This is a genomic window from Streptomyces sp. NPDC058279 (genome assembly GCF_042881255.1).
GTDB lineage: Bacteria > Actinomycetota > Actinomycetes > Streptomycetales > Streptomycetaceae > Streptomyces.
This window is the reverse complement of sequence record NZ_JBHVYA010000014.1, coordinates 1-115,343: the sequence shown is the minus strand read 5'-3', so window position 1 is coordinate 115,343 and position 115,343 is coordinate 1. Positions and strand designations below refer to the sequence as shown.

Below are 115,343 nucleotides of genomic sequence, written 5' to 3'. Positions count from 1 at the left end.
ACAGGCCCGCGTTGGCGAGGGCGGCGCGGATGACTCGCTGCTGGGAAGGCCCGTTCGGCGCGGTCAGGCCGTTGCTGGCGCCGTCCTGGTTGACCGCCGAACCTCGGACTACCGCCAAGACCGGGTGACCGTTGCGGCGGGCGTCCGAGAGCCGCTCCACGAGCAGCATGCCGACGCCCTCGCCCCAGCCCGTACCGTCGGCGCCGGCGCCGAACGCCTTGATCCGGCCGTCCTCGGCGAGGCCGCGCTGCCGGCTGAAGTCGATGTAGGCACCCGGCGACGACATGACGGTCACACCACCGGCCAGTGCCAGGGAGCACTCGCCGTTGCGCAGCGCTTGGACCGCCCAGTGCAGCGCGACCAGCGACGCGGAACACGCGGTGTCTACCGTGACGGCCGGTCCTTCGAGGCCGAAGGCGTACGAGAGCCGTCCGGAGACGACACTCGCCGCGTTGCCGGTACCGAGGAAGCCCTCGATGCCGTCGGGGACGGTCCGGAGCGTCGCCCCGTAGTCCTGGCCGTTGGTGCCGACGAAGACACCGGCCTGGCTGCCCCGCAGTGAGGACGGGTCGATACCCGCCCGCTCGAACGCCTCCCACGAGGTTTCCAGCAGCAGCCGCTGCTGCGGGTCCATGGCGAGCGCCTCACGCGGCGAGATCCCGAAGAAGTCGGCGTCGAAGTCGGCGACGTCGTACAGGAAACCGCCCTCGCGGGCATAGAAGGTGCCCTGCTTGTCGGGGTCCGGGCTGTAGAGCTTGTCGAGGTCCCAGCCACGGTCCGTCGGAAACTTTCCGATGGCGTCCCCACCGGTGGCCAGCAACTGCCACAGGTCCTCCGGGGTGCGTACGCCGCCGGGGAAACGGCAGCTCATCGCCACGATCGCGATCGGGTCGTCCTCGACGGCCCCCCTGACCACCGGTCCGGCCACGACGGCCGCCGTACCGAGCAACTCGCCCCGGAGGTAGTCCGCGAGGGCCGAAGCGGTCGGGTAGTCGAAGATCAGCGTGGCCGGCAGGGATACGCCGGTCACGGCGCCGAGCCTGTTGCGCAGCTCGACGGCGGTCAGCGAGTCGAAGCCCAGCTCCTTGAACGCCCGTTCCGCACGGATCGCGTCCGAGCCGTCGTGCCCGAGCACGGCCGCGACCTGCGCACGGACCAACGTGAGAAGCTCGCGCTCCTGCTCGGCCGGCCCGAGTGCGACCAGCCGCTGGGCCAGTGAGCCGGCTTCCTCGGCGGGGTTCGCCGAGCCGCCCGCACGGCTGTCCGAGCCGAGGGGCCGGGCTTCGGGGAGTTCGGCGAGGAGGTTGCTGGGGCGTACGACGGTGAAGGCGGCCCCGAAACGCTGCCAGTCCACGTCCACCACCAGCAGGGCCGCGTCACCGGACCCGGCGCTCTGGCGCAGCACGGTCAGTGCCGTGTCGGGTGCCATGGGCGGCAGACCTTCGCGGCGCATCCGCGCGTCCATCGCCTCGTCGGCGGCCATGCCGCCCTCGGCCCACGGCCCCCAGGCCAGGGACGTGGCCGCGAGACCATCCGCACGACGCTGCTCCGCCAAAGCATCCAGATAAGCGTTCGCAGCAGCGTAATTACCCTGCCCCGCCGCGCCGATCGTGCCACTCATCGACGAGAACATGACGAACGCCGCCAAGTCGATACCCAACTCGACCGTCAGCTCGTGCAGGTTCCGGGCCGCATCGACCTTGGGACGCAGCACACCGTCCATACGCTCCGGCGTCAGCGCGTCCAACACACCATCGTCCAGAACACCGGCCGTATGCACCACAGCCGTCAGCGTCTGCGCCTCGGCCACCAGCAGCGCGCGCAGCGCATCCCGGTCGGCCACGTCGCACGCCACCACCGACACATCGACCCCGAGGGCGGACAGCTCGTCCACCAACCCGGCGGCACCCGGCGCATCGATCCCCCGACGACTGGAAAGCACCAACCGCCCAGCACCCGACTGGGCCAACCACCGCGCGACCCGGCCACCCAACGCACCCGTACCACCGGTCACCAACACCGTGCCACCCGGCACCCAAGCCGAGCCCTCGACGCGAGCCGCACGCACCAAACGACGCCCGAACACACCCGAAGACCGCACCGCGACCTGGTCCTCACCCGAACCGGCCGCCAGGACGTCCACCACACGGGACAACGCCCGCTCATCCAACACACCAGGCAGATCAACCAACCCGCCCCAACGCCGCGGAACCTCCAAAGCGGCAACCCGCCCCAGACCCCACACCTGCGCCTGCACCACAGACCCAAGCCGATCCGACCGACCCACCGACACCGCGCCCTGAGTCAGGCACCACAACGGTGACTCAACCCCGGCATCACCCAACGCCTGCACCAACGCGACGGTCGAAAGCAGACCGGCAGCCTCATCCAAGCCCAGCAGAGAAACCACACCAGCCGGAGTCCCGACCCCCGCCAGCAACTCCGCCAACGCCCCGCGCCCGGCATCCGCATCCACGGAAACCCGCCGGACCTCGGCACCCCGCTCCGCCAGACCACGCACCACAACGTCGCCGTCCTCAAGACCGGCAGGCACCACAACCAGCCACGTCCCCGACAACCGCGCCCCGGAGGACACCGCAGCCGTCACCGGCTTCCACGTCACCCGATAGCGCCAGCCGTCCACCTGCGCCTGCTCCTGGCCCTGTCGGCGCCAGGCGGACAGAGCCGGGACCACCTCACCGAGCACCGCCGCATCCACGTCCAACTCCGTGACGAGCGACGCCAGATCCTGACGCTCCACGGCGTCCCAGAACCGCGCGTCCACCGCATCCGTGCTCCCGCCGACCGGCACCACGCCGGGTATCTGCAGCCAGTAGCGCTGCCGCTGGAACGCGTACGTCGGCAGGTCGACCCGCCGAGCGCCGGTACCGGCGAAGAACGCCTGCCAGTCCACGGCGACGCCCCGCACATGCGCTTGGGCGAGAGCGGCGGTGATGGTCTCGGGCGCGGGCCGGGCGGCCCGGAGGACGGGCACGAAGGCCGCGTCCGCGTCACCGGTCAGGCACTCCTGGGCGAGGGCGGACAGGACTCCGTCCGGCCCCAGCTCCAGGTACGTGGTGACCCCGGCGGCCTCCAGCGCACGGATTCCGTCCAGGAAGCGGACCGCCTCGCGGACATGCCGCACCCAGAAGTCCGCCGAACCCATCTCGTCGGAGACCAGCGCACCGGTCAGGTTCGAGACGACCGGGATGCGCGGGGACTCGTACGAGATCCCCTCCGCGACCTCGCGGAACGCCTCCAGCATGCCGTCCATGTGCGGCGAGTGGAACGCGTGACTGACGGTCAGGCGCTTGGTCTTACGACCCTGCGCCTCGAACGACCCGGCAATCGCCACCGCCGCGTCCTCATCACCCGCGACCACGACCGACTGCGGCCCGTTGATCGCGGCAACGCTGACCCGGTCCGTCAGCAACGGAAGGACCTCGTCCTCCGACGCCTGCACCGCGACCATCACGCCACCGGACGGAAGCGCCTGCATCAACCGGCCGCGCGCCGAAACCAGGGTGCACGCGTCCTCCAGCGAGAACACCCCCGCCACATGCGCGGCGGCGATCTCACCGATCGAATGACCCGCCAGGAAGTCCGGCTTCACACCCCAGCTCTCCACCAGCCGAAACAGCGCCACCTCGACCGCGAACAACGCCGGCTGCGTGTACTCCGTACGGTCCAGGGTGCTCGCATCGTCGCCGAACAGCACGTCCTTGAGCGGGAGTTCGAGCCGCGCGCACACCGCGTCCAGCGCCTCCGCGAACACCGGATACGCGTCGTGCAACTCACGACCCATGCCCAGCCGCTGGCTCCCCTGCCCCGTGAACAGGAACGCCAGCTTCCCGGCGACCGGCGAGCCCGAAACGACACCCGCCGCCGAACCACCCTCCGCCAGCGACGCGAGGCCCGCCAGCAGACCCCCACGGTCCGCGGCCACCACCACCGCCCGGTCCTCGAAGGACGCGCGGCCCACCGCCAGCGAGTGGCCGACGTCCACCGGACGCACGTCGGGCGTGGCGAGCACGTGCGACCGGAGCTGACGCGCCTGCGCCCGCAGTGCCTCGTCGCCCTTCGCCGACAGGATCCACGGCGTGACCGGCGGCGCTGCGGCCTCGGGTGCCGGCACCGCCTCCGGCTCCGGCGCGGGCGGCTGCTCGATGATGGTGTGGGCGTTGGTACCGCTGATGCCGAACGACGACACGCCCGCCCGGCGCGGGCGGCCCGTCGCCGGCCATTGCACCGGCCGGGTCAGCAGGGACACTTCACCGGCCGTCCAGTCGACCTGCGGGGACGGCTCGTCGACGTGCAAGGTCTGCGGAAGTACGCCGTGCCGCATCGCCATGACCATCTTGATGACGCCCGCGACACCGGCGGCGGCCTGCGTGTGCCCTATGTTCGACTTGATCGAACCGAGCCACAGCGGCTGGTCCGCCGACTTCTCCCGACCGTAGGTGGCCAGCAGTGCCTGCGCCTCGATGGGGTCGCCGAGCCTGGTGCCCGTGCCGTGCGCCTCCACCGCGTCCACCTCGGCCGCCGACAGCCCGGCACTGGCCAGAGCGGCGCGGATGACGCGCTGCTGGGAAGGCCCGTTGGGGGCGGTCAGACCGTTGCTCGCGCCGTCCTGGTTGATCGCCGAACCCCGCACCACCGCCAGGACCGGGTGACCGTTGCGCCGGGCGTCCGACAGCCGCTCCACCAGGAGCATGCCCGCGCCCTCGGCCCATCCGGTACCGTCCGCGGCCGCCGCGAAGGACTTGCAGCGACCGTCGACGGAGAGGCCGCGCTGGCGGCTGAAGTCGACGAAGGTCTCGGGGGTCGCCATCACGGCGACGCCGCCGGCCAGGGCCATCGTGCACTCGCCGTTGCGCAGCGCCTGGATCGCCCAGTGCAGGGCGACCAGCGACGACGAGCATGCCGTGTCGACGGTGACCGCCGGGCCCTCCAGGCCGAAGGTGTAGGCGATCCGGCCGGAAGCGATGCTGCCCGCGGTGCCCGTGCCGAGGTAGCCCTCGACACCTTCGGGCAGGTCGGGGCCGGTGCCTCCGTCGCCGATGCCGATACCGATACCCGAGGCGTAGTCGTGGTACATGACGCCGGCGAAGACGCCCGTGCGGCTGCCGCGCAGCGTCGCCGGGTCGATGCCCGCCTGCTCGAAGGCCTCCCACGAGGTCTCCAGCAGCAGCCGCTGCTGCGGGTCCATGGCGAGGGCCTCGCGCGGCGAGATGCCGAAGAAGCCGGGGTCGAAGTCGGCGACGTCGTGCAGGAAGCCGCCCTCGCGGGTGTACGACGTTCCGGGGTGGTCGGGGTCGGGGTGGTAGAGGGACTCGACGTTCCAGCCGCGGTCGGCCGGGAAGCCGGTGATGCCGTCGCCGCCGGTGGAGACGAGCCGCCACAGCTCTTCGGGCGACCGCACGCCACCCGGGAAGCGGCAGGCCATGCCGACGATGACGATCGGGTCGTCGTCGGTCGCGGCCGGGGCCGTGCCCGCGGCGGCCCGTGCGGACGTGTCCTGCCTGCGTACTGCGTCCTCGTGCGCGGAGCCGGACAACGCGGGAGTCGCCGCGGACAGCTCGTCGAGCAGGTGCCCGGCCAGTGCGAGCGGCGTCGGGTAGTCGAAGACGAGGGTCGGCGAGAGCCTGAGTCCGGTCGCGGCCTTCAGGACGTTACGGAGTTCCACGGCCGTCAGGGAGTCGAAGCCGAGCTCCTTGAACGCGCGGTCCGCGTCGACCGCCCGGCCGTCCGCGTGCCCGAGGACCGCGGCGACCCGGCCGCACACCAGGTCCAGCAGCATGCCCTCGCGCTCGTCGGCGGGCAGGTCCAGCAGCCGGGCCGTCAGCGGCGAACCGTCGCCGTCCCCGGCCGTGCGCCGCTCGACCGCGCGCCGCGACGGCACCCGTACGAGCGAGCGCAGCAGCGCCGCGGTCTCGCCCGTGGAGACGGACTGGGCGCGCACCGCCGCGAGGTCGAGCCGCATCGGCAGCAGAACCGCCGCGTCCACCGTCAGGGCCGTGTCGAAGAGGGCCAGGCCCTCGTCGGCGGAGAGGGCACCGACTCCGTCGCGGGCGATGCGCCGCAGGTCGATGTCGTCGAGCCGCTGTGCCATGCCGCCCGCCTGGGGGGCCCACAGGCCCCAGGCCAGCGAAGTGGCCGGCAGACCGGCCGCGCGGCGGTGCTCGGCGAGCGCTTCGAGGAACGCGTTGGCCGCCGCATAGTTGGCCTGACCTGCCGCGCCGAACGTGGCGGCGGCGCCCGAGAAGAGGACGAACGCGGAGAGGTCCAGGTCGCGGGTCAGCTCGTGCAGGTTCCACGCCGCGTCCACCTTCGGGCGCAGCACGGCGGAGACCCGCTCGGGGGTGAGCGAGGCGAGCACGCCGTCGTCGAGGACTCCGGCCGTGTGCACCACGGCGGTCAGCGGGTGCTCGGCGGATACGGTTCCCAGGAGCGCGGCGAGCGCGTCCCGGTCGGCGGTGTCGCAGGCGACGAGGTCGGCCCGCGCACCCAACCGGCCCAGTTCCGCGAGCAGTTCTTCGGCGCCGTGGGCGTCGGGCCCGCGGCGGCTGGTGAGCAGCAGCCTGGTGACCCCGTACGCGGTCACCAGGTGGCGGGCGAACAGCCGGCCGAGGGTGCCGGTCGCGCCGGTCACCAGCACGGTGCCGGTGGGGTCGCCGAAGGCGCCGGAGGGTCCACCCGCGCCGTCCGCCTGCGCTCCCGCCTCCGCCTCCGCGACCGCCCCGGTCTCCGCGGCCGCCTCCGCCGACGGCACGCGCATGAGGCGCGGCGCGCTGAGGGCCCCGCCGCGGATCGCGAGTTCCGGTTCGTCCGAGGCCAGCGCGGCGGGCAGCGACGCGAGCGAGGCCGCCTCCCCGTCCAGGTCGAGCATCAGGAGCTGCCCGGGGTTCTCCGACTGTGCCGAGCGCAGCAAGCCTCGGACGGCGGCGCCCGCCAGGTCCCGCACTCCCGCGCCGGGCTCTGTGGCCACGGCGCCGCAAGTCAGCCATACGAGCCGGGTACCGGCGAACCGCTCGTCCGCAAGCCACTCCCGCACGACGGACAGGGCGTCGGTGACGGCCCCGTGGACGGCGGCGACCGTGTCGGCCCGCTGCGTGGAGCCGTCAGGCCGGGCCGGGGGTACGAAGACGGCGTCCGGTACCGGTTCGCCCTCCGTCAGCGCCGCGCCGAGTGCCGCTGCGTCGGCGTACTCCGTCACCCGGGCGCCCGAGGCCGCCAGGCCCAGTTCGTCACGGCCCAGCACGGCCCAGCGCAGGCCGGTGGCGTCGACGCGCGGTGCGGTGACGGGCGCCGAGGGAACCAACTCCACGCGGAACAGCGACTCCAGGTGGCCGCCGTCGGCCGCGCGTACCTGGTCGGCCGACGCGGTACGGAGGGTCAGCGACTCCACGGACGCGACCGGGCGACCGGTCTCGTCCGCCACCAGCAGTGCCAGGGTGTGCGGGTCGGCGGGGTGGTGCGGGGCGAGCCGCATCCGGAGGGAGGAGGCGCCGGACGCGTACAGCGAGACCCCGGCCCAGGAGAAGGGCAGCAGCGCCCCGGCCCCGTCCCCCGCCCCGGCTCCGGGCGTGCCGTGCTCGGACCCGTCGAGGCCGATGGCGTGCAGACCGGCGTCCAGGAGGGCCGGGTGCAGCCCGAACCGGGCCGCCTCACGGCGGGCGGCGTCGGGGAGCGCGACCTCGGTGAACAGTTCGCCGTCGCGCCGCCAGGCCGCCTTGAGCCCCTGGAACAGCGGCCCGTATGCGACTCCGCCCGTGGCCAGCTCCTCGTACAGCCCGCGTACGTCGACCGGTACGGCGCCGGCGGGGGGCCACGCGGCCAGGGGCGCGAACTCCCCTTCGACGTCCGCCTCCCGCCGTACCGCACCGGCGGCCAGCACACCCGAGGCGTGCCGCGTCCACGGCTCCTCCGCGAGTGCGTCCTGGCGCCGGGAATGCACGCTGAACGGCCGCTGTCCGGGCCCGCTCGGCGCCTCGACCACGAGCTGGAGCCGCACGCCGCCCCGCTCGGGGACGACGAGTGGCGCTTCGAGGGTCAGCTCCTCCACGGTGTCGCAGCCGAGCTGGTCACCGGCGCGGATCGCCAGGTCGACGAAGGCGGTGCCGGGCAGCAGGACGCTGCCGAGGATCGCGTGGTCGGCCAGCCAGGGGTGGGTGTCGAGGGCCAGCCGGCCGGCGAAGAGCATCCCCTCGGAGTCCGCGAGCGCGACCGCGGCGCCCAGCAGCGGGTGCCCCGCGTCCCCGAGCCCGATCGCCTCGGGGTCCCCTGTGGCGTAGGCGGTCGCGGTGGGCCAGTAGCGCTGCCGCTGGAAGGCGTACGTGGGCAGGTCGACGCGCCGGGCGCCGGTGCCGGCGAAGTAGGCCTCCCAGTCGATGGGCATGCCGTGGGTATGGGCCTGGGCGAGGGCGGTGGTGACCGTCTCGGCCTCGGGGCGGCCCTTGCGGAGGGCGGGCGCGAAGGTGCTCGCGTCCGCGTCGCCGGTCAGGCACTCCTGCGCGAGCGCGGACAGCGTCCCGTCGGGGCCGAGTTCGAGGTACGTGGTGACCCCGGCGGCTTCGAGGGCGCGTACGCCGTCGAGGAAACGGACCGCCTCGCGGACATGACGGACCCAGAAGTCGGCCGAACCCATCTCGTCCGTGACCGGCGCACCGGTCAGGTTCGAGACGACCGGGATGCGCGGGGACTCGTACGTGATCCCCTCCGCAACGGTGCGGAACGCGTCCAGCATGCCGTCCATGTGCGGCGAGTGGAACGCATGGCTGACGGTCAGGCGCTTGGTCTTACGACCCTGGGCCTCGAAGACCTGGGCGATCGCGACTGCCGCGTCCTCATCGCCCGCGATCACGACCGACTGCGGTCCGTTGATCGCGGCAATGCTCACCCGCTCGGTCAGCAGCGGCAGGACCTCGTCCTCCGACGCCTGCACCGCGATCATCACGCCACCGGACGGCAACGCCTGCATCAACCGCCCACGGGCGGTAACCAGCGCGCACGCGTCCTCCAGCGAGAACACCCCCGCCACATGCGCGGCGGCGATCTCACCGATCGAGTGACCGGCCAGGAAGTCCGGCTTCAGACCCCAGCTCTCCACCAGCCGGAAGAGCGCCACCTCGACCGCGAACAGCGCCGGCTGGGTGTACTCCGTACGGTCCAGGGCGCTCGCGTCGTCGCCGAACAGGATGTCCTTGAGCGGTACGTCGAGGTGGGCGTCCAGGTGCGCGCACACCGCGTCCATGGCGTCCGCGAACACCGGGAACGCCTCGTACAACTCCCGGCCCATGTCCAGTCGCTGGCTGCCCTGCCCCGTGAACAGGAAAGCCGTAAGACCGTCACTCACCGTCCCGGTGACGGTCCCGGGTGCCGGCTCACCGGCGGTGAGGCGCGCCAGACCGGCCAGGAGGTCATGCCGGTCATCCACCGTCAGCACCGCACGGTGGCTGAGGTGCGCTCGGGCCGTGGCAAGAGAGAAGGCCAGGTCGGCGGGCACGGGCCCGTCGTTCGTCAGCGCTGCCAGGTGGTCATGCAGGGCCTCGGCCTGACCGCGCAGCGCCTCAGGGCTCTTGGCGGAAACGAGGTACGGCAGCGGGAACGCCTTGGCCGACGCGGGCAGCTCGGAGGACTCGACCGGGACAGGGGCCGGGGCCTGCTCGATGATCGTGTGGGCGTTGGTGCCGCTGATGCCGAACGACGAGACGCCGGCCCGGCGCGGGCGGCCGGTGTCCGGCCATGCGCGCTGTTCGGTCAGCAGGGCGATGTCGCCGGCCGTCCAGTCGACGTGCGGGGACGGGGCATCGATGTGGAGGCTCTGCGGGAGCACCCCGTGCCGCATCGCCATGACCATCTTGATGATGCCCGCGACACCGGCGGCAGCCTGGGTGTGCCCGATGTTCGACTTGATCGAGCCGAGCAGCAGCGGCTGCCCCTCGGGCCGGTCCTGACCGTAGGTGGCCAGCAGTGCCTGCGCCTCTATCGGATCGCCGAGCCTGGTGCCCGTACCGTGCGCCTCCACCGCGTCCACTTCGGCCGCCGACAGGCCTGCGCCGGCGAGCGCGGCGCGGATGACGCGCTGCTGGGAAGGCCCGTTGGGGGCGGTCAGGCCGTTGCTCGCGCCGTCCTGGTTGACGGCCGAGCCACGCACGACCGCCAGGACCGGGTGACCGTTGCGCCGGGCGTCCGAGAGCCGCTCCACGAGCAGCATGCCGACGCCCTCGCCCCAGCCCGTACCGTCGGCCGCCGCCGCGAACGCCTTGATCCGGCCGTCCTCGGCAAGACCTCGCTGACGACTGAAGTCCACGAAGTTCTCGGGCGTGGACATCACCGTCACACCACCCGCGAGGGCCATCGTGCATTCGCCCTGCCGCAGGGACTGGATCGCCCAGTGCAGGGCGACCAGCGACGACGAGCAGGCCGTGTCGACGGTGACCGCCGGGCCTTCGAGTCCCAGCGCGTAGGAAACGCGGCCGGACATGACGCTGCCCGCGTTGCCCGTACCCAAATGGCCTTCGAGGCCCTCAGGTTCACGGGTGATGAGGGAGAGGTAGTCCTGGCCGTTGGTGCCGACGAAGACACCGGCCTGGCTGCCCCGCAGCGAGGACGGGTCGATACCCGCCCGCTCGAACGCCTCCCACGACGTCTCCAGCAGCAGCCGCTGCTGCGGGTCCATCGCCAGCGCCTCACGCGGCGAGATCCCGAAGAACGCCGGGTCGAAGTCCGCGGCCCCGTCGAAGAAGCCGCCCTCGCGCGTGTACGAGGTGCCCGGCTGGTCCGCGTCGGGGCTGTAGAGCCGGTCCAGGTCCCAGCCACGATCGGCGGGGAAGGCGCCGACGGCGTCCGTACCGTTCGCGACCAGTCGCCACAGATCCTCGGGGGTCCGCACACCACCGGGGAAACGGCAGCTCATGGCCACGATCGCGATCGGGTCGTCATCGGTGGTGGCCACGGCCGGCAGCACGGTGTCGGCGACGCGCACGCTGCCGAGCAACTCACCCCGCAGGTACTCCGCGAGAGCGGTGGAGGTGGGGTAGTCGTAGACGAGTGTGGTGGGGAGCGTCAGCTCGGTGGCGGCGCCGAGGCGGTTGCGCAGCTCGACGGCGGTCAGCGAGTCGAAGCCCAGTTCCTTGAAGGGCCGTTCCGCGCCGACCGCTTCGGATCCGCCATGGCCGAGCACGGCGGCGACGTGCGTGCGGACCAGATTGAGCAGCTCCCGTTCCTGCTCGGCGGACGGGAGGGCGGACAGCTTCCCGGAGAGGGAGTGGGGGCGGTCGGCCTCAGGGGCCGGGTGCCGGCGGGCCTGCGCCGCGCGGACCTCGTGCACGTCGCTGAACAGCCGGCTGGGCCGTGCGGCGACGAAGCCCGGGAGGAAGGTGTCCCACTCCACGTCGGCCACGGTGAGGACGGCGTCGTCGGCGAGGACGGACTGCTGGAGGGCCAGGATCGCCCGCTCTGCGTCCATGGGCGGCACGCCGTCCCGACGCATGCGGGCGTCGAGTTCCGCGTCGGCGGCCATGCCACCCTCGGCCCACGGACCCCAGGCCAGGGACGTGGCCGCGAGACCATCCGCACGACGCTGCTCCGCCAAAGCATCCAGATAAGCGTTCGCAGCAGCGTAATTACCCTGCCCCGCCGCACCGATCGTGCCACTCATCGACGAGAACATGACGAACGCCGCCAAGTCGATACCCAACTCGACCGTCAGCTCGTGCAGATTCCGGGCCGCATCGACCTTGGGACGCAGCACACCGTCCATACGCTCCGGCGTCAGCGCGTCCAACACACCATCGTCCAGAACACCGGCCGTATGCACCACAGCCGTCAGCGTCTGCGCCTCGGCCACCAGCAGCGCACGCAGCGCATCCCGATCGGCCACGTCACACGCCACCACCGACACATCGACCCCGAGAGCGGACAACTCGTCCACCAACCCGGCGGCACCCGGCGCATCAAGCCCCCGACGACTGGAAAGCACCAACCGCCCAGCACCCGACTGGGCCAACCACCGCGCGACCCGGCCACCCAACGCACCCGTACCACCGGTCACCAACACCGTGCCACCCGGCACCCAAGCCGAGCCCTCGACGCGAGCCGCACGCACCAAACGACGCCCGAACACACCCGAAGACCGCACCGCGACCTGGTCCTCACCAGAACCGGCCGCCAAGACGTCCACCACACGGGACAACGCCCGCTCATCCAACACACCAGGCAGATCGACAAGTCCGCCCCAACGCCGCGGAACCTCCAAAGCGGCAACCCGCCCCAGACCCCACACCTGCGCCTGCACCACAGACCCAAGCCGATCCGACCGACCCACCGACACCGCGCCCTGAGTCAGGCACCACAACGGTGACTCAACCCCGGCATCACCCAACGCCTGCACCAACGCGACGGTCGAAAGCAGACCGGCAGCCTCATCCAAGCCCAACAGAGAAACCACACCAGCCGGAGACCCGACCCCCGCCAGCAACTCCGCCAACGCCCCGCGATCGGCATCCGCATCCACGGAAACCCGCCGAACCTCGGCACCCCGCTCCACCAGACCACGCACCACAACGTCGCCGTCGTCAAGACCGGCAGGCGCCACAACCAGCCACGTCCCCGACAACCGCGCCCCGGAGGACACCGCAGCCGTCACCGGCTTCCACGTCACCCGATAGCGCCAGCCGTCCACCTGCGCCTGCTCCTGGCCCTGTCGGCGCCAGGCGGACAGGGCGGGGACGACGTTGCCCCATGCGCTCGCGTCATCGAGGCCGAGCATGGCGGCAAGGGACTCGACGTCCCCACTCTCGACGGCGTCCCAGAACCGGGCGTCCACCGCATCCGCGCTCCCGCCGACCGGCACCAGACCCGCCACCTGCGACGCTTCCGGCCAGAACCGCTGCCGCTGGAACGCATACGTCGGCAGGTCCACCCGCCGGGCACCCGTACCGGCGAAGTACGCCTCCCAGTCGATCCCGACGCCCCGCACGTGGGCCTGAGCCAGGGCGGTGTTAACGCTCTCCGCCTCAGGCCGACCCGCGCGGAGGGCAGGGGCGAAGACCGCGTCACCAGTCAGGCACTCCTGGGCGAGGGCGGACAGGACTCCGTCCGGCCCCAGCTCCAAGTACGTCGTGACGCCCGCAGCTTCCAGTGCCCGTACGCCGTCCAGGAAGCGGACCGCCTCGCGGACATGCCGCACCCAGAAGTCGGCCGAACCCATCTCGTCCGTGACCAGCGCACCGGTCAGGTTCGAGACGACCGGGATGCGTGGGGACTCGTACGTGATGCCCTCGGCGACCTGGCGGAACGCCTCCAGCATGCCGTCCATGTGCGGCGAGTGGAACGCATGGCTCACCGTCAGACGCTTCGTCTTACGACCCTGCGCATCGAACGACCCGGCAATCGCCACCGCCGCGTCCTCATCACCCGCGATCACGACCGACTGCGGCCCGTTGATCGCGGCGACGCTGACCCGGTCCGTCAGCAGCGGAAGGACCTCGTCCTCCGACGCCTGCACCGCGACCATCACGCCACCGGACGGAAGCGCCTGCATCAACCGGCCGCGTGCCACGACCAGCGCGCAGGCGTCCTCCAGCGAGAACACCCCCGCCACATGCGCGGCGGCGATCTCACCGATCGAATGACCCGCCAGGAAGTCCGGCTTCACACCCCACGACTCCACCAGCCGGAACAACGCCACCTCGACCGCGAACAACGCCGGCTGGGTGTACTCCGTACGGTCCAACGCCGCACCATCAGCGCCGAACAGCACATCCTGCAATGGCACGTCAAGGTCAAGCCGCGCACACACCGCGTCCAGCGCGTCGGCGAACACCGGATAGGTGTCGTACAACTCCCGGCCCATGCCCAGCCGCTGGCTCCCCTGCCCTGTGAACAGGAACGCGAGCCGGCTGTCGGCGGCCGTCCCCCACACCAGGCCGGGCACCTCCTCGCCGGCCGCGAGGCTGCGCAGCCCGGCGGCGAGGCCCTCACGGTCCTCGGCGCCACCGACCAGGACGGCGCGCTCCTCCAAGGCGGCCCGCCCGGTCGTGAGCGAGTACGCGATGTCCCCCACAGCGGAGGTCGGGTCACCGGTCAGCTGGGAGGCCAACTGAGTCGCCTGGGCGCGCAGTCCGGCGGCGTTCTTGGCGGACAGGACGAGCGGAAGGACCGGCAGGACGGTTGCCTTCCCCTCCGCTGCGGGCCGGTCGGCTTCGGCAGCCGGTGCCTCTTCGATGATCGTGTGAGCGTTCGTGCCGCTCAGTCCGAACGACGAGACGCCCGCCCGGCGCGGGCGGCCGGTCTCGGGCCACGCGGTCGGCTGGGTCAGCAGGGCGATGTCACCGGCCGTCCAGTCGACGTGCGGGGTGGGCTCGTCGACGTGCAGGGTGCGCGGGAGCACCCCGTGCCGCATCGCCATGACCATCTTGATCACGCCTGCGACACCGGCGGCGGCCTGCGTGTGCCCGATGTTCGACTTCACGGAGCCCAGCCACAGCGGGCGGTCGTCGGCGCGCCCCTGGCCGTAGGTCGCGAGCAGCGCCTGCGCCTCGATCGGGTCGCCCAGCGTTGTGCCCGTACCGTGCGCCTCCACCGCGTCCACGTCCGTCGCGGACAAGTCCCCGCTCGCGAGGGCGGCACGGATGACCCGCTGCTGGGAAGGCCCGTTGGGGGCGGTCAGGCCGTTGCTGGCACCGTCCTGGTTGATCGCCGAGCCCCGCACCACCGCCAGGACCGGGTGGCCCTTGGCCCGCGCGTCCGACAGCCGCTCCACGAGCAGCATGCCGACGCCCTCGCCCCAGCCCGTACCGTCGGCCGCCGCCGCGAACGCCTTGATCCGGCCGTCCTCGGCGAGGCCGCGCTGCCGGCTGAAGTCCACGAAGGCGTCCGGGGTCGACATCACCGTCACACCACCGGCCAGTGCCAGGGAGCACTCGCCGTTGCGCAGCGCCTGCACGGCGAGGTGGAGTGCGACGAGCGACGACGAGCACGCCGTGTCGACCGTGATCGCCGGTCCTTCGAGGCCGAAGACGTACGACAGCCGGCCCGAGACCACGCTCGCCGCGTTGCCCGTGCCGAGGTGGCCCTCCAGGCCGTCGGCCTCGCGGGTGACAAGTGAGAGGTAGTCCTGGCCGTTGGTGCCGACGAAGACGCCGGCCTGGCTGCCCCGCAGCGAGGACGGGTCGATACCCGCCCGCTCGAACGCCTCCCACGAGGTTTCCAGCAGCAGCCGCTGCTGCGGGTCCATCGCCAGCGCCTCACGCGGCGAGATCCCGAAGAAGTCGGCGTCGAAGTCGGCGACGTCGTACAGGAAACCGCCCTCGCGGGTGTACGAGGTACCCGGCCGCGCCGGATCCGCGCTGTATAGACCGGCCAGATCCCACCCGCGGTCCACGGGGAACTCGGCCACCGCGTCCGTGCCGTCGGCGAGCAGCCGCCACAGCTCTTCAGGGGTGCGTACGCCGCCGGGGAAACGGCAGCTCATGGCCACAATCGCGATCGGATCGTCGGCGGCGGCCACGGCGGGCATGTGTGCGTCGGCGACCGGGGCGGCGGTGCCCGCCAGTTCACCCCGCAGGTACTCCGCCAGGGCGGCGGAGGTGGGGTAGTCGAAGATCAGCGTGGCCGGCAGGGATACGCCGGTCACGGCGCCGAGCCTGTTGCGCAGCTCGACGGCGGTCAGCGAGTCGAAGCCCAGCTCCTTGAACGCCCGTTCCGCACGGATCGCGTCCGAGCCGTCGTGCCCGAGCACGGCCGCGACCTGCGCACGGACCAACGTGAGAAGCTCGCGCTGCTGCTCGGCCGGGCTCAGGTCCGAGAGCCGTCCGACCACCGACCCGGCGACATCGACGCCCGTGACGACGGACCCGCGACCGGTGACCGCGGCCGAACCCTCCACGCCGGTGACGAAATCACTGATCAGCGCATTGGGGCGGACCCCCGCAACGATGGACGAGAAACGCTCCCAATCGATGTCCGCGACGGTCAGGGAGGAGTCGGCACCACCCACCGCCTGAGCCAGCGCCACGATCGCGGAAGCGGGTGCCATGGGCGGCAGACCTTCGCGGCGCATCCGCGCGTCCATCGCCTCGTCGGCGGCCATGCCACCCTCGGCCCACGGCCCCCAGGCCAGGGACGTGGCCGCGAGACCGTCCGCACGACGCTGCTCGGCCAAAGCATCCAGATAGGCGTTCGCGGCAGCGTAATTACCCTGCCCGGCCGTGCCGATCGTGCCGCTCATCGACGAGAACATGACGAACGCCGCCAAGTCGATACCGAGCTCGACCGTCAGCTCGTGCAGGTTCCGGGCCGCATCGACCTTGGGACGCAGCACACCGTCCATACGCTCCGGCGTCAGCGCGTCCAACACACCGTCATCCAGAACACCGGCCGTATGCACCACAGCCGTCAGCGTCTGCGCCTCGGCCACCAGCAGCGCGCGCAGCGCATCCCGGTCGGCCACGTCACACGCCACCACCGACACATCGACCCCGAGGGCGGACAACTCGTCCACCAACCCGGCGGCACCCGGCGCATCAAGCCCCCGACGGCTGGAAAGCACCAACCGCCCAGCACCCGACTCGGCCAACCACCGGGCAACCCGGCCACCCAACGCACCCGTACCACCGGTCACCAACACCGTGCCACCCGGCACCCAAGCCGAACCCTCGACGCGAGCCGCACGCACCAAACGACGCCCGAACACACCCGAAGACCGCACCGCGACCTGGTCCTCACCCGAACCGGCCGCCAGGACGTCCACCACACGGGACAACGCCCGCTCATCCAACACACCAGGCAGATCAACCAACCCGCCCCAACGCCGCGGAACCTCCAAAGCGGCAACCCGCCCCAGACCCCACACCTGCGCCTGCACCGCAGACCCAAGCCGATCCGACCGACCCACCGACACCGCGCCACGCGTCAAGCACCACAACGGTGACTCAACCCCGACATCACCCAACGCCTGCACCAACGCGACGGTCGAAAGCAGACCGGCAGCCTCATCCAAGCCCAGCAAAGAGACGACACCAGCCGGAGTCCCGACCCCCGCCAGCAACTCCGCCAACGCCCCGCGCCCGGCACCCGCATCCACGGACACCCGCCGAACCTCGGCACCCCGCTCCACCAGACCACGCACCACAACGTCGCCGTCGTCAAGACCGGCAGGCACCACAACCAGCCACGTCCCCGACAACCGCGCCCCGGAGGACACCGCAGCCGTCACCGGCTTCCACGTCACCCGATAACGCCAGCCATCCACCTCCGACCGGACACGCCGCTGCCGACGCCACGCCGACAGAGCCGGGACCACCTCGCTGAGCGGCTGTTCGCCGTCGAGGTCCAAGTCGAGGGCGGCGGCGAGGGTGGCAACGTCCTCGTGTTCGACGGCGTCCCAGAAGACGGTGTCGGCCACATCGGTACGGTGCGCGTCGCCGGTGCGGACCTCGGTGCCGGAGGGGCGCGAGTCCATCCAGTACCGCTGCCGCTGGAAGGCGTACGTCGGCAGGTCGACCCGCCGGGCACCCGTACCCGCGAAGAACGCGGACCAGTCGACATCGACACCGCGCACGTGGGCGCGCGCGACGGCGTTGACCAAGGTGTGCGCCTCGGGGCGGCCGGAGCGCAGGGCTGCTGCGAAGGCAATGCCCTGCGGGTCGACGCAGTCCTGCGCCATGGCGGTCAGGACGGCGTCGGGGCCCAGCTCCAGGAACAAGCCGGCGCCGCGCTCCCGCAGGGTGCGTACGCCGTCGAGGAACCGTACGGCGTCGCGGACGTGGCGCACCCAGTACTCGGGGGTGGCCAGCTCGGCGGCGGTGGCGGTGGTGCCGGTGAGGAGCGAGACGACGGGGATGGTGGGGGTTCCGTAGTCCAGGACCTGGGCCACGCGGAGGAACTCCTCCAGCATGCCGTCCATGTGCGGCGAGTGGAACGCGTGGCTCACCGTCAGACGCTTGGTCTTCCGACCCTGCGCCTCGAACGACTCGGCAATCGCCACGGCGTCGGCCTCGTCGCCCGCGACCACGACCGACTGCGGCCCGTTGATCGCCGCGATGCTCACCCGGTCCGTCAGCAGCGGAAGGACCTCGTCCTCCGACGCCTGCACCGCGATCATCACGCCACCACCAGGCAGCGCCTGCATCAGCCGCCCACGAGCGGCCACCAGCGCGCACGCGTCCTCCAACGAGAACACCCCCGCCACATGCGCGGCCGCGATCTCACCGATCGAATGACCCGCCAGGAAGTCCGGCTTCACACCCCACGACTCCACCAGCCGGAACAACGCCACTTCGACCGCGAACAACGCGGGCTGCGTGTAGGCGGTCTGGTGCAGGAGGGCGGCCTCCGGGGTGCCCTCGTCCGCGAACATCACGTCGAGCAGCGGGAGTTCGAGCTGGTCGTCGAGGTACCAGCAGACGTCGTCGAGGGCGTCGGCGAACACCGGGTACGTGTCGTACAGCTCACGTCCCATGCCCGGCCGCTGACTGCCCTGTCCGGTGAAGAGGAACGCCGACTTGCCCGCACCGGGTTCGCCCTGGACGACGGAGGGCGCGTCGGTGCCCTGGGCGAGGGCGTGCAGTCCACGCAGCAGCGTCTCGCGGTCATCACCGAGCACGACGGCGCGCTGCTCGAAGCGGCCACGGGTGGTCGCGAGGGAGTGGCCGATGTCGAGCGGGGTGGCGTCCGGCTGCGTCCGGAGCTGGTCACTCAGTCTCCGGGCCTGGGCGCGGAGGGCTTCGGGGGTCTTGGCCGACAGGGCCCAAGGCAGGGGGCGGCCCGCCCCGAGGACGCCCGCCCCGAGGACGCCCGCCCCGAGGTCGGCGGCCCCGAAGGCAGCCGGCTGGAGGTCCTCCGCACCGTCCGCGCCTACCGACGGCGGCGTACCGGCCTCCCGCTCGTCCGCCGCTTCCTCGTCCGGCGCCGGCGGCTCCTCGATGATGGCGTGCGCGTTGGTGCCGCTCATGCCGAAGGACGAGACGCCGGCCCGGCGCGGGCGGTCGGACTTGGGCCACTCGACGGGCTCCGTCAGCAGGGAGACCGCTCCGGCCTCCCAGTCGACGTGCGGGGTCGGCTCGTCCACGTGCAGGGTCCGGGGCAGTACCCCGTGCCGCATGGCCATGATCATCTTGATGATGCCCGCGACACCCGCGGCGGCCTGGGTGTGCCCGATGTTCGACTTGAGGGAACCGAGCCACAGCGGTCGGTCGTCGGTGTGGTGCTGTCCGTAGGTGGCGAGCAGCGCCTGCGCCTCGATCGGGTCGCCCAGCCGGGTGCCCGTGCCGTGCGCCTCGACGACGTCGACCTCGGCGGCGGACAGGCCTGCGTTGGCGAGCGCCTGTCGGATGACGCGCTGCTGGGAGGGCCCGCTGGGGGCGGTGAGGCCGTTGCTGGCGCCGTCCTGGTTGATGGCCGAACCGCGGACGACCGCCAAAACCTGGTGTCCCTTGGCGCGCGCGTCGGACAGCCGCTCGACGAGCAGCATGCCGACGCCCTCGCCCCACGCCGTGCCGTCTGCCGCCGCGGCGAAGGGCTTGCAGCGGCCGTCGGGTGCCAGACCTCGCTGGCGGCTGAAGGAGACGAACGATCCCGGGCCGGCCATGACGGCGGCGCCGCCGGCGAGCGCGAGGGAGCATTCGCCGGTGCGCAGCGCCTGGACCGCGAGGTGGAGGGCGGCGAGCGAGGAGGAGCAGGCCGTGTCGACGGTGACGGTCGGGCCCTCGAAGCCGAAGGTGTAGGCGATACGGCCGGAGGCGACGCTGGCCGCGTTTCCGGTGACGAGGTAGCCCTCGAAACCGTCGGTGGCGTCCTGGAGTCGGGGGCCGTATTCCTGCGTTTCGGCGCCGACGAATACACCGACCTGGGCGCCGCGCAGCGTTTCGGGGTCGATGCCGCCCCGGTCGAAGGCATCCCAGGACGTTTCGAGGAGCAGCCGCTGCTGCGGGTCCATGGCGAGTGCTTCGCGCGGGGAGATGCCGAAGAACTCTGCGTCGAATTCGTCGGCGTCGTGGAGGAATCCGCCTTCGCGGGCGTAGCTGGTGCCGGCCCGGTCGGGGTCCGGGTCGTACAGCGCGTCGAGGTCCCAGCCGCGTCCGGTGGGGAATGCGGAAATGGCGTCGGTGCCGGCCGCGACAAGGTCCCACAGCGCTTCGGGGGAATGCACTCCGCCGGGGAAGCGGCAGCCGATGCCGACGATGGCGATGGGGTCGTCGCTGCTGACGGCGGCGGTGACGGGCGCCCCGGTGTCCTCGCTCAGGCCGAGGATCACGGTGCGCAGGTGCCGGGCGAGGTGGGCGGGGGTGGGGTGGTCGAAAGCGAGGGTGACGGGCAGGCGCAGGCCGGTGCCCGCGACCAGCCTGGCGTGCAGGTCGACGGCGGCGAGGGAGTCGAAGCCCAGGTCGGGGAAGGGCCGGTGGGGGTCGAGGACGGCGGGGGCCGTGTCGCGCAGCGCGGCGGAGGTGAGTCCGGTGACCCAGTCCAGCAGGGCGGCGTGCTGCTCGGTCTCGGTGACGGCGAGCAGGCGCTCCCGCCACGTCGGGGCTCCAGGGCCTCCGCCCTGATGCGTTTCACGGGTTCCCGTTTCCGTGCCGGTTCTGGTTTCCGTTTCGGTTCCCGTTTCGGTTCCGGGCTCGGTTCCGATTTCCGTTACGGTTTCCGTTCCGGTTTCGGAGGCGACATTGGTTTCGGGCGTGAAATCCTCGGACTCGTTCAACATCGCGCGCTCCACTACCCCCGAATAAGGAATCCAAGACCAGGGGACACTCTTGCACGCGGAAGAAGGGCGAGAAACCCCTAACAGGCCCCTACGGACCCCTAACCCCGGGCTCCGGGAAGCGCCTTGACTCGGCACGCATGACTGCATCAGGATGCGCCGGTAGGGCTGGTAATTGCAAGAGTAGCGATGTTATTCCATCACCGGAACTCCGTCATCGTCGAATCTCCGGCCCGGACAATTCACAGCTACCCGGGAGGAGCGCGTTCCCATGCGCGTGCTGTTCGTCTCGTATCCGGCCATTGGCCATGTCTTCCCCACCATTCCGCTGGCCTGGGCCCTGCGCTCGGCCGGGCACGAGGTCCTGGTCGCCAGCGCGGGTGACGCCCTGGAGGCCGCCAACGCCGGTCTGCACGTGGCGGATGTCAGTCCCGGCTTCGAGCTGGAGGGCTTCCTCCAGTCGACGGCCGGTGAACTGATGGCCCGGCTGCGGGGTCCGGGTGGTGTCGACCCGATGGACGGGCTGCGACTGTTCACCCACCTCAACGACCACCTCGCGGACGGCATCGTACGGACCGCCGACGCGTTCCGGCCCGACCTGATCGTCTTCGAGCAGATCTTCGTGTCCGGTCTGATCGCCGCCGCGCGCCTGGGCGTCCCCGCGGTGCAGCACAACTTCGGCTTCGCGCGCGGTACGCAACTGCGGGAGCTGACGGTGTCGATGCTGGGCGAGACGATGGCCCGGCACGGCGTGGCGGGGGTGCCCGCCGACGTCCCGGTGATCGACATCGCGCCGCCGAGCATGGCGGAGCCCGAGCGTGACGGTTGGTCGATGCGGCCGGTCCCGTACAACAGCGGTGCCGTGCTTCCGGACTGGCTGCTGGACGAGCCGCAGGGCCGCCGGATCGGTGTGACCCTGGGTACGGCTTCGGTGCACGTGAACGGCCTCGGGCCGGTCCAACGGCTGGTGGCGGCGGCGTCGGCCGTGGACGCGGAGTTCGTGCTGGCGCTGGGAGACGTGGACACGGCTGCGCTCGGCGAACTTCCGGACAACATACGCGTGGTGGGCTGGGTGCCGCTGACGGCGCTGCTGCAGACCTGTGACGCGGCGGTGCACCACGGTGGTGCGGGCACGACGCTGGCGGCGCTGAACGCGGGCGTGCCGCAGCTCGTCCTGCCGGACGGCGCGGACCGCCGGATCAACGCGGAGGCCGTACGGGACCGGGGCGCGGGTCTGCTCGGCACGGCCGAGGACCTCGACGCGGAGGTGCTCGGGCGGCTGCTGTCGGACGAGAAGATGTCGGCGGTCGCGCGGGAGGTGCGGGAGGAGATCGGGAGGATGCCGTCCCCCGCGTCGCTGGTGCCGAGGCTGGAGGAGCTGGCGGCGGCCCGCCACCGCTGAGCCCGCGGGCGCGTGCGCCCTCGCGGTACGAGCGGCAGGGGCCGTATCCGGGTGTCGTTTCCGGGTACGGCCCCTGCGGCGTTCGCGGCACGCGGCGCGCACGGCTCCCGCTGCGTACGGGGGCACGGGGCGCGTGCGGGGAGGCGATCCCGGGGGGTGAGGTGGAGGGGCGGCACGGGGGTCGCCGCCCCTCCACCTCTCGGGGGTTCGCCAGTTGGTCTGGGGCCTCTAGTCCCGGGCAGCGGGGCTTCGAGGGGTCATGCGGTCGTCGGCCGAGCGGCCGAGCGGCCGAGGAGGGTCATGGGGACGGGCAGTGGAGTCCCGTCCGTCGGGCGTCAGCCGCGCGGGACGCGTTCGATGAACGGGGCGAGCAGGTTGGGTACGGCTTCCTCGGCGAAGGCGAGGCCGGCGCCGATCGGTACGTCCCGGACCTTGTAGACACCGTCGCCCGCGGCGGTGGTGGCGCCGATGGTGAGCAGGCCGTTGCGCCGCTGGAAGTAGGAGCGGGTGATGTTCCAGCCGATCACGCCGTCGCGCTGGAGGGCCGCGGTGCGCCGGGCGAAGGTGCCGGCGCGGACGACGAGGTAGCGGTCGCGGAGCCCGTGGCCGAGGGCGCGGTAGGCGTCGTTGGCGAGGACGATGACCACCGGCAGGCCGACGAGGGCCGTGATCCAGGCGGTGTGGACCAGGACGGGGGTGAGCCACAGGCCCAGGCCCAGCGGGACGGCGACGACGGCGGCGAGGACGAGCAGCCCGCGGTTGACGCGGCGGCGCAGGGCGACGCGGGGGTGGCGCACGAGTTCGGCGAGCTCGGTCGGGGACCGGTCCTCGGCGAGGACGTCGGCGGCGACGCGCAGGGCCTCGGCCCGGGGTACCGGTGGTGTCAGGGAGCGGCGGCTGCGGTTCTCCTCGCTGTCGCCGAGGCCGCCGGCGATGGCGTTCAGGCGGGCGCCGCCCGCCCAGCGCAGCAGCATCGGCTCGGTGACCTCGACTCCGCGCAGCCTGCGCTCCTCGATGGTGACGGAGCGGGAGACGAGCAGTCCGCGGCGTACCCGGAAGACACCGTCCTGCTCGCGCTCCAGGCGGTACTTGGCCCAGGCGTCGACGAACGTGGCGACGGAGACCGCGACACCCGCGAGGGCGGTGATCACGACGGCGACGAGGATGCCGAACCACAGGGGTACGGAGCCGAAGCGTTCCTCGACGGCCTTGACGATGCCGAGTTCGAGCGGGTCGACCTTCATCTCGTGCAGGATGCGGTAGGCGGTGCCGACGCCGATGAAGACGCTGCCGACGCCCCAGACGGTGAGGGGTGCGTACCGCAGCCATGCCCAGTCCATCTCCGCGATGGTGAGGTCCTCGTCGTGGCCGGTGGTGCGGCCGCTGCCCCTGCGGTCGAGGAGCAGCCGGCGCAGGTCGTGGGCGTGTTGCTCGGTGATGCCGTCGAGGGAGAGCTTGCGGCTGGAGGAGGAGCTCTGTTCGCCGGTGCCGATGCGCAACGAGGTGAGGCCGAAGAGGCGGTGCATCGGCTTGGCGTCGAGGTCGATGCTGCGGATCCGGTCGACGGGCACCGAGCGGCGGCTGCGGAAGAGGAGCCCGGAGCGCAGTTCGAGGCGGTCGCCGGCGACCCGGAAGCGGGTGGTGAGCAGGCGCATCGTGCTGATGCCGGTGATGACCAGGAAGGTGATCACCAGGGAGCCGAGGGAGATGAGCGCCTGGAGGTTGGCGCCGGTGAGGGCGACGGTGAGGGCGAGCAGGGCGAGCGGGCCGGCGAGCATGCTCAGGTTGACCAGGAGGAGCCTGGGGCTGAGCTTGTTCCAGCCGAGGTCGGCGGCGCTGTCGACCGTACCGGCACCGTGCGCCGTACCGGCACCCTGCGCCGTACCGTCGCCGTTGTCGCCCCGGCCGCCGGCGGTGGTGCCCTGCTCGGTGTCGTGACTCATGTCGCGTCTCCGGGGGTGGCCTGGGTCGACTCGGTGAGGTGCTCGACCACTTCCCGCGCCGTCCGGTGGTCGATGCCCTTGATCTTCACGGCGCCGGAGGACGAGGCGGTGGTCACGGTGATGCCGGAGAGGCCGAAGAGTTGCTGGAGGGGGCCGCGGAGGGTGTCCACGGTCTGGATGCGCGACAGGGGAACGACCCGCCAGCGCTGCCAGAGCCAGCCGGACGCCGCGTAGACGGCCTCGTCGGTGGTCTCCCAGCGGTGCACCCGGTAGCGCCAGACCGGCATGACGGCCATGTAGGCGAGGCCCGGTACCAGCGAGATCAGGAAGGCCCAGCCGAAGAAGGGCCTGGCGGGCGGGATGCAGAGGTAGAGCACGCCGAAGACGAGCGGGAGGGGCAGGGCGAACACCGACGACTGGAGCGTCCACCAGCCGATCGCCCTGCGTTCCACGCGATTGCGCGGAGGCCTGAGCCTTACGCCACCATCCATGCGTTCCACTGCTTCACCCTAGCTCTGAGATGATCTTGTACCGAACCTGATCCGACGTCCGTCGTCTCAGTGCGTACCTGCGGAACTGCCCTCACGCGTACCGGGGGTGCCGGTGACGGAGACCTGACCGCCGCGCAGCCGGCGGCGCTTGTTCACCAGGACGGCCGTCCGCGTCAGCACCATGGCCAGGGCCATGAAGACGAAGGCGTTGGAGTAGACGTCCTGGCCGCTCAGCTTGTACTCGATGCTGAAACGGATGATGCCCTCGCTGAACCAGTGCTCCGAACCGTAGGCGAAGAGCACCCGCGAGGCGGACAGCACGGCCCACACCAGGGCGTACCCGACACCGCCCTTGGTGTAGATCTCGCCGGACGCGTCCCGGTGGGCGGGGAGCAGGGCCGCGGCGATCAGTCCGCAGATGACGCCGGCGCCGATGCCCGCGAGCTGGAGGGAGGGGTCGTTGCCGTCGAGCGGCAGCTTGTGCACGAAGAGCCCGAGGACGATGACGACCGCGAGGATCGAGCGCAGCATCCGCATGTTGGTGACCTTGCGCGTGCCGAGGTCGGTCGACAGGATGATGACCAGGATCGTCCCGCTGGCGATCAGTGCGGTCAAGAACGGGCTCATGGGGCGGGCCTCTTCCTCAGCTTCGGCAGTGCCGGTGATGTACGGCAGTGCGGTACTCCATGCCTCTCACCTGCAACGCTATGGGCCGGGCGGGGTTGACGTGGACAACCGACCAGTGGGTTCGGCTGTCAACCGAACGGTGGACACGGTGGACGGCGCCGCGACCCGCGGCCGCCTTCGTCCCCGGTTCCGCGGAGGTGATAGGACTGGTGCCGTGAGCACTGAAACCCGGGTGGGGGAGGCGGCCGGCGGCCCCGATCACCCGCCCGAGGCGGGAACCCGTTGGTTCGGCCTCTGGGACGCGTTCTTCGCGGTCTCGTACGCCGTCACCACCATGCTGCTGTTCACCTCCGCAGGTGAACAGGTCCACCGTGCCGTGGCGATGGCCGCGCTGACACTGGCCGTGCCCTGGTACGCGGCCCTGGGGCGCAGCGCTATGATCCAGCAGGGCCAGGGGCACGGCTGGCGGAGCATCGTCTTCTCCATCGGCCTGTTCCTGCTGTTCGCGGTGGCGGTGCTCTTCGACCTGGCGGCGTCGTTCGCGCTGTTCGCGGTGGTGCCGATGCTGATGATGAGCCTGGCGACCTCGCCGGCCATCGCCGTGGTGGTCCTGGCCAACCTGATGCCGGTTACGGTGGTGTGGCTGCGGGGCGGCACCTTGAGCCGCGACATCAGGGCCGTTCTGCCCACGTCGCTGCTCGGCATCGCCCTGTCGGTCCTGCTCGGACTGTGGATCACGCGGGTGACGCGGCAGAGCCGCGAACGGGGGGAGCTGATCGACGAGTTGCGCCGCAACCGTGAGCGGGTGGCCATGCTGTCGCGGGCGGCGGGCGTCTCCGCCGAGCGGGAGCGACTCGCCCGGGAGATCCACGACACCGTCGCCCAGGGCCTCACCAGCATCATCGGCCTCGTACAGGCGGCCGGAACCGACTTCACGGTCGACCCGGAGCTCGCGCGGTCGCACCTGGGGCTGGCGGAACGGGTGGCCCGGGAAAGCCTCGCGGAGGCACGCGAGTTCGTCACCGAGCTGACCCCGCCCGCGCTGCGGGAGTCGTCGCTGGTGCAGGCGGCCCGGCGGCAGGCCGAGGGCCTGACGGCCCAGACCGGGGTCCGGGCGGACGTCACCGTCGAGGGGGACGAGCGGGAGCTGCCCATGGCGGTCAGCGTGGTCCTGCTGCGTTCCCTCCAGGAAGCGGTCTCGAACATCCGCAAGCACGCGGGCAAGGCACGGGCCGTCGAGATCCGGCTGGTGTACGGGCGGGACACCGCGCGGCTGCTCGTACGGGACGACGGGCCCGGGTTCGTCGTCCCCGACGGCGGGCCGGGGTTCGGACTGCGCGGTATACGGACGCGCGCGCAAGAGATCAACGGGGCGGCGACCGTGGTCAGCGGCCCCGGGCGGGGCACCACCATCGAGGTGACGGTGCCCGTGCCCGCGAGTGGAGGGGCAGGCCGTGGGAATTGACGGGACGATCAGCGTGATGCTGGTCGACGACCACCCGGTCGTACGTGAGGGCCTCAGCTCGATGCTGCGGTCCGCCGAGGGTGTGAGCGTCGTCGGGCAGGCCGGTTCGGGCGAGGAGGCGATCGCGATGGTCGCCGGGCTCGCCCCCGACATCGTCCTGCTCGACCTGCGGATGGGCGGGATGGACGGGGTGGAGACCACCGGTCACCTGCTGCGGGTCGCTCCCGCCACCAAGGTGGTGATCGTGACGACGTACGAGACGGACACCGACATCCTGCGGGCCGTGGAGGCGGGCGCGGCCGGCTACCTGCTCAAGGGGAGTTCCCGCGACGACCTGGTGCAGGCGGTGAAGGCGGCGGCCCGCGGCGAGACGGTCCTGACGCCCTCGTTGGCGCCCAAGCTGTTCCGGGCGAGGGTGGTGGAACCGCCCGCGCTGTCGGACCGTGAACGGGAGGTGCTCCAGTTGGTCAGCCTGGGACTGACGAACGCGGACATCGGACGCCGTCTGTTCATCAGTGAGGCGACGGTGAAGACGCACCTGCTGCGGACGTTCAAGAAGCTGTCGGTCTCCGACCGCACGGCAGCGGTCATCACGGCCCTGGAGCGCGGTCTGCTGTCCTGACCTGTTCGGGTACGGGCGCAGGGGTTCCGTATCCCCCGCGCCCGGGAACCGCCCTCCCGCCCGCCTCGGCGCCCGCCTCGGCGTCGGCGTCGGCGTCTACCACCGGTGCCGGCGGGAGGCGGAGGTCAGGCGATGCCGGGCAGGCTCATGTCGGAGAGCCGGGCGGGCAGGTCGCGGCGGCGCTTCACCTTCAGCTTGCGGTAGATGCGGGTCAGGTGTTGCTCGACGGTCGACACTGTGACGTACAGCTTGGTGGCTATCTCCCGGTTGGTGTGGCCGCGCGCCGCCAGCAGCGCGACGCGTGCCTCGGCCTCCGAGAGGACCTCGACCTCGCTGGGCGCCTCCGCCTCCCGGCCGCCCTGCGACGCGCCGGTGTCGCCGTCGCCCTGGCCCGGCATGAACTGCCGGCACAGCGGTTCGGCACCGCAGGACTTGGCGACGTGCCATGCCTTGCGCACCAGCATGCGGGCGCGGTTGAAGTCGCCCTGCGCGCGGTAGCCCCGGCCCAGTTCGCCGAGCGCCACGGCCAGTTGGACCCGGTCGCCGCCCTCCTCCAGACTTTCGACGGCCTCCGTCAGCCGCTTGAGCCGGAAGGTGAGGTCACCGCCGGTGCGGGCGAGCGCCAGCAGCAGGAGGCCCCGCGTACGGCTGCCCGCGGAACCTGTCTCGCGCCGCCTCTGCTGCTCGGTGAACTCCTCGGCGCGGCCGGGGTTGCCGAGGGCGAGCCACGCCTCGGCGGCGTCGAGGCGCCAGGGGACCAGCTCGGCCGCGTCCATGCCCCACGCCTGCATCAGCTCGCCGCAGTTCAGGAAGTCCCGCAGGGCTGCGTGGTAGCGGCCGGTCGCCAGGTGGCAGCGGCCCCGGGCCCTGAGGTAGTGCAGGCCCGGCAGGGTGTCGAACATGGCCTCCGGAACGGGCTGTCCCAGCAGGCTCATCGCCTCGTCGTGGTTGCCCATGGTGAGCTCGGACTCGACGAGGATGGCCAGCGGCAGGGCGATGCCGACGCCCCAGCTCTGGACCGAGATGCGGGACATGGCGTGGCGGGCCTGTGCGGCGGCGCCCGGCAGGTCGCCTCTGCGCAGGGAGATCTCGGCGCGGACCACGCCGAGGGCGGCCTGCCAGGTGGGGGTGTTGCGGCCCGAGCATTCGCCGAGGAGGCGTTCGCACCAGGCGAGTGCGAGGTCGAGGCGTCCCGCGTAGACGACGGCGAGGAGCGCGAAGACGAGGGGCTGGAGGGTGCGGTCGCTCAGGTGGTAGCGCTGGAGGACCCGGATCGCCTCGGTGACGGCGGCGTCGGCCTGGTTCCTGCCGCGCAAGGCGGTGCGGACGGCGTCGGCGGCCTGGACGTGGGCGTTGTCGGGGATGTCGTAGGGGACGGTCTCGAGCCCCGCGAAGGGTAGCGCTCCGGGGGCCCCTGACAGCGTTGTCCGCGGCGCCTGTACGGCGTCGAAGGCGTCACGTATCGGCGGGCTGACCATGGAGAGCCAGCTCTGGGCGGCGGCGAGGGTACCCGCGTCGTAGGCGGGTGCGCGCCCCGCGGCCCGGGCCTTGCCGTCGGCTTCCTGGAGACGGAGCACCGCCTCGCCCGCGGCGCGGGAATCCCCCATCCACAGGAGGCAGGACACGACGTGGACGAGGTCGCGGTCGGCGAGCCGGCCCGCCGTGAGTTCGCGGGAGAGCTGGCGGAGATGTCCCTCGGCGGCGGCGGGGCTGCTGCGCCATACCATGCTGACCAGGCGGGACTTGAGGGAGGCGTGGCGGGGACCTTCGGCGCAGGAGGCGACCGCCAGTTCCCCGCAGCGCAGGGCGAGGTCGTGCTCGTCGTCGACGAGGGCGTACTCGGCGGCCTCCTGGAGGACGGGGATCGCCCATTCCTCGACGTTCCTGCGGGCGGCCAGGAGGTGGCGGGCGACATCGAGGGCGGCCGCGCCCTCCTCGTGCAGGAGTTTCGCGGCGCGCGAGTGCAGGGCGGACAGCACGCCGGACGGTGCGGCTTCGAGGACGGCGGTGCGGGCGGCGGGGTCGCGGAACGAGCCGCCTTGGAGGACGGCGCACCGGCCGAGGTCTTGGAGGGCCTGTTCGGTGGCCTTGACCTGGAGGTCGACGATCCTGCTGAGGAGGACCGGGGAGCAGGCGTCGCCGAGTACGGCCACGCCCCGGGCGACGGTGAGCAGTTCGGGATCGCCGCGGTGCAGGCAGTCGAGGACGGCGCGCTCGAACGTTTCGGCGGGGGCGAGCCGCTGGAAGGGCTCGCTGTCCCCGAGCGCCGTGAGGCCGTCGCCGACGAGGGCTCTGACCAGCAGTGGGTTGCCGCCGGTGGTCTCCTGGCACTCGGCGGACAGCCGCTGTGCCGCCGAGGGTGAGAAGTGGTCGGCGAGGACGCGGGTGATGCCGCCCGTGGTGAGCAGCGGCAGCCGGAGGGTGGTGCAGTTGGGCTGACGCTGGAGTTCGGCGTGGAAGGCGAGTTGCGCGGGCCGGAGCCGTACGGATTCGGTGAGTACGATCAGCACTCCGGCCTGCCGTACCCGCCGGGCGAGGCACAGCAGGAAGGCGAGGGAGAGTTCGTCACCGTGGTGGGCGTCGTCGACGGCCATGACGACGGTCCGGTCGCGGGAGAGGCGGAGCAGCGCGGTGGAGACGTGCGGCAGGACGCGCATGCCGGCCTCGGTGGCGGCCTCGGTGTCGGTGGTCCCGTCGGTGACGCGGTCGAGCAGTTCGGTGGCGTAGGCGTACACGTCGGGGGCCACGGGCGCCGCGCTGTCGAGGATCCTGCGCAGGATGCCGAAGGGCAGGTAGCGCTCCGCCCGGGAGCCCGTGGCTTCGAGGACCAGGGCGCCCTGGGAGATGGCCTCTTCGGTGAACCGTTCCAGCAGGCTGGTCTTCCCGCCCGCGATCGCCCCGCTGATGACGGCGACCCGTCCTCGGCCGCGCACCGCGCTGCCGAGCAGCTCCTGCAGTGTTTCCAACTGTGTTTCGCGCTCGACGAGTTTGGCCACCACAGATTTTCCTTACCCCGAACTGTGTATCTGGCGAAAAACCCACATCGGCTCGTGGCCGCCCGGTGAGGGCGACGGGGCGCCGTATGGGGTACGGGCGCGAAGCGCCCCGCCGGGTGACCGCGGCCTGCCCCGTCGGTCCGCGTCCGGTCGACCGTTGGTCATTCGGCCTTCCGTCCGCACCGGGCGTGCCGGGTCTTCCCGGCGTGGTGACCTGCGCTCCGCTACCGGCCCCGCACCGCGGCGTCGAGTTCTTCCCTGATGATCTTCATGATGGGTTCCTGATGGTTCGCCAAGAAGAAATGTCCGCCGGGGAAACGGTGAATGTCGAACCCGCCGGTGGTGTGGGATTCCCAGGCGTCCGCCTCTTCCCGGCTGGTCTTCGGGTCCGCGTCACCGGTCAGCACGGTAATGGGGGCGCGCACGACGTCTTCCGGTGCGGCGCGGTAGTTCTCGATGGCGGTGTAGTCGCTGCGGATCGCGGGGAGGACCATGCGGAGGATTTCCTCGTTGCCGAGAATCCTGGCATCGGTCCCGCTGAGTTCCCGCATTTCCCGCACGATTCCGTCGTCGTCCCGGAGGTGCACGGTCTCGTGACGGTAGCTGGAGGGCGAGCGCCGGCCGGAGGCGAAGATCCGTACGGGGCTGGTGCCGTGGTCGCGCTCCAGCCGCCGGGTCACCTCGAAGGCGAGGACGGCGCCCATGCTGTGGCCGAAGAATGCAAGGGGCCGATCGAGCCACGGTATGAGTTGTGCGGTCAGGGCGTCCGCGAAGGCACCGATGTCGGTGATCCCGGGCTCGTCCCTGCGGTCCTGCCTGCCCTTGTACTGCACGGAGAGAACGTCCACCGCCGGGGCCAGCGACTGGGACATGGGGAAGTAGAAGGAGGCCGAGCCACCGGCGTGCGGCAGGCAGACCAGTTGGATCGGACTTTCATCCGAAGCGTGGTAGCGGCGAACCCAGAGGCCGGTGTTTTGCTTTTCAATCAATGGACTGAAAACTTCCTGTTCAAGTCCCAGATGCGGCGCGCGCGGTCGGCAGTTCGAACTCTTCCGCCACTTCCGTACACGGGTTTGGTGTAGACATTTCTAGCAGAGCGCCCAAAGCCAGGAGTACCCCTACTTCACACCCCTACTGTGGCTGGAACCGAACACTCCGGAGAGCCGACCGTCCCACGCGACGCCGGCTCCCCCGACCCCGCTCCGACGGACCATCCCCCCGCACCCGCACCTCCCCCGCCACCCCCACCGCGCGAGTCCCGGAGGGCCACCCTCCGCCACCCTGGCCGAAAACCACCTTCATCCCGGCACCCGGTCCGAGCCAGATCTTTACCTTCGCTTTGCGGCCCCCCGCACCGGATCCTCCGGTCCGGGTCCTGACTGTGCGCCAGGAGGACTGTCGGTCGCGGGGGTTGGCCTGGTCGGTACCGGTCGTGGACGGTCGGAACCCAGCAGGACGACCTCAGCGCCGGTCACCCCCGGTCCCGCCGACGCCGACTTCGCGAAGGCATCGCCTCCGCGTCGGCACTGGTGATCGCGGCCGCCTTCGTGCTCCCCTGGTCTGGCAGCACGTCACACTCCATTGGAGGATGTGGCGCCGACATCGCCATGTTCCGGCAATCCGGCGTCGTAGAAAGCAGCACCCCATGACAGCGCTCCCTTCGGCTTCCGCCCGCGTGGTCGTTCTCGGCGGCGGCCTGGCCGGTACCCTCGCCGCCGCCGCCCTCGCGCCCCACGTGCGCGAAGTGCTCATCGTGGAGCAGGACGCGGTGCTTCCCGAGACGCCCGCGCCGCGGCCACGGCTGCCGCAGGCCGCCCATGCCCACATGTTGTGGGCCGGCGGGGCCGACGCCATGGAGGAACTGCTCCCCGGGGTGACGGAGGAGTGGCTCGCGGCCGGTGCGCACCGCGTCCCGATCCCGCACGGCATGGTGTCCTTCTCGCCGGCCGGCTGGTACCGCCGCTCGTGGCCCGATACCCACTACCTGATCGGGGCGGGCCGGGACCTCATCGACTGGGTCGTCCGCACGCGCGTCCTGCGGCTGCCGAACGTCCGGGTACGGACCGGCGCGAAGGTGTGCGGCCTGGCAGGGAACGCGGCACGCGTTTCGGGGGTGGTCCTTCGTGACGCACAGGACGCGCGGCACATCGTCGCCGCGGACCTCGTCGTCGACGCGACGGGCCGCGGCTCGAAGAGCACCCGATGGCTGCGGGACATCGGCGGCCCGCGGGTGCGGGAAACCGTCGTCGACGCGGGGGTCCGCTACGCGAGCCGCAGGTACCGGGCGCCGCAGGGGGCCGAGACCGACTGGCCCGTGATCCACATTCCGGCCGATCCCCGCCAGGGCGGGCCGGGGCTCGTCGCCACGATCATCTCCATCGAGAACGGGCAGTGGCACGTCAGTCTGTCGGGTACGCGCGGGGGCGAGCCGTCGGCGGCCGAGGACCTGTTCGAGGAGTTCGCCGGCCGCGTCCGTCATCCGCTCGTCGCCGAACTCCTCTCGCGCGCCGAACCCGTGAGTGAGGTGTCCCTCTACACCCGCACCGCGAACAGGAGGCGTCATTTCGAGCAGGCGGATCTGCCCGAGGGGTTCATCGCCCTGGGGGACGCGGCCACCAGCCTCAACCCCGTCTACGGTCACGGCATGTCCGCGGCGGCCCTGGGCGCGGTCGCCCTGCGGGACCTGACACGGCGTACGTCGGTGTTCGCGCCGGGATACGCGTCGAAGGCCCAGCGCGCGATCGGTCGGCCGGCCGCGGCCGCCTGGCTGCTGGCGGTCGGCCAGGACCGGTTCTATCCCGGGGCCGTGGGCCGGAAGCCGACGCTGGTGGACCGGTTGGGAGCCCGGTACATCCACCGCCTCAACCACACGGCCATCGGCCACGGCCTGGTCGTCAGGAAGCTCACCGACGTGATGACGTTGCGCAGACCCGCGCACGTCCTGGGACTCCCGGACGTCCTCCTGGCCGCCGCCCGCGGGCCCCGGATGCCCCTGCTCGACGGTCCCCAACTGACGCCGCGGGAACGGGAGGTCCTGGACCGGCCGCCCCTGCGGTCGACCGGGGCTCCCGCGGCCAGGCCGGGCACGTCAGGGAGGCGTGACCTCCCGCCGGCCGGGCGGGTAAGGGAGGCGTGATGTCCCGCCGGCCGGGCCGCCTGTGGCCGCCCGTCTCGTGAAACGATCGTTTCGTTGCCTCGACTACCGTTTCGTGGTCTAGTGATCGGCGGGTCAGGGGCCCTCTCTGACCGCATCCTCCCTTCGTGTCCTGATTGGAGGGTCAATGAGCGACGGGTACAAGGACCTCGCCACGACCGTCGACACCCTGCTGCGCGGAACGGGACTCGATCCGAGGAGCCTGTTCGACCTGAAGAGACTCTCCTTCCACACCTCCCTGTCCGAAGCGGACATCGCGCGGCTGCTGGACGGTGAGGAGCCGGAGGCCGCGGAGGTCGACCATCAGGAGGTCGCCCGGCGGATCCAGTTCTTGATGGACACGCGTCTTTGCCGGGAGGAAGGACCCGGGGGCGTCACCTGGGAGCGTCCGTACACCGCCTCCGAGGTCGCCGCGGGGATCGGCATGACGCCGCAGTGGCTGAACACCCTGCTCAGCCAACGCAAGCAGAGTTCGCCGAACCTCAAGCACGCCGGGCGGATCGCGCGGTTCTTCGACGTACCGGTCAACTTCCTCACCGACGAGCCGGCGGAGGCGTTGAACCGGGTCCTGCGGGGCGAGGTCCTCCCGGAGTCGAACGCCTCCCTCGGGAACCCCGGCCCGATTGTCAGGAACCGCTACGCCCTGGAGATCCAGCACCGGCTGGGCGACGTCGTACTCGAACCGACCGTGGAGCGGGCGTTGATGCTCTTCGTCGACGGGATCGCACGGGAGAAGAGCCCTGGAGGGCGAGCTTCCCACCACAAGGGGAACGACCCCTCTTCACACGACGCGGGAACCGTTTCCGCGGGCGCGAACTACTCCTAGGCTATTTCCGTAAAAGTGGGGTTCACATGGGCAAAAGGAAGATGACCAAGCTCCGGAACGAGATTCTCGCGAACCTCGGACGGCCGATCCCGTCCGATCCCGACGAGCTGTTCGAGTCACTCAGGGTTTTCCTCGAACGACGGATCAACGAGGAACGCGGGAACGACATGTACCGGCCGGTGCAGCTCCTCTTTCGTGAATTCCCCGAGGACACCGCCAGCGGTCTGACGCTCACCTTCGACGACCGCGTGGTCATCGTCGTCGAGCGCCACACCACCACGCTCCACCAGCTGGTGATCCTCGCCCACGAGATGTGGCACGCCCTGATGGGGAAGTGTCCGACCCACGGCGCCCAGCCCGACGCGGTCTCCGCGGCCGCCCGGTCGCTCGGGGGCGAGTTGGGGCAGGCCGACATCCTCGCCTTGGCCGCGCGTACCCACTTCGACACCCGGGAGGAGAGCGACGCCGAGGCGTTCGGCCTGCTCTTGGGAAGCAGTTGCCGGGAGATCCTCGATTCGGGCGCCACCTCGCTCCCGAACACCGGTCTGGCCGGTCGCATCCAGTCCAGCATGGGCCGGGGCTTTTGAACATGCAGCGGTCGGACTACTACATACCCGCGTTCGCGCTGGCCATCGCGCTCGCGGTGAAGCTCCCCTCCCTGTGGCACAGTCGGCGTTCACCGATGTCCCAGGCGATCTTCGTGATCATCGTCGCCTCCGGCGGGGGATTCGTCTTCGCCGCGCCGCCGACCGTCGAACGCGTCAACAGGGTGACGGGCATCTCGAACGTGTCGGCCCTGATCGTCTACTGCTTCCTGTCGTGCCTGTCCTGCGCTTCGATGGTCCTGCTGCTGCACTGGCGCGGCGGACCCGAAGCGACCGTCCGGCGGCACACCAGGCTGTGGGTCGCCGCCACCGCCTGCGTCATCTCGACCTTCTGCGTCCTGTTCAGCCTCAGCGACGTACCCGCGGAACGGCCGCGCGACCTCGACACCTTCTACGCGACCACCCCCTTCATCGGCGAGATGATCCTGCTGTACCTGACCGCCCACGCGGCCACCGCCACGGTCGTGATGACGAAGTGCTGGCGCTGGTCGGCCGAACTCCGGGCGGCGAAGGCGGGCTGGACCCGCTGGGGCCTGCTCACCCTCGTCACGGCCTTCGGCCTGGGGCTGGCCTTCGCCGTCCTCAAGTTCGTCGCCGTGGCCGCCCGCTGGGCCGGAACGGACGCCTGGGACGTGCTCAGCACCGACATCGCCCCTCCCCTGGCCGGCTTGGGCGCTCTCATGACCACCGTCGGGTTCCTCATTCCGGTCGTCGGACCGCGACTGGAATCGATGTGGGACGCGTGGCACGCCTACCGCCGCATGGAGCCCCTGTGGCGCGCTTTGGAACCCTGGGTCGGCACCGGAGTTCCCATGCGCATCGCCAGGACCTCCTCCCTGGAGATGCGAGCCACCCTGAGGGCCACGGAGATCGCCGATCGCCTGCTGAACCTGGCGCCCCATCTCGACGCCAGGCACCGTGCGGCGGCCGAACGCTATGCGACGGAACGGTGCTTCGAACCCGAGGCCGCCCTGGTCGTGGCGGAGGCGGCCACGATCAAGGCAGCTCTCGCGTGCGCGCCGGTCGCCTGCCCACCGGACGCCGAGCGCCCGCCGGCGGACGCCGGCGAGGACACCTCGGGGCCCCTGCTGATCCGGATCTCCGGCACGAACGGGCTCGCGGAACTCAGCCGGCATTTCTCCAGGATCCACCCGACGGACCTCCTGGTCGACGCCGCCCATTCGGAGAGCAACTGAACATGCGGACTCCTCCCCACGGGGCTCGGGTCAGGGCGGTCCACGCCCCCGCGCCCCCCGCCCCGGTCTTCGGTCACTCCGAACCCGGTGGCCCGCGGTGAGCGGCGGCACGGCATTCCTCTGCTCGGCCGGCGGCCTGCTGGTCGCCACGCTCATCAAGCTCTGGGACTTGCGGAAGAACCCGAAGGACCCGATCCTTCGAGCCGTCTGCGGGACGCTGTTCCTCGGGGCGCTCATCTTCGTCACCGCGGCCCCGCCACACCTGGCGAAGATCAACAGCTGGTTCGGCACACCCAATATCGCAGCGCCGATCGTGTACTGCATTCTCACCGCGTTCGACGGCATCAACATCGTCTTGTTGATCCACTGGCGGGGGAACGACAACGAGGCACGCACCCGGCGGCAGACCCGGTTGTGCCTCACCGCCTACCTGGTCGTGATGGCGGCGATCGCGCTGCTCTTCGCGCTGGGCGACGCACCCGTCGAGCGGCTCCGCGACCTGGACACGTACTACGCCACCACGCCGTTCATCCGCGAGATGATCGTGCTCTACCTCGCCGCGCACACGGTCGCGGCGGTCACCATGACGGTGCTGTGCTGGCGGTGGTCCCGCCAGGTACCCGGAAGCCTGCGCATCGGCCTGCTCACCATCGCCACCGGCTCGTCCTTCGCGTTCGTCTTCGACCTGCTGAAGTACACGGCCGTCGTGGCGCGCTGGTCGGGCGGGAACCTCGACTGGCTGAGCACCCATGCCGCGTTCTCCCTGGCCGGCTTCTCCGCCCCGTTGGTCGCCGCGGGTTTCCTCATTCCCCCCATCGGGCAAGGGGCCAGTTCCCGCTGGGGGATGTTCCAGCAGTTCCAACAGCTCAAGCCGCTCTGGCTGGAGATCCAGTCGGAAATCCCCCAGACCCGCCCGAAGCCCATGAGCTGGTGGCGGCCGATGGACCTGCGCCTCATGCAGCGCGAGCGGGACATCCACGACGCCGTCCTTCGGCTCGGCCCCTATTTCGACGCGTCGACCGGCCGGAGGGTCTACGCGGAGGCCCTGGCCGAACACGCCGAACGCCGCCGGGCGCGCGGCGAGGCAGACGCCTCGGTGATCGCCGGTGCCGTCATCGCGAAGGCGGCCGCGCGGCCGACGGTCAATCCGGAGGACAGGTGGACGTTGACGTCCACCGAGGACGCCGAAGACCTCGTCAGGCTGTCCGACGCCCTGGCCCGCTCCCCCCGGGTCCAGGAGATCCGGCGATCGGCCGCCCTCACGGGGAGCCGCACATGACCCCGCGCGCACCGCGGCCGACCCGGTACGGGCGGAGGTGGGATGTCGGTGACCGGGTCGCCGGTCGGCTCCCGGGGCGCCGGGCGCGCTGAAGCCGTACCCGACCCTCCCGTCTCCCGTCGGCCGGTCTCCCCTCCGACATGGCCCCCTCCGCGGTAGCCACCGCGCAAACGGTCACCGCGCACACAGCCACCGCGCACACAGCCACCGCTGACATAGTCACCGCTGACATGTCACCGCGACATAGCCGTCACTCACCCGACCACCGCACACCCGACCACCGCACGCCCGACCACCGCTCACCCCAGCCACCGCACAGGCGACAGGACACAACCAAAGCCGACCACGAGTCGTCAGGGACGAGATCCAGGAGGAACTCCCATGCACCTTTTCGCGCCTCTTGAACTGCCCAACGGATCCTGGCTGCCGAACCGGGTGGCAAAGGCCGCCATGGAAGAGAGCATGGCCCGCCAGCCCGGACAACTGCCGGGGGCCGAGATCGAGGATCTCTACCGCCAATGGGCCCGAGGGGGCAGTGGCCTCGTCATCACGGGCAACGTCATGGTGGACAGACGTGCGTTGACCTCGCCGAGAACCATCGTGCTCGACGCCGAGACACCTCTTGAGCCGTTTCGCCGTTGGGCCGCAGCCGCCGGATCGGGCGGCGCGCAGGTCTGGATGCAGATCAACCACCCCGGCCGGCAGGTCCGCGCCGACCTGCCCGGCGTCGCCTGGGCGCCGTCCGATGTCGGCGTCAGCCTGGGCAAGCACACGTCGGCGTTCGCCCGGCCCACGGCCATGGACGAGTCGGACATCGAGGCCACCATCGCCCGCTTCGCCACCACCGCCTCTCTCGCCGAGGAGGCCGGCTTCCACGGGGTCCAGATCCACGCCGCCCACGGCTACCTCCTGAGCCAGTTCCTGTCTCCACGGGTCAACCGGCGGGGCGACCGGTGGGGCGGCGGCCTGGAGAACCGGGCCAGGCTGCTCATCGAGATCGTGAAGTCGGTCCGCGCCCGGGTGTCCGAGGACTTCGCCGTGGGCGTGAAAATCAACACGGCCGACTTCCAGCGCGGTGGCTTCGACACGGACGAAGTGGCACGCGTGCTCGGGTTCCTGGACGGCCTCGGCGTGGACCTCGTGGAACTCTCCGGCGGCAGCGTCGAGAGCGCGGCGACCATGGGCCGTACCTCCGACGAAACCATGCTCGACAGGGAGGCGTACTTCCTCTCCCTGGCCGAACGGCTCGTGGAAGTCGCCTCCATGCCGCTCATGCTGACGGGAGGGATCGGCCGCCGCACGACTGCCGAGCGGGTCCTGGAGCGGGGCTTCGCGGTGGTCGGCGTGGCCACGGCCTTGGCCATCCGCCCCGACCTGCCGGACCGGTGGCTGGCGGGCGAGGACACGCACGTGCCGCCGCCCCGGCTTCGCTGGAAGGACCAGGACCTCGCCAGCGCCGCCGTCCTGGCCATCGTCCGGGCCCACATGAGCCGCCTCGTTCGCGGCAGTGAGCCTCGGTTGAAGATCCCCCCGTCCCTCCTGCTCGCTTTGGACACGCTGCGGGACCGGGGCAGTGTGCGGGCTTACGGAGCCTGGTTGGCGCAGCACCCGACACCGCAGGAGACGACGGTGCTCCCTGGGTGAGGGGCCGGCGTGCAGGTTCCCGGGGTCCTGGTCAGGGAGGGTCGACGCTTTCCTCCACCGGCGGCTCGTTCCCTTCGACGGCAGCGGAATGCCACTGGTAGACAGCGGCGCCGGCTCCGTCAGGCCCGGGGACGTAGCTTCCGATCAGCTGCCCGTGGCGGTGGACCTTCACCGAGACCTTGGTGGTCTGTTCCCCCATGAAGCCGTCGAGAGGACCTCCGACGAACCGCGCTTTGATCATTGCCAAATCCTATGGCTCGAAGGTCGGTTACCATCGGTCACCCCCGCACTGACCTGGGCTGCTGTTCGCTCCCCGGCCATTCCGGTACGCCGGCCGCGGCGGTGCGCGCTCCCCGGTGGCGACATTGTCGTCGGGGGGCGGCACGCGCTCCCAGACCGTCGCCGGCCAAGCCGCCGGCGGCGGGCTTGCGGGGGGCCGCCGGAGGGGGGCGGGGCACCGGGTGTGCGGGGCGTGCCGGGTGGCCGCCGGGGCCGGGTGTCACGTTGCGGTACCGGGGACGGGCGGGAGGCGGGATGATCACGTCCACGGCCAAGCAGCTTCCCGCCGGCAGGGCGGCGCCCTCGGCGGCCGAGGTGTTCCACGCCCGGTACGCGAGTCGGCTGCCCGCCTCCCTGGAGAAGCTCGTGGGTCCGCGGCACAGGGTGGTCGAGCTGCCCGTACAGACCTCGTGACCCTGCTCGGTAGGAGTAGGGCCGAGAAGGGGCGGAGTCGCCGGGACCCGCGCCCACGACCGGCGGTCAGCGGTGGCGCCGGCGCAGGAGCGCGAAGGCGGCAAGGGTGGCGGCGGCGGTGAGGGTGAGCAGGATCGTGCTCTCGACCAGTTGCAGCGGCCAGAAGTGGGACTCGGGGTGGTAGAGGGGCACGCTTCCGCCCGCCGCGGAGACGTCCCAGATGCCCCCGCCGCGCGGGTGTCCGTCGAGGGCGGGCCAGAGCCGGGGGCGGAGCAGGATGAGCATCGCTTCAACGGCCCCGACCGCGCTGACGGCCGAAGCCATGGCCGGCACCGTGCGTCCGGTCAGCAGGCCGGCCAGGGCGCCGCCGGCGATGCCTAGGAGGGCGTAGCCCACCGCGACCGGTCCGATCATCTGGTAGACGGGGAGGTCGTCCCACGGGACCGGGTACCAGGTGTCCAGCGATCCCCGCCGGATCCAGGCTGCCAGGAGTACGAAAGCGGGCAGGACGAGGAGTACGGCGCCGACCGGCACCGCCAGCTTCGCGGCCAGCCAACGGGCCGGACTGACCGACTGGGTCCACTGGAGCCGGTAGGTGCCGGACTCGAACTCGCGCCCGATCAGCGGGCCTGCGACGAACGCGGCGAGGAGCAGGGGCAGTACCCCCACGGCCATCCCGATGTAGCTGAACATCTTGTTGACGTACAGGCTGCGGGAGAGGAAGCCGCGGACTTGGATTCCGCAGCCGTGCACCGTGTTCTCCACCTTGCAGCCGGTCGCCGCGAGGTCCGCGGTCAGTGACTGGACGTACCAGCGGCCGGCGGGCAGGGCGATGGCGGCGAGCAGCACGAGGGCGAAGGCGGCCCACAGCACGTGGCGGTGCAGACCGATATTGACCCGAAGGGGTCCGCGAAGGTCGAGGAGGGTCATGCCGCTGCCTCCATGGCCGGGGTGAGCAGGGCCGGGACGTGCGGGGCACCCAGGTAGGCGAGCAGCAGTTCCTCCAGGGTGGGTTCGACGGCCCGGACGTAGCTGTCGCCGTCGCCGCCGCCGTCGTCTTGGCCTTCGCCGTCGGTGCTCCACGGCCCTTGCGGGCGGATCAGAGCGGTGAGTTGGCGCCCGGTGGAGCGCGCCGTGATCACCGTGTGGGGGGTCAGGTCGCGGGTCGGTCCGGAGACCAGACTGTGGGCTCGCAGGAGGTCGTCGACCGAGCCGCCGAGCCGGACCCGGCCGCCGTCGATCAGGAGCAGGTGGTCGCAGGCGTCCTCCAGCTCGGAGAGGACGTGCGAGGACATCAGGACGGTGGTGCCGTGTTCGGCGACCGTCGCCAATACGGTCCCCAGCAGTTGGCGGCGGGCGAGCGGGTCCACGTCGGAGAGCGCCTCGTCCAGGAGCAGCAGTGCGGGCCGCTTGCCGAGAGCCAGGGCCAGGGCGAGTCGGGAGCGCCCGCCGCCGGACAGGGCGCGGACGCGCATGGCCGGGTCCAGGCCGCCGGCTTCCACCACTTTGCCCGCGGCGGTCGCGTCCCAGCGGCCGGGATTCAGGTCGGCGCCCATCCGCAGCGTCTCGGCGACGGTCAGTCGCGGGTAGAGCGGCTTGTCCTGGGCGACGTAGGCGACGGCCTCGCGAGGTGGGGTCGTCAGGGTGCCCTCGGTGGGCTTCAGTACGCCGGCGGCCACGGCCAGCAGGGTGGACTTGCCGGCCCCGTTGCGGCCGACCAGGGCACAGATGCGGCCGGCGGGGAGCCGGAAGGAACACTCCTTCAGGGCCCAACCGCCCCGGCGGAACCTCCGTCCGAGGCCGTGCGCTTCGATCGCTGCCGTCATTGTTCGTCCCCCTGGTTCGGTTCACTGTCGGACTCGCTCAGTACGGAGGTGAACAGTGCGGTGATGTCGTCCTGCTCCAGGCCCGCCCGCCGGGCCCGTGCCAGCCACTGGGCGAGCTCGGTGCGCAGCGCGCCGTCTGCCGCCCTGCCGTCGCCCAGCGTCCGGCGGACGAAGGTACCGAGCCCCCGGCGGCCCTCGACCAAGCCTTCGCGTTCGAGTTCCCGGTACGCCTTGAGCACGGTGTTGGGGTTGATGGCCAGGGCCTCGACCACCTCGCGGGCTGTGGGCAGCCGGTCGCCCGGTTCCAACAGGCCCAGGCGGAGCGCGTGTTTGGTCTGCTGCACGATCTGGAGATAGGTGGCCACACCACTGCGCCGGTCGATGCGGTACTCGATCACACCGTTCATCCTCCTTTCACTAAGGAAGTAGTGAAAGGCTGGCGTGCCGGCGTCTCACTGTCAAGAGCGGTCGTGCGTCGACACGAGGCCGCCCCGCCGCCCGGCCGCCTGCCCGGCAGCGGTGCGGGGTGTCCGGGGGGCGCCGGGCCGAGGGCCGAAAACCGGCTGCCGCGCCCCGATCCGGCGGTCGGCAAGGCGGGATGCGATGCATCGCGGGGTAGCGCACCGACTCGTTCGGTCTGACGCGACCGTCATCCTGACCGTTGCCTCCGATGACCCGGGAGGCAGGCCCTCGTTCGAACCCTCGTCGTGGTGCCGAGCACCATCCGGCGTTTTCCGGCCAGATCGGGGGTGTGGGCGGCAGGCCGTGGAGGACGGGGAGGACGGTGCGGGGGAAACCGGAGCGGCTGCCCTCCATCGGGCCCACTCCCCCTGCGGGCCTTGGCCTGTTCCCTTCAACCGGTCCCCGTCCCATCGGGCGCCACGCGGCCCGCCGAGGTGGCTCAGAAGCAGGTGACCGGCAGGGTGGTCGTGGTTGGGTGGGGGCCTCCCACGACCAGCTTCGGAGGTGCCTTCCCGGTGGCCGACAGCTTTGTTCACCTGCACAATCACACCGAATACTCGATGCTCGACGGCGCCCAGCGGCTCAAGCCGATGTTCGCCGAGGTGGCCCGTCAGGGCATGCCCGCCATCGCGATGAGCGACCACGGGAACATGTTCGGGGCGTACGAGTTCCAGCAGGTGGCGAAGGGCTTCGACGGTGTGAAGCCGATCGTCGGCATCGAGGCGTACGTCGCTCCGTCCTCTCGGCGGGCCCGCAAGCAGGAGTTCTGGGGGCCCGGAGGGCAGCGGGCCATGTCCGAGGACGGTGAGGGCTCCAAGGACGTCTCGGGTGGCGGCCGTTTCACCCACATGACGATGTGGGCCCGCAACGTCGAGGGTCTGCGGAACCTCTTCTTCATGTCGACGGAAGCGTCCTACACGGGTCAGTTTCCCGCCGGCAAGCCGCGTATGGACATGGAGCTGATCTCGGAGCACGCCGGCGGCATCATCGCCACGACCGGATGCCCGTCGGGGGCCATTCAGACACGTCTGCGCCTCAATCAGTACGACGAGGCCAGGGCGGTCGCAGGCGCCTATCAGGACGTCTTCGGGAAGGAGAACTACTTCCTGGAGCTGATGGACCACGGCCTGGACCTGGAACGCAATGTGCGCGGTGGTCTGCTGCGGCTGGCGAAGGACCTCGGCATCCCGCTCCTCGCCACCAATGACGCGCACTACGTCCTGGAAGAGCACGCGGACGCGCACGACAACCTCCTGTGCATCGGCGTCGGCAAGAACAAGGACGACCCGGGCCGCTTCCGGTTCAACGGCTCCGGCTACTACCTCAAGACCGCCGAGCAGATGCGGGAGCTGTTCTCCGAACTCCCCGAGGCGTGCGACAACACCCTGCTGATCGCCGAGCGCATCGAGTCGTACGACGAGGTCTTCGCCGAGAAGAACGAGATGCCGGACTTCCCGGACGTCCCGGAGGGGGAAACGCAGGAGTCCTGGCTGCGCAGGGACGTCCTCAAGGGCCTGGAGATGCGCTACGGCTCGCCGATCCCGGAGTCGGTCATGGAGCGCTTCGAGACCGAGATGACGGTCATCGGACCGATGGGCTTCTCCTCGTACTTCCTCGTGGTCGCGGACATCTGCAAGTACGCCCGGGACAACAAGATCCCCGTCGGGCCGGGCCGCGGCTCGGCCACCGGCTCGATCGTCGCCTACGCCACCCGTATCACCGAGCTGTGCCCGCTGGAGCACGGGCTCCTGTTCGAGCGCTTCCTCAACCCGGAGCGCATCAACCCGCCGGACGTGGACCTCGACTTCGACGACCGCAAGCGCGACCAGATGGTCCGCTACGTCGTGGAGAAGTACGGCGACGAGTTCACCGCCATGGTGAACACCTTCGGCAAGCTCAAGGCCAAGAACGCGATCAAGGACACCTCGCGGCTGCTGGGCTACCCCTTCGCGCACGGTGAGCGCATCACGAAGGCCTGGCCCCCGGACGTCATGGGCAAGGGCATGCCCATCACCGGTCTCTTCGACCCTTCGCACCCGCGGTACGGCGAGGCCGGTGAGGCCCGCACGATGTACGAGAACGAACCGGACGTGAAGAAGGTCATCGACGGCGCCCTCGGCGTCGAAGGCCTCATCCGCAACACCGGCGTCCACGCCGCCGCGGTGATCCTGTCCAAGACGAGACTGACCGACCGCATCCCGCTGCACATGCGGGCCAAGGACGGCGTCAAGATCACCGGATTCGACTACCCCAGCTGCGAAAACATGGGGTTGGTCAAGATGGACTTCCTCGGGCTGCGCAACCTGGGTGTCATCGACCAGGCCATCCAGAACGTTCGCGAGAACCGCGGGCTGGACCTGTCGACCGAGACCATCCCGCTGGATGACAAGAGGACGTACGAACTCCTGGCGAGCGGTGACACGTTCGGGGTCTTCCAGCTCGACGGCGGCGGCATGCGTACCCTGCTCAAGCTGATGGAACCCACGCGGTTCGAGGACATCGCGGCGGCCCTCGCGCTGTACCGTCCCGGCCCGATGGCCGCGAACGCGCACACCAACTACGCGCACCGCAAGAACGGCCGCCAGGAGATCGAGCCCATCCATCCCGAGCTTCGGGAACCCCTGGAACCCATCCTGGGCACCACCTTCCATCTGCTGGTCTACCAAGAGCAGATCATGGCGATCGCCCGTCAGTTGGCCGGCTACACCCTCGGCGGCGCCGACCTCCTGCGCCGCGCGATGGGCAAGAAGAAGCCGGAAGTGCTCGCCGCCGAGTGGGACAAGTTCCACGGCGGGATGCGGGAGAACGGCTACTCGGAGGAAGCCATCAAGGCTCTCTGGGACGTCATGCTGCCCTTCTCCGGTTACGCGTTCAACAAGTCACACACGGCCGGGTACGGATTGGTCTCCTTCTGGACCGCTTACCTGAAGGCGAATTTCCCCGCGGAGTACATGGCTGCCCTCCTGACGTCCGTCGGCGACGACAAGGACAAGGCCGCCATCTACCTGGCCGACGCCCGAAAGAGCGGCGTGAACGTGCTGCAGCCGGACGTCAACGAGTCCGTCGCCGAGTTCACCGCCATCGGCGAGGACGTGCGCTTCGGCTTGAAGTCCGTCCGGAACGTGGGTGAGGGTGTCATCGACTCCCTCGTGAGTTCCAGGAAGAACCACGGGAAGTACGCCTCCTTCGCCGACTTCCTCGACAAGTCGGAGATCGGGGCGCTGAACAAGCGGGCCGTCGAGTCGCTGATCAAGGCGGGCGCGTTCGACTCGCTCGGGCACAGCCGCAAGGGTTTGGTCGCTGCCCACGAGGAAGCCATCGACGCGATCATTCCGGTGAAGAAGGCCGAGGCGTACGGGCAGGACGACCTGTTCGCGGGCATGGGCGGCGCCGCCGACGCACCGGCCTTCGGCCTGGACTTCCCGATCTCCGAGGAGGAGTGGCCGCGGAAGCAGCTACTGGCCACCGAGCGCGAGATGCTCGGCCTGTACGTTTCCGCGCACCCGCTGGACGGCACCGAGCACATCCTCTCCCGCAACCGGGACACCACCGTCACGGAGATCATGGCGAGCGGGCATGAGGGGCCGGTGAAGATCGCCGGTCTGATCACCGGCGTCGACCGGAAGATGACCAAACAGGGCAACGCGTGGGCAGCCGTCACCCTCGCCGACCGGGACGCCGCGATCGAGGTCTGCTTCTTCCCCGCCACCTACCAACTCGTCGGCCACGCCCTCGTCCCCGACAGCGTCGTCTCCGTCTCCGGACGGGCCCAGGACCGGGACGGCAGCATGAACATCATCGGGTCCGAAGTCGTGGAACTCGATGTGTCGTCGGCCGAACACGGTGGCAGACCGCCGGTGCTCCTGTCTTTCCGAGCGCACCGGATGCACGAGAAGACCATCCGGGAGCTGAAGCGGATCCTGCAAGCCCATCCGGGAGAGAGCCCGGTCCGGATGCGCGTGCAGAGCCCTGACAAAACGGTCGTGTACGAACTCGGGTTCCTCGTCGACCCCCCGTCCGTCGCCTCCGACATCAAGGGCACGTTCGGAGCCGACGCCTGGCAGGGGGTGACGTGACCTTCATTTCCGGCGAACCCGAGATCCACATCGATGTCGCCCTCACCGACCGGCCTGCCGCGGTCGCTGCGGAGGCTACGGCTCGATGGGCCGATGGCTGCCGCTGCCGCGTGGGAGTCGATACAGCACGCTCGGACGCAGTGGTCCGGGCGGCATGGTCGGGTCGTCGAAGTCATCGGCCGGATCACGGCTCATGCCGATGCGGCGCATCACGGCCTGGGACCGCAGGTTGGTGACCGTGGTCACCGCCAGGATCTCCGGCAACTCCAGGGAGTCGAGGCCGAAGGCCACTACCGCCCGGGCCGCCTCGCTCGCATAGCCGTGCCCCCAGGCCGAGCGGGCCAGGCGCCAGCCGGCCTCCACACCCGTGAAGGGCATGACGTCTTCCACCGGACTCAAGCCGGTGAACCCGATGAACTCACCGGTGGCGACCACCTCGACCGCCCACCAGCCCCAGCCCCGCCGGTCGATCTCCGCTTGGAAGCGGGCCATGGACGCCTGGCTCTGCTCCCGGGTGAGTACCCCCGGGAAGTGCCTACGGACTTCGGGATCGGAGTTCATCGCGGCCCACGGCGCGAGGTCGGTATCGCGCCAGCCGCGGAGCACAAGACGCTCGGTTCTCAGCTCGGACACCACGTCAGCCTAACGTGCTGTCGGCCGTCGCCGCCGAGCAGGCCGGTATGGGGGCGCGTTCGGATCCACCCCGTACGCGAGCAGGGTGGCTGTGAGCCGGCTGTCGGCGGGAATGTCCGAGCGGAGTGCCGAGTCTCCTTCGACGTCTATGGCGTGCTGGAGGAACGTCATTCCGCAGGAGACCTCATTGACATCGGCACCCTCGTCGAGGAGGCGTATGAGAGTCGCGTGATCGCTCGACTCCACCGCCTGATGGGCGGGCGACCACTCGTTCTCGTCCATGTGCGCTCCTCAGGAAGAAGACCCGTGCCGGGTCCGGGCCTGGGCCTGGGCCTGGGGGATGACGTAGACCGCGAAGGTGGTGGGTCTGTTCACCGTTGCCTTCTCATCGGCCAGGGATGCCGCCACCTCCTGAAAGACGTCCAGGGCGATCCGCACGTCGCCGACACACTCCGACCAGCACTCACCGCGCACGACGAGGGCGACCCGAGCCGCGTTCACTTCGTGGACGCCGCCCCACAGGGAGTCCGAAAAGGCGTCCCAGCTCCTCCCCGTGGTGGGGGGATCCATGGGTACGACGTCGGCGATCGCGCGGATGATCGAGGTCATGTCCGTCGCCGACCCGGTGTCGACGTGGAACACGCACGCCCCCGAGGACGGCAACTCCTCAAGAGCCGGCCCGACCTGGTCCGGCGCGAGCGCGCGTACCCCTGCGGAAAACGTCATGGAGCCATTGTCCCGTCCCGGCCCGTCCCGGCCGGCGGGTCGAGGGCCGGGGCGGGGACGGGGACGGGGGCGGGGCGGTCGGTGCCGGCCCGCTGGTCGACCCACCTCGGCCGCGAGTCGGCGGGGGCGAGTTCCTCGCCGGTCTCGGCGAACGCCGAAGCGGCCTGCTCGGACGGGAAGCGCGATCGCGGGTCGTCCCGGCAGAGGATGGCGTCGAACTCCGATGGTCAGGGCATCCAGTTCCTCGGCTGACTCGGCGTCAGGCCGAGGTTCGGATCCCGGACCGGCCGCCGGGACCGCTTCCGCTCCGCGCCCCCGACGCGAGCACGAACTGATCCGCTGAGCCGGGCGGCGGTGGGCCGGCCGACTCCGCCCGGCACCCGCCCGCACGGGCGCCCCGGTTCACACTTCACCGGGGCGCCCGCTCAGGCGGTGGGGTCCGACGTCGGCGGTGGTGGGCGCGGTGTTCGGTGGCGCGGTGGGTCGGGTCGGCGTGGTGGGGCCGCCGTTGCGCATCACCTCGCGCGTGATCGTCGAGGTCGGGCGGTCCCGGCGTGTGGCGATCTCCGCGTAGGCGAGGCCGTCGGCCGATCCCGGCGCGATCTGCCGGCTCTCCTGCAGGGTGGCCCGTGGTGCCCGAGCATAGCGTTCACACCCAGCTCATTGCAATGATCACGGAAGCGTTTGTTGCGTTAGATTCAAGGCCATTGCAATAAATTCCATAGTTGACCTGGATTTACCACGCACGTGCGCAACAAGTGCGTTGCCAGATCTAGGAATGCAACGTAGCGTTTCCATCATCAGAAACGGCGGTCCGGAAGGAGCGCACGATGCACAAGGAGAGCGCCATGCAGAAGTTCGACACCCCCGCCCCCGTCTCGGTCGTCCTGGACATCCCGGCGGGACGCATCCGCTTCGTCGCCGCCGACCGGGCCGACACCGTGGTCGAGGTGCTGCCCGCGGACGCCTCCAAGGGCCGCGACGTGAAGGCGGCCGAGCAGACCACGGTCGAGTACGGCGACGGTGCCCTGCGGATCGCGACCTCGGAGACGAAGAACCGGCTCGTCGGCGCCACCGGCTCCCTGGAGGTGACGGTCAAGCTGCCCGCCGGCTCGCACGTCGAGGCGAAGGCCGCCGGCGCCGAGTTCCGGGGCGTCGGACGGCTCGGCGAGGTCACCTTCGAGGGCGCGCAGGGGTCCGTCAAGCTGGACGAGACCGCGACCGCCCGCCTCACCCTCCTCGCCGGCGACATCTCGGTCGGTCGCCTCGGCGGCCCCGCCGAGATCAGCACCAAGAAGGGCGATCTGCACATCGCCGAGGCCCTACGCGGCACGGTCACGCTGCGCACCGAGGCCGGCGAGATCTCGGTCGGGGCCGCCCGCGGCGTCTCCGCCTCCCTCGACGCCGGCACCTCCTCCGGCCGAATCCACAACGCGCTCCGGAACAGCGACGGCGCCGCCGCCGAGCTGAACATCCACGCCACCACCTCCCACGGCGACATCACCGCCCGCAGCCTCTGATCCGCAGCCCCTGAAGGAGCACCCCCTCATGACCGACCTGGCCATCGCGGCGAACGGGCTGCGCAAGTCCTACGGCGACAAGACCGTCCTGGACGGTGTCGACCTGGCCGTTCCCACGGGCACCGTCTTCGCCCTGCTGGGCCCGAACGGCGCCGGCAAGACCACCGCCGTCAAGATCCTCTCCACCCTCATCGGCGCCGACGCCGGCGAGATCCGCGTCGGCGGCCACGACCTCGCCGCCGACCCGCAGGCGGTGCGCGCGGCGATCGGGGTCACCGGGCAGTTCTCCGCCGTCGACGGCCTGATCACCGGCGAGGAGAACATGCTCCTCATGGCGGACCTGCACCACCTCTCCAAGAGCGAGGGCCGGCGGGTCAGCGCCGAGCTGTTGGAGCGCTTCGACCTCGTCGAGGCCGCGAAGAAGCCCGCCTCCACCTACTCGGGCGGCATGAAGCGACGGCTCGACATCGCCATGACCCTGGTCGGCGACCCGCGGATCATCTTCCTCGACGAACCGACCACCGGCCTCGACCCACGCTCCCGCCACAACATGTGGGAGATCATCCGCGAACTCGTCACGGGCGGCGTCACCGTCTTCCTCACCACCCAGTACCTGGAGGAGGCCGACGAACTCGCCGACCGGATCGCCGTCCTGAACGACGGCAAGATCGCCGCCGAGGGGAGCGCCGAGGAGCTGAAGCGGCTCGTCCCCGGCGGGCACGTCCGCCTCCGGTTCACCGACCCCGTCGCCTACCGGTCGGCCGCCTCCGCCGTGCCCGAGGCCGGTCGGAACGACGAGACCCTGTCCCTGCAGATCCCGAGCGGCGGCAGCCAGCGCGAACTGAGCTCCATCCTCGACCGGTTGGACGCGGCCGGCATCGAGGCCGACGAGCTGACCGTGCACACCCCCGACCTCGACGACGTGTTCTTCGCCCTCACCGGCAGCGCCAAGGTCGCCCACCAGAACGGCCAGACGCACCAGACCAGCCCGACCGGCCAGGCCGGCAAGCCCAAGGAGACCGTCCGATGAGCTCCCTCTCCCTCGCCGTGCGCGACTCGTCCACGATGCTGCGCCGCAACCTCCTGCACGCCCGGCGCTACCCGTCGCTCACCCTGAACCTGCTGCTCACGCCGATCATGCTGCTGCTGCTGTTCGTCTACATCTTCGGCGACACCATGAGCGCGGGCATCAACGGCGGCGTCCCGGACCGCTCCGCCTACCTCGCCTACCTCGTCCCCGGCCTGCTCCTGATGACCATCGGCTCCACCGTGATCGGGACCGCGGTGTCCGTTTCCACCGACATGAGCGAAGGCATCATCGCCCGCTTCCGCACCATGGCCATCCACCGTCCCTCGGTGCTCGTCGGGCACGTCGTCGGAAGCGTCCTGCAGTCGATCATGAGCGTGGTCCTCGTCGGCCTGGTCGCCGTCGCCATCGGCTTCCGCTCCACCGACGCCGGCGCCCTGGAGTGGCTGGCGGCGTTCGGGCTGCTCGTCCTCTTCGCCCTGGCACTGACCTGGATCGCGGTCGGCATGGGTCTAGTCAGCCCCACCGCCGAGGCCGCGAGCAACAACGCGATGCCGCTGATCCTGCTGCCGCTCCTGTCCAGCGCCTTCACCCCCACCGAGTCCATGCCGGGCTGGTTCCAGCCGATCGCCGAGTACCAGCCGTTCACGCCGGCCATCGAGACCCTGCGCGGTCTGCTGCTCGGCACCGAGATCGGCCACAACGGGTGGCTCGCCGTCGCCTGGTGCGTAGCCCTGACGGTGCTCGGCTACTTCTGGTCGACCTCGAAGTTCAACAGCGACCGCAAGTAACAGACCCGAGCGGTTTCCCGGTGGGCCGCGAGGCGGACTTGAGTCGGCCACGAGTGCGGGCCCCCAAGCTGTCGAGCGAGGTGCGCCCGGCGGAGCCGTTCAGCACGATCCGCAGCGCCTGCGCCTGCGGTTCTCGCCACCGGGCTCCTCCAGCTCCTCGACCGACTCGCCACCGAAGCGGACGCGTAGACCGCGCAGTCCGCGCAGTCCGCGGCTCCCGGTACCGCTCAACCCATGGCCGGCTCACCGGCCGGGAAGGAACACCGTCATGTTGACCCTGACCCCCCGCGAGGGCGCAGCCCCGTACGTCTTCGGCCCGGCCCCGCACGGCCAGGGCTCGCAGATCTCCCCGATCATGCTGCAGGAGGAACTGTGGGAGAGGATGCGCGCGCTGCCCCACGTCTACATGGCCCCGACGCTGGTCTCGGTCCCGCACGCCCGTGCGCTCTTCCTGCCCGAGGGCATCGGCTCGGGCCCCGCCGAGGCCTTCCAACGCGGCCGGGAGTGGGGCCACATCCACCCCCACCACGACGGCTCGCTGCACGTCACGCTCCCGAAAGAGGCCGAGGACGACGTGATCGAGGCGGGCTGGGGGGTGCACCACCCCGTCCAGGACGTGACGCTCGTGTACGGGCCGAGGAACGCGGCGGAGTTGGAGACGGTCTGGAGCATCGTCCAGACGTCGTACCGGTACGCGATGGGCGCGAAGTGACCCACCGGGGCGTGTGATGCTCCGGTGGCGACAACGCCCCTACGGCTTCGGGCCCGCACCCCTTCAAGGAGTGCGGGCCCGTCCCGTTCCCACGCATCCCATCCGGTGGGCAGGCCCTACCGCCGGGCACGGCCGTCGTTGACGATGCCCGCGTGACTCACCGCATCAGCGCCCTGATCTCGGCTCTCTCCGTCCTCCCCGGCACGTTGCTGCTCGTCATGGGCGTGCGCGAGTACCGCTCCGGGGCGTCGGTCCTGTGGGCCTGCGCGGGGGTTGCGATCTTCCTCGGCACCGTGGTCTCAGTCGTGCGCGACGTGCGACGGCTCCGGACCGGGCCGGTGGTCTGAGGGAGCGCGGTCGGTTCCGGCCGGCGGGTGGTCGCGGCGGAAGAGGGCCGTCCAGAGGAAGGCCTCACCGAAGCGGGGGGACTCGGGCGGCTCGTCCCGCATACGGCGCAACTCGACCTCTTCGAGGTCCGAGAAGATCCAGCGCAGCGCCTCGGGGGTGTAGGCGAGACCACCGTGGAGGCGGGACTGCCGGTAGAAGTCGCCGTCGGGGAGTTCGGATCCCATCGCGCCGGCCGCGAAGCAGGCGAGGGCGAAGTGGCCGCCGGGCGCCAACGCCCGGTCGAGGACGTCGAGGTAGCTGATGCGGCGGTGCGGCGGCAGGTGGTGGAAGCAGCCGGAGTCGTAGATCAGGTCGTACGGGCCGTTCAGTTCCGTTCCGACGAGGTCGAACGCGTCGCCGCGGTGGAAGCGGACGTCGGCCCCCGATGCGCGCGCCCGGTCCTCGGCCCAGGCGATGGCCGTCGGGGAGAGGTCCACGGCGTCCACCTCGAAGCCCAGGGAAGCGAGGTGGAGCGCGTTGCGGCCCGGCCCGCAGCCCAGGTCGAGGGCGCGGCCCCCGGTGACGAGGCCGCGGTCGAGGTACGAGACGAGGTTCTCGTCCGGCTTCTCCACGAAGAACGGCACGGGCCGGGAGCGGTCCGCGTAGAACCCGTCCCACCAGGACGACCCACCGGCCGCCGTCCAGCGGTCGGCCTCCGGTGCGAACAGGCCGTCCAGGAGCCTCAGCGCGTCTTCGACCGTGCGTATGTCCCGGTCCATCAGATCCCCTCTCCGTAGGGGGAAAGTCTACCCTCGGAAAAGCAAAAACCGCAGGTCAGACGGGGTGCGGGAAGCCTTCTGCGGGCGTCTGACGGTGTGCCGGGCCGGAGGTGGCCGCCCCACCCCCGGGGGCGGGCGCGCGAACGCCCAGCCGCCCACCGAAGGCCGTCAAGCGGCCAAGGACGGCGCCCGCGAACGGGCTTTCCGAAACGTTTCAGCGCCCGCGGCCCGCCGGCCCGCGTCCCGCCCTCGGTGAGGCGCACACGGGCCCCGCGGGAACGCTGCCTGTCGTCAGCGGTCCCAGGGGACGGCCTTCGGCACGCGCCGCCACCAGCCGTGCCCCGCCGGCGCGGAGTCGCGCCAGGCGCGCAGCCAGGGATCCAGGTCGCCCGTCACGTCGTCCCTGGTGGCGTCCATGAAGCGGTCGTCCAGGGACTTCCGCAGCGGTCCCAGTTCGGATCGGAGCGACTCGGACGACCCGAGCAGGACGGCCTCCAGGTTGCTGCGCGTGTCGAGGTCGTTCTCGTACTCGCTGAACGCGTAGTAGTCGATGGGCGCCGGGCCGGCCTCCAGCAAGCCGATCAGGTACTCCCACCTGACGAACCGGGTTCGGACCGAATACACCGGTTCGGCGAGAGCCGCCCGCCGGTCCGGGGACAGCCCGGCGCGCTCGACCTCCAGCCGCCGTGCGTCGATGGCCGCGATCTCGGCGAGAACCCCTGCCGACAGACGGGCCCAGCGGTGATCCGTCTCGGGCGTGTGCATCGTTTCCCTCTCGGTTCGCGTCGCGCCACGCCGGCCCTAGTGGGTCCAGGGCGGCGTGATGGTGCTGCCGTCGGGCAGTGCGGCGGTGAGACCGGCGCGGGTGGTGACCCACATGTGCGCGGTCTCGTCGGTGGCATTGGCCAGCCCGATCTCGGAGCCCGCCGGGGCCACCGCCGCGTCTCCGACGCCGAGTTCGGCCGTCTCGGCGCCGATGGTGAGGCGCAGGCGGCCGGACAGGACGTAGAACGTTTCCTCGTGACTGATGACGTGGGCCGGGCCCACCATCCCGGCCGGGATCTCCGCACGCCAGGCGGCGAGGTCCCGACTGCCCGTGCCCGGGCGGACGTATGAGACGAAACGGCCGCCGTGGATGTCGTACGCGACGGCCTGGTCACCGCGGATAAAGGGCATGTCGACTCCCGAGTTCCAGATAGACAAGCTGCTTGTCCAAATAGACAAGCAGCTTGACGAGTTATAGTCAAGCCCATGGACGACGCCCTGGCCTTCTCCGCTCTCGTGCTGGCACTCTCCGGACGGTTGGTGCAGGAGATCCACACCCGCGTGACCGATCAGGGATTCGAGGACCTGCGGCCCGCCCACGGCTACGCCTTCGCCCGCATCTCCCTCGGCGGCGCCACGACGGCCGACCTGGCCGAGCACTTGGGGGTGACCAAGCAGGCCGCCGCCCAACTGGTCGAGGAGTTGGTCCGCAAGGGGTACGTCGTGCGGCTGCCACACCCGCACGACGCGCGCGCCCGGCTCCTGGGGCTGACCGAGGCCGGGTGGGCCGCCACGCGCGCCGCCGATGAGGCGGCCAAGGCCGCCGTCGCGCCATGGCGGGAGGCGCTGGGCGAGGCGCGCTTCGGTGAACTCGTCGCCGACCTGGGCCGGATCGCGCCGGCGGGGCCGATCCGTCCCGCCTGGTGAGCCCGCCGGTCAGCTCAGTTGGCGTACCGACATGAGCAGGTGTCGGTGCTCCTCGGGCGGCGGCACGTCATCCACGTCCGACGGCGTGCCGCTGAGCAGCGCCCGCTGCCCGGGGCCGAGCAGGTCGAAACGCACCCGGGGAGCGTCGAACGAGTCGAGGGCTTCCCACAGGTACGCCGGGTTGAAGGCCACCGCCATGTCGGCGCCGCCGGAGAGGGTGGCCGGGAGCTGCTGGGAAGCGATGTCGTCCTCGTACCCGGCCTGGAGGAGGACCGTTCCGCGGGTGGAGAAGTCGAGGCGGATCGGGCTGTTCGGTTCCGCGACGACCGCGACCCGGCGGACCGCGTCCGCGAGTGCCTGCCGCTCCGTGACGGCGACGGCCGGCCCGTCCAGCGCGAACAGCTTGTCGTACCGCGGCAACATGCCTTCGAGCAGCCGCAGCGTCGTCCGCATCCCGGCGCCCTCGAAGGCGAGCAGGCCGCCGGTCCGGCCGCCCGAGTCCTCCTCCTCCCCCGCCTTCGCCCCGCACAACGACACCGACGAGCGGGCGACGGTGTTCACCGAACCCGACTGCACGGGTGACTCCTTCACCCTGCGCCCGCACGGTCGGCCCGCCAGTGACCGCCTGAAGCTGCGTTCGGTCGTCTTCTTCAGGGGCTAGGTGTTGTGTCCCGGAACGGGCGGGAACGGCCGGCCGCGGCCGGCCGTTCCCGCCCGTCGCGGACAGTCGGTCAGGTCAGTCCCACTGCTGGTCGGCGAGGGAGGTGACCGGCTGGGGCTTGCCGATGACGGCCAGGGCGATGAAGAAGTTGATCTGTCCGATCGCGATGGTGAGGGTGGCCAGCGCCTTTTCGTCGTAGTGCCTCGCCACCTCGGCGTAGAGCTCGTCGGTGACGCGTTCCCGACCGTGCGGGGCGGGCTGGAGGGTGGCCTCCACCAGGGCGAGCGCGGCGCGTTCGGCGTCGGTGAAGTACGGGGCGTCCTGCCAGGAGGAGACGGCCGTGATGCGCTCCTCCGACTCGCCGGCCTTGCGCAGGAAGGCGGTGTTCAGGATCGTCAGGTAGGTGTTGCCGACGATCTGCCCGGCCCGCAGGTGTACGAGGCTCATCGTGGTGCGCGGCACCGAGCGGTTGCCGGTGGCCCGGAACAGCGCCGCGCTGATGTCGCTCAGCTCGGGCACGAACTCCCCCGGGTTCGGCATCCGCGAGATCGGGGTGTTCGGGGTGTTCGAGGTCGTGGCGGTGGTCGAGGTGTCCGTCATGGCTGCGCTCCCTTGCATCGGCTTGTTCGGCGGCTCGTCACGTTGACGGACCGGCGTGCCGGGATGTGACAGGGGACGCGCGGGGGTGTCAGCGGATGAGGGCGAAGACCGGCGCCGCGGTGGCCGCGCCGAGGGCGGTGCCGACGAGGACCTGGGCGAGGGTGTGGTCGCGGAGTTCCACCCGCGACCAGCCGACCAGGGCCACCAGGGGGTAGCCGGCGAGCGCCCAGGGGCCGTAGGCGAGGGCGAGCATCGCCAGGGCGCCGGAGGAGACCGCGGTGTGGACGGAGACCTTCCAGACCGTGGTGATGGCCAGGATGGCGACCAGCGTCACCAGCATCGCGGCGATGAGGGCGATCATCTCGCGGGGTGCGTCGAGCGTGGCCATGAGGGTGATGCAGGCGGCGACGGACGCCATGATGCCGGGGATGACCAGCAGCCGGTCCTGGCGGCGGCGGACGTGGCGGTCGCCCCAGTGGCCGCGGCGCTCACCCCACTTGATGAACAGGATCGGGACGACACCGCAGAACAGGGCGGCGACCAGGCCCCAGCCGACGCCGGCGAGCCGATCGGCGTGCCAACCCGTCAGCAGGGTGACGGCGATGATCCAGTTCTTCGGTTCGAGGCCGTCGGTGATCAGCCGGGCGGCGCGGGATTCGGCGGCCGCCTCCTGCGGCGGGGCGGCGGGTGCGGTGTGGGTCATCGGGACTCCGGGGCGGGCGCGGTGCGGAAGGTGGCTGCGGTGGGCGAGTGGTAGGCGGCGCTGATCAGGAGGAGGCGGCGGACCTCGGCGGGGAAGTCGACGTCCTCCAGGGCGGAGCCGTGGCCGCGGGCGGGGTCGGCGACGGGGGCCGCGCCGGCCAGTTTCGCGGCGCGGGCGGCGTGCAGCCACAGCGCTTCGGCCATGGCCTCGCGTTCCTCGCCGTACAGTCCGGCTTCCTCGGCGGCGCGGTCGGCCCGGTCGCGGACGCCGGTGGAGACGTACGGCATGAGGCTGAGGCTGGCGTCGCGTATCTCGATGACGGTGCGGTGCAGGTGGACGCGGATGCCGTGGCGGTGGGGGGTGGGGAGGGTGATGTCGGGGACGGCTTCGGTCAGCGAGGTCCACAGGGGCCGCAGTCGCCGGCCGGCCCGCCAGTCGCCGGCGGTGCGGGCGAGAACACCCGCGGCGGGAAGGGAGTTCCCGATGATGATCAGGCCGATGGCGAGGTATTCGACGAGGTCGGCGGTGCGCTGGATCGTTTCCTCGTCGGCGAGCGGCCCGTCGCTGACCAGCCGGGCGAGCAGGGCCGCGATGCGGATGCCGGCGTAGACGACGCCGACGGCGGTGCCGATGCCGAGGATGCGCAGCCCGTTGCGCAGCGAGCGGGCGCCGGCGTGGCGGGCGTAGGCGAGGAAGAGCCAGGTGGACAGGCCCATGGCCAGGCCCAGGTAGGCGGTGAAGGTGAGCAGGTAGGCGGTGGCGGCGGGGTTGCCGGCGTACGCCTCGTAGAAGTTCTCGACGCGGGTGGGCTGGTCGACCTGGGCGAAGAGGACGCCCATGAGGAGCATGACGGCCAGCGCGAGGACCAGGTGCGGCAGGCGGGTGCGGTGGACGAGTTGGGGGCGGGCCATGGAGAAGACGAAGTCGAGGATGGCGCCGCAGGCGACGATGCCGACCGCGTGTTTGGCCGGTACGGAGATGTTGTTGACGCCGGTGGAGGTGTCCAGGAAGGCGCTGATGGGCGGCATGGCGAGGGTGGTCGCCAGGGCCAGGCCGGTGAAGGCCAGCCACAGGGAGCGCTGGCGGGGGACGCGGATCGCGGAGGGCAGGCGCCACAGCGCCACCGCCCACAGCATGACCATGATGGTGATCTTGAGGATGCTCATCGGTTCCGGTGGGTGCGGGCGGGGTGGGCGAAGGCGTCGTGCAGGCGGTGGATGACGTCGGCGGCGCCGTCGGAGGTGGAGCGGTCCTCGTCGCGGCTGATGCGTTCGAGGACGAGGGTGGCCAGGGTCTCGGCGTCCTTCTCCTGGTCGGAGTCGAACTTGGTGCGGCCGAGGAGGCTCAGGATGCGGCTGCCGGACAGTTCGAGTTCGTCGTCGCCGGGCCGGGGCGCGGCCGCGGTGGCCCGGAGGCGTTCGGCCTCGGTGCGCATGAGGTGGGCCACCATGCTGTGTTCGTCGAGGCCCTCGACGGCGGGGGCGGTCATGTCCAGCAGCCGTTCGAAGTGGGCGGCGGCCGAGGCGAGTTCGTCGGCGGTGGCGTCCTGGGGGACGTCGAACTGCGGGGCGACGTGGCCGAGGAGCATGTGCGATATCTCGTGCAGGATGATCTGCACGCGCAGCAGGTCGGAGGCGCTCTGGTCGTAGAAGACCAGGTCGGCGGTGTCGAGTCCGAGCCAGATGCCGCAGGGGAGGTCCGGCTGGGGCGGACCGTCGAGGGGCAGGAGGAGCAGGGGGCGTCCACGCTGTTCGGCGATGTGCGCGCAGAAGGCCGACAGGTCGAACGGGTGCGGTATGTGCAGTCGGTCCGCTATCGCGACACAGGGATCGGCCGGTCGCCTGCGCCATCTCATTTCGCGTTCCATTCCGGCCCGGGTGTCGTCCGGGCCGACTTCGTGCGCCGTCCGCCACTTGAGCGGCATCCGGTCACAACGGTCGTATACATGATCGAACTCCGCGTTGCCCACGTGCGGCGGCCGGCTAGGGGCGCGAGGGCCGGTCGTGGCCCGCGACGGGTACGCGGTCGGGTGACCGGTCCGGTGTCCGCCGGTCCGGTGACCGGTCGACGCGGGGCAGGCCCTCGGCCTGGCGGGCGCCGTCCACGATGGACGTGATGCCGCGCAGCGCGGCCGCCGACAGCCCTCTCAGCCGGAAGGCGACGGCCTTGACCTGCTTGTCCTCCAGGGCGTCGGCGAGTTCGCGGCCGGCTTCGGCCCGGTCGGCGCCTTCCCGGAGTTCCTTGATGCGGGCGTCGGTGCGGGCGGCGACCTCGTCGTCGAGGAAGTACTTGGCTCCCACGCCGAAGAACTTGCCGAGGGCGCGCAGGGTGTCGACGCTCGGGTTGGTGACCTTGCCCTTGTGCAGGCTGTGGATGGTGCCGTGGGAGACGGTCGGGTCGTCGGGCCCGGCCTGCTCGCGGATGGAGTCGGCGATCTCCTGGTACGTGTAGGGGCCGCGGTCCTTGGGATGCAGGGTGCGGATCAGGTGATCGAGCCGATGGGCGATGGGGCCCCGGCCCTGCTCGCCCGCGCTGTTGTTCTCACCCATCGCGGCACTCCTCGGCACTCACCGATCCAGCGGTCACTGTCGCGGGTCGTGTGTCATGTCTACTCGACTGGACGCCGGCTGGGGCCGGCCCGTCAACAATCTAACCGACTTGACAGGTGCGGTCGGCCGACGCGTATGTTTCTGCGAGGTCATCTAGTCAACTGGAGACGAGTCCTCACGCGCGGGCATCTACTTGACTGGAGAACGCCATCGGGCCGAGGCGGTCGCAATGGGGCACGGGGGTGTCCGTTGCGGCCGGCTCCCGCCCCGGGCCCCGACCGGCCCCGTCCCCCCGGAACCGACCGGCCCCGATCCGGAACCGCTCACGCCGCGCCGGCCGCCTCCGCGGCCTCGGCGCCCTCGGCGGCCGGTGGTTGCCGCAGGACGAGGACGATCAGCAGGGCGAACGCGGCAAGAGCCGTGAGCGTGCGCAGGTCGTTGAAGAGTTCCCAACGCCCCAGGATCTTCGCGTGATCGGCCGGGGCCGACGTGAGCGCCCACTCCTTGATCCGACCGTTGATCGGCACATTGCCGAACCGGGTGATCAGGAAGGACGCGAGGGTCAACAAACCCGCCGCGCCCGCGAGCAGCCGGTCGCGGGCCCCGGTCAGAACGGCGAGAGCGAGGGAGCCGAGCGTGGAGACGGCCATCGCCGTCTGCATGGTGATGCCGTTCGCCTTCATCAACTCGGCGTGGAAGGACAGTCGCATCCCCAGCGGTACCGCGTTGAACGTCGGGACGAGGTTGGCCGCGCCGTAGCCGAACGCGCCGGCGAGGAGGCCGGTGGCGAGCAGCGCGACTCCCTTGAGCAGTCGGAGGGTCCGCAGGTGCGGGCGACGCACCGGCGCCGTCATGCCCGCGCGCCCGTGAAGCGGTCGCGCGGTGCGCCGTGGAGGCGTTCCGGCGGGAGCCGTCGGCCGTAGGCGACCAGGAGGAGATCCTGCGCGGCGCCGGAGAGGGGCGTTCCGCTGCCGAAGGACCAGTCGAGGTCGGTGGCCCGGAGTTCGACGCCGGCCAGGTCGGCTCCGAAGAACCTGACGGTCCGGGCGTCGACGCTTTCCAGCAGGATGCGCAGGCGGTCTACGGGGACCCGGCGGTCGAGGCCCAGCGCCACCGTGATGTCGAGACCGTGGACGACGTCGTGGCCGAGGGCGCCCGTGAACCCGCCGACCGGGGGCCGCCACGGGTGGTCGGCGTTGTCGCGCAGGAACGAGGCGAGTTCCCCGGTCGAGTGGGCGGCCGCGTCCTTGCGGGCGCAGCGGTCGGTCATCCGGTGGAGGCTGCCGCGGGCCTTGACGAGTTCCCACGCCGTCGCGGGGAGCGAGTACCGGAACCCCAGCGTCATGTGGGCGGCGACTTCCCGTACCCGCCAGCCCGCGCACAGGCTCGGCGCCTCCCATTCGCCGGTCGACAGACCGTCCCAGAGGGCGGCCAGTTCCCTGCGTTCGGCGGCGATGGCGGATCTGATGTCGGCCGTCGGTGTCCGGTGCGTCGTGTTCCCCATGTCATCAAGGGTGTCGACAGCCTCGCCATAAGTCCAAGACCCTGTTCTTCTCACGACGAGAAGGAGCGGTTATGGACGTCCGGCAACTGCGGTACTTCGTCACCGTGGTGGAGGAAGCCAACTTCACCCGCGCCGCCGCCCGCTTGCATCTGGCGCAGCCGGGGGTGAGCGCGCAGGTCCGGCAGTTGGAACGGGAGCTCGGGCAGCCGCTGTTGGACCGCTCCGGCGGATCGGTCACCCTGACGGAGGTGGGCGAGGCGGTGCTGCCGTACGCGCGGGCCGCGCTCGCCGCGGTCACCTCGGTGCGGCAGACCGTGGACGAGTTCTCCGGGTTGCTCCGTGGCCGGGTCGACATCGGGCTCGTGCCGGGCGCCGGGGCCCACGAAGTCGACTTGCCCTCCCTCTTGGCCGGATTCCACGAGGACCACCCCGGGGTGGAGATCTCGCTGACCGAGGACACGTCGGAGCGCATGCTCGCCGCGTTGGGGCGCGGGGAACTCGACATCGCGCTGATCGGGCTCGCGCGGGAGGAGCCCCCGCCGGGGATCTCCCTCCAGGTCGTGATCGACGAACCGCTGGTCGTCGCCGTCGCCCCGGGCGACCCCCTCCTCACGCACGAGGGGCGCACGGTCGTCGCCCTGTCGGAGCTGCGCGATCGTCCGTTGATCAGCCTGCCGCGCGGCACGGGCATCCGCGGCGTGCTCGAACGGGCCTGCACGCAGGCCGGGTTCCGGCCCCGCATCGCCTTCGAGGCGGCCGCGCCGGGGTTCCTGGCGCGGCTCGCCGCCCGAGGTCTCGGCGTGGCGGTGGTTCCGGCCCTCCCGGCCGACGAGGCGTCCGCGTTGGGGCTGCGCACTCTGGAGGTGACGCGGCCACGGCTACGGGCCCGGGTCGCCCTCGCCCGGCGGGCGGACGGACCGGGCGGCCCCGCGGCCGCCGCCTTGCTGGACCGGCTCCGTACGGCCTTCGACGCGCTCGGGAGCGGCTAGGGGGTTGTCCCGGGCCGTTGACGACGGGCCGGCCGGCCTTGCGGTCCGGCAGCAAGGGCGAGACGGGCGGCGGGCGGCGGGCGGTTCAGGAACCGGTGGCGCGGAGTGAGCCGGTGCTCTTGCCGCCCGCCTCGCCCATGAAGCAGGTGACCTTGCGGTCGCCGAGGATCCAGGTGGCGGACTGCGGGAAGTAGTAGTACACCTCCAGCTTCTCCGAGACCTTGGCGTTCTTGCCCACGTAGTCGGTGAGTTCGGTGCCGCCGCACTTCTCCTCGGCCGTCGACGCGACCTTGTCCTTGCCGGGGTACGGGCCGTCCTCCAGGTTGAAGACCGCGTACGCCTCACCCTCGTGGGGCTGGTCACAGGGCACGACGCGCACCGAGAAGGCGGCTTGGCCGTCGGCCTTGTCCTCGTACTGCGCCAGATCGCCGTCGGTGTTGAAGCAGTCGCCCTTGCGGAGGTCGTTGACCTTGCTGGAGCCGGAGCCGGTGACCTGGCCACCCGTGTCGCGCTTGGGGGCCGGGCTGTCGTCCAACGCCCCGGAGAGCCCGAGGGCCAGGACGATCCCGTAGAACGCGATGGTCGCGCCGTGGATGGCGATGGCCGCGATGGCGAAGCCCTTGCCCTTCTCGCCCCGGGTGCGGATCTGGGAAAGGGCGACGATGCCCAGGATCAGGGGAACCAGCGGCAGCGCGCAGACGATCGACATGACGAACGCCACGATGGCCGCCGTGTTGGTCTTCTGCGGCGGCGGCGGTGCGTACCAGCCGCCCTGCGGACCGCCGTACGGTCCGGGCTGCACCGGCTGTCCGTACGGCCCTACCGGCCCTGTCGGCCCTGCCGGTCCTGTCGGTGGGTACGGCTGCGGATACGACGGGGGCTGCGGTGGTATGGACATGCGAGTGGAGCTCCTTGCTCGAAACGGTGGATCCGACCGACAGCCAGGCGGGGACACCGCGACCGCCAAGTGGGGTCCGATCGTCGCATGGCGTTCGGGCCGGCCGGCGACCGGGCACGGCTGCGGTGCGCAAGGCCGATTCGCAGCGGTCGAAGGGGACCGGATGGGCCGTCATCGGCGACACCCGCCGTCTTCCGGGCTGCCGCCCGCTGACGCCCGGGAGCCGGCGCACCGGCTCCCGGGCCCGGTCAGCGGGGGCGGCGCGGGGTGAGGTGGCGGGTGAGGGCGACCGACGCCGGCAGGGCGATGAGGGCGCAGACGGCCGGCCAGCCGAACGCGGTGTAGGCGCGGACGCCGAGCCAGGAACCGGCGGTGCCGCCCAGGTAGGAGCAGGTCATGTAGGCGGTGGTGAGCCTGCCCCGGGAGTCGGGGCGCAGCGCGTACACCCGTGACACGTTGGCCAACGTGCCGGACTGCAGGGCGATGTCCAGCAGCAGGGTGCCCGCGGCGAGGGCGGTCAGGCCGAGCGGGCCGCCCGTGGCACCCGCCGCGAGGACCGCGGCGGCCACCAGGACGCCGAGCAGGCAGACCAGGTTGACCGGGCCGGGCCCCCTACGGTCCACCAGGCGCCCGACGAACGGCGTGCACACCATGGTGGCCGCGCCGACCAGCGCGAGCAGCCCGACGGCTTCGGCGCCGAAGCCGTAGACCGGGCCGGTCAGCAGCAGCGCCAGGCAGGTCCACGCGGCGGAGAACCCGCCGAAGACGGCGGCCTGGTAGAGGCAGGAGCGGCGCAGTTCCGGCTCGGCGCGCAGCAGGCGCGCCGGTTCGGCGAGGAGCGTGGGGTACGAGCGCCGGGTGGCGGAGACGGCCGGGGTGGTGGACGGCACCGCGTACGCCATGACGGCCGCGAGGACCAGCGCCGTGGCGGCGGCCACCAGGTAGGGCGCCCGCCAGCCCAGCCACTCGCCGAGCGTCCCGCTGAAGGTACGGGCCAGCAGCATGCCGGCGGTCGAGCCGCTGAGCAGCGTACCGAGGACCTCCCCCTGACGGTCGGGGGCGACGAGACCGGCCGCCAGCGGGCTGATGATCTGCGCGGCCACGGTGGTGAGCCCGACCAGGGCGCTCGCCGCGGCGAGCGGCGGCAGGCCGGGGGCGCAGCCGGCGGCCAGCAGGGCGAGGCCGCTGAGCGAGAGCACGACGACCAGGAGCGGCCGGTGGCGGAACCGGTCGCCGAGCGGTACCAGCAGGACCATCCCGGCGGTGTAGCCCAGTTGGGTGGCGGTGACGACCAGGGCGGCCCGGTCCGCCGGGACGTCCAGTCCGGCGGCGATCATCGGGCCGATGGCCTGCGGGAAGTAGAGGTTGCCCACGGCCACGGCGCAGGCCAGGGCCAGGAGGGCCACGAGTCGGCGGCTCATGCCGGCGCCGCCGCTCGTGGGGCCCGTGCGCGGAGCGAGGGTGGGGGAGGTCATGGGGGAAGTTCACGGCACGGGCGGTGGGCCGCCAATCGATGTAGCGTACAGCTTAATGATCAGCTTCGAACTCGGCGTCGAGGACCTCGCCGACACCCGCTTCGCGGTGTCGCCGCTCAGCGAGACGGTGCTCAGCCTGCGGGTGCTGCGCGATCCGGGTCTGTCGGCCGTCCACCTGCCGTGGCGCAGGTCCGTGCTCGGTGCGCTCGGCGGCCTGGATCGGGACCTGTTGATGTCCCTGGTGGCGGTGCGGCTCACGCTGCCCGACTTCCTGACGCCCCGGCCGACGGCCTTCGCCCCGTCCTTCGGGGAGGAGCTGGCGCTCGCCCGCCGGACGCCGCCGGCGCTGGTCCGCCGGGACCTGCTGGCCGCGCACGCGCCGGGCCGGGTGTCGGAGCCGCTGGTGGCCGCCGAGACCGGCGACGACGCCGCCGTGGCCGTCCTGCGCGACCGCGTCTGCGCCCTGCTCCTGCGGTACTGGGAGATCGCCGTCGAGCCGTTGTGGCCGCAGGTGCGACTGGTGGTGGAGGCCGACATGACCTACCGCGCGCGGCGGTTGGCGATGGGCGGGGCGCGGCTGCTGTTCGCCGACATGCATCCGAGCCTGCGCTGGCGGGACGGCGTCCTGCACATCGACAAGATGATCGGCCGGCACCGGGTCCGGGCCGCCGGCCGGGGGTTGCTCCTGGTGCCCTCGGTCTTCGCGCACAAGCCCGCGCCCCCGGTCAGCGCGGAGGAGGCGCCGTCGCTGATCTATCCGAGCCGCGGGGTGGCGACGCTGTGGGGGCCGGTACCGGACGGGGACCGGGGCGGGGGCGGGGGCCGGGAGGCGTCGGCCCTCGTGCCGCTGCTCGGTGCCCCGAGGGCGCGGCTGCTGCGGCTGTTGGGGGAGCCGCTGGCCACGGTGGAACTGGCCCGCCGGCTCCGGGTGACCCCGAGCGCGGTGTCGCAGCACCTGCGGGTGCTGCACGCCGCCGGGTTGGTCACCCGGGCCCGGCAGGGACGGCAGGTGCTGTACCGGCGCAGCCCGCTCGGGGACGGGCTCGCGGCGGTGGAGTGAGGCGGGATCAGCTCCCGGAGGGGATCGCTTCGGACGGCCGGATCGCGGGGGACGTCCGGATCGCCGGGGTCGTCCGGTTGAAGAGGCGGCCGGCGAGGTCGACGCCGGTGACCACGCCGTGCGCGTCCCGGGTGAAGTAGCCGCGCTGCCCCTTGAGGCCGCCCTCGGTGACGACGTACTCGTCACCGTCGCCGGGGAGGAAACCCATCCCGGCCGGGGCGTAGTCCGGGGGCATGTCGGCGTCCGAGGCCTCGCGGATCTCCGGCTTGATCTCCGCCGCGAGGGTGAGCCGGGTGCCGTCGACGGCGATGTGGAGGTTCATGGCATCGATCTCGTACCGGCCCGCGACCTCCCGCGCCCGCGCCTCCTCGAACGGGACCGGTTGCGGGTCCTTGTCGACCACGCCGAGGTAGTGCTCCAGGGCCCACCGGACGACGGACTGGTTGAACGGGTAGCCCTCGGGGCCGGCGTTGGCCAGCGAGACGACGGCGAAGTCGTGCTCGGGCACGATGAGCAGGTCGGCGAACTGGCCGTTGCCCGATCCACCGTGTCCGACCGTGTCGACGCCGTCCACGGCGCGCAGGAACCAGCAGATGCCGAAGGCGTCCCCGAGCGTGCTCGCGCGCAGCGTCACCGTCGGCTCCTGCATGCGGTGCAGCGCCCGGGCGGGCAGGACGCCGTCCCCCGTGCCGAGGTGGAACCGGGCCCAGCGCAACAGGTCGCCGACGGAAGTCGCGATGCCGCCGCCGGGGTTGTTGCCGAGGGCGCCGCTGGGGTTGGCGCGCCACGGCCGGGCGGGGCGCAGGACCCCGTCCTCGTCGCGGTTGTGGCCGACGGCGAACCGCCGGATCATGATCTCGTCGATGTCGAAGAAGGTCCGCGTCAGCCCGACCGGTTCGAGGACGAGCGCGGCCACGGCCTTTTCGAAGGGCAGGCCGGTCACCTTCTCGATGACGCGTCCGGCCAGGTTGTAGCCGGCCTGGCTGTACGAGGCGCGGGCGCCGGGCGGCGCGATCACCGGCAGTTCGGACATCTTGGCCACGAACTCGGCCAGGGAGCCGTTGCCCGCGTCCGTGTCGATCAGGTTCCAGTCGAGACCGGCGGTGTGGTTGAGCAGGTTCAGCACGGTGATCGTCTCCGCGCTCCGCTCGTCGGCGAGTTCGAGTTCGGGGACGTAGCGGCGCACCGGGGCGTCCAGTTCCACCTTGCCCTCGGCGACCAGGCGCATCAGCGCGGTCGAGGTGAAGGTCTTGGTCACCGATCCCACGTGGAAGAGGGTCTCCTCGTCGACCGGCAGCGGGTTGTCGACGTGGGTCACGCCGTGGGAGGCGTAGATCTCCCGACCGCCCGTCAGGACGCCGACGGATACGCCGGGTACGCCGAACTTCTCGGCCGTCGACGCGACGAACGCGGCCAACTGTTCCTGCTGCTCCTGCTGCTCCTGCGACATGCTTCCCCCTGCGGCGACTTGAACTAAGTACAAGGGAAGCGTAGGCAGCGCCATCGGCGGAACACAAGGGCTGAATGAACTTAGTTCAAGAGGCCGGGGATCAGGGAGGGAGCGGGGTCGGGTGACCCGGTCAGCGGAGCCGGTCCTCCAGGCCGCTCAGCAGGGCTTGGAGACCGAAGTCGAAGCTGTCGTGCGCGGCGGCGTCGTGCGAGGCGGACGGCGTCCCGAGGCGCGCGCGCAGCCGCGGGTACTCCATGACGGACTCGGTCGCCTTGGCCGTCGCCCGCGCGAACGCCTCCTCGGGGTCGCCGCCGTCGCGGCTGATCCTGCGCGTCAGGGTGGCGGTCGCGGAGGCGCCGAGGACACTGCCGAGGACGTACGTGAAGACGCCGGCCGCCGCCCGGTCGGCGGCGGCGCCCGTGAAACCGGCCGCCTCGTAGACGGCGAGGCAGTGGTCGTCGTGACGGGCCTTCGCGGGACCGTAGAAGAGGTACGAGCCGAACGCCTGGACCAGCCAGAGGTGTCGGCCGAGCACCGCGTGCAGGCTGGTGGCCATCGTGGTGGCGGCCGTACGCCAGTCGACCGCGTCGAGGTCGGGCAGCTCGATCTCGCCCCACACCCGGTCGCCGACCAGCAGGACGAGGTCGTCCTTGTTCTTGACGTGCCAGTAGACGGCCGTCGCAACGGTGCCGAGCCGCTTGCCAAGGCTGCGCATGTTCAGGCCTTCCAGGCCCTCTTCGTCGAGCAGTTCGATCGCGGTGCGGATGATCTGTTCTTTGGTCAGTGCCTCGCGCGCCATGCCGTCACCCTAGGTGCGCGGCCACCCCCTGTACAAAGTGCAGGCCCGGCCCCCGGTCAGACCTCCTGGTCCTTCCACGGGTCCTTCAACGGCAGGACCCCGGCGGCCCGGAACCGGTTGTCCAGGTCCTTCAGCTCGGCGAGGCCCTGGTCGATGTCCGCCCACCCCCGGGCCTCCGTCCCCCTCGCCTATCGGCGGTGCGGAGCGCTTCGGACAGGTTCTTGAAGTCGATGACCGCGCGGTCGTGCTCGTGCATGCTCCAGTACAGGCGGGCCTGTCGGACGAGTTCGTTGTACTGCTCGGAGCCGCCCTGCCCGTACCAGAGGAGGACGAGCACACCGGCCGGGGTGGGCTCGGGCGCGGCGGTCGGGGTCGGGATCGGGGTCGGCGTTCCGGTCCGGGAAGCGCTCGGACCGGGGCTCCGGCTCGGGCCCGACGCGGCGGCTTCGGGTCCGCCGGAACAGCCGACGAGCAGGACGGCACCGCCGATGGTCAGTACGACTGTGGATACGCGGGCCCGCATGTCAGGCTGCCTTACGGCGGCCCGCCGGCACAGGCAGGTCGTCGTTCCCGTTCGTTACACCTGGACGAGGGCGACGGTGAAGAGGGTGAAGGCGGCGATGATGACGGCCACCCGGACGTAGTGGAAGCGGTCCCAGCGGTTCACCTGCTGCTTCCAGTCGGCGGGGACGCCGTCGCGCGACCAGGTCGCGACGCGGGAGTTGATGGGCACGAGCAGCAGGATCGACATCACCACGCTCACCACGAGGAGGCCGGCGCCGGCCGCGATGAGGGGGGCGCCGGCGGCGCCCCAGGTCAGGGCGGCCCACACGGCGCCGAGGACGAGCGAGCAGATGTACCAGAAGGGCATCACGCGGCCCAGGACGCGGGCGCCGTCACCGCGGGCGGCGAGGCCGCCGTTGTCCGGGAGCCGGTCCAGGATCGGATTGACGAACACCGCCACCGCGAACTCCACGCCCACCATCAGTCCGACCACGACGACCGTGACGACGGCCAGTACGTCCTGCATGACCCCTCCCAGGGGTGATGTCCCACGAGATCTAGCAGCGCTAGCTTCCGGTGCAATGCTAGACAGATCGACGCTCGAATGTCTAGCGGCGCTAGGATGGACGCATGTCGACACACGAACGCAAGGAACGCGAACGGGCCGAACGCCACCGGCTGATCGTCGCCACCGCGCGCGAACTCGCGGAGGCCCAGGGCTGGGACGCCGTCACCACGCGCCGGCTCGCGGAGCGGATCGAGTACAGCCAGCCCGTGCTCTACAGCCACTTCCGCGGCAAGCGGGAGATCGTGGGGGCGGTGGCCCTGGTGGGGTTCGCCGAGCTGACCAGCGCCCTGCGCGCGGCGGTACCGGCGGAGTCGGAGGAGGCCGGCGGTCGGGCGGCGGTGGCCGCGCTGGCGCGCGCCTACACCGACTTCGCGGCGCGCAACCCGGCCCTGTACGACGCGATGTTCAGCCTCGACAACGGGCTCCCGTACGCCGACGAGGCCACGCCCGCCCCCCTCCGCGACTCGTTCCAGGCCCTGTTGGACCCGCTCGCCGGGCACGCCGGCCCCGACGAGGAGCCGGGGCTGTACGTCGAGACGTTCTGGGCGTCGCTGCACGGGCTGGTCACCCTCACCCGCGCCGGCCGGCTGCCCGCCGCCCGGGTGGCCGACCGGCTCACCCTGCTGGTCGACCGCTTCGTCCCCCGGTAGCGGCGCGGGGCACACGACTCCCGGGCGGTGGCCGGCCCCTTCCGCGCCGGCGCCGCCCGTAATGTGAAAGTCATGAGCACCGAGAACGCCGCCGTGAACTCCTCCGAGCTGGTCGACAAGAACAAATAGACGCCGGCCCGCCTCAAGGAGTCGCCACGGCTGCCGCTGCACCGCAGGGACGGGGAAGACCTGGTCCTCACCACGGCCGCGCGGGCCGAGCAGGACCAGACCGTCGTATCGGCGGCCACGCGCATGCTGTCCGCGATGGCGCGGCGGGAGCCCGGGAGCATGGAACTGCTCTTGGACATACCGCCGGACGCGTTTCCCTGGGTGGGCTTCCTCCCCGAGGCCGATGTCCATGCCTTCGCCGTCGAGTTGGTGGACACCTTGCGGGCGGCCGACCCACTCGGCAACAGCGCTGCCGTCGCCCAACTGCTCGTCGCCTGGCAGCACACGGCCGAGGTCTACTACGATCCCGAGCTGCCGGCCGCCCTGACGCGGGACCACGGCGCGGAAGACCACGGACCGGCCGCCGACCCCCGGGGCGTCGCGTGACCGCGGGGCGCGGAGACCGCGCGGCGCCGCCCGCGCCGGAAGGCCGGTGGGAGGTCCGCTTCGGGCACCGCCCGTGAAGCATGCCGGCTCACGTACGCCGGGACCGGGCATCCGCGGGTCACTGACCGCCGGTGAGTCAGCGCGGGGGCCAGGGGCGGACCCGGAAGGGGGGGAGGTCGTGGGAGACGAAGGCGGTCAGCGCCGAGGGGGCGCTCGGGCGGATCGGGTGGAGGGAGGTGTGGCCGTGCCAGGGGTGGGGGCCGTGGCCGGTGATGCCGCGCAGGGCGACCGTGCCGCCCGGGCCGAAGTCGAGGTCGACCTCCCTCGCCCCCCGCGCCAGCCCCCGCCCGGTGGCCTTGACCGCGGCTTCGAGCAGGGTCCAGGCGTGGAAGAAGGTGCGGGGCGTGGCCGTGGCGGGGACCGCCGGGTAGACGAAGGACAGCACGTCCATGTTGGTGGCGTCCGGGCGGACGAGTTCTACGTCCACCCCGACCGGCCCGGTCTCCGTCGCGCCCAGCAGCAGGAGGCCGTCCGAGCGGGACCAGCTGATGTGCGTACCGGGCCGGTCGGGCAGGTACGGCTTGCCCGCCGGGTCGTAGTGGATGCGCAGGTCGCGCGGGTCGAGGCCGAGCCGGTCGGCCAGCAGCCTGCGGACGGTGAGCCGGGCGCGGAAGAAGCGGTGGGCGGCCCGGGCGTGCACGAACTCGGCTCCGCGCCGCAGTTCGTCCTCGGTGAGGCCGGCCAACGCGTCCGCGGGACCGGCCGGATCGCTGATGTCGGTGGGGACGACTCGGTCGAGGTCGACCAGCCATGCGTCCATCCTCCTGGTCCTTCCCTCGGTTCACGGGGTCGAGAGGGTGAAGAGCCGGCTCGTGCCGAGCGCGGGGTCACCCGGGCGCAGGTGCAGCTCACCGGCGTCCGGGAAGAGCACCACCGCCGCGACGGTGCGTTCGGCGCGGATGTCCCCCCGGTCGGGGACCCGGATCGGCGGGCGGGCCAGCACCGCGAAGTGGTCCTCCGCCGAGGCCCGCTCCGCCAGCCCGGCCAGCCCCTCGGTCGCCGCGCGCAGCCGGCGCAGGGAGGAGTTGCGGGCGAAGACGTTCAGCTCGTCCGCCGGCGCGAAGTCGGGGTGCAGGAAGTGGTTGGTGTGCACCGCCTCGGGCCCCTCCCCCACCCGCAGTTCGCCGTCCAGGTGCTCCACGTACACCGCGCGCTCGCGGTCGCACAGAGTCAGGGAGCGCGAGCTGGCCAGTGGCAGGTCGGCGAGGAGCTTGAGGGCCTCCCCGACGCTCCCGGCGCGGTCGAGGAGGTGCCGGATCGCCAGGTACGGCGGCACCCCCGGGCCCCACGCGCCGCCGAGCACCAGGTTCAGCCCGACGGCGAGGCCGGCGCGGTTGATGCCGAGGTAACCGAGCAGTCCGGCGAAGCTGAGGACCAGGGAGCGCGGGGTGCGCAGGACGGTGATGTGGGTGTCGAGGTTGCCGTTCAGGTCCACCGTCTGGGCCAGGACGGGGACGGGCCCGGTGCGGGCGTAGGTGGTGCAGTCCCCGCCGGTGCGGACCTTGGAGTAGCCCATGAGTTCGCGGCGCAGTTGCAGCAGCCAGGCTTCGTCCTCGGTGAGGCGGGCCCCTTCCGCGAGCCCGGCGACCTCCTCGGCGAGGTCGGGCAGGGCGGCCGTGACCGCCGCCCGGTAGGCGGCGATCGACGGCCGGAGCCCGTCGAGCGAGAGGGGGGCGTCGGTGAGGTGGCCGAGGCGGGCCACGCCGTCGTCGAGGAAGGCCCGCAGCGGCGCGGCCAGGGCCGCGCCGTGCGTACGGCCCGTCTCGCGCGGGGTGCCCGGGGCGTCGACGAAGGTGACGCTCATGCGGGGACGGCCGTCTTCGGGCCCCGGGCGAGGGCGGCGCGCACCTCGGGCCACTCGGCGCGCAGGACGCTGTAGAAGACGGCGTCGCGGCGCCGGCCTCCGGGCATGTAGTTGAAGCTGCGCAGGGTGCCTTCCTCGGTGGCGCCGATGTTGCGCAGCCCGCGCCGGGCCTGGAGGTTGAGGACGTCGGTCTTGAACTCGACGCGTTCGGCCTCCAGGACGTCGAAGGCGTGTGCCAGGAGCAGCGCCTTCGCCCAGTGGTTGATGCCCTTGCCGCGGAAGTCGCGGCCGAGCCAGGACCAGCCGATCTCCAGGCGCCGGTCGGCTTCGGCCATGTTGCCGAAGCTCATGCTGCCCGCGATCCGGCCGGTCGCCTTGTCGGTGATGACGTAGACGGCGCGGCGGCCGGCGGCGTGGTCGGCGAGCATGGCGCCGAAGAACGTCTCGAAGTCGGTGTCGGTCTCGACGGCGGAGACGAAGTAGCGCCAGATGTCGGGGTCCATGGCGACGACGCGGATGCCTTCGCGATCCGCCTCGCGGACCGGGGTCAGCCGGACCCGGTCGTTCTCCAGGGTGGCGGCGGCGCGGTCGGCCCAGTCGGTGGTGGTGGTCGTCATGGTTCAGGCTCCGGTCGGTGCGTCGTGGTGGCGGGCGAGGGCGCTGGTGACATCGCGCAGGGTCCGCATGGCGGCGAGGTCGTGTTCGGTGAAGTGGCAGAGGTCGACGCCGGTGTCCTCGCACAGCTCGGTGAGGAAGAGCACCTTGTTGAGGGAGGTCAGGCCGTAGGCGGCGGCCAGGTCGGCGTCGGGGTCGAGGGACTCGGCGGGCACCTCGGGGATCAGGACGAGGGAGAGCTGTTCGCGGGCCGCCGACTCGATGGGGGTGAGGGTGTCAGGCATGGATTCCGGCCTCCTGATTGAGCAACTGGTGCGCGTAGGCGCGCTGGATGGCGGGGCGTTTGGGCTTGTACTGGGAGGTCAGCAGACCGTTGGCGATGCTGAACGGCTCGTCGGCGACGATGACCCGGCTGATCCGCTCGTCGGGCGTGCCGGCGGCGTTCGCGGCGGCGAGCCGGGCGGTGACGGTCTCGGGGTCCACGGGCAGGGCGGCCGGCGAGACGACGGCGACGAGGTCGGTCTGGGTGGGGCTGAACAGCACGCATTCGGCTATCGCCGGGTCGGCCTTCATCCGCTCCTCGACGGGCCGCACCACGAGCTTCTTGCCGTTGTCGAGGACGATGACGTCATCGGCGCGGCCGTGGACGAACAGGAAGCCGTCCTCGTCGAGATGGCCGATGTCGCCGGTGCGTACGGTGCCGTCGGGCAGGAACACCTTCTCGGAGTCGCCGGGGGCGGCGTACGCGTAGTGGTCGTTGACGGGGTGGGTGCTGCGGACGCCGATCACCCCGTCCGCGCCGATCAGCACCTCCTTGCCGCGCACCACCCGGCCGACGCTGCCCGCCCGGTGGGCGCCGGGGTGGTTCTTGGTGACGATGCAGGTCTCGTTGAGGCCGTAGCCCTCGAAGAGGGGCAGCCCGGCCTCCTCCGTGAAGAAGCGGACCGTCGCGGGCGCGGCGGGTGCGGAGCCGGTCCACAGGTAGCGGATCCGGTCGCCGAACAGGGCTTCGGCCACCTGTCGGGTGGTGCCCGCGCCGTGGCGCCTGCCCTTGGCCTCGATCCGCCGGCGGGCCGTCTCGTAGAAGGCGGGGACGCCCATGACCACCGTGGGGCGCGTCCGGCGCAGGGTGGCGAAGGCGGCTTCGTAGGTGGTGAGGGTGATGTCGTGGCCGTGCAGCAGGGCCGAGTAGACCCAGTAGCGCTGCTGGAGCAGGGAGAGCGGCAGGAAGACGAAGAGGTGGTCGTCCGGGGTGTGTTCGAAGATCTCCTGGACGGCGTCCAGGGAGCTTTCGACGCTGCCGGCGGTGGCGCCGAGGCCCTTGGGGGCGCCGGTGCTGCCGGAGGTGAACTTGATGGTGGTGACGTCCCGCGGCGCCCAGGTGACCGGCGGCAGCGGTGCGTCGGGCCCGGCGCCCGGTTCGGTCAGGGCCCAGACGTCGTCGGTCCGCAGGGTGCCGGGGAGGTCGGTCGGCCGGTCCGTGCACAGGAGGGTGATGCCGTAGCGGTCCATGAGGTCCCGGGACGGCGTGAACTTGCCGGGCTCCAGGCCGGCCGTCTGTGCCTTCAGGCGCAGCGCCGCCAGGTCGAGCAGCACCCATTCCACGCTGTTGGCGGCGAGGATGCCGATCCGGTCGCCCGGCCCGATGCCGAGGCCGCGCAGGTGGTGGGCGAGGCGACCGGAGCGCGCGTACAGCTCGGCCAGGGACACGGAGCGGGTGCCGTCGAGGCGGGCCGCGTGGAGCCGGCCGCCGGCCGTGGGGGCGGACCGGACGAGCCGGTTGAGCGGTGAGGGGTCCGGGCGGGCGCCGGGGGCGGGGGCGGCCGGCGCGGGCGGGGCCGCCGTGCGCGCGGTCATCGGGCCTCCTGTGGGGTGAGTACGGCGGCCATGGCGCGGACGGTGTCGATCTCGGCGAACTGGTCGAGGGTGAGGGTGACGCCGAAGCGCTTGCGGGCCGCGGTGAGGATGCGGGCGGCGGCGATGGAGTCGCCGCCGAGGGAGGCGAGGGTGTCCAGGGCGCCGACGTCGGTGCGGCGCAGGACGGTGGCCCAGATGTCGGCCAGCAGCTTCTCCGTGTCGCCGGTCGGGGCGGAGTCGGCCGCGGCGCCCTCCGGTGTCGCGGACGCGGCCGGGCCGGGGTCTTCGGCGCCGATCGCCGCGAGCTTCGTACGGTCCACCTTGGCGTTCTTGGTCAGGGGCAGGCTGTCGTGCCAGACCAGCGCCGCCGGCAGCATGTAGTCGGGCAGGTCGGCGCGCAGCGCCCGGCGGACCTCGGCGAGTTCGGGGCGGTGCGGGCCCTCGGCTACCAGGTGGGCGAGGAGCGAGCCGCCGCGGGCGGCGACGACGGCCTGGGCGACGCCCTCCAGGGCGGCGAGGCGGGTCTCGACCTCGCCGGCCTCGATCCGGTAGCCGTTGACCTTGATCTGGAAGTCGGAGCGGCCGAGGATCTGGATGTCCCCGTCCGGCAGGTACCGGCCGAGGTCGCCGGTGCGGTAGAGGCGTTCGCCGCGCACCGGGTCCGCGTAGAACCGCTCGGCGGTGCGTTCGTCGTCGCCCCAGTAGCCGCGGGCCAGGCCGGCGCCGGCGGCGACGATCTCGCCGGTGACCCAGTCGGGTGCGTCGAGGCCGTCGCGGTCCAGGACGTAGGCCCGGTTGTTGGCGTTGGGGCGGCCGTACGGGATGGACTCGGTGCCGTCCTCGTCCTCGCGGACGGGGTGCAGGATGTTCCAGATGGTGGTCTCGGTGGGGCCGCCGAGGGAGACCACCTCCAGGCCGGGTTTGAGGGTGCGCAGCGCGGCGGGCAGGGCGGGCGGGAGCCGGTCGCCGCTCATCATGACCAGGCGCAGGGCGGGCGGTACGTCGCCGTCGGCGGCGGCCTGGTCGTGCATCAGGCCGACGATGGCGGGGACGGAGTTCCACACGCTGATCCGGTGCCGTCGGCACAGGTCGAGCCAGTGGGCGGGGTCGACGGCCTTGTCCCGGTCGGGCATGACCAGGGCCGCGCCGGCCGAGAGGGCGCCGAACACGTCCCAGACGGAGAGGTCGAAGTTGAAGGCGCTGATGGCGAAGAAGCGGTCCCCGGGGCCGATCCGGAAGCGGGTGTGGCAGTCGGCGACGACGTTGGCGACGTTGCGGTGCGTCACCATGACGCCTTTGGGGGCGCCGGTGGTGCCGGAGGTGTAGAGGACGTACGCGAGGTCGTCGGGGTCGGAGCCGGGCAGCCGGGCGGGGACCTCGGCGGGCCGGTCGGGCTCGTCCGGCAGGGCGGCGAGGTCGAGGACGGCGAACTCCCCGGGCGGGCACGCCTCGACGGGGCCGCCGTCGGTCAGGACGCACCGCACCCGGCCGTCGCGGAGCATGTACCGCTGTCGGGCGGTGGGCAGGGCGGCGTCGACGGGCAGGTAGGCGGCGCCGGCGAGCACGGTGGCGAGGATGCCGATGATCTGTTCGGGGCCGCGCCGCATGACGAGGGCGACGAGTTCGCCGCGGCCCACGCCGTGTCCGCGCAGCCAGGTCGCGGCGGCGGCGGCGCGGCGCAGCAGTTCGCCGTAGCCGATCTCGCGGTCCGTGGTGAGGATCGCGGGGGCGTCGGGGGTGCGGGCGGCGACCGCGGCGATGGCGTCGCCGAGCATCTCGTCGGGCAGGGCGACGGCCGTGTCGTTGGCGGCGCGGCGACGGGCGCGCTGGGCGGGCGGCAGCAGGTCGAAGCTGTGGCGCTGCCAGGCCGCCTCGTCGGCGAGGGCGTCCAGCAGCGTCCCGTAGCCGTGCGCGAGGTCGTCGAGCAGCCCTTCGGGGAAGAGTTCGTCGAGGCCGTCGAGTTGGATGACGGCGGCTCCGTGCTGCTCCATGGCGAAGGCGTTCAGCCACACCTGGGGGGTCTGGCTGACCGAGTAGACCTCGGGTCCGAACAGTTCCAGGGTCGAGCCGTCGACCTCGCTGCTGACGTGTCCGATGGCGCTGTTGAAGGTGAACGGCATCCGGGCACCGGCCACCCCGCCGCGCCGGCGGGCGAGTTCCTGCATGACCTCGATGCCGGAGAAGTGGCGGTGGTCGATGTCGGCGTGCAGCCGGGCCTGTAGGGCCTTCGCCCGCTCGACGAAGGTGAGCGACCGGTCGACCTCCGCCTCGACCAGGAGGGTGTCGGAGAACTGGCCGATGGCCTCGAAGACGCGGGGGTGGACGGGCGGCCGGTGGGCGATGGTGGTGGTGAGGGTGAAGCGCTGCCCCGCGCCCCAGGTGGCGAGGGCTTCCGCGTACGCGGTGAGCAGCAGCGCGGAGGGCGTCAGTCCGGCGGCGGCGGCCCGCTCCTTGACGGCCGTCCACCGCTCCCGCTCGACGCGGACCCGGCGCTGGGTGAAGCGGGAGCGGGTCAGGGCGGCGGGGCTGGTGCGCAGCGGCAGGTCGGGGTGGGGGGCGAGGTCGTCCAGCCGGTCCGTCCAGTAGGCGCGGGAGCGCCGGGCGGGGGCCTTGTCGCGGGCCGTTTCCAGTGTGGCGAGGTAGTCGTCGTAGGCGAACTCCTCGGGAGCGTCGGCGCCTTCGGGCGCGGGGTTCTGGTAGGCGCGCCACCAGGCGCGGAAGAACAGGAACATGCTGATCCCGTCCATGACGAGCCCGTCGTGGCCGACGTGGAGCACCATCTTGTCGTCGGCGAGGACGATGACGTCGACGCTGAGCAGCGGGGCCCGGTCGGCGGGCAGCACCTGGTGGGAGCGTGCCTCGCGCAGTTCGGCGCGCAGGGTCTGCTGCCGGCGCGGGGTGTGGTCGCGCAGGTCCAGGCGGCCGATGGGCAGCCGGCGGTGGTGCCCGTACTCGGTGACCTGGCGGTCGTCGGCGAGGAAGCGGGAGCGCAGTGCGCTGTGGGCGCCGACGACGGTGTCGAGGGCGGTCTGCAGCCGGTCGAGGTCCCAGGCGCCCTCGATCTCGTGGAAGACGTGGCTGGCCACGTCGCCGATCTCGAAGACGCCGCTCCGGCCGATGTAGTAGCTGCGCTGGAGGGGGGTGAGGGGGAAGCCGGGGCCGAGCCGGGCTTCCTCGGCGAGGTGGGCGACGAGGGCGGGCTTGGCGGCCTTGACGCGGGCGATGAACTCGGGGTCCATCCGGTCGCGGTTGCCCTGGAGGCGCAGGTCGCCGTCGACGAGGCTGACGGACAGGCCGCGTTCGGCCATCTCGCGCAGGACGCTGCGGTGGTTCATCGGGTCCCTCCCTCGGTGTCCGCGGCGGCGGCGAGGGCGGTGACGGCCGCGTCGTCGGCGCGCTCGGCGATGACGGCGGCGAGTTCGTCGAGGGTGCCGCCGTGCAGGAGTTCGTCCATGGAGAGGTCCACGTCGAGGGCGTCGAGGATCTGGTACTGGACGGTGACGGCCTGGAGGGAGCCGGCGGCGAGCTGGGTGAGGGTGCGTCCGGCGATCGGCTCGTCCTCCTCCAGGCGCAGGGCGGTGCGGACGATCCCGGTCAGCCAGGGGGTGAGGGCGTTCTCCGCCCGGTCGGCGGGGGCGGCGGTGGCCGGCCGGAAGAACACCGCGTCGGCGAGGGTGACGGCGGCGCCGGGGGCGAGGAGTTCGACGGTACGGGGCCATGTGCGCGGGGCTTCGAGGCCGAGGGCGGCGGCCAGCTTGTCGGCGAAGCGGGGCATGACGGGGGCCGCGGCGTGCGCGAGGAGGCGGGCGGCGGCCAGTTCGAGGGCGATGGCGGTGCGGTTCTCGTTCGCCCATGCCTCGGTGTCGGCGAGGAGGCCTTCGCCGCGGGCGAAGCGGACGGTGTCGCGGACGATGCCGTCGAGTTCGGCGGCGGCCTGCTGGAGGGAGAAGGCGTCGTTGCCCAGCGCCCCGGTGACGGCGGTGAGGCGGGTGCCGAGCCGGGCGAGGAACGCGGAGTGTTCGGGGGTCCAGTTCCCCGCGTCGGGGGCGTGGCCGCCGTGGTGCTTGCGGACCCGGGCGCCGAGGTCGTTCAGCCACTGCTGCCAGGTGCCGATGAGGGTGTCGTCGAGGGTGGCCTCGTAGGCGGCGCGCCGGAAATCGGTGCGCAGGCCCTCGGGGCGGGTGGCGGCGAGGAAGTAGCGGACGGAGTCGACGGTGTCGGGGGTGAGGATCTCCTTGCCCCAGACGGCGTGCCGGCGGCTGGTGGAGAACTTGCTGCCCTCCAGCAGGTAGAACTCGTTGACGTGGTAGTCGATGTCCGGGGTCCAGCCGGGGAAGGCCAGCTGGTAGAGCACGGGGTAGAGGACCGCGTGGTAGAAGCTGTTGTCGTAGCCGAAGAAGTGGACGATCTTCCAGTCCCGGCCGGGGTCGGCGGCCCGCCAGCCGCGGCCGAGGCGGGCGCCCAGGGACTGGATGCCGTGCAGGAAGCCGTAGCTCATCTCCGGCCAGACCCAGATGACCTGGCCCTCGGTGATGTTCTCCTGCGGTTCGACGCCCCAGGTGGCGGGGTGGGTGACGGGGATGTCGAGGGCGGGGCGCCGGAAGAGCCGGTCGGCGAGTTCGCGCAGCCGGGCGGGCACCCGGCCGAGCCGGTGGTGGGCGCGCACGTCGTCGGCGAAGGCGTGCAGCGGGAGGGTCCAGCGGGCGGCGGGGGCGCGGCGGGGGGCCGCGGCGGAGTCGGCGGAGACGGGGTCGGTGAGGTCGGCGACGGTGTTGGGTTCGCCGCACTCCTCGCAGATGTTGCCGGAGGTGGTGGTGCCGCAGCCGGGGCAGCCGCCCTTGACGTCGACTTCGTAGAGGTACCGGCCGCTCTCGGCGTCGTAGAGGGCGTCGTGGGCGGTGACGGCGATCCGGCCGGAGTCCACGACGCGGCTGAAGAAGTCCCGCAGGCCCTCGCGGTAGTCGGGGTCCTGGTCGGTGACCGTGTACTGGTCGAGCGGGATGTCCATCAGCCGCAGGGTCTCGGCGATCTCGGCGCTGTAGTGCGCGGCGGTCTCGGCGGGGGTGCGGCCGTCCTTGCGGGCGGCGCCGACGACGTAGCTCTGGTAGTCGTCGCTGCCGGTGAGGTGGTATGCCTCGGCGCCGGTCATGCGCTGGAAGCGGGTGAAGGCGTCGGCGCCCAGGTAGGGGCCGGAGAGGTGGCCCAGGTGCAGGTCGCCGTTGGGGGTGGGCGGGGTGGAGAAGACGAAGACGGGGCGTTCGCCGAAGCTCTTGCGGGCCGGGTTCGCGGCGGAGGTCAGGGCCCGGTCGCCGTCGCGCCAGTACTGGGTGAAGAAGACGAGGTCCGTGTCGCCGGTGTTGGCCAGGACGTGCGTCTCGAACGGTTCGAAGAGGACGACGGTGCCCGGTTCGGCCCGGTGGTGTTCGCCGCTGTCGACGATGAACTCGCCGCGCCCGGAGACGATGACGAACAGTTCGGTCTCGTCGTGCTGGTGGCGGTCGGCGGCGCGACCGGGCGCGACGCGGCCCCAGCCGGCTCCGGTGCCCAGGCCGTCGACGCCGCTCATGTCGATGCCGAACGCCTCTTCCAGCGCGTCGGGGTCGTAGTTGGCGATGATCATGTCGTGGCCTTCCGGGGTGAGGCGGGCAGGGAGAGGAGGTCCGCGGCACGGGCGGCGAGGGCGGGGGCGAGGCGGTAGCCGGAGCCGCCGGCGGCGCCCGCGAAGACGATCCGGCCGTCCTCGGTGAGCGGGGTGACCAGCGGCCGGCCGGCCGGCCCGTACGCGTCGCAGAAGACGCGGCCCGAGTGGCAGTGCCGGGCGAGCTCGGGGGCGTAGCGGGTGAGCAGGGCGCGGGCCTCGTCCAGGTGGCCCGCGGTGAGGGCGGGGTCGACGGCGGCGGGGTCGACGTCCCATTCGCGGCAGGTGTAGCTGAACAGCCAGTGGCCGCGGTGGTGGAAGGGCAGCAGGAAGGCGTCCTCGTCCTGGAAGACGATCGCCCCGTCCCCGGGCCTCGGGGCGACGTCGAGGTGCAGGGCGACGATCTTCTTGACGCGGGCGCCGAGCGGGGCGACGAGCTCGCGCCAGGCGGGTTCGGCGAGCCACGGCCCGGGGGCGAGCACCACGCGCCCGGCGGTCAGGGTGGCGCCGCCGGTCAGCGTCAGGTGGGCTCCGTCCGGGCCGGTGTCGAGGGCGGTGACGGCGACGGCCTCGCGGAAGCGGACCCGGGGCCGCAGTTCGGCGGCGAGCGACTGGGTGAGGGCGTGGACGTCCGCGTACTGGCAGCCGTCGCCCGCCCAGGCACCGACGTGCTCGGGCAACGGGGCGACCGCCGGCGGGAGTTCGCCGGTCCGGCGCAGCTTCGCCTCGGGGAGGTAGACCTCGCGCAGCCGCTCCTCGGCGGCCTCGGGGGCGAGGACCGTCATCGGGAGGGGGTGGATGGGCAGGTCGGGGCGGGCGGTGTGGAGGTCGGCGTAGAAGTCCTGGCTCTCGGCGGCCAGGGTGCGCACGGTCTCGGTGGCGCCGCGCGGGAAGTGCAGTCCGGCGGAGCGGCGGGTGGCGCCGGAGCCGATCATCTCGCGTTCGAGGACGGTGACGCGGGCGGCCGGGTCGCGGGCGAGGATCTCGCGGGCGATGAGGACGCCGAGTATCCCGGCGCCGACGACGGCGACGTCGCTGCGGTCCCCGGCCGGGGCGGGGGCGGCGGGGGTGCTCATCAGGCGCTCCACCGTTCCTGCGGCGCGGGCTTGGTGGACCACTCGATGAAGGACGCCAACTGCTCGTCGCCGCGTACGCCGCTCAGCCGGTCGGCGATGCGCCGGCTGCGCCAGGCGTTGAGGCTGAGGTTGGGGTCGGCGAGGCCGCGCTGGCCGCGCACCCCGTTCTGGACGAAGATCCGGCGGTCCTCGGGCCCGTCCCAGCGGACGGCGTAGTCCTCGTCGACGCGCAGTTCGTCGCCCTCGCGCTCCAGGCGGTGGGCGACGGGGGCGAGGAAGTCCATGGCGGCGGGCCGGTAGCCGGTGGCCCAGACGACGACGTCGGCGTCGAACTTCTCGGCCGATTCGGGTTCGCCGGTGTGGCGGGCGGTGACTTCCCAGCCGGCGACGGGGGCGGCGCTCACGTCGAACACCTCGCGGCCCGGGTGCAGCGCGACCAGGTCCTCGTTGCCCTCCACGAAGCGGTGGACGTAGATGCGCTGGTAGATCTCGCGCAGGGTGGATTCCGAGATGCCGTCGCTGGTCAGGATGTTGCGGGAGTTCAACGACTGACGGCGCTCGCGGGACAGTCCGTAGAAGTAGTCGGCGTGGCTGGGCATGTAGTAGTCGTTGGTGAACGGCGAGTCGTCGATCGGGAAGTAGTTCTGCCGGCGGGAGATCCAGGAGACCCGGCGGGGCAGTTGTCGGCCGGACCGGGAGATCAGGTCGAGGAACGCCTCCGCGCCGGACTGGCCGCCGCCGATGACGACGACGCGCTTGCCGCCGAGGTCGTGGGCGGCGTTCAGGTAGTCGGCGACGTGGAACTGGGTGGGACCGAGCAGCCCGGCGCCCTGCGGCGGGACCCAGGGGCGGCTGCCGACGCCGACCACGATGTTGTCGGCGGTGACGGTGCGGCGGTCGGTCCGGACGGTGTAGGCGCCGCGCCGGTCGTCGAAGTCGATCTCCCGGACGTCCTCGCCGAAGGCGATGTTCTCGTTGCGGCGGCTGGCCCAGGCGAGGTAGTTGCGGAACTCCAACCGGGGCACGTCGTCGAAGCGGGCGTTGAGGAAGTGGTAGACGCGGCCCTTCTCGTGGAGGTAGGCCAGGAAGGAGAAGGGGCTGGCCGGGTCGGCGAGGCTCACCAGGTCCTTGAACTGGGAGACCTGGAGGGTGGTGCCGGGTATCTGTTGGCCGTCGTGCCAGCTGAAGGACTCCTTGCGGTCGAGGAAGAGATTGGGGAGGTCCGCGCGGCGGTGCAGCAGTGACGCCAGGCTGAGGTTGGCCGGGCCGACCCCCACTCCTACGCAGCGGAAGTGCGCGGCACCGGGCCGGAAGCTCTCGTGCCCCATGGTCGAAACCTCTCGTTCGATTCGAAATCGGTAAGGGTGGGGAGGGGGGGGAAGGGTCGGGCGGTACGGGCCTGGCAGGGGGCCGGGCCTGTGGTACGGCTCAGGTGGTACGGCCGCGGCGGTCGCGTACGGCGACCAGGCCGGCCAGGGTGGCGAGCAGGGAGACGGCGCCGACCAGCGGCCACACCAGGGAGCCGAACCGGAGGAAGAGCCACGCGCCGGCCATCGGCCCGAGGGCGGAGCCCAGGCCGAACATGAACTGGAAGCTGCCGATGTAGCGCGAGCGCAGCGGCTCGGGGCCGGCGCTCGCCGGGTAGGCGAAGACGGCGGGGCCGCCGAGGATCTCGCCGAGCGACCAGACGAGCGTGCCGATGACGACGGCGGCCGGGCCGATGGGCAGTCCGTAGCAGGCGACCCCGGCGCCGACGAGGGCGAAGCCGAGACCCACGGTGATCTTCAGCGGCCAGTGCTGGGAGACCTTGGTGACCAGCAGTTCGAAGGCGATCACGATGAGGCCGTTGAGCGCGACGGCGAAGGTGTACCAGAAGAGCGCCATCCCGGCGTCCTTCATGTACAGCGGGAGGGTGGAGAGGTACTGGGTGTAGACGGCGGCGTGGCAGAAGGCGGCGGTCAGGTAGAGGAGGTAGCGGCGGTCGCGCAGGACGGCCGCGTAGCCGCCGCGCGGACCGGTGGGTTCCGGGGCCGGGGTCTTGGCCGCCGCGGGGCGCGGCGCGACCTTGGCGGGGAGGGTGGTCCGGGCGACCAGGGCGTAGCCGAGCGCGATGACGGCCTCGCCCCAGAAGAGCAGGGTGTACGAGTGTCCGCCCGCGTTGTAGAGCGCGTACCCGAGCAGTGGGGCGGCGGTCGCGCCGACGTTGAGGCCGAAGCGGTACATCGCGAAGATCATGATCTGCCGGTCGCCGTCGGTCTGGTCGGCCAGCAGGGTGGCCGAGGCCGGCCGGAACAGTTGGGCGCCCAGGCTGACCAGGGCGATCGCGCCGAGCAGCAGGGTGAAGTCGGGCAGGTAGAGCAGGGCCGCGGTCAGCACGGCCGTGCTGCTCATCGACAGCACGGTGGCGTGGCGGATGCCGAGCCGGTCGGCGAGGGTGCCGCCGACGAGGGAGCCCGCGACGGCCCCCGCCCCGTAGACGCCGAGCGCGATGACGGTGCGGCCCCGGGAGTGGCCGGAATCGGTGAGGAAGAGGACCAGGAAGAGCTGGAGGAAGCCGCTGAGCCGGTTGACGAGCACCCCGGCCAGTACGGTTTTGACGGCGGGGGTGGCCTCCTTGAAGGTGGCCCACACGGCGGTCCGTTCGGCGCCGGCCGGCGTCCGGGGGGCCGCGGCCTCGGCCGCCACCGTCACCTCGTCGGCCGCCACCGCCTCCTCGTCCGTCCCGGCGGCTCTGATGTCAGTGCTCATCGCGGGCCTCCGGGTCGGTGGTGACGGTGACGGCGCCGCGCACCCGCCGCTCCAGCTCGTCCAGCCCCTGCGGGGTCGGCGCGTCGATCAGGAACGTGACCGCCCGGTCGTCGGAGCTGGCGAGCGGGCCCAGCGGCGCGCCCGCCTCCTTGAGGACGAACAGGGCGCGCAGCGTGGCCGGGTCGTCCGGCGCGCCGGGCGCGAGCTCGGGCCACATGCCGGACTCGCCGACCCACAGGGGCCGTACGCCCGGCCAGTCGAGGGTGACGTCGGCGAGGGCGCCCGTGCCGTGCTCCAGGTAGACCTGGCGGGCGAAGCGGGTCGGGGCCGGGTAGGAGGCCGGTTCGCCGAGCGCGATCCGGATGATCTCGGGCTCCAGCGGCTGCCCGGTGGCGAGGTGGTAGAGGGCGACCAGGCCGTCGCCGGGGGTGCGGGCGGCGACCTCCATCAGGTAGGGACGCCCGTCGTCGCCGGTGCGCCACTCGGCGTGCGCGATGCCGTCGCGGAAGCCCAGCGCGTCGAGCATCCGGCGGTTGGCGTCCAGCAGGGCCGCGTCGGTCTCCGTACGCGCGTTGGGGACGGAGTGGGCGAGTTCCACGAAGGTCTGCGCGCCGGACTCGGTGGTCTCCTTGCGGGTCACCGAGGTGAAGACGGGCCGGCCGTGCTGGACCAGGGACTCCACCGAGAACTCCTGGCCGGTGACCTTCCGCTCGATCAGCACCGTCTCGTGGGCCGGGTACGACATCAGCAGCTCGCGCAGCGCCTGCGCGTCGCCGACCGCCACCACCCCCGAACTGGAGTGCCGGGTGGCCGGCTTGACGACGACGGGGTAGTCCAGCGCGCCCAGCTCGGCGTCCTCGCGACCGCCGGGCGGCACCACCAGGCAGGCCGGGCCGAACTCCGCCAGGTACCAGCGCTGGAGGTACTTGCTGCGGCAGACCCGGGTGGCGCGCAGCCCGGGGCCGGGCAGGCCCAGCGCGTCGCACAGCAGCCCGGTCTGTTCGACGAGGGTCTCGCCGACCGCGTAGGCGCCGCGCACGGTGTAGCGGTCGCGCCAACCGCGGGCCCGGGCGACGAACCCGGGGGTGTACGAGCCCTCCTGGTCGAGGGAGCCGTCGACGTAGGCGATCTCGTCGATGAGGGACGCCGGGTGGTCGGGGTCCTTGCGGGCCGTCTCGGCGGCGTCACGGTGGCTCTCGGAGGTGATGAGCAGGATCTTCAGGCCGCGCGCGGCGAGTTCCTCCAGGTAGCGGGGGTTGCGGCAGACGACCCGGAAGGCGCCGGTGAGGACGAAGGCTTCGGGCGGGGTGGCGGGGCTCATGCCGTGGCTCCTGACGGGGTGGTGGGCGAGGTCGCCCCGGCGGCCGGGACGTGGGTTTGGGTGTACGTGCCGCCGAGGCCCCGAGCGGCGAGGAAGGAGAGCCAGTGGTCGGTCTCGGCGGGCGTCTCGGCGGCGCGGTTCAGGCCGGCGGGCAGGGCGCCGGCCAGGATGCGGGTCACGCCGTGGGCGACGGGCAGGGAGACGCAGCGGGCCATCGCGGATTCGGCCGCGGTCCCGGTGACGTCGAGGAGGTGGGAGCCGTGCCAGTGGGCGCCGTCGTCGGTGCGCAGGTCCAGGGTGACGGAGAGGACCACGCGGTCCCGGTCGTCGGCGGTGGTGGGGTGGCGGGCGGCGAGTTCCGCGGCCAGGGCGCGGACGGCGCCGGGGTCCTCGGCGGCGACCGTCTCGAAGACGTCCTTCCAGGCGGTGCGCCAGCCGGCGTTGCGCAGGGTGCCGCGGACGAAGGCATCGAGCTCCCAGTGGTCGGGGATGCCGTACTGGTCGACGAAGGGGACGCTGTCGCGGTTGGGGTAGACCTCGAAGTCCTCTCCCGCGAGGGTCCGGGTACGGGTGGCCTCCCAGGGGTGGGGGACGGTCACCTCGGCGCCGGCCTCGATGTACCGGGCCGAGGAGCCGAGGGCGGCGAGCACCCCGTACGGGGCCCAACTGAAGCGGTAGCGGAAGGCGTTCGGGACCGCCGGGACACCCCCGCAGTAGGAGGTGAACGCGGCGGTCGCGGGTATCGCGCCGAGGGCCCGGCGGCCCCGCGCGACCAGGTCGTGGGCCAGCAGGTGGTCGATGCCGGGGTCGAGGCCGGCCTCGGTGAGGACGACCGTACGGGCCGTGCTCCCGGCCTCGGCGGCGCGTTCGGCGAGTCCGGCGAGTTCGGCCAGCTCCGGGGAGACGTAGCTGGTGCAGGCGAAGTGGGCGCCGCGTTCGATCGCCAGGCGCAGCAGCGGGGCGTGTTCGGCGGCCGGGAGCATGGAGACGATGACGTCGCCGGGGCCCGCCTCGGCCGCCAGGGCGGCCGGGGCGGAGGGGGTGAGGGCGCGGACTTCGGCGCGGCCGGTGAGGCCGAGCGCCGCGAGTCGGGCGGCGGCGCGCTCCTCGGTGCGGTCCCACAGGACGACGCGGGCGGCGCTTTCGCAGACGAGGGAGAGGCCGGAGCGGCCGGTGGACAGGCCGGTGCCTATCCAGTGGACGGTGCCGGAGGCGGCTATCGCGTCATCGGACATGGTGGGTCTCCTGGGCCTGGACGGCCGTCTCGAAGGTGTGCAGGGCGCGGGACCACACGCCGTCCCACTCGGCCAGGCGGGCCAGGTGCGGGGCGAGTTCGGCGGAGAAGGCGGTACTGGCCTCGACGGGCAGCAGGGAGGGGAGGTTGTCGATGGCGATGAGGTCGAGGCGGGGGGCGTCGGCGCGCAGGGCGCGGACCGGCTCGTCCCAGGTGGTGGTCCGGTCGTAGACGGGCAGCACGTTGCAGTCGGAGGTGACGTCGCAGGTGACGTCGGAGACGAGGGACAGGCGGCGGACCGGGTCGTCGAGGTCGGCCTTGGTGAGGAACGGTGGTACGGGGTCGGTGGTGAGGACGGTGTTGACCATCAGGTCGTGGTCGAGGAGGGCCGCGCGGTCGAGCGCGCGGGTCTCGGGCAGGTCCCAGCGGGTGGCGGTGAGACCGGCCGTGGTCAGGGCGTCGCAGGCGCCGCGGCCGCTGCGGCCCAGCGCGCCGATGACGAGGGCGGTGGTCGTGGTGTCATGCGACGCGGACGCGGCGAGGAGGGCGTCCAGGGCGGGGCGGTCGGTGGGGCGCAGGGGGGCGGTCAGTCGCCCGCGGCGGTGCAGGACGGCGAGGGCCGCGCCGACGTAGCCGGCCCAGTAGCCGAAGGCGGCGACGCGGCGGCCGGAGTCGTCGGTGAGGTACTCCATGTCGAGGAGGGCGCCGCCGCCGGCGGTGAAGCGGGCGAGCAGCTCGGCCGCGCCGGCCTGGCCCTTGTAGGCGTGGCCGAAGTAGATGTGCCGGTGGCGCAGCGGGGTGCGGGCGTCGGGGAGTTCCTTGAGGCCGAGGACGTAGGCGTCGTCGGGGGCCTGTTCGTGCCAGGAGGCGGTGGGGGCGCTCGCGCAGCCCGCGGCGGTGTAGTCGGCGAGGGGGAACACGCGCTGGTCGCTCGCTTCGACGGTGATGCGCAGGCCCTGGGCGACGAGGTGGGCGGCGTCGGCGGGCGTGAGGGGCGCGCGACGTTCGGTGGGGCGGGCCTCGTGTCGCATCCAGAGGTGAATACTGTCCGACATCTTACGGTTTGTCCTATCAGGAGGCATGGGGGTGGGAGGCCCCCGGCCATCTCGGTGTGACGGGGGTGCGGGGTGGAGCGGGTATGGGGTGACGGGTGTGCGCGGGTGGGGGCGGGTGCGGCTCAGATCAGCGGGATGCGGGCGTTCGCCAGGGGGCGGTAGGCCGGGGTCTGGGGGACGGTGGACGGGGAAAAGCCTGCCGCGAGGAGTTCGATGACGACGGCGGTGGCGAGGGCCACGGCGAGCGCCTCACCCGGGCAGCGGTGGGCCGAGGCGCCGAAGGTGAAGACCGCCGGATTCACCCGGCCGGGGTGCAGCGCGTGCGGGTCCGGGTTGACGGCGGGGTCCCGGTTGGCGGCGGCGAGGACGACCAGCACCTGCTGCCCCGGTGCCACCTCGGAGTCGGCGTGGGCGAAGGGTTCGGCGGCGAAGCGGCGGGTGTTCTGGATCGGGGCGTCGTACCGGACCACCTCGCGGACCAGCGCCTCGATCCCGGCCGGGTCCGCCGGGTCCGCCGGCGCCGCTCCCCGGGCGAGGGCGACCAGGGTGTTGCCGATCAGGCCGGCGGTGGCGTCGTAGGTCTGGGACAGGAACCCGACGGCGTTGGAGAGCAGCGGCCCGTGATGCGGCCACGACGCCCGGTCGGCGGCGCGGACCAGCTCGGCGAGGAGCCCGCCGCCCTCCGCCGTGAGACCGGGTGCCAGCAGCTCGCGCAGCCGGGCCGCCGCCGTGGCCGCGGCCGCCTGCTGCGCGGGCGTGGCGGTGGCGGGGATGCACTGGACGAAGTCGCCGATGGCGCGGGCGGCCTCGCGGTCGGCGCCGTCCGTCAGTCCGCTGAGCGAGGCGACGACCCGGGCGGGGACGGCGAACATCAGCTCCTCGTGGGGGACGCCGCCGCCCGCCGCGAGGGCCTGCCGGGTGAACTCCCGGGCCTGCTCGGCCGCGTGGGCGGTGTCGGCGCGGGCCAGGGCGTCGGTCACCACCGTCTTGAGCCGGCCCTGCGTGGTGCCGTCGGTCATGCGCACCAGGTCGCCGAAGACCTCGCCCGCGGCGGTCCCGGCGATCCCGGCCGGCACCGGCTCGGCCGGCGGGCGCACCCGCAGCGCGTCGCTGCCCAGCACCGCGCGCACGGCCGCCGCGTCGGCCGCCACCCAGGCCCCGAGCGCCTCGTCGTAGGCGAAGGGGCGCTCGGCCACCAGGGTGGCGTAGAAGGGGTAGGGGTCCGGGAGGCGGACCGCCTCGATCGGCGTGGTGGTGGTGTTGGTGCTGGTCACGTCCTGCTCCTTGCCGGGGTGAACACGTACGGGTCAGGCTGCCGCTCGCTGTGCGCGGCGCATGTCGAGGGAGCCGGCGATCGCCATCCGCAACACCTCCGAGGTGCCCTCGTAGATGCGCAGCGACCGGATCTGCCGGTACAGCCGCTCGGTGACGCCGCCTTGGACGACGCCCGCCGCGCCGAGCAGTTGCACGGCGGAGTCCACCACGCCCTGGGCGGCCTCGGTGGCGTGCACCTTGGCGATGTTGGAGTGCCGGGCGAAGCGGCGGTTGCCCCGGTCGGTCTCCCAGGCCGCGCGCGCCACCAGCAGCGCGGAGGCGCCCAGTTGCACCTCCATGTCGGCCAGGGCGGCCTTGACGAGCTGGAGGTCGAAAAGGGTCTGTCCGTACGCCGCCCGCTCCCTGGTGTGCGCGAGGGCGGTGTCGAAGGCGCGGCGTCCGAAGCCGAGGGCCGCCGCGCCGACGGTGGTGCGGAACCGCTCCAGCAGGTCCACGGCGACCACGAAGCCCCGTCCGGGCCGACCGAGGAGGGCGTCGGCGGGCAGCCGGCAGTCCTCGAAGGCCAGGTGGGCGAAGGAGCGGGGGGCGATCGCGTCGATCCGCTCGGCCCGCAGGCCGGGGGTGTCGGCGGGGACGAGGAAGGCGGAGAGCCCGAGCGCTCCGGGGCCCTGGCCGGTGCGGGCGATGACGACGAACAGGTCGGCGATGGTGCCGTTGGCGATCCACGCCTTGCGCCCGTTCAGGACGTACGAGCCGTCCGCCGTGTCCCGGACGGCCGCCAGGCCCACGGCGGCCACGTCCGAACCGGCCTCCCGCTCGGAGACGGCGAACGCGCCGATCGTCGTCCCGGCGGCCATGCCGGGCAGGTGGCGGCGCTGTTGCGCCTCGCTGCCGAACCGCAGCAGGGGGGTCGCGGCGAGCGCCTGGATGGAGTACGCGAAGTCGGCCAGGTCCTCGGCGTAGGCGAGGGCCTCGCGGCGCAGGCACACGGCGCGCAGGTCCTCGGCGGGGCCGGCGGCGGGGTCGAGCGCGGCCAGCCAGCCCGCGTCGCCGAGGGTCCGCACCAGCCGGCGTCCGGCGGTGTCGGGGTCCAGGGCGCGGACCTCCTCCCACAGGACCCGGTTGCTGTCGCACCAGGTGCCGGCGGTCTCGGCGAGGCGGCGGTGGCCGTCGTCGTAGAAGGGGAGGTCGAGGACCTCGGGGTCGAAACTCGTCGTCGGTTCCACGGCGGGGCTCCTCAGATGACCAGGTCGGCGGCGGTGGCCGGGGCGGTGGCGGGACCGGCCTGCGCCGAGCGCACCCCCTTGACCAGGGCGTGTTCGACGAAGTAGGCGAAGGAGGCGTAGCCGCGCCAGACGCGGCGCCAGGCCCGCTCGACGGCTTCCGCGCCGGAGGCCCGGCGGACCTCGTCCAGGTGGGCGACGACGATCTCGGCGGACTGGCGGGCGTGGCCCGCCGAGAAGTTGTCGATCGACAGGTGCGCTTCCTCGTAGGAGATGTCGAGGCCGTGGTAGCGCAGCTTCTGGATCTCGTGCAGCCGCATCGCGCCGAGGCCGAACATCTCGATGCCGAGGTTGTAGCCGAGGATCTCGTCGTAGAGGGTGTCGGGGAAGAGCGAGAGACAGACCTGGTGGACGGAGAAGCCGTACAGGTGGTCGGGCAGGTCGCCCTGGTCGAGGAAGGCGTCCTGCCGGATGTGTGGCAGGTCCATGCCCATGCTCGCGAGGACCTTGTGGATGATCGTGATGTGGTTCTTCGCCATGTCGCCGCGGCCCATCTCGTCGGCGTAGATCGAGAAGAGCATGTCGTCCCCGCGCCGGCCGCGGCGGCCCAGGTTGGCGACGCGGTGGGCCCAGGTGCCGTCGATGAGGCTGCCGAGCGCGTACGTCGACTGCTCGAAGACGACCTCGTCGCGGTCGGGGATCTCGGTGAGCGGCTCGTACGGGTCCACGAGCTTGTCCCGGTAGATCCGCTCGACGCGTTCCAGCAGGGCGTCCGGCGTGTAGTCGAAGAACTCGGCGTTGGTCAGCAGACCGCCGGCGCCGTGCGTGAAGAGCAGCTCGGCGTCGGCGAGGCCGGCCTCGGCGCGGGCCCGGGCCAGCGGCAGGACGTTCGGGTAGCGCTCGAAGTTGACGAGCCGGTGGAAGAGGGCGCGCTCGTCCGGGGCCGGGTCGGCCTCGCGGACCACGAGTCCCGCGGGGCGGGCGGCGGTGAGGCGGGCGCTCCAGTGCCGGGCGGCGTCGTCCCCGGCGGTGGCGGGGGCGGACAGGGGTCCGGCGGGCTCCCCGGCGGCGATGGAGCGGGTCCAGGCGGTGAAGACGGCCGCCTCGCGCTCGTCGAAGATCCCGAACATGGGGCCGCCGAACTTGATGGACTTCAGGAAGCGGCAGGGGCCGCCGTCGCGGGCGGGGCGCACTTGGCGGGCGGTGCGGAACTCCGCGACGAAGGCGGCGGCGTCGAGGTGTTCGTCGTCGAGCCACTCGGTGAGCTTGCGGGTGCCGAGGCGGACGGCGCGGTGCTGGCGGCCGGCGTGCGGGGCGTGCCGGGCGACGATCGCGGCGACCTTGTCGTCCAGGGACAGCCCTGCCTGCCAGTGGGCCAGTTCGGTGAGGGCGTCGGTGTGTTCGCGCTCCAGGCGGACGAAGAGGCGTACGGCCGCCAGGGCGCGGCGGCGGTCCTCGGGCCCGGTCGGGGAGTGCGCGGTGAAGGCGAGGTACTCGGCCAGCAGGGGCCGTACGTCGCTCTCGGTCAGCATCGGCTCGCCGCCGAGCAGGAGTTCGTCCACGCCGAGGGCGTGGGCGGCGTAGTGGACGCCGACCACTTCCGGGAGGAAGGAGGCGGGCAGCCGGGAGAGGGCGACGCGGAAGGCGGCGTGCAGGGCGGTGAGCGGGCGGGCCCCGGCGTCGTCCAGGAAGCGGGCGGCCTCCACCTCGGGGAGGTACACGCCCCGCGCGGCCAGTGCCCGGCGGCGGCGGGCGGGTTGGCCGGCCTCGGCGGTGCCCTCGCCCTGGAGCAGCCAGTGGTGGCGGAAGAGCCGGCCGACGATCTCGGCGGGCTGGGTGGCTGCCTGCGAGACGGTGTCCAGCCAGCAGCCGCCGGACAGGGCGAGGGGGGCGCGCTGGCGCAGGACGGCGGTGCGGATCTCGGGGTCCTCGTGGTCCCGCAGGGGGGTGAGGGCGGCGGCGAGTTCGGCGCGGGCGGCCAGGACGTGGGCGGCGACGGCGTCGGCGACGGCATCAGCATCAGCATCGGCATCGGCGTCGGCCGGGGCGTCTTCGCCGGCCGGCTCCGCCGTCAGGAAGGCGGTGAGGACCAGGCGGGCGGCGAGGAGAGCGCTCTCACTCTCCTGGTCGGCGAGCAGCCGGCGGAACAGCTCGGCGGGCGCGCCGGCGGTGATCCGCTCGGCCTCGGCGAGGGCCGCCGGGCTCGCCTCGACGGGCCCGGCGGGCAGCGAGGTGGTCAGGTCGGGGAGCGGGAAGGCGGGCGCCGGGCGAGTGCGGGCGCTGTCGAGGGAGGGCGCGGTGGTCATCTCAGTTCTCCTCCCGGCCGGGGGTGACGGGCGATGGCTTGCGCAGCAGGACGCCGACGCGGGAGCCGGGGACGCTGGAGGCCAGCAGGTAGTGGCCGCCCGGGCGGAGTGCTCCGGCGGTGGACCGGTCCACGAGGTTGATCAGCGGGTCGGCGGCGAAGCAGTGGCCGAAGCGGGTGATGTTGTCGAGGTGGAGCTGCTGTCGGCTGAAGCCGGCCTGGCGTTCCTTGAGGGTGATGAGGGGCTTGAAGAGGTTGGGGTGCAGCAGGCCGTCGATCTCGTCGAGCTTCATGCCGGCGGCGTCGAGGATGCGCTCGTTGACGGTGCGGGCGAGCTCCGAGCTGATCTCGTGGGACCAGTCCAGGGAGGTGGGGTCCTGGGCGGCGGCGCCGGCGATGAACTCGTAGGTGTCCGCGCCGAGGGGTTCGGCGGAGATCAGGCAGGCGGCGGAGCCGTCGCTGAACAGGGCGAAGTTCTCCATGCGGACGGATTCGTCGGTGACCCGGTCGGTGGTGACGACCAGCACCCGCCGCTGGGTTCCGGCGGCGACGAGGGCGTGCGCGGTACGGATGCCCGTGAGGAGGTTGGTGCAGCGGTTGAGGGTGAGGCCGGTGAAGGCGGCGTCGAGGAGGCCGACGCCGGTCATCACCTTCTCCACGAAAGCGCCGTGGGTGCGCGGGCCGCCGGGGAAGCGGGTGGAGCACAGGATCAGGCAGTCGATGCCGGCCGGGTCGGCGCCCGCGGCCGCCACGGTCGCGCGGGCGCTCTCGACGGCGAGGGCGTCCAGGCTCTTGGCGGTCCTGCGGACGCTGCCCCAGCCCCACAGCTCGGCCCGTGGCGCCATCTTGAACCGGCGGGCCCGTTCCTGGAGGTTGCCGATGCTCGTGTGGTCGGCCACCTGTTCGCCGAGTACGTAGCGCGGCGCGGACAGGTGGACGGCGGGTAAGGCTGCGGGAGGAAGGCTCACGGTGCCGGATCGCTCTCTCGGTCGTCGGACGGGGCGGTCGGGGCGGTTGCGTCGGGGGCGGACGCGGTCGGGGCGGGCGTCGCCAGCAGGGCGTTGGCCTCGGCGTACGGGAGGGCGTCGGCGCCGAAGCCGAAGGTGCCGTACTCGCCGATCTCGCGGGCGGCCCGGGTGAGGGCGCCGAGCGCGGCGCGGGACAGGGCCGAGCCGGTGCTGATCCGGCGTACGCCGAGCGCCCCGAGATCGGCGACGGACAGCTTCGGCGCCCCGCCCATCAGGACGTTGACGGGGCGGGAGACGGCGGAGCAGACGGCACGGATCGCCTCGGCGTCGGGCAGGGCGGGGGCGTAGAGCACGTCCGCGCCGGCGGCCTCGTACGCCCGAAGGCGGCGGATGGTGTCGTCGAGGTCGGGGCGGCCCTGGAAGAAGTTCTCGGCCCGGGCGGTGACGGTGAAGGGGAAGTCGAGTCCCTTTGCCGCCTCGACGGCCGCCTCGACGCGCTCCACCGCTTCGGCGAGGGGCCGTACGGGGTCCTCGTCGCGACCGGTGGAGTCCTCGATGGAGCCGCCGACCAGCCCGGCGGCGGCGGCCAGCCGGATGGTCTCGGCGATGTCCTCGGGGCGCTCGCCGAAGCCGCTCTCCAGGTCGGCGGTGACGGGCAGGCCGGTGGCGTCGACGATCGCGGCGGCGTTGGCGAGGAGTTCGTCGCGACCGACCTGGTTGGCCCCGTCGGGGCGGCCGAGGCTGTGGGCGAGGCCGGCGCCGGTGGTGGCGAGGGCGGCGAAGCCGAAGGAGGCGAGGATGCGGGCGGTGCCGGCGTCCCAGGGGTTGGGGACGACGAACGGGGCGGGGCCGGTGTGCAGGTCGCGGAAGGCGACACCGCGGGCGTACCGGGATCGGGGGTGGCGGGCGTCGGTGCTGGGGTTCACGGTGTCCTCGCTGGTGCGTCGGCCGGTGGTCAGATCAGCTCAACGTACTCATCACGGGCGGGCGTTGGCGCGTCCCGACGGGCGGCGCGGGCGAGGGGGCGCAGTACGTCGGTGACGGTGTCGGGCCGGCCCTCGAAGTAGAAGTGGCCTCCGTCGACCCAGTGGCGGGCCGGTTGTCCCGGGCATTCGCGGGCCCACGGGGCGAGGGAGGCGGTGGTGACGTGCGGGTCGTCGATGCCGTTGAGCAGGGTGATCGGCACGCGCAGCGGCCGGGCGGGTCGGTACGCGTACCCGGCGACCATCGTGAAGTCCGCCTTGAGGTGGGGCAGGAGCAGTTCCTGCATGGCCTCGTCCTGGAGCACCTCGGGCGGCAGGCCGCCGAAGAAGCCGACGGCCTCGGTGAACCGGCGACCCTCCAGTCGGGCCGTCTCGACCACGCGCGGGGTGGGCAGCAGGGAGGGGGCGGAGCAGCCGGAGGCGACGAGGGCGGCGAGGCCGGGTACCCCGTCGAGGCGGCGGGCGACCTCGAAGGCGAGGGCCGCGCCGAAGCTGTGGCCGAAGAGGACGAAGGGCCGGTCGGGGGCCGCGTCGAGGGCGATGGCCAGGGCGGCGCCGTCCGCGAGTTCGGCGACGCCGGCGGGGGCCGGTTCGCGGAAGCGGTGGCCTCGGCCCGGCGGGCACACGGCGAGGATGTGGGCGTCGTCGCGCATGCCGTCCTGCCAGTCGAGGAAGGTGCGCGGGTTGCCGCCGGCGTGCGGGAAGCAGTAGACGCGGGTGCGGGTGTCGGCGCGGTCGGCGGCGGGGGTGGCGCCGGGGGCGGTCTCGGAGGTCAGGAACCAGGGGGAGGCAGCCACGAAGATCAGCCATTCCTTTGCCGGTCGGGCGGTGGCGGAGGGGTGGAAGTGCAGGACGGGGTGGTGGTCGGGGGTCAGTTCCAGCCAACGTCGCTCGGGTCGGCGGGCTGGGGGGCGGGGGTGGTGCCGGGCTTCGGGTTGTTCCAGCCGACGTCACCGGCGCCATCTGCGAGGACGCGGGGGGCCGTGTGGTTCCAGCCGACGTCGCCGAGGCGCAGGTGGGTGCCGGATCCGTCGGACAGGGCGCCCTGGGCGAGGCCGGTGACGGCCGTTCCCAGCGCGAGGGCGGCTCCGGCGGCGGCCAGGACCACTCGGCCGCGGATTCCGGAAACGCTGCCGGCCCCGCCGGTAACCCTCTGGTTCTTCGTCATTTCCCCAGTCCCCTCGGTCGTTTTCGCCTTTTGGTCATTCGAGAAACGGAAGTCCGAATCCGGTGTGCGGCTGTGGTGATCCGCCGGGCGCCTTCTCGGTGTTCGTTCCTGCGGTGAGACCAAATCTCCTCTGCCGGGAGATCCCGAGGTAGACCTACGATGGCTCCGGTTTCCGCATTGCGGGAATCCACGGGGTCTCAAGCGCCCCGAACACCCACATATCGGACAGACAGGGGTGGCGTGTGGACGTAGTTAAATACGTCAAATCCGCACAAAGTGGTGCACCCGAGGAGCCGCGTGCGCCCGCGGAGGAGGAACCGCAGGCATTCTTGCGAGAACTCGCAACACACCTCGGCCTGCTGGCGCAGGAAGCCGCACAGCAGGCCACGCGGGCGGAAGCCCGCACGGAGATCGGGGCCGGTCCGCAGGAGCAGGTGGTCGGACCCGGAGTGCGCTACCTGCACGGCCTCGCCAGTATCTCCTCCGCGATCAACGAGGCGCTGGCCGCGGTGCGCAGGGACATCCTGACCGCCCAGCCGGACGGGGCGCGGCCGAGCGCGGTACTGAAGGAGGCGCTGGAATCCGTACGCCGGCAGATCGCGGCGGGTATTTCCATGCGCACGCTCTACCAGCACACCACGCGTTTCGACGAGGCGACGAAGGACTACGTCCGCACGGTCACCGAATACGGGGCGCAGGTGCGGACGCTGGAGGAATTCTTCGACCGGCTCATCATCGTCGACGACACGGCTTTCATTCCGGCGAACGCGGACCGCACGACCGCCATTTCCATTACCGAGCCCACCATCATCCGATTTCTGCGCGACACGTTCGACAAGGCGTGGGACCGGGCCAAGCCCTTTCCGTTCGTTCCGCTGCACGCCGCCAAGGCTGCCGACGAAGTGGTGCCGGCCATCCGGGAGTCCATCAGCAGACTGCTCGTGGAGGGTTACTCGGACAAGGCGATCGCCCGCCGGATCGGCATCAGTGAGCGCTCTCTGCAGGCACACATCGCGGCCATCAAGCAGGAACTGGGGGCGCTCAACCGATTACAGCTCGGCTATCTGCTCGGCCGCAACGAGGCGACGTACGTGGTCTGAAGAGAGGTCGGACGGGCGGTCGGACGAGGGGGGGCGACGATCGTGGGAGGCGGCACGGCGGGGCGCGACGGGTCTCCCGCGCGGCACTCCGGCAGCCCTCCGGCGGTACTCCGACGCCGCTCCGGCGGTATTCGAGCGGGCTTATGGCGCGCCCGGCAAAAGGGCTGCCACGATCCGAACGGGAATCGGATCGCGGCAGCCCCTGCGGCCGCCGGGCGGTTTGTGGGGCGGTTTACGGGGCGGCCTCAGCCGGTCTTGCGGCGGAACCCGCGGCTCTGCCCGTGGGGTCCGTTGTACCCGTTGAGCTTCGAACGGCCTTCCTGGCCGGCCTGCCGCGCCCTGGCGATGCGCGCCTTGCGCTCCAGGGCCTCGCGGAACGCGCGCTTGCCTTCCGTCCCGGCGGCGTTGCTTTCCGGGTTTTCCGGGGTGGCGGTCATGTGGTGCCTCCTGAGCACATTCCGATCTGTTTCTCCGTGCAACCGGCCGGCCGCCCGCCTTCGCGGGAATGCCGGGCCGGGCGAATCACCGGAGCGCGGTCACCGGCCCGGGGTGAGGACCCGGACCGCGGATTCCGCGTACCGGCGGGCGCGGTGCAGCGTGGCGGTGCTCGCGGCGCCCAGGGCGCGGCGTACGTGGTCGCGCGCCTGGGCGACGTCGACGCCCGGGCCGAGGAACCGTTCGATGTCCTCCTCGCGCAGCACGACGCTGTGGCGGGCCACGGCGTTCAGCCCGGTCTCGTCGGGGATCAGCGACCATTCGCCGGTGTGCGCGGCCAGCGGCAGCGGGCCGCGCGTCTCCTTGAACACGATCCGCCCGGCGTGCGGGAAGCAGACGCGCACCGATTCGGTGGTGTGGACCCGGCCGTCGGCGCCGCGGGTGTCCAGGCTCAACAGCTGGACACCGGTGCGGTCTTCGCGGACGTCGGCGCGCAGCACGTCGGGCAGTTCGGCGGGCCAGTCCGCGGCCCCGTAGAGGAACTCGTAGACGAGTTCGGCGGGACCCTGGACGCGCACCGAGTCCTCGAAGGTGAGCAGGAGGTCGTCCAGGCGCGTCCAGCGCTCGGCGGTCTCCTTGAGCCGGGCCAGTTCGGCGGCGCTGTTGGCGTCGGTGGCGCGGGTGACCCACTCGGCGTCGGCCGCGTTGTCGTCCGCGACAGTGAAGTGGTGGAGGAGGGTCAGCTGGGACCGCCCGGGGCCCCGCTCCTCGACGGCCCAGCGGCCTCCCATGGAGGTGGCGGGCGGTGCCGGGAGCTCCTGGTGGAAGTCGATGGTGCGGGCCGCGGCGTCCAGGGACCGGCGGGAGGTCCAGGACGTGACGGTGCCGCCGGCGGTGGCCCACATGCCGAAGCGGTCGTGGGTCCCGTCGAAGTCGAGCCGTTCGACGTGGATGCTCGGCGGGACGAACAACGGCCACTGGGTGGTGTCCGCGAGCAGCGCGTAGACCACCCCGGCGGGCGCCGCCACCTCCACCGCGTACGACGTGCGACGCACACACTCACCTGACATCGGCTCACACCTCTCTCGACCCCCGGGGCTCCGACGATCGCGGGAGGCGCCGGAGGGCCGGTCGACCATGCCTCGACCCCCGGTCGGGCGGCGAGAGGCGGGAGGCGGACGGCGGACGGCGCGGTCCGCTACGCGGCGTAGAGGTCGAAGGTGGAGGAGCGGCGCGGTCCGGCGATGACGTCGAGGGCGGGGTCGACGGTCAGCATCGCCTGGTGCAGGCGCTGGAGCTGCGGGCTCGGTTCGACGCCGAGCTCCTCGACCAGCCGGGTGCGCAGCCTGCGGTAGACGTCGAGGGCGGTGGCCTGCCGGCCGGAGCGGTAGAGGGCGACCATGGCCTGGGAGTGCAGGCCCTCGTGCTGCGGGTGGCGGGCGGTCAACCCGGTGAGCTCCACGATGAGTTCCGCGTGCCGGCCGAGCCGCAGGTCGACGTCGATGCGCCGTTCCAGCGTCACGAGCCGGCTCTCCTCCAGCCGCAGGACCTCGATGCCGAGGACGGGTCCCACGTGGACGTCGACCAGCGCCGGGCCCTGCCACAGGGCGAGCGCCTCGCGCAGCCGGGCCGCCGCGCCCGCGTCGTCACCGGTGTCGAACGCCTGCTGACCGGCGCGGACGAGGCTCTCGTACGCGTGGACGTCGACGGCCTCGGGCGCGATCTGGAGCAGGTAGCCGCCGTGCCGGGTGGCGATGACGTCCTTGGCGCCGGCGGGCGCGCCGGGACCCATGGCCGTGCCCAGGCGCCGGCGCAGCTGGAGGATGTAGGTCTGGAGCGTGGTCAGGGCGCTCTGCGGGAGTTCCGTCCGCCAGAGCTCTTCCATGAGGGTGGGGACGGGGACCACCCGTCCCGGATACAGGGCCAGCAGCGCCAGGATCTGACGCGGTTTCCCCGCGGTCGGAACGATCGAGCCCCCGTTGACCTCGGCACTCAACGGACCCAGAACCTGAATCTTCACGGTTTCCTCCGCACCTGGTCGCATTCCGTCGATTTTCGGTCTCGGACATCGAACGGTAGCGAAGCCCGGGGCGGCTTCCCCGAATGGTCCAGCGCCTTCCCAGAGTTCCTCGACCGCACCTTCCGGGAAACGATCACACCGGCTGCGACCTGCCCACATGTCACTTCGTCGGCTACGGGGGAAAGGCCGCCGGGACCGGGCCATCCGGTAGCCCCCGCCGGGGTGGGGTTCAGCCGACGCGGACGAGCCGTTCGTCGGGGTTCTGCGCGGACGCGGCGGGCACGGCGGGCGGCGCGGCGGAGGTGGCGGCGGTTGCGGCGGTTGCGGCGGTTGCGGCGGCCCCCTCGGGGCCGGCCATGAGGATCGAGCGCTGGAGCCTGCGCAGGGCCACCGACGGCTCGATGCCGAGTTCGCGCACGAGGGTGGCGCGCAGCCGCTGGTAGACGTCGAGGGCCTCGCCGCGGCGGCCGGAGCGGTGCAGGGCGAGCATGAACTGGCCGTGCAGGTTCTCGTGGGTGCGGTAGCGGCTGGCCAGGACGGTGAGTTCGGCGAGCAGTTCGCGGTGCCGGCCGAGCCGCAGGTCCGCCTCGATGCGTTGGTCGAGGGCGCACAGCCGGGTCTCCTCCAAGCGGCGGCACTCCATGTCCAGTTGCACGCCGCCGGCCACGTCGGCGAACGCGGGGCCCGACCACAGGGCCAGCGCCTCGCGCAGCAGGCGGGCGGCGCCGGGGTGGTCGCCGGCGTCCATGGCCCGGTAGCCCAGGCCCGCGAGCCGGTCGAACTCGCGGACGTCGCTGGTGCCGCCGTTGCTGTCGAGCAGGTACCCGCCGGGCAGCGTGACGAGGACGTCCTTCGCGGTCCGGGTCTCGTCGCCGCCCCGTTCGAGGGCCGTGGTGATCAGGGTCCGGAGCTGGAGCACGTAGGTCTGGAGCGTGGTGCGGGCGCTGCGCGGCGGTTCGCCGGCCCACAGCTCCTCGATGAGGGCCGACACGGGGACGACCTGGTCGGCGTGCAGGGCCAGCAGCGCCAGGACCTGCCGCGGCTTGAGGGCGGTCGGCGTGACGGAGACTCCGTGCTCCCGCACCGCCAGCGTGCCAAGTACTTCGATGTCCACCCGTACTCCCCTGTCCGTGGATGAGCCTGCCTCAGTAAAAAACAGGCCCCACGGTTTGTCAATATCAAACCAACTGCGCCGTTTTCATCAAGGGTTTCGCAGGAGGCCTCGCCCCCACGCGTGCCACATCCGCCTGAACCGCGCCAATAAGGGCCTCAGTTGGCGCATCGACACGACCTGACGGCCACTCAAAAACAGACCGCGCAGTCGGTGTTTCGGGGGAAGTCGGGACAGAAGAAAGGGCGACGGGACACCCCGCCGCCCTCTCCCGGGCACCTCACGCACCGCCGGTCAGGGCCGGTCGGCGGCCTCCTTCGCCGGGACCGCCGTCGGGGCCGGTCGCGTGCCCCGCGTCCGGGAGACCGCCACGCCGCCGAGGCAGATCGCCCCGCCCAGCAGCGTCAGCCAGCCGGGCACCTCGTCCAGGACGAGCCAGGCGATCAGCACCACCACGGCCGGCACGGCGTAGGTGGTCGCGCCCATCTTCCCGGCGGTGGTCCGCGAGAGCGCGTACGTCCAGGTGGTGAAGGCCAGGGCGGTCGGGAAGAGGCCCAGGTACACCATGTTGAGGGTGGCGGTCAGCGGCGCCTCGGGAAGCTGTGTGACCAGTTGTCCGGCGAACGGCAGGGTCACCGCCGTACCGACGAAGCAGCCGTAGGTGGTCACCTGGAGCGGACTCGCGTGCCGCAGCGCCGGCTTCTGCGAGACCACGCCGGCCCCGTAGGTGAGCGCGGCGAGCAGACAGAGCAGCACACCGGTGAGGGAGGAGGAGCCGCCCTTGGACGTGGACATCCCGACGACGGCCGCCCCGACGAAGGAGACGGCCATCCCCGCCAACAGCTTCGGCGGGAAACCCTCCTTGAGGAGCCATCCGCTCAGCAGGGCGATGACGAGGGGGCCGATGTTGACGATCATCGCCGCGGTGCCGGCGTCGACGCCCTGCTCGCCCCAGTTCAGCGCCACCATGTAGAGCCCGAACCACAGCACACCGGAGGCGAGGATGCCCGGCCACGCCTCTCGCGACGGCAGCGGCACCCGCTTGACCAGCAGCACCGCGCCGAGCGCGATCGACGCGGTCAGGAGCCGGCCCAGGGCCAGGGCGCCGGGCCCGAAGTGCTGGGCCGAAGCGCGGATGGAGACGAACGCGGAGGCCCACATCACGACGGTGACGGAGGCCGCCAAGAGGGCACGGTGATCGGTTCTGGGAGCGCCAGCCGTTTGATCCATGCGAGCAACGTACTCACGCCGGCCCGCGCTGCCCAGATCGTCACGCCCGATCCGGCCACCGACGGCGCGCTTCGGCTATCCCGGTGAACCGGCCGGTGCCGGACGGGCCGTGAAGGCGGTCAGGTCCTCGACGAGCGCCCGCGTCACCGCCTCGCGCATGTCGTTGAGGTAGAAGTGGCCGCCCGGGAAGGAGCGGAAGGTGAAGGCGCCCTCGGTCAGCTCCCGCCAGGCCATCGCCTCGGGGGCGCCGACGCGCGGGTCCGACGCGCCGATCAGCACGCTGACGGGCGCGCGCAGCGGCGGCCCCGGTTCGTGCCGGTAGGTCTCGACCGCCTTGTAGTCACCGCGCAGCGCCGGGAGGATCAGCTCCCGGAACCCCGGATCGGCGAGCAGCCGGGCGTCGGTCCCGGCCAGTGCGGTCAACGTACCGATCAGGGCGTCGTCGCCCCGCAGGTGCACGTCCTCCGCGCGGTGCAGGAGCGCCGAGCGGCGACCGGAGAGGATCAGCCCGCGCGGGCCCGCGCCGGCGCGCTCCAGGCGGCGCGTCAGTTCGTAGCCGACCAGGGCGCCCATGCTGTGCCCGAACACGGTCAACGGCCGCCCGCGCCAGGGCCGCAGCGCCTCCTGCACCCCGTCGACGAGCGCGCCGACGCACTCGGGGACCGGCTCCCCGAGCCGCTCCTGACGGCCGGGGTACTGGGCGATGAGCACCTCGGCGTGCGCGGACAGCGCCGGGGAGAACGGGCGGTAGTAGGCGGCGTTCCCGCCGGCGTGCGGGAGCAGCACGATGACGGGTGCGTCCGGCGACGGCGGGCCGGCGTCGAAGCGGCGCAGCCAGGGACTGCCGGTGACGCGGCGGGTGGCGCGGTCGGGCCCGGTCACCGCCGCTCCCCCGCCGCGCCGCCCGCCGCAGCCGCGTCCGCGGCCCCGCCGGCGGACCCGCCGGCGGACCCGTCCGTGAGCAGCAGCCTCTTCTGCGGCTTGCCCATGGCGTTGCGCGGCAGCGACGCGACGAAGCGGACCTCGCGAGGGCGTTTGTGCACCGACAGGTGCGCGGCGACGAAGTCGGTGAGTTCGGCGCCGGAGACGCCCTCGGCGACGACGAAGGCCACGATGCGCTGGCCGAGGTCCGCGTCCGGGACGCCGACCACGGCCGCCTCGCTGACCTTGGGATGGTCGAGCAGGGCGTTCTCGATCTCGCCCGCGCCGATCCGGTAGCCGCCGGACTTGATCATGTCGATGGAGGCCCGGCCCACGATGCGGTGGACGCCGTCCCCGTCGACGGCGGCGATGTCGCCCGTACGGAACCAACCGTCCTCGGTGTACGCGGCCGCGGTCGCCTCCGGCCGGCCCAGGTACCCGTCGAACAAGGTGGGTCCGGTCAGCTGGAGTTCGCCGATCTCCGCGCCCGGTTCGGCGGCGATCCGGGTGCGGATGCCGCGCAGCGGGGTGCCGACCGTGCCCGGGTGGACCTCGCCGCCGGCCCGGCCGCTGACGGTGATCAGGGTCTCGGTCATCCCGTACCGCTCGACGGGCCGGTGGCCGGTCAGTGCCTCCAGGTCCCGGAAGACCGGCGAGGGCAGGGCGGCGCTGCCGGAGACGAGCAGCCGGGCCCCGGACAGGGCGGCGGCGGCGCGGGGTTCCGCGGCGACGCGGGACCAGACGGTCGGCACCCCGAAGTACAGGCTGCCGCCGGCCGCGGCGTAGGCCTCGGGGGTGGGCCGTCCGGTGTGCACGAGGCGGCTGCCCGTGCGCAGCGCGCCGAGGACGCCGAGGACGAGGCCGTGCACGTGGAACAGGGGCAGGCCGTGCACGAGGGTGTCGTCGGCGCTCCACTGCCATGCCTCGGCGAGGGCGTCGAGGTCGGCGGCGATGGCCGCCGCCGTGAGGACCACGCCCTTGGGCGGGCCGGTGGTGCCGGAGGTGTAGAGGATCAGTGCGGGGTCCCGGTCGGCGGCGGGCGGCCGTTGCCGGCCGGGGTCCCTGCCCTTGCGGGCGAAGTCCACGTCGATCTCGACCGCCCCGGAGTCCCGCAGGATGTGCCCCCGTTCGGCGGGCCCGGCGTCGGGCGGCAACGGTACGAGGGGCACCCCGGCCAGCAGCGCGCCGACGGCGGCGGCGACGGTCTCCAGCGACGCGGTCGCGGTGACGGCGAACGCGGCGGCCCCGGTGTCGATGACCTCGGCCGCCACGGCCCGTGCGGCGCCGAGCAGTTGCTCGTACGAACAATCCCGGCCGGCAACGCTGAGAGCGTCGGGCCGGTCCCCGAACACCCCGTCCAGTGCGGTAAGCACGCGCGACTCCTCGGTAGTAGTCCCCCCAGGCTACGACCCACCCCTCGCGCACCCCCGGTGCCCGACCACATCCCACCCGTATCCCCCGGGAACCGGCGGACGGCACCCGCCCCGCCGTCGGGCCGTGGATGATGGCAGCCGACTCTCTGGAGGGGTGGGATGGGACGACAGGACGACGCGGACGCATTGGACGCCGAGCTGATGAAGCGACTGCTGCCGAGCGGCGCGATCCGCGCCATGGGCGGGTGGCTCGCCGGGCCGGGGGCCCGGTACGCCACCGGCGCCGGTGCTCATCGCGTGCAGTACGTGCCCGCGCACTGGGCGGGCATCGAGTCGTGGCCGGACCGGCTCTCCGACCGGTCGCGTGCGGAAACCGTGACGATCAGCCGCACCCAGGTGGTGGAGGTGGTGCGGGAGGCGGTGCGGGGCGACCGATGGGCCGAGGCTTTCGTCGCCTCGTATGTGTGGGGACAAGGCAGGATCGGCTACGGCCCGCACCGCCTCAAGGACATCCTGGCCGAGCCGAATGTCGCCGATGTGGTGGCGGGTGCCGACGCGGCCCTCCGGGAGGACGGGGCGGTCGCGGCGTATGACGTGCTGTACCGAGCGGTCAGAGGGCTGGGGCCGGCGTTCTTCACCAAGCTGCTCTACTTCCTCGGCCTGGCGAGGGACGCTCCCGCTGCCCCTCGTGCCCTCATCCTGGACCAAAGGGTCGCGCGCGTCGTGCGCGCCCACGCCACGCGGATCGGGCTGGAGGCCGGACTCGCATCGGCGTCGGACGTGGCGACCTGGACGTGGTCGGACAGCGGCTGGACACCACATCGCTACGAGGTGTACCTGCGCTGGATCACCGCTTCCGCCGAGCAGCTCGTCTCCGCCGGGATCGGCTGGCCCGCGTCAAGCCCCGATCTGCTCGAACTCGCCCTGTTCGACGGCGTCTGGGATCCGACGACCTGACTCCCGGACCGGCCCGCGACTCGGGTCGCCCCAGCCGACGCCCGCCGGCGCCCGCCGGCGCCCGCCGGCGCCCCGCCGGGGGCGGGGCTGGGCCGGGGTGGGCGCCCCGGCCGGGTCCGTGCGGCGGACGGCGTCGCGGACGGGCCAGGCCGGAGGCTCACGGCGGGTGGGGCGGGGTCAGATCACGCCCTGGGCCAGCATCGCGTCCGCGACGCGCTCGAAGCCGGCGATGTTCGCGCCGGTGACGTAGTCCCCGGGGGCTCCGTAGCGCTCGGCGGTCTCGTAGGACACGGCGTGGATCGACCGCATGATCCGGGCCAGTTCCTCCTCCACCCGCTCGCGTCCCCACGCCACGCGGCCCGCGTTCTGCGCCATCTCCAGCGCGCTGACGGCCACGCCGCCCGCGTTCGCCGCCTTGCCGGGGCCGAACGCGACGCCCGCCTGCTGGAGCACCCGCACCGCCTCCGGCGTCGTCGGCATGTTGGCGCCCTCGGAGACGGCCTTGACGCCGCCCGCGACCAGCGTGCGCGCGTCGTCGACGTCCAGCTCGTTCTGCGTGGCCGACGGGAACGCCACGTCCGCCGGGACCTCCCAGACCCGACCGCCCTGCACGAAGCGCGCCGACGCCCCGCGCCGGGCGGCGTACTCGCTGATCCGGCCGCGCTCGACCTCCTTGATCTGCTTCAGCAGCGCGAAGTCGATGCCCTTCTCGTCCACGACGTAGCCGGAGGAGTCGGAGGCCGTCAGCGGGTTCGCGCCCAGCTGCTGGAGCTTCTCGATCGTGTAGAGGGCGACGTTGCCGGAGCCCGACACGACCGCGCTCAGGCCGTCCAGCGACTCGCCCCGGACCTTGAGCATCTCCGCGGCGAACAGCACCGAGCCGTAGCCGGTGGCCTCCGGGCGGATCGCGGAGCCGCCCCAGCCCTGGCCCTTGCCGGTCAGGACGCCGGCCTCCCAGCGGTTGGTGATGCGCCGGTACTGGCCGAACAGGTAGCCGATCTCACGGCCGCCGACGCCGATGTCACCGGCGGGGACGTCGGTGTGCTCACCGATGTGACGCGACAGCTCCGTCATGAACGACTGACAGAAGCGCATGACCTCGGCGTCGGACTTGCCGTGCGGGTCGAAGTCGCTGCCGCCCTTGCCGCCGCCGATGCCGAGACCCGTCAGGGCGTTCTTGAAGATCTGCTCGAAGCCGAGGAACTTCACCACGCCGATGTCCACGGACGGGTGGAACCGCAGGCCGCCCTTGTACGGGCCGAGCGCGCTGTTGAACTCGACCCGGTAGCCGCGGTTGACCTGCACCCGGCCCCGGTCGTCCGTCCACGGCACGCGGAAGAGGATCTGCCGCTCCGGTTCGGTGATCCGCTCGACCAGCGCCACGGCCGGGTCGGCGTACTCGGGGCGCGCGGCGAACACCGGGCCGAGGGTGTCCAGGACTTCCCGTACGGCCTGGTGGAACTCGGGCTGGGCGGGGTTGCGGCGCTCGATGTCGGCCCGCAGTGCGTCCAGCCTGTCCTTGGGGTCCTTCACGACATGTTTCCTCTCGGAGGGTGGCAGGCGGGCGTGCGGGCCCAGGCGGGAGAGTACCGTGCGTCGCCCCGGGCGTGCAGAGGGCTTCCGCCCCCTGGAACGCCCCTGGAGTCCGGCTCGCGCCCCGCCGGAGCGGCGCGCTTCGGGCCGGGTCGGCCGCCGGCCGTGACGTGCGGGGCCCGTAGGATCGGCGGGACGCGTGGGGGCCGGTCGACCCGGGGGGAAGCACCCGTATGGAAATGGCACGTTTGGCGTCGCTCGTTGCCGCGACGATCACCATGGGGCTGGTCAGCGGCCTCTTCTACGGATTCGCGGTGTCCGTGATGCCCGCCCTGCGGCGCGCCGACGACCGGACCGTCATCGAGGTGATGCAGCGCGTCAACGTCGCCATCCTCAACGGCTGGTTCGTGCTCGGCTACATCGGCGCCCTGCTCTTCACCGGCCTGGCCCTGGTCCTGCACGCCGTGTCCGCCCGCGGCGCCGTGCTCGCACCTCTGGCGGGGGCGTTCGTCTGCTACCTGGCCTCGATGGTCGTCACGGGCCGGGTCAACATCCCGCTGAACAACGCCCTGGAGAAGGCCGGTCCGCCCGCCGCGCTCGCGGACCCGGCCGCCGTCCGCCGCGCCTTCGAGGGGCCGTGGACGCGGGCCAACGTCGGGCGCACGCTGCTGTGCACGGCGGCCACCGGCCTGCTGGCCTGGGCCCTGATCCTGACGCCCTGACCTGCCGGCGCACCAGCCTGCCGACCTGCCGAGGCCGGAGCAGGCCGGCGACGACATGTTCCTTTTACGCGTTGGCCCGGGCGAACGCCGTCAACACCGTTAACGGCGTTGACGCGGCAGACCTTGTTGCCGCCGCGCGTGTTCAGGCGGCGCAGGCGGGCAGCCCGCCGTGGAAGTCGACCATCTCCGAGAACAGCTCCCCGATGTCGAGGCGGTGGCCGGGAGCGGCGCCCTTGGCCTCCGCGTACGCCCGGTGCAGGTTGGGCACCAGCCGTTCGTTGTCCAAGAGCTCCGCGTACGGTCCCAGGTCCGCCGACCGCGCGGTCTCCAGCGGGGTCAGCCCCGCCGCGATCCCGTCGGCGGCGAGGCCCTGGACGTACCGCAGGTAGCCGGCGGTGGTGTCGAGGAGTTCGGTGCCGCCGACCGGGCCGTGGCCCGAGACGACGGTCCGGGGCCCCAGCGCCCGCAACTTCTCGATCACGGCGAGGGAGCCGGACACGGACCCGGTCAGGCAGAACGGCGTCGCCCCCGACATGACCACGTCCCCGGCGAACAGGACACGCTGCCCGGGCAGCCACACCACTGTGTCGTTGGTGGTGTGTGCGGTGCCCAGGTGCATCAGCTCGGCCCGGACGTCTCCCAGGTGCAGGGTGATCGAGTCGCGGAAGGTCAGGCCGGGCAGCTCGACGCCGACGTCGCCCCAGCAGACCTCCGGCCACAGGCCGGTCAGGTGCAGGCCCGCGAGGTCCATCTCGGCGCGGGTCGCCTCGTGGGCGACGACCACGGCCTCGTCGGCGAAGAGCCGGTTGCCGAAGGTGTGGTCCCCGTGCGGGTGGGTGTTGACCACGAGCCGCGGAGCGTGCGGCGTGACCTGCCGGACCGCCTCCCGCAGGGCCTTGGCCCGGGCCTCCGTGGCGGCGGTGTCGATGAGCGCGGGACGGCCGCCGGCGGTGATGAGTCCCGCGTTGTTGAGGCACCAGCCGCCGTCCGGCTGGATGTACGCGTAGACGTCCTCGGCGACCTCGTGCAGGCGTGCGTCGGACGGGGAACTCTCGGTCACTGCTCTCTCCTGGATGCCACGGGGCGGCCCTTCAGCGGGTGGACGAGACGAGGGCCGGGCTTGAGCCCGGCCGGGTGAACTGGCGGTTGTGGTAGACGAGCGGGTCCGCCCCACCGACGGTGACGGACTCGACGCGGCCGACGAGGATGCTGTGGTCGCCGCCGTCCAAGACGTCGTGCAAGGTGCAGACGAGCCGGGCCGTGGCGTCGGGCAGGCCCGGCAGGCCGTGTTCGAAGGCCTCCATCGGGCTGCCGGTGAACTTGTCGGCCGCCGAACGGGCGAAGCTGGCCGCGACGTCGGTGTGGTCGGCCGCGAGCACGTTGACCAGGAACCGGCCGCACGTGACGAAGGCGTCGTGACAGGACGCGGTCTTCGCAGGGCAGACCAGCACCAGCGGCGGGTCGAGTGACAGGGAGGTGAAGGAGCTGGCGGTGAAGCCCCAGCGCCGTCCGGCGCCGTCCACGGTGGTCACGACGGTGACCGGTGTGGGGACCTGCGCCATGGCACGGGCGAACTCGGTGGGGTCGATGGTGGGCAACGGTCCTCCTGGCTCTGGTGGGTGCGGGACTGGACCGCGGGACGGGGGCGGGTGCGGCGCGCGGCGACCGCCCCGAGCCGGCTGCCCGGCCGGGCGGCCGGGCGGCCGGGCAGCCGGCTCAGGCGGCGCGGACCACCATGGCCGCGTTGAAGCCGCCGCGGCCTCGGGCCAGCACCAGTGCCGTACGCAGCCGCTCGGGGCGGCGCACCTCGGTGACGAGGTCGACCGCGCAGTCCGCCGCGGGCGGCCCGGTGTTGACCGTCGGCGGGATCACCCCGTCGCGCAGCGAGAGCAGGGCGGCGGCCAGGTCGAGGGAGGCCCCGCCCGCGGCGAGCCGGCCCGTCATCGTCTTGGGCGCGGTCACCGGGACGCCGTGGTCCCCGAAGAGCCCGGCGATGGCCGCGGCCTCCTCGCGGTCGGCGGTGCGCCGCCCCGCCGCGTCGGCGAAGACCACGTCGACATCGGCTGCGGTCAGCCCGGCGTCGCGCAGGGCCAGTTCGGCTGCGGCCCGCAGCCTCGGTGCGCCGCCCGAGCCCGGCGGCGGGTCGAAGGTGGAGGCGTAGCCGGCGACGGTCCCGTACACGGTGGCGCCGCGCTCTCGGGCGGCTGCCGCGTCCTCCAGGATGAGCAGCGCGCCGCCCTCGCCGGCGACGTGGCCGTCCGCGTCGGCGGAGAACGGCCGGAAGGCGGCTGCCGGGTCTTCGCTCGTGGTCAGCTCGCCGCCGGCCAGGTGCGCTGCCCAGCCCCACGGGCAGAGGGACGAGTCCACCCCGCCCGTGACCAGCAGTTGGACGCCCTTGCGGAGCTGGCGGCGGGCCTGGGCGACCGCGTCGAGGCCGCCGGCCTGCTCGGTGACGAGGACCCCGCTGGGTCCGCGCAGCCCGTTCTTGATCGAGATTTGGCCGGTGTTGACGGCGTAGAACCAGGCGAAGGACTGGTAGGCGCTGACGTACTGGCCGCCCTTGCTCCACAGCGCCTGGAGTTCCCTTTGGCCGAACTCGAAGCCGCCCGCGGAGCTCGCGGTGATGACGCCCGCCGCGTAGTCGGGCAGCCGGGCGGGGTCCACGCCCGCGTCGGCGAGGGCCTCGTCGGCGGCGGTGAGGGCGAGCCGGGTCATGTGGTCGGTCTGCGGCAACAGCCGGCCGGGGATGTGGTCGGCCGCGTCGAAGCCCCGGACCTCGCCGGCCAGCTTGGCGGGGTACTGGTCCGTCTCGAACCGGGAGACCGGGCGGATGCCGCTCTCCCCGCGCAGGACCGCGCTCCACCACGCCTCGGTGCCCAGGCCGTTCGGAGCGGCGACACCTATGCCGGTGACGACGGGCGCGGCGGGCGCGGTGAGGGTGTCGGTGTCGCTGCGGGCGGCGGCGGTTTCCGTGGTCATGCGGCATCTCCCAGGCGCGGGCGGGTCAGGATCATGGCGCTCTGGAAGCCGCCGAAGCCGCTGCCGACGCTGAGCACGGTGTCGGTGCGCTGCTCGCGGGCGACGAGCGGGGTGTAGTCCAGGTCGCACTGGGGGTCGGGTGTGTGCAGGTTCGCGGTGGGGGGAACCGTGTTGTGCTCGATGGCCAGTGCGCTGGCGGCGACTTCCAGGGAGCCGATGGCGCCCAGCGAGTGGCCGATCATCGACTTGATGGAGCTGACGGGCACGTCGTACGCGTGCTGCCCGAGGCTGCGCTTGAAGGCGGCCGTTTCGTGGCGGTCGTTCTGCTTGGTGCCGGAGCCGTGGGCGTTGATGTAGGCGACGGCCGTCGGGTCGAGGCGGGCCTCGTCGAGGGCGACGGTGATCGCCTCCGCCATTTCGTGGCCGTCGGCGCGCAGGCCGGTCATGTGGTAGGCGTTGCAGCGGCTGGCGAAGCCCGCGATTTCCGCGTAGACGTGGGCGCCGCGGCGGCGCGCGCTCTCCAGTTCCTCCAGCACCAGGACGGCCGACCCCTCGCCGAGGACGAAGCCGTTGCGGGTGGCGTCGAAGGGCCGGGACGCGGTGCCGGGCTCGTCGTTGCGCGGTGAGGTGGCCTTGATGGCGTCGAAGCAGGCCAGGGTGATGGGCGAGATCGGGGCCTCGGTCGCTCCGGTGATCATCACATCGGCGCTGCCCTCGCGGATCAGCTCGACGGCGTGCCCGATGGAGTCCAGGCCGGAGGTGCAGCCGGTGGAGACCAGCGAGACGGGGCCCTGGGCGTGGGCGCGCCAGGCGACCTCCGCGGCCAGCGAGCTCGGCACGAAGTAGTCGAACAGGTGGGGGACGGCGAGGGTGTGGTCGACCTGCCAGGTGCTGCCGCCCTTGCTGACCGCGTTGTATTCGAGGTCCAGGCCCGTGGTGCAGCCGACGGCGCTGCCGAGGGTCACGCCGGTGCGCGTCGGGTCCAGGGCGGAGGTGTCCAGTCCGCTGTCGCGCAGTGCCTCGTCGGTGCTGACGAGCGCGAACTGGGCGGCCCGGTCCAGCCGTTCGGCCTCCTCGGGCGTGAACCCGTGCGCGAGCGGGTTGAAGTCGGCCTCGGCGGCGATCCGCGAGCGGAACTGGGAGGCGTCGAACAGGCTGATGGGACGGGTCGCGGTGGTCCCGGAGCTGAGGAGGGACCAGTACTCCTTGGTGCCCACTCCCCCGGGTGCGACCACGCCGATTCCGGTGATGACGACGCGTCGGGTCATTGGGTGTCCTTCACAAGTGAGTCCTTCTTCTGTGCTGTCGGTTCGGCCCGGGAGGGCGGCGCGGCCGGTCTTCGCTCTCAAGCGGCCGTTTCGGAGCGTCGCCGTTCCACTGCCTTGCGCAACGAGGCGACGACGGTGCGTACGTCGTCGTCGCTCAGGCCCGGGTGCAGGGGAAGGCACAGGGTCCGGTCGGACACCCAGTCGGAGGCCCGCAGGTCGGCGGCCGGGGCGCCGACGGCCGTGGTGTAGGCCGGGACCTTGTGGAGGGGTGCGTAGCGGAAGGTGGTGTAGATGTCGTCGGCGAGCAGGTCGCCCGCCACTTGGTCGCGGATCGCGGGATCCATCTGCACCCAGTAGAAGTAGTGCGTGGACTCGTGGCCCGCGGGCAGCGCGGGGGGTGTCAGCAGCCCGTCGAATCCGGCGAGCTCCCGGTCGTAGAGCGCGACGATCTCCCTGCGGCGCCGGACCATCTCGGGCAGCCGGCGCAGCTGTACGGAGCCGATGGCAGCCGTGAGGTCGTTGCCGATGACACGGCGGCCGGGCTCGGGGATGTCCAGCTCCCACCAGCGGGCCGACACCTTGGCGTAGCCGAAGCCGCTGGACTGGGTGAGGCCGTGGTAGGCGAGCCGGCGCACCCGGGCGGCCTGTTCCGCGTCCTTGACGTAGATCATTCCGCCGTCGCCGGTGACCAGCACCTTCATGGCGTCGAAGCTCCACATGGCCAGGTCGCCGAAGGTGCCGACGGCACGGCCGTCGACGCGGGAGGCGACCGAGCAGGCGGCGTCCTCGATCAGGGTGACGCCCCGCTCGCGGCACAGGCGGGCGATTTCCACGATGTCGCCCGGGTAGCCGCCGTAGTGGAGGACGACGACGGCCTTGGTCCGGTCGGTGAGGGCGGCTGCGACGTCCTTGGCCGTCGGGTTCAGCGTACGGGGATCGACATCGCAGAAGACCGGCCGGCCGCGACTGCCGACGACCGCGTTGGCCGCGGCGAGAAAGCTGAGGGAGGGCAGGACGACCTCGTCGCCGTCCTGGAGGTCGAGCGACTCCACGGCCAGGAACAGACCGGAAGTGCCCGAGTTGATGAAGAGGACGTGCTCCGGGGCGACACCCAGGTGCTCGGCGAACGCCGCCTCGAAGGCCTTGGTCCGGGGGCCGTGGCCGAGCCAGTGGTCCTCGAACACCGCGGCAACCGCGTCGAGTTCCTCAGCACCGACCTGGGGCTGAAAGAGATTGATCATAGTCGCCTCTCACGTCCGGATGTCGCGTCAGAGCTTGGGAACATCCGCTCGACATCCGATCGAGTCCCGGTGGTAGCCGTGGCACGCGGCGGCCCCCGCGCCGGAGGACGGACGGCCCCCAGCGCGGTTCGAGCGCTGTTCCATCGCCGTACCAGATCCTCCGCCTGCGTCCCTTGTCCAACTTGCCGAGGAGTTTTCATGCCGGAACAGACCAAGCGCGTTGCCGTCGTCACGGGTGCCACCAGTGGCATCGGGCTCGAAGTCGCCCGCACCCTGGCCGCGTCGGGCCACAGCGTGTACATCGGGGCGCGTGACGCGGGCAACGTCGCCCGGACCGTGAAGGAGCTGACCGCCGAGGGCCTGGAGGTCGACGGTTCGACCGTCGACGTCCGCAGCGGCGAAGGGGTCCGGGCGTGGATCGAGGCCGCCGTCGACCGCTTCGGAACCATCGACGTCGTCGTCAACAACGCGGGCCGCTCGGGCGGCGGGGTCACCGCCGACATCGCGGACGAGCTGTGGAACGACGTCATCGAAACGAACCTCAACAGCGTCTTCCGCGTCACCCGCGAGGCCCTGAACACCGGCGGCCTGCGTGCCAAGAGCCGCGGCCGCATCATCAACATCGCCTCCACCGCCGGCAAGCAGGGTGTGGTGCTCGGCGCCCCCTACTCGGCGTCGAAGCACGGCGTGGTCGGCTTCACCAAGGCCCTGGGCAACGAGCTGGCGCCGACGGGCATCACCGTGAACGCCGTGTGCCCCGGTTACGTCGAGACCCCGATGGCCGAGCGCGTCCGCCAGGGCTACGCCGCCGCGTACAACGCCACCGAGGAAGCCATTCTCGAGAAGTTCCAGGCCAAGATCCCGCTCGGCCGCTACTCGACCCCCCAGGAGGTCGCCGGGCTCGTCGGGTACCTCGCCTCCGACACGGCCGCCTCCATCACCGCGCAGGCGCTGAACGTCTGCGGCGGCCTGGGCAATTTCTGAGCCCGACGCGACGGCCGCACCCGAACCCCAACCCGATCACGCTCGCGATCCCGAACCCGAGGAGCAAGACCATGTCGCAGCCCGGCCTGCGTGAAGTGGAGCACGAGATCACGATCTCGGCCCCGGCCGCCGCCGTGTACCGGTTGATCGCCGAGGTCCAGAACTGGCCGCGGATCTTCCCTCCGACCATCTACGTCGACCACATCCCGGAGGGCGAGAACGAGGAGCGCATCCGCATCTGGGCCATCGCCAACGGCGAGGCCAAGAACTGGACCTCGCGCCGTACCCTGGACCCGCAACGCCTGACGATCACCTTCCGTCAGGAGATCCCCGCACCCCCCGTCGCCGCCATGGGAGGCACGTGGGTCATCGAACCCCTCTCCGACGGCGAATCCCGGGTGCGGCTGCTGCACGACTACCGGGCGATCGACGACGACCCGTCGAGCCTGGAGTGGATCGACCAGGCCGTCGACCGCAACTCCCGGTCCGAGCTGGCCGCGCTGAAGACGAACGTCGAGCAGGCCCACGCCGCCGAGGACCTGACGTTCTCCTTCGAGGACACGGTGCGGGTGGACGGTTCCGTCAAGGACCTCTTCGACTTCGTCAACGAGGCGGACCTGTGGTCGCAGCGCCTCCCCCACGTGGCGGTGGTGCGCCTGACCGAGGACACCCCCGGGCTGCAGGAGCTCGAAATGGACACCCGGGCCAAGGACGGCTCCACGCACACCACCAAGTCGTACCGGGTGACCTTCCCCCACCGGAAGATCGCGTACAAGCAGACGACCCTGCCGGCGCTGATGACCATGCACACCGGCTACTGGACTTTCGCCGAGGACGACGAGGGCGGCGTCTTCGCCTCCTCGCAGCACACGGTCACCATCAACACCGACAACATCGCCCGGATACTCGGCCCCGATGCGACGGTCGAGGACGCCAAGCAGTACGTGCGGACCGCTCTCAGCACCAACAGCACCGCCACCCTCAACCACGCCAAGGACTTCGCCGAGCAGCGAGTGCGGCGATGAACGCCGGGACGCCGCGGGTCTGGCTCGTCACCGGCGCCTCCCGAGGCCTGGGACGGGCCATCACCGAGGTCGTCCTGGAGGCCGGCGACACCGTGATCGCCACGGCCCGCCGCGTGGCGACCCTCGACCCCCTTGTCGAGCGCTTCGGCGAGCAGGTCGTCCCGATGGCGCTCGACGTCACCGACCGCGCGGCGGTGTTCGCCGCCGTGGCCGAGGGCGAGGAGCGGGCCGGACGGATCGACGTGCTGTTGAACAACGCGGGCTACGGGCTGGCGGGTGCCGTCGAGGAGGTCGGCGAGCAGCAGACCCGCGAGCAGTTCGACGTGAACTTCTTCGGGGCCCTGTGGGTGACGCAGGCCGTGCTGCCGGTCATGCGGCGCCAGGGCAGCGGCCATCTGCTCCAGATGTCCAGCATCGCGGGAGTCACCACCTACCCGAACCTGAGCATGTACTGCGCCAGCAAGTGGGCCCTGGAGGCGGTCGGGGAGACGCTGGCGCAGGAGGTCGCGGGCTTCGGTATCAACGTCACCCTGGTCGAGGCCGGTGAGTTCCGCACCGACTGGAGCGCGGGTTCCATGGTGCGGGCCACCCCCAAGGCCGCGTACGACTCCGTGCTCGCCAAACGCCGGCACGGCCTGTCGGGTGCCTACGCGCACCTCCAGCCCGGTGATCCGCGCAAGGCGGGCGAGGCCCTCCTGAAGCTGGTCGACGCCGAGGAACCGCCGCTGCGGGTCCTGCTGGGCAACGGTGCCGCCGACCTCGCCCCGAGCGTGCTGCGGGCGCGGCTGGCGGAATGGGAGGAGTGGGACGCTCTCGCCCGTACGACCGATTTCCCGGCGGACGGGTCGTGAGGGACCTGACAGCCGCCGTCGCACCGTCACGCCCGGCCGACCGCGCGTCGTCCACACGCGCCTGACGTACTTCCGCTCAGGGCGGTCCTCGTGTGTCCGACGGCTCCGGAACAGGCCGCCGGACACCCCCTAAGCCCAGTCGGTGACGATCGCGCCGTCCGGGGCGTAAGTACGCATCCGCTGGACGCGGACCTCCTCCTTGCGTACCTCGTCCAGCTTGCCGAGCAGGCCGTCGAGGTCGTCGAACACGGTCAGGTAGCGGCCGCGGAGCTCGTCGTACCGGCCGGTGGCCAGGTCGGTCACGAGCCGGCCGCTGTACTCGACGGGTGTCCACTGCATGTCGGGGTACTTGACGGCGAACGCGTCGGTCTGCCGGGTGCGGACGGAACCCGGGCTGATCATGAACGCCTTGACGCCGGGGGCGGACTTCTCCAGGGACAAGTCGAGGGTCTCGGTGAAGCGGACCAGGGAGCTCTTGCCGAACGAGTACGAGGTGACCGGGTAGGCCATCACACCGCTGTCGCTGCCGACGGTGATGACACTGCCGCGGCCCTGCGCAACCATGGTCGGCAGGACGGCGTGCGTCACGGTGAGCGTGCCCAGCACATTGACGTGGACGTCGTTCCACCATGCGTCGAGGTCCGCCTCCCAGAAGAGGGGCTCGCCCGGGGTGTAGACCGCCGCGTTGTTGACGAGCAGGCTCACCGGGCCGAAGTGCTCGTTGACCTGCTTGACGACCTGTCCGACGGCCACCGCGTCGTTGATGTCGGCAGGGGCCACCAGAAGGTGCGAGCGCTTGTCGCCCGCGAGTTCGGCCGTCTCCTCCAGCTCCGCGGCGTTGCGCGCCAGGATCGCGACGCGTGCACCCGCCTCGACGAGGGAGAGCGCTATCTGGCGTCCGATGCCCCGGCCACCGCCGGTCACGATCGCCACCTGGTTCGACAGTGTCATCTGTATGCCTTCCCTCGTGGGGGTCACGGAGTCCGATCAGTAGCGGTAGTGGTCGGGCTTGTACGGGCCTTCGACCTTGACGCCGATGTAGGCGGCCTGCTCCGGGCGCAGGGTGGTGAGCTTGACGCC

The 115,343-nt window shown here is 72.1% G+C and carries 91 protein-coding genes and 2 pseudogenes (1 of these 93 running past the window's edge); 27 read left to right on the top strand and 66 right to left on the bottom strand.

What is annotated here, in order from left to right; genetic code table 11:
• Positions 1–20,707: the 5' portion of a type I polyketide synthase gene (locus ACFVXJ_RS24035; protein WP_389664556.1), read on the bottom strand. 3,950 nt of this gene lie to the left of the window's left edge; 20,707 of the gene's 24,657 nt are visible here — the first part of the coding sequence; its start codon is at positions 20,705–20,707; its stop codon lies off the left edge, out of view.
• A gap of 268 nt (positions 20,708–20,975) precedes the next feature.
• Here ACFVXJ_RS24035 and ACFVXJ_RS24030 point away from each other — a divergent pair, with 268 nt between their 5' ends.
• Positions 20,976–22,106, top strand: a complete 1,131-nt coding sequence (locus tag ACFVXJ_RS24030; RefSeq protein ID WP_389664554.1) for a nucleotide disphospho-sugar-binding domain-containing protein — start codon at positions 20,976–20,978, stop codon at positions 22,104–22,106.
• A gap of 335 nt (positions 22,107–22,441) precedes the next feature.
• On the opposite strand, the gene ACFVXJ_RS24025 is transcribed toward ACFVXJ_RS24030, so the two are convergent.
• The 3 genes from ACFVXJ_RS24025 to ACFVXJ_RS24015 form a co-directional block, all read right to left on the bottom strand.
• A complete protein-coding gene (locus tag ACFVXJ_RS24025; RefSeq protein WP_389664552.1) occupies positions 22,442–24,049 on the bottom strand; it encodes a PH domain-containing protein in 1,608 nt (535 codons plus the stop codon).
• Positions 24,046–24,540: a PH domain-containing protein gene (locus tag ACFVXJ_RS24020; protein WP_389664568.1), complete on the bottom strand. Its 495-nt coding sequence runs from the start codon at positions 24,538–24,540 to the stop codon at positions 24,046–24,048. The genes ACFVXJ_RS24025 and ACFVXJ_RS24020 overlap by 4 nt, the downstream gene beginning before the upstream one ends.
• Positions 24,541–24,606: 66 nt before the next feature.
• A complete protein-coding gene (locus ACFVXJ_RS24015) occupies positions 24,607–25,167 on the bottom strand; it encodes a hypothetical protein (RefSeq protein WP_389664550.1) in 561 nt (186 codons plus the stop codon).
• A 214-nt stretch (positions 25,168–25,381) separates the two neighbouring features.
• Here ACFVXJ_RS24015 and ACFVXJ_RS24010 point away from each other — a divergent pair, with 214 nt between their 5' ends.
• The gene (locus ACFVXJ_RS24010; protein ID WP_389664549.1) at positions 25,382–26,632 is read left to right on the top strand and encodes a sensor histidine kinase; all 1,251 of its coding nucleotides are present in this window, start codon (positions 25,382–25,384) and stop codon (positions 26,630–26,632) included.
• Positions 26,633–26,648: 16 nt separating this feature from the next.
• Positions 26,649–27,254, top strand: a complete 606-nt coding sequence (locus ACFVXJ_RS24005) for a response regulator (RefSeq protein ID WP_389664567.1) — start codon at positions 26,649–26,651, stop codon at positions 27,252–27,254.
• A 125-nt stretch (positions 27,255–27,379) separates the two neighbouring features.
• Here ACFVXJ_RS24005 and ACFVXJ_RS24000 read toward each other — a convergent pair whose 3' ends face one another.
• Together ACFVXJ_RS24000 and ACFVXJ_RS23995 are read right to left on the bottom strand one after the other, a co-directional pair.
• On the bottom strand, positions 27,380–30,250 hold the full coding sequence (locus tag ACFVXJ_RS24000; RefSeq protein WP_389664547.1) for an AAA family ATPase: 2,871 nt from the start codon (positions 30,248–30,250) through the stop codon (positions 27,380–27,382).
• A 224-nt stretch (positions 30,251–30,474) separates the two neighbouring features.
• A complete protein-coding gene (locus tag ACFVXJ_RS23995; RefSeq protein ID WP_389664545.1) occupies positions 30,475–31,239 on the bottom strand; it encodes a thioesterase II family protein in 765 nt (254 codons plus the stop codon).
• Between the two features lie 656 nt (positions 31,240–31,895).
• Here ACFVXJ_RS23995 and ACFVXJ_RS23990 point away from each other — a divergent pair.
• The 6 genes from ACFVXJ_RS23990 (at position 31,896) to ACFVXJ_RS23965 (ending at position 38,954) form a co-directional block, all read left to right on the top strand.
• On the top strand, positions 31,896–33,386 hold the full coding sequence (locus tag ACFVXJ_RS23990) for an FAD-dependent monooxygenase (protein WP_389664544.1): 1,491 nt from the start codon (positions 31,896–31,898) through the stop codon (positions 33,384–33,386).
• A gap of 145 nt (positions 33,387–33,531) precedes the next feature.
• Positions 33,532–34,230: a hypothetical protein gene (locus tag ACFVXJ_RS23985; protein WP_389664542.1), complete on the top strand. Its 699-nt coding sequence runs from the start codon at positions 33,532–33,534 to the stop codon at positions 34,228–34,230.
• 41 nt (positions 34,231–34,271) lie between these two features.
• On the top strand, positions 34,272–34,817 hold the full coding sequence (locus ACFVXJ_RS23980; RefSeq protein WP_389664540.1) for a toxin-antitoxin system, toxin component: 546 nt from the start codon (positions 34,272–34,274) through the stop codon (positions 34,815–34,817).
• Positions 34,818–34,819: 2 nt separating this feature from the next.
• Positions 34,820–36,031, top strand: a complete 1,212-nt coding sequence (locus tag ACFVXJ_RS23975; protein ID WP_389664538.1) for an MAB_1171c family putative transporter — start codon at positions 34,820–34,822, stop codon at positions 36,029–36,031.
• A 97-nt stretch (positions 36,032–36,128) separates the two neighbouring features.
• A complete protein-coding gene (locus ACFVXJ_RS23970) occupies positions 36,129–37,310 on the top strand; it encodes an MAB_1171c family putative transporter (RefSeq protein WP_389664536.1) in 1,182 nt (393 codons plus the stop codon).
• Positions 37,311–37,691: 381 nt separating this feature from the next.
• Complete coding sequence (locus tag ACFVXJ_RS23965) at positions 37,692–38,954, top strand: 2,4-dienoyl-CoA reductase (RefSeq protein ID WP_389664534.1); 1,263 nt, start codon at positions 37,692–37,694, stop codon at positions 38,952–38,954.
• Between the two features lie 31 nt (positions 38,955–38,985).
• Here the strand turns inward: ACFVXJ_RS23965 and ACFVXJ_RS23960 are convergent, their stop codons facing one another.
• Positions 38,986–39,195, bottom strand: coding sequence for a hypothetical protein (locus tag ACFVXJ_RS23960; RefSeq protein WP_389664532.1), 210 nt, complete (start codon positions 39,193–39,195; stop codon positions 38,986–38,988).
• Between the two features lie 293 nt (positions 39,196–39,488).
• Between ACFVXJ_RS23960 and ACFVXJ_RS23955 the strand changes: the two genes are divergently transcribed.
• A complete protein-coding gene (locus ACFVXJ_RS23955; RefSeq protein WP_389664530.1) occupies positions 39,489–39,647 on the top strand; it encodes a hypothetical protein in 159 nt (52 codons plus the stop codon).
• A gap of 66 nt (positions 39,648–39,713) precedes the next feature.
• On the opposite strand, the gene ACFVXJ_RS23950 is transcribed toward ACFVXJ_RS23955, so the two are convergent.
• Genes ACFVXJ_RS23950 through ACFVXJ_RS23940 form a run of 3 tightly spaced genes read right to left on the bottom strand, consistent with a single transcriptional unit; the run spans position 39,714 to position 41,880 of the window.
• Positions 39,714–40,577 carry a hypothetical protein gene (locus tag ACFVXJ_RS23950; RefSeq protein ID WP_389664528.1) on the bottom strand — a complete coding sequence of 288 codons (864 nt, stop codon included), beginning with the start codon at positions 40,575–40,577 and terminating at the stop codon, positions 39,714–39,716.
• Positions 40,574–41,473: an ABC transporter ATP-binding protein gene (locus ACFVXJ_RS23945; RefSeq protein ID WP_389664526.1), complete on the bottom strand. Its 900-nt coding sequence runs from the start codon at positions 41,471–41,473 to the stop codon at positions 40,574–40,576. Before ACFVXJ_RS23945 ends, ACFVXJ_RS23950 begins: the two co-directional genes overlap by 4 nt.
• Positions 41,470–41,880, bottom strand: a complete 411-nt coding sequence (locus tag ACFVXJ_RS23940) for a GntR family transcriptional regulator (protein ID WP_389664524.1) — start codon at positions 41,878–41,880, stop codon at positions 41,470–41,472. The genes ACFVXJ_RS23945 and ACFVXJ_RS23940 overlap by 4 nt, the downstream gene beginning before the upstream one ends.
• 570 nt (positions 41,881–42,450) lie before the next feature.
• Here ACFVXJ_RS23940 and dnaE point away from each other — a divergent pair.
• Positions 42,451–46,011, top strand: coding sequence for a DNA polymerase III subunit alpha (gene dnaE / locus ACFVXJ_RS23935; protein WP_389664522.1), 3,561 nt, complete (start codon positions 42,451–42,453; stop codon positions 46,009–46,011).
• A gap of 75 nt (positions 46,012–46,086) precedes the next feature.
• Here dnaE and ACFVXJ_RS23930 read toward each other — a convergent pair whose 3' ends face one another.
• From ACFVXJ_RS23930 to ACFVXJ_RS23915, 4 genes and pseudogenes are all read right to left on the bottom strand, one after another.
• The gene (locus ACFVXJ_RS23930) at positions 46,087–46,644 is read right to left on the bottom strand and encodes a GNAT family N-acetyltransferase (RefSeq protein WP_389664520.1); all 558 of its coding nucleotides are present in this window, start codon (positions 46,642–46,644) and stop codon (positions 46,087–46,089) included.
• 9 nt (positions 46,645–46,653) lie between these two features.
• Positions 46,654–46,926, bottom strand: a complete 273-nt coding sequence (locus ACFVXJ_RS23925) for an ankyrin repeat domain-containing protein (RefSeq protein WP_389664518.1) — start codon at positions 46,924–46,926, stop codon at positions 46,654–46,656.
• A 9-nt stretch (positions 46,927–46,935) separates the two neighbouring features.
• A complete protein-coding gene (locus ACFVXJ_RS23920) occupies positions 46,936–47,370 on the bottom strand; it encodes a hypothetical protein (protein ID WP_389664516.1) in 435 nt (144 codons plus the stop codon).
• A gap of 415 nt (positions 47,371–47,785) precedes the next feature.
• Positions 47,786–47,991: pseudogene (locus ACFVXJ_RS23915) on the bottom strand (helix-turn-helix domain-containing protein); the annotation flags it as partial.
• A gap of 227 nt (positions 47,992–48,218) precedes the next feature.
• Here ACFVXJ_RS23915 and ACFVXJ_RS23910 point away from each other — a divergent pair.
• The 5 genes from ACFVXJ_RS23910 to ACFVXJ_RS23890 all read left to right on the top strand — a co-directional run bounded on the left by ACFVXJ_RS23910 (position 48,219) and on the right by ACFVXJ_RS23890 (position 51,767).
• The gene (locus ACFVXJ_RS23910; RefSeq protein WP_389664565.1) at positions 48,219–48,890 is read left to right on the top strand and encodes a DUF4097 family beta strand repeat-containing protein; all 672 of its coding nucleotides are present in this window, start codon (positions 48,219–48,221) and stop codon (positions 48,888–48,890) included.
• Positions 48,891–48,918: 28 nt separating this feature from the next.
• Complete coding sequence (locus tag ACFVXJ_RS23905) at positions 48,919–49,920, top strand: ATP-binding cassette domain-containing protein (protein WP_389664514.1); 1,002 nt, start codon at positions 48,919–48,921, stop codon at positions 49,918–49,920.
• Positions 49,917–50,708: an ABC transporter permease gene (locus ACFVXJ_RS23900; RefSeq protein WP_389664512.1), complete on the top strand. Its 792-nt coding sequence runs from the start codon at positions 49,917–49,919 to the stop codon at positions 50,706–50,708. Before ACFVXJ_RS23905 ends, ACFVXJ_RS23900 begins: the two co-directional genes overlap by 4 nt.
• A 268-nt stretch (positions 50,709–50,976) precedes the next feature.
• Positions 50,977–51,420, top strand: a complete 444-nt coding sequence (locus ACFVXJ_RS23895) for a luciferase family protein (RefSeq protein ID WP_389664509.1) — start codon at positions 50,977–50,979, stop codon at positions 51,418–51,420.
• A 152-nt stretch (positions 51,421–51,572) separates the two neighbouring features.
• Entirely contained in the window at positions 51,573–51,767 is a 195-nt protein-coding gene (locus ACFVXJ_RS23890) for a hypothetical protein (RefSeq protein ID WP_389664507.1), read from the top strand.
• On the opposite strand, the gene ACFVXJ_RS23885 is transcribed toward ACFVXJ_RS23890, so the two are convergent.
• The 3 genes from ACFVXJ_RS23885 to ACFVXJ_RS23875 form a co-directional block, all read right to left on the bottom strand.
• Complete coding sequence (locus tag ACFVXJ_RS23885; RefSeq protein WP_389664505.1) at positions 51,720–52,526, bottom strand: class I SAM-dependent methyltransferase; 807 nt, start codon at positions 52,524–52,526, stop codon at positions 51,720–51,722. The genes ACFVXJ_RS23890 and ACFVXJ_RS23885 overlap by 48 nt on opposite strands.
• 291 nt (positions 52,527–52,817) lie before the next feature.
• Positions 52,818–53,291 (bottom strand): hypothetical protein, encoded by a 474-nt coding sequence (locus tag ACFVXJ_RS23880; RefSeq protein WP_389664504.1) that lies wholly within the window; start codon positions 53,289–53,291, stop codon positions 52,818–52,820.
• 36 nt (positions 53,292–53,327) lie between these two features.
• Positions 53,328–53,702 (bottom strand): cupin domain-containing protein, encoded by a 375-nt coding sequence (locus ACFVXJ_RS23875; protein WP_389664503.1) that lies wholly within the window; start codon positions 53,700–53,702, stop codon positions 53,328–53,330.
• Positions 53,703–53,777: 75 nt separating this feature from the next.
• Here ACFVXJ_RS23875 and ACFVXJ_RS23870 point away from each other — a divergent pair, with 75 nt between their 5' ends.
• A complete protein-coding gene (locus ACFVXJ_RS23870) occupies positions 53,778–54,218 on the top strand; it encodes a MarR family winged helix-turn-helix transcriptional regulator (RefSeq protein ID WP_389664502.1) in 441 nt (146 codons plus the stop codon).
• 9 nt (positions 54,219–54,227) lie between these two features.
• Here the strand turns inward: ACFVXJ_RS23870 and ACFVXJ_RS23865 are convergent, their stop codons facing one another.
• From ACFVXJ_RS23865 to ACFVXJ_RS23830, 8 genes are all read right to left on the bottom strand, one after another.
• The gene (locus ACFVXJ_RS23865; RefSeq protein WP_389664500.1) at positions 54,228–54,794 is read right to left on the bottom strand and encodes a hypothetical protein; all 567 of its coding nucleotides are present in this window, start codon (positions 54,792–54,794) and stop codon (positions 54,228–54,230) included.
• Positions 54,795–54,954: 160 nt separating this feature from the next.
• A complete protein-coding gene (locus ACFVXJ_RS23860) occupies positions 54,955–55,479 on the bottom strand; it encodes a carboxymuconolactone decarboxylase family protein (protein WP_389664498.1) in 525 nt (174 codons plus the stop codon).
• A gap of 88 nt (positions 55,480–55,567) precedes the next feature.
• Positions 55,568–56,182: a hypothetical protein gene (locus tag ACFVXJ_RS23855; RefSeq protein ID WP_389664497.1), complete on the bottom strand. Its 615-nt coding sequence runs from the start codon at positions 56,180–56,182 to the stop codon at positions 55,568–55,570.
• Positions 56,179–57,348 (bottom strand): MAB_1171c family putative transporter, encoded by a 1,170-nt coding sequence (locus ACFVXJ_RS23850; RefSeq protein WP_389664495.1) that lies wholly within the window; start codon positions 57,346–57,348, stop codon positions 56,179–56,181. Before ACFVXJ_RS23850 ends, ACFVXJ_RS23855 begins: the two co-directional genes overlap by 4 nt.
• Positions 57,345–58,037 carry a hypothetical protein gene (locus tag ACFVXJ_RS23845; RefSeq protein WP_389664494.1) on the bottom strand — a complete coding sequence of 231 codons (693 nt, stop codon included), beginning with the start codon at positions 58,035–58,037 and terminating at the stop codon, positions 57,345–57,347. Before ACFVXJ_RS23845 ends, ACFVXJ_RS23850 begins: the two co-directional genes overlap by 4 nt.
• 127 nt (positions 58,038–58,164) lie before the next feature.
• Positions 58,165–58,731 carry an XRE family transcriptional regulator gene (locus ACFVXJ_RS23840; protein ID WP_389664492.1) on the bottom strand — a complete coding sequence of 189 codons (567 nt, stop codon included), beginning with the start codon at positions 58,729–58,731 and terminating at the stop codon, positions 58,165–58,167.
• Between the two features lie 323 nt (positions 58,732–59,054).
• Positions 59,055–59,573 carry an anthrone oxygenase family protein gene (locus ACFVXJ_RS23835; RefSeq protein WP_389664491.1) on the bottom strand — a complete coding sequence of 173 codons (519 nt, stop codon included), beginning with the start codon at positions 59,571–59,573 and terminating at the stop codon, positions 59,055–59,057.
• Positions 59,574–59,581: 8 nt separating this feature from the next.
• Positions 59,582–60,235: a maleylpyruvate isomerase family mycothiol-dependent enzyme gene (locus ACFVXJ_RS23830; protein WP_389664489.1), complete on the bottom strand. Its 654-nt coding sequence runs from the start codon at positions 60,233–60,235 to the stop codon at positions 59,582–59,584.
• A gap of 71 nt (positions 60,236–60,306) precedes the next feature.
• On the opposite strand from ACFVXJ_RS23830, the gene ACFVXJ_RS23825 reads away from it, so the two are divergent.
• Positions 60,307–61,224, top strand: a complete 918-nt coding sequence (locus ACFVXJ_RS23825; RefSeq protein ID WP_389664487.1) for a LysR family transcriptional regulator — start codon at positions 60,307–60,309, stop codon at positions 61,222–61,224.
• Between the two features lie 85 nt (positions 61,225–61,309).
• On the opposite strand, the gene ACFVXJ_RS23820 is transcribed toward ACFVXJ_RS23825, so the two are convergent.
• Together ACFVXJ_RS23820 and ACFVXJ_RS23815 are read right to left on the bottom strand one after the other, a co-directional pair.
• Complete coding sequence (locus ACFVXJ_RS23820) at positions 61,310–62,026, bottom strand: DUF4190 domain-containing protein (protein WP_389664485.1); 717 nt, start codon at positions 62,024–62,026, stop codon at positions 61,310–61,312.
• Positions 62,027–62,370: 344 nt separating this feature from the next.
• Entirely contained in the window at positions 62,371–63,543 is a 1,173-nt protein-coding gene (locus tag ACFVXJ_RS23815; RefSeq protein WP_389664563.1) for an MFS transporter, read from the bottom strand.
• Positions 63,544–63,652: 109 nt separating this feature from the next.
• Between ACFVXJ_RS23815 and ACFVXJ_RS23810 the strand changes: the two genes are divergently transcribed.
• A complete protein-coding gene (locus tag ACFVXJ_RS23810; RefSeq protein WP_389664483.1) occupies positions 63,653–64,657 on the top strand; it encodes an ArsR family transcriptional regulator in 1,005 nt (334 codons plus the stop codon).
• Positions 64,658–64,664: 7 nt separating this feature from the next.
• Here ACFVXJ_RS23810 and ACFVXJ_RS23805 read toward each other — a convergent pair whose 3' ends face one another.
• From ACFVXJ_RS23805 to ACFVXJ_RS23790, 4 genes are all read right to left on the bottom strand, one after another.
• A complete protein-coding gene (locus ACFVXJ_RS23805) occupies positions 64,665–66,107 on the bottom strand; it encodes a serine hydrolase domain-containing protein (RefSeq protein WP_389664481.1) in 1,443 nt (480 codons plus the stop codon).
• A 130-nt stretch (positions 66,108–66,237) separates the two neighbouring features.
• The gene (locus ACFVXJ_RS23800) at positions 66,238–66,906 is read right to left on the bottom strand and encodes a TetR/AcrR family transcriptional regulator C-terminal domain-containing protein (protein WP_389664480.1); all 669 of its coding nucleotides are present in this window, start codon (positions 66,904–66,906) and stop codon (positions 66,238–66,240) included.
• Positions 66,907–67,036: 130 nt separating this feature from the next.
• Positions 67,037–67,429, bottom strand: a complete 393-nt coding sequence (locus ACFVXJ_RS23795) for a hypothetical protein (RefSeq protein ID WP_389664478.1) — start codon at positions 67,427–67,429, stop codon at positions 67,037–67,039.
• 54 nt (positions 67,430–67,483) lie between these two features.
• Positions 67,484–67,936, bottom strand: a complete 453-nt coding sequence (locus ACFVXJ_RS23790) for an anthrone oxygenase family protein (protein ID WP_389664476.1) — start codon at positions 67,934–67,936, stop codon at positions 67,484–67,486.
• Positions 67,937–68,040: 104 nt separating this feature from the next.
• Here ACFVXJ_RS23790 and ACFVXJ_RS23785 point away from each other — a divergent pair, with 104 nt between their 5' ends.
• Both ACFVXJ_RS23785 and ACFVXJ_RS23780 read left to right on the top strand, forming a co-directional pair.
• The gene (locus ACFVXJ_RS23785; RefSeq protein WP_389664474.1) at positions 68,041–68,628 is read left to right on the top strand and encodes a TetR/AcrR family transcriptional regulator; all 588 of its coding nucleotides are present in this window, start codon (positions 68,041–68,043) and stop codon (positions 68,626–68,628) included.
• A 72-nt stretch (positions 68,629–68,700) separates the two neighbouring features.
• Positions 68,701–69,183, top strand: a pseudogene (locus tag ACFVXJ_RS23780) (hypothetical protein).
• 136 nt (positions 69,184–69,319) lie between these two features.
• Here ACFVXJ_RS23780 and ACFVXJ_RS23775 read toward each other — a convergent pair.
• The 20 genes from ACFVXJ_RS23775 to ACFVXJ_RS23680 form a co-directional block, all read right to left on the bottom strand.
• Positions 69,320–70,003 (bottom strand): 4'-phosphopantetheinyl transferase family protein, encoded by a 684-nt coding sequence (locus tag ACFVXJ_RS23775; protein ID WP_389664472.1) that lies wholly within the window; start codon positions 70,001–70,003, stop codon positions 69,320–69,322.
• A gap of 21 nt (positions 70,004–70,024) precedes the next feature.
• A complete protein-coding gene (locus ACFVXJ_RS23770) occupies positions 70,025–71,047 on the bottom strand; it encodes a C45 family autoproteolytic acyltransferase/hydolase (protein WP_389664470.1) in 1,023 nt (340 codons plus the stop codon).
• Entirely contained in the window at positions 71,044–71,664 is a 621-nt protein-coding gene (locus ACFVXJ_RS23765) for a GNAT family N-acetyltransferase (protein WP_389664469.1), read from the bottom strand. Before ACFVXJ_RS23765 ends, ACFVXJ_RS23770 begins: the two co-directional genes overlap by 4 nt.
• 3 nt (positions 71,665–71,667) lie before the next feature.
• Entirely contained in the window at positions 71,668–71,946 is a 279-nt protein-coding gene (locus tag ACFVXJ_RS23760; protein WP_389664467.1) for an acyl carrier protein, read from the bottom strand.
• Entirely contained in the window at positions 71,939–73,519 is a 1,581-nt protein-coding gene (locus ACFVXJ_RS23755) for an AMP-binding protein (RefSeq protein ID WP_389664465.1), read from the bottom strand. Before ACFVXJ_RS23755 ends, ACFVXJ_RS23760 begins: the two co-directional genes overlap by 8 nt.
• Complete coding sequence (locus ACFVXJ_RS23750; RefSeq protein WP_389664463.1) at positions 73,516–76,854, bottom strand: amino acid adenylation domain-containing protein; 3,339 nt, start codon at positions 76,852–76,854, stop codon at positions 73,516–73,518. Before ACFVXJ_RS23750 ends, ACFVXJ_RS23755 begins: the two co-directional genes overlap by 4 nt.
• The gene (locus ACFVXJ_RS23745; RefSeq protein ID WP_389664461.1) at positions 76,851–79,139 is read right to left on the bottom strand and encodes a class I tRNA ligase family protein; all 2,289 of its coding nucleotides are present in this window, start codon (positions 79,137–79,139) and stop codon (positions 76,851–76,853) included. The genes ACFVXJ_RS23750 and ACFVXJ_RS23745 overlap by 4 nt, the downstream gene beginning before the upstream one ends.
• Positions 79,136–80,233, bottom strand: a complete 1,098-nt coding sequence (locus tag ACFVXJ_RS23740) for an NAD(P)/FAD-dependent oxidoreductase (RefSeq protein ID WP_389664460.1) — start codon at positions 80,231–80,233, stop codon at positions 79,136–79,138. The genes ACFVXJ_RS23745 and ACFVXJ_RS23740 overlap by 4 nt, the downstream gene beginning before the upstream one ends.
• Complete coding sequence (locus ACFVXJ_RS23735) at positions 80,233–81,561, bottom strand: lysine N(6)-hydroxylase/L-ornithine N(5)-oxygenase family protein (protein WP_389664458.1); 1,329 nt, start codon at positions 81,559–81,561, stop codon at positions 80,233–80,235. Before ACFVXJ_RS23735 ends, ACFVXJ_RS23740 begins: the two co-directional genes overlap by 1 nt.
• Positions 81,562–81,661: 100 nt before the next feature.
• Positions 81,662–82,981: an MFS transporter gene (locus ACFVXJ_RS23730; protein ID WP_389664456.1), complete on the bottom strand. Its 1,320-nt coding sequence runs from the start codon at positions 82,979–82,981 to the stop codon at positions 81,662–81,664.
• Positions 82,971–84,302, bottom strand: a complete 1,332-nt coding sequence (locus ACFVXJ_RS23725) for an acetyl-CoA carboxylase biotin carboxylase subunit family protein (RefSeq protein WP_389664454.1) — start codon at positions 84,300–84,302, stop codon at positions 82,971–82,973. The genes ACFVXJ_RS23730 and ACFVXJ_RS23725 overlap by 11 nt, the downstream gene beginning before the upstream one ends.
• Positions 84,299–85,537 carry a saccharopine dehydrogenase C-terminal domain-containing protein gene (locus tag ACFVXJ_RS23720; protein WP_389664452.1) on the bottom strand — a complete coding sequence of 413 codons (1,239 nt, stop codon included), beginning with the start codon at positions 85,535–85,537 and terminating at the stop codon, positions 84,299–84,301. Before ACFVXJ_RS23720 ends, ACFVXJ_RS23725 begins: the two co-directional genes overlap by 4 nt.
• Positions 85,527–86,591: a saccharopine dehydrogenase gene (locus ACFVXJ_RS23715; RefSeq protein ID WP_389664450.1), complete on the bottom strand. Its 1,065-nt coding sequence runs from the start codon at positions 86,589–86,591 to the stop codon at positions 85,527–85,529. The genes ACFVXJ_RS23720 and ACFVXJ_RS23715 overlap by 11 nt, the downstream gene beginning before the upstream one ends.
• Before the next feature lie 122 nt (positions 86,592–86,713).
• Positions 86,714–87,865 carry a cytochrome P450 gene (locus ACFVXJ_RS23710; protein ID WP_389664448.1) on the bottom strand — a complete coding sequence of 384 codons (1,152 nt, stop codon included), beginning with the start codon at positions 87,863–87,865 and terminating at the stop codon, positions 86,714–86,716.
• A 33-nt stretch (positions 87,866–87,898) separates the two neighbouring features.
• Positions 87,899–89,092 (bottom strand): acyl-CoA dehydrogenase family protein, encoded by a 1,194-nt coding sequence (locus tag ACFVXJ_RS23705; RefSeq protein ID WP_389664446.1) that lies wholly within the window; start codon positions 89,090–89,092, stop codon positions 87,899–87,901.
• 11 nt (positions 89,093–89,103) lie between these two features.
• Entirely contained in the window at positions 89,104–91,395 is a 2,292-nt protein-coding gene (locus ACFVXJ_RS23700) for an iron-containing redox enzyme family protein (protein WP_389664444.1), read from the bottom strand.
• A gap of 1 nt (position 91,396) precedes the next feature.
• A complete protein-coding gene (locus ACFVXJ_RS23695) occupies positions 91,397–92,362 on the bottom strand; it encodes a 3-oxoacyl-ACP synthase (protein WP_389664443.1) in 966 nt (321 codons plus the stop codon).
• On the bottom strand, positions 92,359–93,288 hold the full coding sequence (locus tag ACFVXJ_RS23690; RefSeq protein ID WP_389664441.1) for an oxaloacetate decarboxylase: 930 nt from the start codon (positions 93,286–93,288) through the stop codon (positions 92,359–92,361). Before ACFVXJ_RS23690 ends, ACFVXJ_RS23695 begins: the two co-directional genes overlap by 4 nt.
• A gap of 29 nt (positions 93,289–93,317) precedes the next feature.
• Complete coding sequence (locus tag ACFVXJ_RS23685) at positions 93,318–94,142, bottom strand: thioesterase II family protein (RefSeq protein ID WP_389664440.1); 825 nt, start codon at positions 94,140–94,142, stop codon at positions 93,318–93,320.
• Positions 94,143–94,216: 74 nt separating this feature from the next.
• A complete protein-coding gene (locus tag ACFVXJ_RS23680) occupies positions 94,217–94,513 on the bottom strand; it encodes a hypothetical protein (RefSeq protein ID WP_389664438.1) in 297 nt (98 codons plus the stop codon).
• 242 nt (positions 94,514–94,755) lie between these two features.
• On the opposite strand from ACFVXJ_RS23680, the gene ACFVXJ_RS23675 reads away from it, so the two are divergent.
• Positions 94,756–95,613 (top strand): LuxR C-terminal-related transcriptional regulator, encoded by an 858-nt coding sequence (locus ACFVXJ_RS23675; RefSeq protein WP_389664437.1) that lies wholly within the window; start codon positions 94,756–94,758, stop codon positions 95,611–95,613.
• 245 nt (positions 95,614–95,858) lie between these two features.
• Here ACFVXJ_RS23675 and ACFVXJ_RS23670 read toward each other — a convergent pair whose 3' ends face one another.
• The 7 genes from ACFVXJ_RS23670 to ACFVXJ_RS23640 form a co-directional block, all read right to left on the bottom strand.
• Positions 95,859–96,050 carry a DUF5302 domain-containing protein gene (locus ACFVXJ_RS23670; RefSeq protein WP_389664435.1) on the bottom strand — a complete coding sequence of 64 codons (192 nt, stop codon included), beginning with the start codon at positions 96,048–96,050 and terminating at the stop codon, positions 95,859–95,861.
• 99 nt (positions 96,051–96,149) lie between these two features.
• Positions 96,150–97,103 carry an aromatase/cyclase gene (locus tag ACFVXJ_RS23665; protein ID WP_389664433.1) on the bottom strand — a complete coding sequence of 318 codons (954 nt, stop codon included), beginning with the start codon at positions 97,101–97,103 and terminating at the stop codon, positions 96,150–96,152.
• Between the two features lie 143 nt (positions 97,104–97,246).
• Entirely contained in the window at positions 97,247–98,068 is an 822-nt protein-coding gene (locus ACFVXJ_RS23660; protein WP_389664432.1) for a BTAD domain-containing putative transcriptional regulator, read from the bottom strand.
• A 229-nt stretch (positions 98,069–98,297) separates the two neighbouring features.
• Positions 98,298–99,182, bottom strand: coding sequence for a BTAD domain-containing putative transcriptional regulator (locus ACFVXJ_RS23655; RefSeq protein WP_389664430.1), 885 nt, complete (start codon positions 99,180–99,182; stop codon positions 98,298–98,300).
• A 291-nt stretch (positions 99,183–99,473) separates the two neighbouring features.
• A complete protein-coding gene (locus ACFVXJ_RS23650) occupies positions 99,474–100,409 on the bottom strand; it encodes a DMT family transporter (RefSeq protein WP_389664429.1) in 936 nt (311 codons plus the stop codon).
• 75 nt (positions 100,410–100,484) lie between these two features.
• Entirely contained in the window at positions 100,485–101,291 is an 807-nt protein-coding gene (locus ACFVXJ_RS23645; protein ID WP_389664427.1) for a thioesterase II family protein, read from the bottom strand.
• On the bottom strand, positions 101,288–102,703 hold the full coding sequence (locus tag ACFVXJ_RS23640) for an AMP-binding protein (RefSeq protein WP_389664425.1): 1,416 nt from the start codon (positions 102,701–102,703) through the stop codon (positions 101,288–101,290). The genes ACFVXJ_RS23645 and ACFVXJ_RS23640 overlap by 4 nt, the downstream gene beginning before the upstream one ends.
• A gap of 159 nt (positions 102,704–102,862) precedes the next feature.
• On the opposite strand from ACFVXJ_RS23640, the gene ACFVXJ_RS23635 reads away from it, so the two are divergent.
• Positions 102,863–103,660, top strand: coding sequence for a hypothetical protein (locus ACFVXJ_RS23635; protein WP_389664423.1), 798 nt, complete (start codon positions 102,863–102,865; stop codon positions 103,658–103,660).
• Between the two features lie 177 nt (positions 103,661–103,837).
• Here ACFVXJ_RS23635 and gdhA read toward each other — a convergent pair whose 3' ends face one another.
• The gene (gdhA, locus tag ACFVXJ_RS23630) at positions 103,838–105,193 is read right to left on the bottom strand and encodes an NADP-specific glutamate dehydrogenase (protein WP_389664422.1); all 1,356 of its coding nucleotides are present in this window, start codon (positions 105,191–105,193) and stop codon (positions 103,838–103,840) included.
• A gap of 233 nt (positions 105,194–105,426) precedes the next feature.
• On the opposite strand from gdhA, the gene ACFVXJ_RS23625 reads away from it, so the two are divergent.
• Entirely contained in the window at positions 105,427–105,915 is a 489-nt protein-coding gene (locus ACFVXJ_RS23625; RefSeq protein ID WP_389664420.1) for a DUF1772 domain-containing protein, read from the top strand.
• A 142-nt stretch (positions 105,916–106,057) separates the two neighbouring features.
• Here ACFVXJ_RS23625 and ACFVXJ_RS23620 read toward each other — a convergent pair whose 3' ends face one another.
• The 5 genes from ACFVXJ_RS23620 to ACFVXJ_RS23600 all read right to left on the bottom strand — a co-directional run bounded on the left by ACFVXJ_RS23620 (position 106,058) and on the right by ACFVXJ_RS23600 (position 111,403).
• Complete coding sequence (locus tag ACFVXJ_RS23620; protein ID WP_389664419.1) at positions 106,058–106,975, bottom strand: MBL fold metallo-hydrolase; 918 nt, start codon at positions 106,973–106,975, stop codon at positions 106,058–106,060.
• Positions 106,976–107,006: 31 nt separating this feature from the next.
• Positions 107,007–107,513, bottom strand: coding sequence for a flavin reductase family protein (locus ACFVXJ_RS23615; protein ID WP_389664418.1), 507 nt, complete (start codon positions 107,511–107,513; stop codon positions 107,007–107,009).
• Between the two features lie 118 nt (positions 107,514–107,631).
• Positions 107,632–108,894, bottom strand: coding sequence for a ketosynthase chain-length factor (locus ACFVXJ_RS23610; protein ID WP_389664416.1), 1,263 nt, complete (start codon positions 108,892–108,894; stop codon positions 107,632–107,634).
• Complete coding sequence (locus tag ACFVXJ_RS23605; protein WP_389664415.1) at positions 108,891–110,162, bottom strand: beta-ketoacyl-[acyl-carrier-protein] synthase family protein; 1,272 nt, start codon at positions 110,160–110,162, stop codon at positions 108,891–108,893. The genes ACFVXJ_RS23610 and ACFVXJ_RS23605 overlap by 4 nt, the downstream gene beginning before the upstream one ends.
• A 77-nt stretch (positions 110,163–110,239) precedes the next feature.
• A complete protein-coding gene (locus ACFVXJ_RS23600; RefSeq protein ID WP_389664414.1) occupies positions 110,240–111,403 on the bottom strand; it encodes a DegT/DnrJ/EryC1/StrS family aminotransferase in 1,164 nt (387 codons plus the stop codon).
• A gap of 198 nt (positions 111,404–111,601) precedes the next feature.
• On the opposite strand from ACFVXJ_RS23600, the gene ACFVXJ_RS23595 reads away from it, so the two are divergent.
• The 3 genes from ACFVXJ_RS23595 to ACFVXJ_RS23585 all read left to right on the top strand — a co-directional run bounded on the left by ACFVXJ_RS23595 (position 111,602) and on the right by ACFVXJ_RS23585 (position 114,263).
• On the top strand, positions 111,602–112,387 hold the full coding sequence (locus tag ACFVXJ_RS23595; RefSeq protein WP_389664412.1) for an SDR family NAD(P)-dependent oxidoreductase: 786 nt from the start codon (positions 111,602–111,604) through the stop codon (positions 112,385–112,387).
• 71 nt (positions 112,388–112,458) lie between these two features.
• On the top strand, positions 112,459–113,412 hold the full coding sequence (locus ACFVXJ_RS23590) for an aromatase/cyclase (protein ID WP_389664410.1): 954 nt from the start codon (positions 112,459–112,461) through the stop codon (positions 113,410–113,412).
• Positions 113,409–114,263 (top strand): oxidoreductase, encoded by an 855-nt coding sequence (locus ACFVXJ_RS23585; RefSeq protein WP_389664408.1) that lies wholly within the window; start codon positions 113,409–113,411, stop codon positions 114,261–114,263. The genes ACFVXJ_RS23590 and ACFVXJ_RS23585 overlap by 4 nt, the downstream gene beginning before the upstream one ends.
• Positions 114,264–114,392: 129 nt before the next feature.
• Here the strand turns inward: ACFVXJ_RS23585 and ACFVXJ_RS23580 are convergent, their stop codons facing one another.
• Both ACFVXJ_RS23580 and ACFVXJ_RS23575 read right to left on the bottom strand, forming a co-directional pair.
• Positions 114,393–115,214, bottom strand: a complete 822-nt coding sequence (locus tag ACFVXJ_RS23580; protein WP_389664406.1) for an SDR family NAD(P)-dependent oxidoreductase — start codon at positions 115,212–115,214, stop codon at positions 114,393–114,395.
• A gap of 36 nt (positions 115,215–115,250) precedes the next feature.
• Positions 115,251–115,343: adenosylhomocysteinase (locus ACFVXJ_RS23575; protein WP_351857368.1), on the bottom strand; the 93-nt coding region annotated here is incomplete at its 5' end.

Bases quoted from the DNA above. Each gene is read 5' to 3' on its own strand.
- ACFVXJ_RS23895 (WP_389664509.1), top strand. From the start codon at position 50,977: ATGTTGACCCTGACCCCCCGCGAGGGCGCAGCCCCGTACGTCTTCGGC.
- ACFVXJ_RS23950 (WP_389664528.1), bottom strand. From the start codon at position 40,577: ATGACCCTCCTCGACCTTCGCGGACCCCTTCGGGTCAATATCGGTCTG.
- ACFVXJ_RS23595 (WP_389664412.1), top strand. From the start codon at position 111,602: ATGCCGGAACAGACCAAGCGCGTTGCCGTCGTCACGGGTGCCACCAGT.
- ACFVXJ_RS23980 (WP_389664540.1), top strand. From the start codon at position 34,272: ATGACCAAGCTCCGGAACGAGATTCTCGCGAACCTCGGACGGCCGATC.
- ACFVXJ_RS23810 (WP_389664483.1), top strand. From the start codon at position 63,653: ATGATCAGCTTCGAACTCGGCGTCGAGGACCTCGCCGACACCCGCTTC.
- ACFVXJ_RS23845 (WP_389664494.1), bottom strand. From the start codon at position 58,037: ATGAGATGGCGCAGGCGACCGGCCGATCCCTGTGTCGCGATAGCGGAC.
- ACFVXJ_RS23605 (WP_389664415.1), bottom strand. From the start codon at position 110,162: ATGACCCGACGCGTCGTCATCACCGGAATCGGCGTGGTCGCACCCGGG.
- ACFVXJ_RS23740 (WP_389664460.1), bottom strand. From the start codon at position 80,233: ATGAGCACCCCCGCCGCCCCCGCCCCGGCCGGGGACCGCAGCGACGTC.
- ACFVXJ_RS24025 (WP_389664552.1), bottom strand. From the start codon at position 24,049: ATGAGTCACGACACCGAGCAGGGCACCACCGCCGGCGGCCGGGGCGAC.
- ACFVXJ_RS23960 (WP_389664532.1), bottom strand. From the start codon at position 39,195: ATGATCAAAGCGCGGTTCGTCGGAGGTCCTCTCGACGGCTTCATGGGG.
- ACFVXJ_RS23735 (WP_389664458.1), bottom strand. From the start codon at position 81,561: ATGGGGCACGAGAGCTTCCGGCCCGGTGCCGCGCACTTCCGCTGCGTA.
- ACFVXJ_RS23910 (WP_389664565.1), top strand. From the start codon at position 48,219: ATGCAGAAGTTCGACACCCCCGCCCCCGTCTCGGTCGTCCTGGACATC.
- ACFVXJ_RS23765 (WP_389664469.1), bottom strand. From the start codon at position 71,664: ATGACGACCACCACCACCGACTGGGCCGACCGCGCCGCCGCCACCCTG.
- ACFVXJ_RS23965 (WP_389664534.1), top strand. From the start codon at position 37,692: ATGCACCTTTTCGCGCCTCTTGAACTGCCCAACGGATCCTGGCTGCCG.
- ACFVXJ_RS23755 (WP_389664465.1), bottom strand. From the start codon at position 73,519: ATGACCGCGCGCACGGCGGCCCCGCCCGCGCCGGCCGCCCCCGCCCCC.
- ACFVXJ_RS23790 (WP_389664476.1), bottom strand. From the start codon at position 67,936: ATGCAGGACGTACTGGCCGTCGTCACGGTCGTCGTGGTCGGACTGATG.
- ACFVXJ_RS23990 (WP_389664544.1), top strand. From the start codon at position 31,896: ATGACAGCGCTCCCTTCGGCTTCCGCCCGCGTGGTCGTTCTCGGCGGC.
- ACFVXJ_RS23635 (WP_389664423.1), top strand. From the start codon at position 102,863: ATGGGACGACAGGACGACGCGGACGCATTGGACGCCGAGCTGATGAAG.
- ACFVXJ_RS24015 (WP_389664550.1), bottom strand. From the start codon at position 25,167: ATGAGCCCGTTCTTGACCGCACTGATCGCCAGCGGGACGATCCTGGTC.
- ACFVXJ_RS23785 (WP_389664474.1), top strand. From the start codon at position 68,041: ATGTCGACACACGAACGCAAGGAACGCGAACGGGCCGAACGCCACCGG.
- ACFVXJ_RS23825 (WP_389664487.1), top strand. From the start codon at position 60,307: ATGGACGTCCGGCAACTGCGGTACTTCGTCACCGTGGTGGAGGAAGCC.
- ACFVXJ_RS23800 (WP_389664480.1), bottom strand. From the start codon at position 66,906: ATGGCGCGCGAGGCACTGACCAAAGAACAGATCATCCGCACCGCGATC.
- ACFVXJ_RS23720 (WP_389664452.1), bottom strand. From the start codon at position 85,537: ATGTCCGATGACGCGATAGCCGCCTCCGGCACCGTCCACTGGATAGGC.
- ACFVXJ_RS23900 (WP_389664512.1), top strand. From the start codon at position 49,917: ATGAGCTCCCTCTCCCTCGCCGTGCGCGACTCGTCCACGATGCTGCGC.
- ACFVXJ_RS23580 (WP_389664406.1), bottom strand. From the start codon at position 115,214: ATGACACTGTCGAACCAGGTGGCGATCGTGACCGGCGGTGGCCGGGGC.
- ACFVXJ_RS23945 (WP_389664526.1), bottom strand. From the start codon at position 41,473: ATGACGGCAGCGATCGAAGCGCACGGCCTCGGACGGAGGTTCCGCCGG.
- ACFVXJ_RS23920 (WP_389664516.1), bottom strand. From the start codon at position 47,370: ATGACGTTTTCCGCAGGGGTACGCGCGCTCGCGCCGGACCAGGTCGGG.
- ACFVXJ_RS23700 (WP_389664444.1), bottom strand. From the start codon at position 91,395: ATGACCACCGCGCCCTCCCTCGACAGCGCCCGCACTCGCCCGGCGCCC.
- ACFVXJ_RS23760 (WP_389664467.1), bottom strand. From the start codon at position 71,946: ATGCCTGACACCCTCACCCCCATCGAGTCGGCGGCCCGCGAACAGCTC.
- ACFVXJ_RS23725 (WP_389664454.1), bottom strand. From the start codon at position 84,302: ATGAGCCCCGCCACCCCGCCCGAAGCCTTCGTCCTCACCGGCGCCTTC.
- ACFVXJ_RS23855 (WP_389664497.1), bottom strand. From the start codon at position 56,182: ATGACCCACACCGCACCCGCCGCCCCGCCGCAGGAGGCGGCCGCCGAA.
- ACFVXJ_RS23590 (WP_389664410.1), top strand. From the start codon at position 112,459: ATGTCGCAGCCCGGCCTGCGTGAAGTGGAGCACGAGATCACGATCTCG.
- ACFVXJ_RS23670 (WP_389664435.1), bottom strand. From the start codon at position 96,050: ATGACCGCCACCCCGGAAAACCCGGAAAGCAACGCCGCCGGGACGGAA.
- ACFVXJ_RS23745 (WP_389664461.1), bottom strand. From the start codon at position 79,139: ATGATCATCGCCAACTACGACCCCGACGCGCTGGAAGAGGCGTTCGGC.
- ACFVXJ_RS23830 (WP_389664489.1), bottom strand. From the start codon at position 60,235: ATGGGGAACACGACGCACCGGACACCGACGGCCGACATCAGATCCGCC.
- ACFVXJ_RS23875 (WP_389664503.1), bottom strand. From the start codon at position 53,702: ATGCCCTTTATCCGCGGTGACCAGGCCGTCGCGTACGACATCCACGGC.
- ACFVXJ_RS23795 (WP_389664478.1), bottom strand. From the start codon at position 67,429: ATGCGGGCCCGCGTATCCACAGTCGTACTGACCATCGGCGGTGCCGTC.
- ACFVXJ_RS23625 (WP_389664420.1), top strand. From the start codon at position 105,427: ATGGAAATGGCACGTTTGGCGTCGCTCGTTGCCGCGACGATCACCATG.
- ACFVXJ_RS23600 (WP_389664414.1), bottom strand. From the start codon at position 111,403: ATGATCAATCTCTTTCAGCCCCAGGTCGGTGCTGAGGAACTCGACGCG.
- ACFVXJ_RS23680 (WP_389664438.1), bottom strand. From the start codon at position 94,513: ATGACGAAGAACCAGAGGGTTACCGGCGGGGCCGGCAGCGTTTCCGGA.
- ACFVXJ_RS24020 (WP_389664568.1), bottom strand. From the start codon at position 24,540: ATGGATGGTGGCGTAAGGCTCAGGCCTCCGCGCAATCGCGTGGAACGC.
- ACFVXJ_RS23585 (WP_389664408.1), top strand. From the start codon at position 113,409: ATGAACGCCGGGACGCCGCGGGTCTGGCTCGTCACCGGCGCCTCCCGA.
- ACFVXJ_RS23805 (WP_389664481.1), bottom strand. From the start codon at position 66,107: ATGTCGCAGGAGCAGCAGGAGCAGCAGGAACAGTTGGCCGCGTTCGTC.
- ACFVXJ_RS23815 (WP_389664563.1), bottom strand. From the start codon at position 63,543: ATGAGCCGCCGACTCGTGGCCCTCCTGGCCCTGGCCTGCGCCGTGGCC.
- ACFVXJ_RS23775 (WP_389664472.1), bottom strand. From the start codon at position 70,003: ATGGACGCATGGCTGGTCGACCTCGACCGAGTCGTCCCCACCGACATC.
- ACFVXJ_RS23940 (WP_389664524.1), bottom strand. From the start codon at position 41,880: ATGAACGGTGTGATCGAGTACCGCATCGACCGGCGCAGTGGTGTGGCC.
- ACFVXJ_RS23715 (WP_389664450.1), bottom strand. From the start codon at position 86,591: ATGTCGGACAGTATTCACCTCTGGATGCGACACGAGGCCCGCCCCACC.
- ACFVXJ_RS23885 (WP_389664505.1), bottom strand. From the start codon at position 52,526: ATGGACCGGGACATACGCACGGTCGAAGACGCGCTGAGGCTCCTGGAC.
- ACFVXJ_RS23770 (WP_389664470.1), bottom strand. From the start codon at position 71,047: ATGAGCGTCACCTTCGTCGACGCCCCGGGCACCCCGCGCGAGACGGGC.
- ACFVXJ_RS23955 (WP_389664530.1), top strand. From the start codon at position 39,489: ATGATCACGTCCACGGCCAAGCAGCTTCCCGCCGGCAGGGCGGCGCCC.
- ACFVXJ_RS23730 (WP_389664456.1), bottom strand. From the start codon at position 82,981: ATGAGCACTGACATCAGAGCCGCCGGGACGGACGAGGAGGCGGTGGCG.
- ACFVXJ_RS23975 (WP_389664538.1), top strand. From the start codon at position 34,820: ATGCAGCGGTCGGACTACTACATACCCGCGTTCGCGCTGGCCATCGCG.
- ACFVXJ_RS23650 (WP_389664429.1), bottom strand. From the start codon at position 100,409: ATGGATCAAACGGCTGGCGCTCCCAGAACCGATCACCGTGCCCTCTTG.
- ACFVXJ_RS23840 (WP_389664492.1), bottom strand. From the start codon at position 58,731: ATGGGTGAGAACAACAGCGCGGGCGAGCAGGGCCGGGGCCCCATCGCC.
- ACFVXJ_RS24030 (WP_389664554.1), top strand. From the start codon at position 20,976: ATGCGCGTGCTGTTCGTCTCGTATCCGGCCATTGGCCATGTCTTCCCC.
- ACFVXJ_RS23610 (WP_389664416.1), bottom strand. From the start codon at position 108,894: ATGACCACGGAAACCGCCGCCGCCCGCAGCGACACCGACACCCTCACC.
- ACFVXJ_RS23870 (WP_389664502.1), top strand. From the start codon at position 53,778: ATGGACGACGCCCTGGCCTTCTCCGCTCTCGTGCTGGCACTCTCCGGA.
- ACFVXJ_RS24005 (WP_389664567.1), top strand. From the start codon at position 26,649: ATGCTGGTCGACGACCACCCGGTCGTACGTGAGGGCCTCAGCTCGATG.
- ACFVXJ_RS23925 (WP_389664518.1), bottom strand. From the start codon at position 46,926: ATGGACGAGAACGAGTGGTCGCCCGCCCATCAGGCGGTGGAGTCGAGC.
- ACFVXJ_RS23905 (WP_389664514.1), top strand. From the start codon at position 48,919: ATGACCGACCTGGCCATCGCGGCGAACGGGCTGCGCAAGTCCTACGGC.
- ACFVXJ_RS23985 (WP_389664542.1), top strand. From the start codon at position 33,532: ATGAGCGACGGGTACAAGGACCTCGCCACGACCGTCGACACCCTGCTG.
- ACFVXJ_RS23880 (WP_389664504.1), bottom strand. From the start codon at position 53,291: ATGCACACGCCCGAGACGGATCACCGCTGGGCCCGTCTGTCGGCAGGG.
- ACFVXJ_RS23750 (WP_389664463.1), bottom strand. From the start codon at position 76,854: ATGAACCACCGCAGCGTCCTGCGCGAGATGGCCGAACGCGGCCTGTCC.
- ACFVXJ_RS23850 (WP_389664495.1), bottom strand. From the start codon at position 57,348: ATGAGCATCCTCAAGATCACCATCATGGTCATGCTGTGGGCGGTGGCG.
- ACFVXJ_RS23860 (WP_389664498.1), bottom strand. From the start codon at position 55,479: ATGACGGACACCTCGACCACCGCCACGACCTCGAACACCCCGAACACC.